The 109,087-nt window shown below is 65.4% G+C and carries 117 protein-coding genes and 2 tRNA genes; 60 read left to right on the top strand and 59 right to left on the bottom strand.

Annotated features, from left to right (window positions below; translation table 11 throughout):
- Position 1: 1 nt before the first annotated feature.
- Both ilvB and MUG95_RS00585 read right to left on the bottom strand, forming a co-directional pair.
- Positions 2-1,795, bottom strand: a complete 1,794-nt coding sequence (ilvB, locus tag MUG95_RS00590; RefSeq protein ID WP_247009131.1) for a biosynthetic-type acetolactate synthase large subunit — start codon at positions 1,793-1,795, stop codon at positions 2-4.
- Positions 1,796-2,071: 276 nt separating this feature from the next.
- Complete coding sequence (locus tag MUG95_RS00585; protein WP_247010502.1) at positions 2,072-3,253, bottom strand: LeuA family protein; 1,182 nt, start codon at positions 3,251-3,253, stop codon at positions 2,072-2,074.
- Positions 3,254-3,434: 181 nt separating this feature from the next.
- On the opposite strand from MUG95_RS00585, the gene MUG95_RS00580 reads away from it, so the two are divergent.
- Positions 3,435-3,725: a DUF5779 family protein gene (locus MUG95_RS00580; protein ID WP_247009130.1), complete on the top strand. Its 291-nt coding sequence runs from the start codon at positions 3,435-3,437 to the stop codon at positions 3,723-3,725.
- Between the two features lie 19 nt (positions 3,726-3,744).
- Here the strand turns inward: MUG95_RS00580 and MUG95_RS00575 are convergent, their stop codons facing one another.
- On the bottom strand, positions 3,745-4,434 hold the full coding sequence (locus MUG95_RS00575; RefSeq protein ID WP_247009129.1) for a VOC family protein: 690 nt from the start codon (positions 4,432-4,434) through the stop codon (positions 3,745-3,747).
- Between the two features lie 90 nt (positions 4,435-4,524).
- Here MUG95_RS00575 and MUG95_RS00570 point away from each other — a divergent pair, with 90 nt between their 5' ends.
- Entirely contained in the window at positions 4,525-5,205 is a 681-nt protein-coding gene (locus MUG95_RS00570) for a hypothetical protein (RefSeq protein WP_247009128.1), read from the top strand.
- 1 nt (position 5,206) lies between these two features.
- On the opposite strand, the gene MUG95_RS00565 is transcribed toward MUG95_RS00570, so the two are convergent.
- Positions 5,207-5,500, bottom strand: coding sequence for a PadR family transcriptional regulator (locus MUG95_RS00565; protein ID WP_247009127.1), 294 nt, complete (start codon positions 5,498-5,500; stop codon positions 5,207-5,209).
- Between the two features lie 151 nt (positions 5,501-5,651).
- On the opposite strand from MUG95_RS00565, the gene MUG95_RS00560 reads away from it, so the two are divergent.
- Positions 5,652-6,065 (top strand): JAB/MPN domain protein-containing protein, encoded by a 414-nt coding sequence (locus MUG95_RS00560; protein WP_247009126.1) that lies wholly within the window; start codon positions 5,652-5,654, stop codon positions 6,063-6,065.
- 4 nt (positions 6,066-6,069) lie between these two features.
- Here the strand turns inward: MUG95_RS00560 and MUG95_RS00555 are convergent, their stop codons facing one another.
- A complete protein-coding gene (locus MUG95_RS00555; protein ID WP_247009125.1) occupies positions 6,070-6,279 on the bottom strand; it encodes a ribbon-helix-helix domain-containing protein in 210 nt (69 codons plus the stop codon).
- Between the two features lie 97 nt (positions 6,280-6,376).
- Here MUG95_RS00555 and MUG95_RS00550 point away from each other — a divergent pair, with 97 nt between their 5' ends.
- Positions 6,377-6,703, top strand: coding sequence for a hypothetical protein (locus MUG95_RS00550; protein ID WP_247009124.1), 327 nt, complete (start codon positions 6,377-6,379; stop codon positions 6,701-6,703).
- Here the strand turns inward: MUG95_RS00550 and aglJ are convergent.
- Both aglJ and MUG95_RS17115 read right to left on the bottom strand, forming a co-directional pair.
- On the bottom strand, positions 6,700-7,743 hold the full coding sequence (aglJ, locus tag MUG95_RS00545) for an S-layer glycoprotein N-glycosyltransferase AglJ (RefSeq protein ID WP_247009123.1): 1,044 nt from the start codon (positions 7,741-7,743) through the stop codon (positions 6,700-6,702). The genes MUG95_RS00550 and aglJ overlap by 4 nt on opposite strands.
- 77 nt (positions 7,744-7,820) lie before the next feature.
- Positions 7,821-7,934 (bottom strand): DUF8595 family protein, encoded by a 114-nt coding sequence (locus MUG95_RS17115; RefSeq protein ID WP_505465470.1) that lies wholly within the window; start codon positions 7,932-7,934, stop codon positions 7,821-7,823.
- A 280-nt stretch (positions 7,935-8,214) separates the two neighbouring features.
- Between MUG95_RS17115 and MUG95_RS00540 the strand changes: the two genes are divergently transcribed.
- Positions 8,215-9,057, top strand: a complete 843-nt coding sequence (locus MUG95_RS00540; RefSeq protein WP_247009122.1) for a TrmB family transcriptional regulator — start codon at positions 8,215-8,217, stop codon at positions 9,055-9,057.
- On the opposite strand, the gene MUG95_RS00535 is transcribed toward MUG95_RS00540, so the two are convergent.
- Entirely contained in the window at positions 9,050-10,501 is a 1,452-nt protein-coding gene (locus MUG95_RS00535; RefSeq protein WP_247009121.1) for a sulfatase, read from the bottom strand. The two genes, MUG95_RS00540 and MUG95_RS00535, sit on opposite strands and share 8 nt — an antisense overlap.
- 151 nt (positions 10,502-10,652) lie before the next feature.
- Between MUG95_RS00535 and MUG95_RS00530 the strand changes: the two genes are divergently transcribed.
- From MUG95_RS00530 to MUG95_RS00500, 7 genes are all read left to right on the top strand, one after another.
- Complete coding sequence (locus tag MUG95_RS00530) at positions 10,653-11,489, top strand: polysaccharide deacetylase family protein (protein WP_247009120.1); 837 nt, start codon at positions 10,653-10,655, stop codon at positions 11,487-11,489.
- On the top strand, positions 11,486-12,304 hold the full coding sequence (locus MUG95_RS00525; RefSeq protein WP_247009119.1) for a formyltransferase family protein: 819 nt from the start codon (positions 11,486-11,488) through the stop codon (positions 12,302-12,304). The genes MUG95_RS00530 and MUG95_RS00525 overlap by 4 nt, the downstream gene beginning before the upstream one ends.
- A gap of 58 nt (positions 12,305-12,362) precedes the next feature.
- Positions 12,363-13,358, top strand: a complete 996-nt coding sequence (locus tag MUG95_RS00520) for a glycosyltransferase family 2 protein (RefSeq protein ID WP_247009118.1) — start codon at positions 12,363-12,365, stop codon at positions 13,356-13,358.
- 37 nt (positions 13,359-13,395) lie between these two features.
- Positions 13,396-13,830: an acyltransferase gene (locus MUG95_RS00515; protein ID WP_247009117.1), complete on the top strand. Its 435-nt coding sequence runs from the start codon at positions 13,396-13,398 to the stop codon at positions 13,828-13,830.
- 167 nt (positions 13,831-13,997) lie between these two features.
- A complete protein-coding gene (locus tag MUG95_RS00510) occupies positions 13,998-15,152 on the top strand; it encodes a DegT/DnrJ/EryC1/StrS family aminotransferase (RefSeq protein ID WP_247009116.1) in 1,155 nt (384 codons plus the stop codon).
- A complete protein-coding gene (locus tag MUG95_RS00505; protein WP_247009115.1) occupies positions 15,149-16,114 on the top strand; it encodes an NAD-dependent epimerase/dehydratase family protein in 966 nt (321 codons plus the stop codon). Before MUG95_RS00510 ends, MUG95_RS00505 begins: the two co-directional genes overlap by 4 nt.
- Before the next feature lie 33 nt (positions 16,115-16,147).
- Positions 16,148-16,978, top strand: a complete 831-nt coding sequence (locus MUG95_RS00500; protein ID WP_247009114.1) for a polysaccharide deacetylase family protein — start codon at positions 16,148-16,150, stop codon at positions 16,976-16,978.
- 10 nt (positions 16,979-16,988) lie between these two features.
- Here the strand turns inward: MUG95_RS00500 and MUG95_RS00495 are convergent, their stop codons facing one another.
- From MUG95_RS00495 to MUG95_RS00480, 4 genes are read right to left on the bottom strand one after another with little or no spacing between them, the layout of a single operon-like run.
- The gene (locus MUG95_RS00495; RefSeq protein WP_247009113.1) at positions 16,989-18,524 is read right to left on the bottom strand and encodes a flippase; all 1,536 of its coding nucleotides are present in this window, start codon (positions 18,522-18,524) and stop codon (positions 16,989-16,991) included.
- Positions 18,525-18,526: 2 nt separating this feature from the next.
- Positions 18,527-20,089 (bottom strand): alkaline phosphatase family protein, encoded by a 1,563-nt coding sequence (locus MUG95_RS00490; RefSeq protein WP_247009112.1) that lies wholly within the window; start codon positions 20,087-20,089, stop codon positions 18,527-18,529.
- Positions 20,090-20,133: 44 nt separating this feature from the next.
- Positions 20,134-20,994 carry a glycosyltransferase family 2 protein gene (locus MUG95_RS00485; RefSeq protein ID WP_247009111.1) on the bottom strand — a complete coding sequence of 287 codons (861 nt, stop codon included), beginning with the start codon at positions 20,992-20,994 and terminating at the stop codon, positions 20,134-20,136.
- On the bottom strand, positions 20,991-22,130 hold the full coding sequence (locus MUG95_RS00480) for a glycosyltransferase family 4 protein (RefSeq protein ID WP_247009110.1): 1,140 nt from the start codon (positions 22,128-22,130) through the stop codon (positions 20,991-20,993). The genes MUG95_RS00485 and MUG95_RS00480 overlap by 4 nt, the downstream gene beginning before the upstream one ends.
- Positions 22,131-22,161: 31 nt before the next feature.
- On the opposite strand from MUG95_RS00480, the gene MUG95_RS00475 reads away from it, so the two are divergent.
- Together MUG95_RS00475 and MUG95_RS00470 are read left to right on the top strand one after the other, a co-directional pair.
- Positions 22,162-23,211 (top strand): nucleotidyltransferase family protein, encoded by a 1,050-nt coding sequence (locus MUG95_RS00475; RefSeq protein WP_247009109.1) that lies wholly within the window; start codon positions 22,162-22,164, stop codon positions 23,209-23,211.
- On the top strand, positions 23,212-23,475 hold the full coding sequence (locus tag MUG95_RS00470) for a hypothetical protein (protein WP_247009108.1): 264 nt from the start codon (positions 23,212-23,214) through the stop codon (positions 23,473-23,475).
- Here MUG95_RS00470 and MUG95_RS00465 read toward each other — a convergent pair.
- The 4 genes from MUG95_RS00465 to aglG form a co-directional block, all read right to left on the bottom strand.
- Positions 23,472-24,473 carry a phosphoenolpyruvate carboxykinase (ATP) gene (locus tag MUG95_RS00465; RefSeq protein WP_247009107.1) on the bottom strand — a complete coding sequence of 334 codons (1,002 nt, stop codon included), beginning with the start codon at positions 24,471-24,473 and terminating at the stop codon, positions 23,472-23,474. The two genes, MUG95_RS00470 and MUG95_RS00465, sit on opposite strands and share 4 nt — an antisense overlap.
- Positions 24,470-26,002, bottom strand: a complete 1,533-nt coding sequence (locus MUG95_RS00460) for an alkaline phosphatase family protein (protein ID WP_247009106.1) — start codon at positions 26,000-26,002, stop codon at positions 24,470-24,472. Before MUG95_RS00460 ends, MUG95_RS00465 begins: the two co-directional genes overlap by 4 nt.
- Positions 26,003-26,067: 65 nt before the next feature.
- Positions 26,068-27,210, bottom strand: a complete 1,143-nt coding sequence (locus MUG95_RS00455; RefSeq protein WP_247009105.1) for a glycosyltransferase — start codon at positions 27,208-27,210, stop codon at positions 26,068-26,070.
- A gap of 67 nt (positions 27,211-27,277) precedes the next feature.
- The gene (gene aglG / locus MUG95_RS00450) at positions 27,278-28,198 is read right to left on the bottom strand and encodes a glucosyl-dolichyl phosphate glucuronosyltransferase (RefSeq protein WP_247009104.1); all 921 of its coding nucleotides are present in this window, start codon (positions 28,196-28,198) and stop codon (positions 27,278-27,280) included.
- A gap of 120 nt (positions 28,199-28,318) precedes the next feature.
- Between aglG and MUG95_RS00445 the strand changes: the two genes are divergently transcribed.
- Positions 28,319-31,309: an oligosaccharyl transferase, archaeosortase A system-associated gene (locus MUG95_RS00445; protein ID WP_247009103.1), complete on the top strand. Its 2,991-nt coding sequence runs from the start codon at positions 28,319-28,321 to the stop codon at positions 31,307-31,309.
- Positions 31,310-31,419: 110 nt separating this feature from the next.
- Here MUG95_RS00445 and MUG95_RS00440 read toward each other — a convergent pair whose 3' ends face one another.
- Positions 31,420-31,668 carry a hypothetical protein gene (locus MUG95_RS00440; protein WP_247009102.1) on the bottom strand — a complete coding sequence of 83 codons (249 nt, stop codon included), beginning with the start codon at positions 31,666-31,668 and terminating at the stop codon, positions 31,420-31,422.
- 259 nt (positions 31,669-31,927) lie between these two features.
- Between MUG95_RS00440 and MUG95_RS00435 the strand changes: the two genes are divergently transcribed.
- On the top strand, positions 31,928-33,214 hold the full coding sequence (locus MUG95_RS00435; RefSeq protein ID WP_247009101.1) for a glycosyltransferase family 2 protein: 1,287 nt from the start codon (positions 31,928-31,930) through the stop codon (positions 33,212-33,214).
- 42 nt (positions 33,215-33,256) lie between these two features.
- Positions 33,257-33,784 (top strand): gamma carbonic anhydrase family protein, encoded by a 528-nt coding sequence (locus MUG95_RS00430; RefSeq protein WP_247009100.1) that lies wholly within the window; start codon positions 33,257-33,259, stop codon positions 33,782-33,784.
- 27 nt (positions 33,785-33,811) lie between these two features.
- Here MUG95_RS00430 and cutA read toward each other — a convergent pair whose 3' ends face one another.
- The 3 genes from cutA to MUG95_RS00415 form a co-directional block, all read right to left on the bottom strand.
- Entirely contained in the window at positions 33,812-34,114 is a 303-nt protein-coding gene (cutA, locus tag MUG95_RS00425; RefSeq protein ID WP_247009099.1) for a divalent-cation tolerance protein CutA, read from the bottom strand.
- A gap of 49 nt (positions 34,115-34,163) precedes the next feature.
- The gene (locus MUG95_RS00420; RefSeq protein ID WP_247009098.1) at positions 34,164-34,325 is read right to left on the bottom strand and encodes a hypothetical protein; all 162 of its coding nucleotides are present in this window, start codon (positions 34,323-34,325) and stop codon (positions 34,164-34,166) included.
- A 110-nt stretch (positions 34,326-34,435) separates the two neighbouring features.
- Positions 34,436-34,615 (bottom strand): HEWD family protein, encoded by a 180-nt coding sequence (locus MUG95_RS00415; RefSeq protein WP_247009097.1) that lies wholly within the window; start codon positions 34,613-34,615, stop codon positions 34,436-34,438.
- An 87-nt stretch (positions 34,616-34,702) separates the two neighbouring features.
- Here MUG95_RS00415 and MUG95_RS00410 point away from each other — a divergent pair, with 87 nt between their 5' ends.
- From MUG95_RS00410 to MUG95_RS00400, 3 genes are read left to right on the top strand one after another with little or no spacing between them, the layout of a single operon-like run.
- Positions 34,703-35,299: a YbhB/YbcL family Raf kinase inhibitor-like protein gene (locus MUG95_RS00410; protein ID WP_247009096.1), complete on the top strand. Its 597-nt coding sequence runs from the start codon at positions 34,703-34,705 to the stop codon at positions 35,297-35,299.
- Positions 35,300-35,348: 49 nt separating this feature from the next.
- A complete protein-coding gene (locus MUG95_RS00405) occupies positions 35,349-35,903 on the top strand; it encodes a class I SAM-dependent methyltransferase (RefSeq protein WP_247009095.1) in 555 nt (184 codons plus the stop codon).
- 46 nt (positions 35,904-35,949) lie between these two features.
- A complete protein-coding gene (locus tag MUG95_RS00400) occupies positions 35,950-36,405 on the top strand; it encodes a DUF7992 family protein (RefSeq protein ID WP_247009094.1) in 456 nt (151 codons plus the stop codon).
- A 19-nt stretch (positions 36,406-36,424) separates the two neighbouring features.
- On the opposite strand, the gene MUG95_RS00395 is transcribed toward MUG95_RS00400, so the two are convergent.
- The gene (locus MUG95_RS00395; RefSeq protein ID WP_247009093.1) at positions 36,425-36,874 is read right to left on the bottom strand and encodes an acyl-CoA thioesterase; all 450 of its coding nucleotides are present in this window, start codon (positions 36,872-36,874) and stop codon (positions 36,425-36,427) included.
- Positions 36,875-36,967: 93 nt separating this feature from the next.
- On the opposite strand from MUG95_RS00395, the gene MUG95_RS00390 reads away from it, so the two are divergent.
- The 3 genes from MUG95_RS00390 to purM are packed head-to-tail and all read left to right on the top strand — an operon-like array spanning position 36,968 to position 40,151.
- Complete coding sequence (locus MUG95_RS00390; RefSeq protein ID WP_247009092.1) at positions 36,968-38,527, top strand: TraB/GumN family protein; 1,560 nt, start codon at positions 36,968-36,970, stop codon at positions 38,525-38,527.
- Entirely contained in the window at positions 38,524-39,123 is a 600-nt protein-coding gene (locus MUG95_RS00385; RefSeq protein WP_247009091.1) for a zinc metalloprotease, read from the top strand. Before MUG95_RS00390 ends, MUG95_RS00385 begins: the two co-directional genes overlap by 4 nt.
- 41 nt (positions 39,124-39,164) lie before the next feature.
- Positions 39,165-40,151, top strand: a complete 987-nt coding sequence (purM, locus tag MUG95_RS00380) for a phosphoribosylformylglycinamidine cyclo-ligase (protein WP_247009090.1) — start codon at positions 39,165-39,167, stop codon at positions 40,149-40,151.
- A 4-nt stretch (positions 40,152-40,155) separates the two neighbouring features.
- On the opposite strand, the gene MUG95_RS00375 is transcribed toward purM, so the two are convergent.
- From MUG95_RS00375 to MUG95_RS00365, 3 genes are read right to left on the bottom strand one after another with little or no spacing between them, the layout of a single operon-like run.
- Positions 40,156-40,335 (bottom strand): hypothetical protein, encoded by a 180-nt coding sequence (locus MUG95_RS00375; RefSeq protein WP_247009089.1) that lies wholly within the window; start codon positions 40,333-40,335, stop codon positions 40,156-40,158.
- 4 nt (positions 40,336-40,339) lie between these two features.
- Positions 40,340-40,882 (bottom strand): CBS domain-containing protein, encoded by a 543-nt coding sequence (locus MUG95_RS00370; protein ID WP_247009088.1) that lies wholly within the window; start codon positions 40,880-40,882, stop codon positions 40,340-40,342.
- 37 nt (positions 40,883-40,919) lie between these two features.
- Positions 40,920-41,288, bottom strand: a complete 369-nt coding sequence (locus tag MUG95_RS00365) for a DUF555 domain-containing protein (RefSeq protein WP_247009087.1) — start codon at positions 41,286-41,288, stop codon at positions 40,920-40,922.
- Positions 41,289-41,571: 283 nt separating this feature from the next.
- On the opposite strand from MUG95_RS00365, the gene MUG95_RS00360 reads away from it, so the two are divergent.
- The 3 genes from MUG95_RS00360 to MUG95_RS00350 all read left to right on the top strand — a co-directional run bounded on the left by MUG95_RS00360 (position 41,572) and on the right by MUG95_RS00350 (position 44,269).
- Complete coding sequence (locus MUG95_RS00360; RefSeq protein WP_247009086.1) at positions 41,572-41,748, top strand: hypothetical protein; 177 nt, start codon at positions 41,572-41,574, stop codon at positions 41,746-41,748.
- A 65-nt stretch (positions 41,749-41,813) separates the two neighbouring features.
- A complete protein-coding gene (ligA, locus tag MUG95_RS00355) occupies positions 41,814-43,478 on the top strand; it encodes an ATP-dependent DNA ligase LigA (RefSeq protein WP_247009085.1) in 1,665 nt (554 codons plus the stop codon).
- A gap of 38 nt (positions 43,479-43,516) precedes the next feature.
- The gene (locus tag MUG95_RS00350; protein ID WP_247009084.1) at positions 43,517-44,269 is read left to right on the top strand and encodes an MBL fold metallo-hydrolase; all 753 of its coding nucleotides are present in this window, start codon (positions 43,517-43,519) and stop codon (positions 44,267-44,269) included.
- Here MUG95_RS00350 and MUG95_RS00345 read toward each other — a convergent pair whose 3' ends face one another.
- A complete protein-coding gene (locus MUG95_RS00345; protein ID WP_247009083.1) occupies positions 44,270-45,376 on the bottom strand; it encodes a DNA topoisomerase IV subunit A in 1,107 nt (368 codons plus the stop codon).
- On the bottom strand, positions 45,373-47,757 hold the full coding sequence (locus MUG95_RS00340) for a DNA topoisomerase VI subunit B (protein ID WP_247009082.1): 2,385 nt from the start codon (positions 47,755-47,757) through the stop codon (positions 45,373-45,375). The genes MUG95_RS00345 and MUG95_RS00340 overlap by 4 nt, the downstream gene beginning before the upstream one ends.
- Positions 47,758-47,912: 155 nt before the next feature.
- Here MUG95_RS00340 and gyrB point away from each other — a divergent pair, with 155 nt between their 5' ends.
- On the top strand, positions 47,913-49,838 hold the full coding sequence (gene gyrB, locus MUG95_RS00335) for a DNA topoisomerase (ATP-hydrolyzing) subunit B (protein WP_247009081.1): 1,926 nt from the start codon (positions 47,913-47,915) through the stop codon (positions 49,836-49,838).
- Positions 49,835-52,315 (top strand): DNA gyrase subunit A, encoded by a 2,481-nt coding sequence (gene gyrA / locus MUG95_RS00330; protein WP_247009080.1) that lies wholly within the window; start codon positions 49,835-49,837, stop codon positions 52,313-52,315. Before gyrB ends, gyrA begins: the two co-directional genes overlap by 4 nt.
- Here gyrA and MUG95_RS00325 read toward each other — a convergent pair whose 3' ends face one another.
- On the bottom strand, positions 52,316-54,142 hold the full coding sequence (locus MUG95_RS00325) for an acyl-CoA dehydrogenase family protein (protein ID WP_247009079.1): 1,827 nt from the start codon (positions 54,140-54,142) through the stop codon (positions 52,316-52,318).
- A gap of 61 nt (positions 54,143-54,203) precedes the next feature.
- Entirely contained in the window at positions 54,204-54,614 is a 411-nt protein-coding gene (locus MUG95_RS00320; RefSeq protein WP_247009078.1) for a cupin domain-containing protein, read from the bottom strand.
- 306 nt (positions 54,615-54,920) lie between these two features.
- Here MUG95_RS00320 and MUG95_RS00315 point away from each other — a divergent pair, with 306 nt between their 5' ends.
- Positions 54,921-55,742, top strand: coding sequence for an enoyl-CoA hydratase/isomerase family protein (locus MUG95_RS00315; RefSeq protein WP_247009077.1), 822 nt, complete (start codon positions 54,921-54,923; stop codon positions 55,740-55,742).
- Between the two features lie 30 nt (positions 55,743-55,772).
- On the top strand, positions 55,773-56,657 hold the full coding sequence (locus tag MUG95_RS00310) for a beta-keto acid cleavage family enzyme (protein ID WP_247009076.1): 885 nt from the start codon (positions 55,773-55,775) through the stop codon (positions 56,655-56,657).
- 87 nt (positions 56,658-56,744) lie between these two features.
- On the opposite strand, the gene MUG95_RS00305 is transcribed toward MUG95_RS00310, so the two are convergent.
- Both MUG95_RS00305 and MUG95_RS00300 read right to left on the bottom strand, forming a co-directional pair.
- Positions 56,745-56,939 carry a DUF7501 family protein gene (locus tag MUG95_RS00305; RefSeq protein WP_247009075.1) on the bottom strand — a complete coding sequence of 65 codons (195 nt, stop codon included), beginning with the start codon at positions 56,937-56,939 and terminating at the stop codon, positions 56,745-56,747.
- Between the two features lie 178 nt (positions 56,940-57,117).
- Entirely contained in the window at positions 57,118-58,818 is a 1,701-nt protein-coding gene (locus MUG95_RS00300; protein WP_247009074.1) for an acyl-CoA carboxylase subunit beta, read from the bottom strand.
- 208 nt (positions 58,819-59,026) lie between these two features.
- Here MUG95_RS00300 and MUG95_RS00295 point away from each other — a divergent pair, with 208 nt between their 5' ends.
- A complete protein-coding gene (locus MUG95_RS00295; protein ID WP_247009073.1) occupies positions 59,027-59,278 on the top strand; it encodes an MTH865 family protein in 252 nt (83 codons plus the stop codon).
- Positions 59,279-59,343: 65 nt separating this feature from the next.
- Here the strand turns inward: MUG95_RS00295 and MUG95_RS00290 are convergent, their stop codons facing one another.
- Positions 59,344-60,990: a class I adenylate-forming enzyme family protein gene (locus MUG95_RS00290; RefSeq protein ID WP_247009072.1), complete on the bottom strand. Its 1,647-nt coding sequence runs from the start codon at positions 60,988-60,990 to the stop codon at positions 59,344-59,346.
- A 66-nt stretch (positions 60,991-61,056) separates the two neighbouring features.
- Positions 61,057-61,548 carry a metal-dependent hydrolase gene (locus MUG95_RS00285; protein ID WP_247009071.1) on the bottom strand — a complete coding sequence of 164 codons (492 nt, stop codon included), beginning with the start codon at positions 61,546-61,548 and terminating at the stop codon, positions 61,057-61,059.
- Between the two features lie 109 nt (positions 61,549-61,657).
- On the opposite strand from MUG95_RS00285, the gene MUG95_RS00280 reads away from it, so the two are divergent.
- The 5 genes from MUG95_RS00280 to MUG95_RS00260 all read left to right on the top strand — a co-directional run bounded on the left by MUG95_RS00280 (position 61,658) and on the right by MUG95_RS00260 (position 66,997).
- Entirely contained in the window at positions 61,658-61,801 is a 144-nt protein-coding gene (locus MUG95_RS00280; protein WP_247009070.1) for a hypothetical protein, read from the top strand.
- A 24-nt stretch (positions 61,802-61,825) separates the two neighbouring features.
- Positions 61,826-62,401, top strand: a complete 576-nt coding sequence (locus MUG95_RS00275; protein ID WP_247009069.1) for a peroxidase-related enzyme — start codon at positions 61,826-61,828, stop codon at positions 62,399-62,401.
- 114 nt (positions 62,402-62,515) lie between these two features.
- Entirely contained in the window at positions 62,516-63,568 is a 1,053-nt protein-coding gene (locus MUG95_RS00270) for a M20/M25/M40 family metallo-hydrolase (protein WP_247009068.1), read from the top strand.
- Positions 63,569-63,647: 79 nt separating this feature from the next.
- Positions 63,648-64,244: an AsnC family transcriptional regulator gene (locus MUG95_RS00265; RefSeq protein WP_247009067.1), complete on the top strand. Its 597-nt coding sequence runs from the start codon at positions 63,648-63,650 to the stop codon at positions 64,242-64,244.
- A 155-nt stretch (positions 64,245-64,399) separates the two neighbouring features.
- Positions 64,400-66,997 (top strand): heavy metal translocating P-type ATPase, encoded by a 2,598-nt coding sequence (locus MUG95_RS00260; RefSeq protein ID WP_247009066.1) that lies wholly within the window; start codon positions 64,400-64,402, stop codon positions 66,995-66,997.
- On the opposite strand, the gene MUG95_RS00255 is transcribed toward MUG95_RS00260, so the two are convergent.
- Positions 66,998-68,554 (bottom strand): cryptochrome/photolyase family protein, encoded by a 1,557-nt coding sequence (locus MUG95_RS00255; RefSeq protein WP_247009065.1) that lies wholly within the window; start codon positions 68,552-68,554, stop codon positions 66,998-67,000.
- Between the two features lie 85 nt (positions 68,555-68,639).
- Here MUG95_RS00255 and MUG95_RS00250 point away from each other — a divergent pair, with 85 nt between their 5' ends.
- A complete protein-coding gene (locus MUG95_RS00250; RefSeq protein WP_247009064.1) occupies positions 68,640-69,581 on the top strand; it encodes a halocyanin domain-containing protein in 942 nt (313 codons plus the stop codon).
- Here the strand turns inward: MUG95_RS00250 and MUG95_RS00245 are convergent.
- On the bottom strand, positions 69,578-70,465 hold the full coding sequence (locus tag MUG95_RS00245; RefSeq protein WP_247009063.1) for a haloalkane dehalogenase: 888 nt from the start codon (positions 70,463-70,465) through the stop codon (positions 69,578-69,580). The two genes, MUG95_RS00250 and MUG95_RS00245, sit on opposite strands and share 4 nt — an antisense overlap.
- Before the next feature lie 101 nt (positions 70,466-70,566).
- Here MUG95_RS00245 and MUG95_RS00240 point away from each other — a divergent pair, with 101 nt between their 5' ends.
- Positions 70,567-70,854, top strand: coding sequence for a ubiquitin-like small modifier protein 1 (locus MUG95_RS00240; protein WP_247009062.1), 288 nt, complete (start codon positions 70,567-70,569; stop codon positions 70,852-70,854).
- 582 nt (positions 70,855-71,436) lie between these two features.
- Here MUG95_RS00240 and MUG95_RS00235 read toward each other — a convergent pair.
- Positions 71,437-71,509: transfer RNA gene (locus tag MUG95_RS00235), tRNA-Arg, on the bottom strand.
- Positions 71,510-71,589: 80 nt separating this feature from the next.
- Between MUG95_RS00235 and MUG95_RS00230 the strand changes: the two genes are divergently transcribed.
- Positions 71,590-72,063 (top strand): cupin domain-containing protein, encoded by a 474-nt coding sequence (locus MUG95_RS00230; RefSeq protein WP_247009061.1) that lies wholly within the window; start codon positions 71,590-71,592, stop codon positions 72,061-72,063.
- Between the two features lie 34 nt (positions 72,064-72,097).
- Here the strand turns inward: MUG95_RS00230 and MUG95_RS00225 are convergent, their stop codons facing one another.
- On the bottom strand, positions 72,098-72,418 hold the full coding sequence (locus MUG95_RS00225; RefSeq protein ID WP_247009060.1) for a twin-arginine translocase TatA/TatE family subunit: 321 nt from the start codon (positions 72,416-72,418) through the stop codon (positions 72,098-72,100).
- Positions 72,419-72,594: 176 nt separating this feature from the next.
- Here MUG95_RS00225 and MUG95_RS00220 point away from each other — a divergent pair, with 176 nt between their 5' ends.
- Both MUG95_RS00220 and MUG95_RS00215 read left to right on the top strand, forming a co-directional pair.
- Positions 72,595-73,086 (top strand): hypothetical protein, encoded by a 492-nt coding sequence (locus MUG95_RS00220; protein ID WP_247009059.1) that lies wholly within the window; start codon positions 72,595-72,597, stop codon positions 73,084-73,086.
- A 176-nt stretch (positions 73,087-73,262) separates the two neighbouring features.
- The gene (locus MUG95_RS00215; protein ID WP_247009058.1) at positions 73,263-74,081 is read left to right on the top strand and encodes an HD domain-containing protein; all 819 of its coding nucleotides are present in this window, start codon (positions 73,263-73,265) and stop codon (positions 74,079-74,081) included.
- 19 nt (positions 74,082-74,100) lie between these two features.
- On the opposite strand, the gene MUG95_RS00210 is transcribed toward MUG95_RS00215, so the two are convergent.
- Both MUG95_RS00210 and pdhA read right to left on the bottom strand, forming a co-directional pair.
- On the bottom strand, positions 74,101-74,379 hold the full coding sequence (locus MUG95_RS00210; protein WP_247009057.1) for a hypothetical protein: 279 nt from the start codon (positions 74,377-74,379) through the stop codon (positions 74,101-74,103).
- A gap of 3 nt (positions 74,380-74,382) precedes the next feature.
- The gene (gene pdhA / locus MUG95_RS00205) at positions 74,383-75,528 is read right to left on the bottom strand and encodes a pyruvate dehydrogenase (acetyl-transferring) E1 component subunit alpha (RefSeq protein WP_372608180.1); all 1,146 of its coding nucleotides are present in this window, start codon (positions 75,526-75,528) and stop codon (positions 74,383-74,385) included.
- A gap of 54 nt (positions 75,529-75,582) precedes the next feature.
- On the opposite strand from pdhA, the gene MUG95_RS00200 reads away from it, so the two are divergent.
- The gene (locus MUG95_RS00200; RefSeq protein WP_247009055.1) at positions 75,583-76,011 is read left to right on the top strand and encodes a hypothetical protein; all 429 of its coding nucleotides are present in this window, start codon (positions 75,583-75,585) and stop codon (positions 76,009-76,011) included.
- A 44-nt stretch (positions 76,012-76,055) separates the two neighbouring features.
- On the opposite strand, the gene MUG95_RS00195 is transcribed toward MUG95_RS00200, so the two are convergent.
- From MUG95_RS00195 to MUG95_RS00165, 7 genes are all read right to left on the bottom strand, one after another.
- On the bottom strand, positions 76,056-76,637 hold the full coding sequence (locus MUG95_RS00195) for an LURP-one-related/scramblase family protein (RefSeq protein WP_247010501.1): 582 nt from the start codon (positions 76,635-76,637) through the stop codon (positions 76,056-76,058).
- A 211-nt stretch (positions 76,638-76,848) separates the two neighbouring features.
- Positions 76,849-76,919 (bottom strand) — tRNA-Gly (locus MUG95_RS00190).
- A 102-nt stretch (positions 76,920-77,021) separates the two neighbouring features.
- On the bottom strand, positions 77,022-77,672 hold the full coding sequence (locus MUG95_RS00185; RefSeq protein ID WP_247009054.1) for a class I SAM-dependent methyltransferase: 651 nt from the start codon (positions 77,670-77,672) through the stop codon (positions 77,022-77,024).
- Positions 77,673-77,703: 31 nt separating this feature from the next.
- Positions 77,704-80,148, bottom strand: a complete 2,445-nt coding sequence (locus tag MUG95_RS00180; RefSeq protein ID WP_247009053.1) for a type II secretion system F family protein — start codon at positions 80,146-80,148, stop codon at positions 77,704-77,706.
- Between the two features lies 1 nt (position 80,149).
- Positions 80,150-81,781: a type II/IV secretion system ATPase subunit gene (locus MUG95_RS00175; protein WP_247009052.1), complete on the bottom strand. Its 1,632-nt coding sequence runs from the start codon at positions 81,779-81,781 to the stop codon at positions 80,150-80,152.
- A gap of 97 nt (positions 81,782-81,878) precedes the next feature.
- Positions 81,879-82,304 (bottom strand): DoxX family protein, encoded by a 426-nt coding sequence (locus MUG95_RS00170; RefSeq protein ID WP_247009051.1) that lies wholly within the window; start codon positions 82,302-82,304, stop codon positions 81,879-81,881.
- A gap of 50 nt (positions 82,305-82,354) precedes the next feature.
- On the bottom strand, positions 82,355-82,897 hold the full coding sequence (locus MUG95_RS00165) for a DUF7549 family protein (RefSeq protein ID WP_247009050.1): 543 nt from the start codon (positions 82,895-82,897) through the stop codon (positions 82,355-82,357).
- Between the two features lie 109 nt (positions 82,898-83,006).
- Between MUG95_RS00165 and MUG95_RS00160 the strand changes: the two genes are divergently transcribed.
- The 5 genes from MUG95_RS00160 to MUG95_RS00140 are packed head-to-tail and all read left to right on the top strand — an operon-like array spanning position 83,007 to position 86,317.
- The gene (locus MUG95_RS00160) at positions 83,007-83,441 is read left to right on the top strand and encodes a DUF5793 family protein (protein WP_247009049.1); all 435 of its coding nucleotides are present in this window, start codon (positions 83,007-83,009) and stop codon (positions 83,439-83,441) included.
- A gap of 54 nt (positions 83,442-83,495) precedes the next feature.
- Entirely contained in the window at positions 83,496-84,848 is a 1,353-nt protein-coding gene (locus MUG95_RS00155; protein ID WP_247009048.1) for a phosphohexomutase domain-containing protein, read from the top strand.
- A gap of 41 nt (positions 84,849-84,889) precedes the next feature.
- Positions 84,890-85,279: a cytidine deaminase gene (cdd, locus tag MUG95_RS00150; protein WP_247009047.1), complete on the top strand. Its 390-nt coding sequence runs from the start codon at positions 84,890-84,892 to the stop codon at positions 85,277-85,279.
- Positions 85,276-86,121: a nucleoside phosphorylase gene (locus MUG95_RS00145; RefSeq protein WP_247009046.1), complete on the top strand. Its 846-nt coding sequence runs from the start codon at positions 85,276-85,278 to the stop codon at positions 86,119-86,121. The genes cdd and MUG95_RS00145 overlap by 4 nt, the downstream gene beginning before the upstream one ends.
- A 10-nt stretch (positions 86,122-86,131) precedes the next feature.
- Positions 86,132-86,317, top strand: coding sequence for a hypothetical protein (locus tag MUG95_RS00140; protein ID WP_247009045.1), 186 nt, complete (start codon positions 86,132-86,134; stop codon positions 86,315-86,317).
- A 142-nt stretch (positions 86,318-86,459) separates the two neighbouring features.
- Here MUG95_RS00140 and MUG95_RS00135 read toward each other — a convergent pair whose 3' ends face one another.
- Complete coding sequence (locus tag MUG95_RS00135; RefSeq protein WP_247009044.1) at positions 86,460-87,635, bottom strand: NAD(P)/FAD-dependent oxidoreductase; 1,176 nt, start codon at positions 87,633-87,635, stop codon at positions 86,460-86,462.
- 150 nt (positions 87,636-87,785) lie between these two features.
- A complete protein-coding gene (locus tag MUG95_RS00130) occupies positions 87,786-88,319 on the bottom strand; it encodes an Rrf2 family transcriptional regulator (RefSeq protein ID WP_247009043.1) in 534 nt (177 codons plus the stop codon).
- Between the two features lie 144 nt (positions 88,320-88,463).
- Here MUG95_RS00130 and MUG95_RS00125 point away from each other — a divergent pair, with 144 nt between their 5' ends.
- The 5 genes from MUG95_RS00125 (at position 88,464) to MUG95_RS00105 (ending at position 92,388) form a co-directional block, all read left to right on the top strand.
- Positions 88,464-89,381: an NAD-dependent epimerase/dehydratase family protein gene (locus tag MUG95_RS00125; protein ID WP_247009042.1), complete on the top strand. Its 918-nt coding sequence runs from the start codon at positions 88,464-88,466 to the stop codon at positions 89,379-89,381.
- A gap of 51 nt (positions 89,382-89,432) precedes the next feature.
- The gene (gene rocF / locus MUG95_RS00120) at positions 89,433-90,353 is read left to right on the top strand and encodes an arginase (protein WP_247009041.1); all 921 of its coding nucleotides are present in this window, start codon (positions 89,433-89,435) and stop codon (positions 90,351-90,353) included.
- 14 nt (positions 90,354-90,367) lie between these two features.
- On the top strand, positions 90,368-91,219 hold the full coding sequence (locus tag MUG95_RS00115) for a sulfurtransferase (RefSeq protein WP_247009040.1): 852 nt from the start codon (positions 90,368-90,370) through the stop codon (positions 91,217-91,219).
- A 76-nt stretch (positions 91,220-91,295) separates the two neighbouring features.
- Complete coding sequence (locus tag MUG95_RS00110) at positions 91,296-92,087, top strand: cyclase family protein (RefSeq protein WP_247009039.1); 792 nt, start codon at positions 91,296-91,298, stop codon at positions 92,085-92,087.
- A 70-nt stretch (positions 92,088-92,157) separates the two neighbouring features.
- Entirely contained in the window at positions 92,158-92,388 is a 231-nt protein-coding gene (locus tag MUG95_RS00105; protein ID WP_247009038.1) for a DUF8106 domain-containing protein, read from the top strand.
- Positions 92,389-92,438: 50 nt separating this feature from the next.
- On the opposite strand, the gene MUG95_RS00100 is transcribed toward MUG95_RS00105, so the two are convergent.
- Positions 92,439-93,035, bottom strand: coding sequence for a DJ-1/PfpI family protein (locus MUG95_RS00100; protein WP_247009037.1), 597 nt, complete (start codon positions 93,033-93,035; stop codon positions 92,439-92,441).
- A gap of 134 nt (positions 93,036-93,169) precedes the next feature.
- Between MUG95_RS00100 and MUG95_RS00095 the strand changes: the two genes are divergently transcribed.
- Positions 93,170-93,928, top strand: coding sequence for an enoyl-CoA hydratase/isomerase family protein (locus MUG95_RS00095; protein WP_247009036.1), 759 nt, complete (start codon positions 93,170-93,172; stop codon positions 93,926-93,928).
- A gap of 60 nt (positions 93,929-93,988) precedes the next feature.
- A complete protein-coding gene (locus MUG95_RS00090) occupies positions 93,989-94,648 on the top strand; it encodes an enoyl-CoA hydratase/isomerase family protein (RefSeq protein WP_247009035.1) in 660 nt (219 codons plus the stop codon).
- A 14-nt stretch (positions 94,649-94,662) separates the two neighbouring features.
- Here the strand turns inward: MUG95_RS00090 and MUG95_RS00085 are convergent, their stop codons facing one another.
- The 5 genes from MUG95_RS00085 to MUG95_RS00065 all read right to left on the bottom strand — a co-directional run bounded on the left by MUG95_RS00085 (position 94,663) and on the right by MUG95_RS00065 (position 98,038).
- Positions 94,663-95,847, bottom strand: a complete 1,185-nt coding sequence (locus tag MUG95_RS00085) for a CaiB/BaiF CoA transferase family protein (protein ID WP_247009034.1) — start codon at positions 95,845-95,847, stop codon at positions 94,663-94,665.
- Between the two features lie 69 nt (positions 95,848-95,916).
- Complete coding sequence (locus MUG95_RS00080) at positions 95,917-96,699, bottom strand: HAD-IIA family hydrolase (protein ID WP_247009033.1); 783 nt, start codon at positions 96,697-96,699, stop codon at positions 95,917-95,919.
- An 81-nt stretch (positions 96,700-96,780) separates the two neighbouring features.
- Complete coding sequence (locus tag MUG95_RS00075; protein WP_247009032.1) at positions 96,781-96,966, bottom strand: hypothetical protein; 186 nt, start codon at positions 96,964-96,966, stop codon at positions 96,781-96,783.
- A complete protein-coding gene (locus MUG95_RS00070) occupies positions 96,959-97,297 on the bottom strand; it encodes a HalOD1 output domain-containing protein (protein ID WP_247009031.1) in 339 nt (112 codons plus the stop codon). The genes MUG95_RS00075 and MUG95_RS00070 overlap by 8 nt, the downstream gene beginning before the upstream one ends.
- 99 nt (positions 97,298-97,396) lie before the next feature.
- Positions 97,397-98,038: a helix-turn-helix domain-containing protein gene (locus MUG95_RS00065; protein ID WP_247009030.1), complete on the bottom strand. Its 642-nt coding sequence runs from the start codon at positions 98,036-98,038 to the stop codon at positions 97,397-97,399.
- A gap of 184 nt (positions 98,039-98,222) precedes the next feature.
- Here MUG95_RS00065 and MUG95_RS00060 point away from each other — a divergent pair, with 184 nt between their 5' ends.
- Positions 98,223-98,876, top strand: coding sequence for a helix-turn-helix domain-containing protein (locus MUG95_RS00060; protein WP_247009029.1), 654 nt, complete (start codon positions 98,223-98,225; stop codon positions 98,874-98,876).
- Between the two features lie 102 nt (positions 98,877-98,978).
- Positions 98,979-99,335: a DUF7344 domain-containing protein gene (locus tag MUG95_RS00055; protein WP_247009028.1), complete on the top strand. Its 357-nt coding sequence runs from the start codon at positions 98,979-98,981 to the stop codon at positions 99,333-99,335.
- Between the two features lie 37 nt (positions 99,336-99,372).
- Here the strand turns inward: MUG95_RS00055 and MUG95_RS00050 are convergent, their stop codons facing one another.
- Both MUG95_RS00050 and MUG95_RS00045 read right to left on the bottom strand, forming a co-directional pair.
- Positions 99,373-100,785 (bottom strand): hypothetical protein, encoded by a 1,413-nt coding sequence (locus MUG95_RS00050; protein ID WP_247009027.1) that lies wholly within the window; start codon positions 100,783-100,785, stop codon positions 99,373-99,375.
- Positions 100,782-101,522: an ABC transporter ATP-binding protein gene (locus MUG95_RS00045; protein ID WP_247009026.1), complete on the bottom strand. Its 741-nt coding sequence runs from the start codon at positions 101,520-101,522 to the stop codon at positions 100,782-100,784. Before MUG95_RS00045 ends, MUG95_RS00050 begins: the two co-directional genes overlap by 4 nt.
- 118 nt (positions 101,523-101,640) lie before the next feature.
- Between MUG95_RS00045 and MUG95_RS00040 the strand changes: the two genes are divergently transcribed.
- The gene (locus tag MUG95_RS00040) at positions 101,641-102,438 is read left to right on the top strand and encodes an enoyl-CoA hydratase/isomerase family protein (RefSeq protein WP_247009025.1); all 798 of its coding nucleotides are present in this window, start codon (positions 101,641-101,643) and stop codon (positions 102,436-102,438) included.
- 12 nt (positions 102,439-102,450) lie between these two features.
- On the opposite strand, the gene MUG95_RS00035 is transcribed toward MUG95_RS00040, so the two are convergent.
- Positions 102,451-102,693, bottom strand: a complete 243-nt coding sequence (locus MUG95_RS00035) for a CDGSH iron-sulfur domain-containing protein (RefSeq protein WP_247009024.1) — start codon at positions 102,691-102,693, stop codon at positions 102,451-102,453.
- A gap of 124 nt (positions 102,694-102,817) precedes the next feature.
- Between MUG95_RS00035 and MUG95_RS00030 the strand changes: the two genes are divergently transcribed.
- The gene (locus MUG95_RS00030) at positions 102,818-104,449 is read left to right on the top strand and encodes a potassium channel family protein (RefSeq protein WP_247009023.1); all 1,632 of its coding nucleotides are present in this window, start codon (positions 102,818-102,820) and stop codon (positions 104,447-104,449) included.
- A gap of 8 nt (positions 104,450-104,457) precedes the next feature.
- On the opposite strand, the gene MUG95_RS00025 is transcribed toward MUG95_RS00030, so the two are convergent.
- Entirely contained in the window at positions 104,458-105,231 is a 774-nt protein-coding gene (locus MUG95_RS00025; protein ID WP_247009022.1) for a DUF998 domain-containing protein, read from the bottom strand.
- Between the two features lie 133 nt (positions 105,232-105,364).
- On the opposite strand from MUG95_RS00025, the gene MUG95_RS00020 reads away from it, so the two are divergent.
- Both MUG95_RS00020 and MUG95_RS00015 read left to right on the top strand, forming a co-directional pair.
- Positions 105,365-105,904, top strand: a complete 540-nt coding sequence (locus MUG95_RS00020; protein WP_247009021.1) for a TlpA family protein disulfide reductase — start codon at positions 105,365-105,367, stop codon at positions 105,902-105,904.
- Positions 105,901-106,614 (top strand): cytochrome c biogenesis CcdA family protein, encoded by a 714-nt coding sequence (locus MUG95_RS00015; protein ID WP_247009020.1) that lies wholly within the window; start codon positions 105,901-105,903, stop codon positions 106,612-106,614. The genes MUG95_RS00020 and MUG95_RS00015 overlap by 4 nt, the downstream gene beginning before the upstream one ends.
- Before the next feature lie 24 nt (positions 106,615-106,638).
- Here MUG95_RS00015 and MUG95_RS00010 read toward each other — a convergent pair whose 3' ends face one another.
- Entirely contained in the window at positions 106,639-106,791 is a 153-nt protein-coding gene (locus tag MUG95_RS00010) for a hypothetical protein (RefSeq protein ID WP_247009019.1), read from the bottom strand.
- Between the two features lie 141 nt (positions 106,792-106,932).
- Positions 106,933-109,047, bottom strand: a complete 2,115-nt coding sequence (locus MUG95_RS00005) for a CDC48 family AAA ATPase (protein ID WP_247009018.1) — start codon at positions 109,045-109,047, stop codon at positions 106,933-106,935.
- Between the last annotated feature and the right edge of the window lie 40 nt (positions 109,048-109,087).

The raw sequence follows: 109,087 nt of genomic DNA, 5'->3' as shown, positions 1-109,087 counted from the left end.
GTTAGATATCGTCCAGTTGGTCCTCGGAGAGCGCGAACAGGCCGTTGTCACCGCCGCTTGGCACCATCGGGTAGACGTTCTCCGCGGGGTCGATGATGGCGTCGATGACTGCCGGCCCGTCGTACTCCCGTGCCTGTTCGATGACGTCGTCGACGTTCTCCTCGTCTTCCAGTCGGAAGCCCTTGGCACCGTACGCCTCCGCGAGTTTGTCGAACTCGGGAACCCACGGATACTCCGAGGCCATCCGACGGCCCTCGTAGAAGCCGTCCTGCCACTGGCGGACCATCCCGACCGCCTCGTTGTTCAGGACGACGATGACGATATCGAGGTTCTCCCGCACGGCCACGGACAGTTCCTGACTCGTCATCAGGAACGAGCCGTCACCCTCGAAGGCGACGACTTCGCGGTCCGGTTCGGCTATCTTCGCGCCGATGGCCGCCGGGAAGCCGTACCCCATCGTCCCGAGGCCGTGGGAGGTGACCCACGTCCGGGGCTTGGTCCACGTCCAGTACTGCCACGCCCACATCTGGTGTTGGCCCACGCCGGCCGTGACGATGGTGTCCGCCGGCGCGACGTCGTCGTACCGCTCGACGACGTACTGCGGTTTGAGCGGTCGGTCCTCGGGCATCTCGTAGTCCATCGGATACTCGTCTTTCCACTGCTGGCACTGCTCACGCCACGCCTCGGCGGGCGGGTCCCGGGTCATCTCGTCGTCCAACTGCTCGATGACCGTTCCCGCGTCGCCCAACAGCGGGTAGTCCGCGTGGACGTTCTTGCTGATTTCGGCGGGGTCGATGTCGACGTGGATGACCCCCGCGTCCGGCGCGAACGAATCGACGCCGCCGGTCAAGCGGTCGTCGAAGCGCGTCCCGACCGCCAGCAGGCAGTCGGTCATCGTGATTGCGAGGTTCCCGTAGCCGGTGCCGTGCATCCCGACGATTTCGAGGCTCAGGTCGTTCGTCTCGGGGAACGCGCCCGTGCCCGGCATCGTCGTGACCACGGGGATGCCGTACTCGGTGGCGAACTCGGTGAGTTCGTGGCTGGCCTCGCCCTTGATGACGCCCCCGCCCGCCAGAATCAGCGGGCGGTCGGCGTCCATCAGCGTCTCGGCGGCGGCCTCGACGCTCTCCTCGTCGGCTTCCTCGGGCGGGTTGTACGTGTCCGGGGTTTCCGGCTTGCCCGGTTCCACGTCCGTCTCCGGTTGGGTCACGTCCTTGGGTAGGTCGACCAGCGTCGGCCCCTGCCGGCCCTCGTTCGCCAGCGCGAACGCGGTACCCACGTCGTCGCCCACCTCGTCCGGCGAGGCGGCGAAGTGGTTGAACTTCGTTATCGGCTGTGTGACGCCGATAGTGTCTGTCTCTTGGAAGGCGTCGTTGCCCACCAAGTCCGTCGGCACTTGCCCCGTCAGCGCGATGAGCGGGTCCGAGTCCATGTTGGCGTCGGCGATGCCGGTGACGAGGTTCGTCGCCCCGGGGCCGGACGTCGCCATACAGACGCCGGGGTCGCCCGTCACGATGCCGTAGGCGTCGGCCGCGTGGACCGCCCCCTGCTCGTGGGCCATCGTGATGTGTTTCATATCAGTTTCTTGATAGAGTGCGTCGTAGACGGGCATGATAGCCCCACCCTGAACGCCGAAGAGGTACTCGACGCCCGCCGTCTTCAACGCCTTGACGACGGCGTCGGCACCCGTCTCGACGGGTTCGACGTGGCTCTCGCCCTCCGGTTGGGTGCGTGACTCTCTGGTCGCTTCCGTCTCGACTTCGTCCGCGTGTGGCTTCTTTGCCTGTTCGCTCATTGTCCTGTCTCCATTGTGTGCATGTCTGATACGCTCCGTACTCGGTCTGTGAACGCTCCCGGGAAACCGTCGGTGTGAGAGGTGTGCGGGGCTATTGGGCCCCTACGATACCCGCGAGAAGTGCAGCCACGGGGCTGGTCGTTGGTGCGTCCGCGAACCCGCTCCGTGGTGTCATCGAGTCGAACGTAGGACTGCGGAGCAGTATAACTGTTCCGAGTCTTACGCGTCCGGTTTACCCGTGGCTCGGGGGTCACTGCGACCGAGGGGAGGGTCATCTCAGACCCGTACCTCCTCTTCTTTGACGCCGACTTCGCGGGCGAACTTCTCCAGCACGTCCATCGTCACCCGCTGTTTCTCGGCACCGTAGTCCTTGACGCGGCGGGTCACTTCCCGGACTTCCTCGTCCGTCGGGTCGAACCCGGCGTCGACGAGCCGTTCGCGCACGGAGTGGTGCCCGGTGTGCTTGCCGAGGACCAACTCGCGTTCGGCCCCGACCATGTCCGGCGTCATGACGCCCGGCTCGAAGGTATCGGAGTTCTCGATGATACCCGCGGCGTGGATGCCGCTCTCGTGTGAGAAGGCGTTCTCGCCGACCACGGGCTTGTTCGCGGGGACCGGAATCGTCGAGCGGTCCTCGACCAGCCGCGACAGCTCCGTGATGCGGGTCGTGTCGATTTTTGTGTCGACATCGTAGAGACTCTCGAGGGCCATCACGACCTCTTCGTAGGCCGCGTTGCCGGCCCGCTCGCCGATGCCGTTGACCGACACCTGGGCCTGACTCGCGCCCGCTTCGTAGCCCGACAGGGCGTTCGCCCCCGCCAGTCCGAAGTCGTCGTGGGTGTGAACGTCGACGCGCGCGTCGATGGCGTCGACGACTTTCCCGACCATGTCGTAGAACCGCCGCGGCGTGGCCACCCCGACGGTGTCGGGGATGTTCACCCAGTCCGCACCGGCCTCGTCGGCCGCCTGCACCACGTCGACGAGGAACTGCTCGTCGGTCCGGGTCGCGTCCATGGGCGAGAACATGCACTCGACACCGGCCTCGTTCACGCGCTCGACTGACTCGACTGCGGCCTCCTTCGCCTCCTCGCGGGTGGCGTGCATGGAGTCCTGCAGTTGGACGTCGCTGGTGGACACGAAGACGTGTACCATGTCGACCCCCGAGTCGAGCGCCGCCTCTACGTCTGCTTCGACAACACGCGCCAACCCACAGACGGTACTGCGGGTGGCGTCCGCCGCGATGTCGCGGACAGCCTCGAACTCCGCGTCGGAGTTGACCGGGAACCCCGCCTCGATGACGTGGGTCCCCATGTCGTCCAGCACCGTCGCTATCTCGCGTTTGTCGTCGTACGAGAACGACGTGCGTGGTGACTGCTCCCCGTCGCGGAGCGTGGTGTCGAAAATCCGTGCTTCTTGTATCTCAGAAGTGGAATCCAGTGTGCCCTGGAAGAACTCGATCCGCCGGAGATTCCGACGTGCCCTCGTTACTGTTGGACATTATTGCGTCTGTATCAAGTCCGGGCACAGTATATAAACCTGTCCGTCGGTCTCCGGGACGGACAGCCGAACACGGCCCGTCCGAGGGGAGTTCGACGCCCGAGAGGCGAGGGTTTTTGCGGTGTCCCGCCGAGGTACCGCTATGGTCGACATCGACCTCGACTTGCAGGCAGTCGAGGACCAGATGGAGAGCGAAGGAGGCGAGGGGAGCCGCATCGTCCTCGGCGTTCTCGACGGGACGACGGCCGACGAAGAGTGGCTGGCGGAGGTCGACGGCGGTGCGGTGCTCGTCCTCGCAGTGGAGGGCGACGTGAACGAACTCGCCGCCGGGTTCGCCCGCGATATTTCCGACGCGGGGGGCACGCTGATGAAGTTCCGCGATTTCCTCCTCGTCACGCCGCCCGGCGTCGTCATCGACACCGACCGGCTGTAGGCCGTCGGTCGGCGGAGTGTTACTCGGGCGAGACGAACGTCAGGCAGTGTCCGTCCCGGTCCGTCACCCGGACGCCCTCCGCGAGCGTCGTCACCGAGCGAGCGTCCTCAGCGACCGCGTCCGCGGCCGCCGCCGGGTCGTCAGCCGTCACCCCGAGGTCGACGTGGACCCCGCCGCGCCCGTCCGCGAGGCCAAGTTGTGGCTCCCAGAGTTCGAGGTCGAACGCCCCAGCGGTGAGTCTGACCCGGCGCCGTTCGTCGCCCCGTCCCATCACGTCCAACCCGAGCGCGCGGTAGAACGACTCCGCCCGGTCGAGGTCGGTGACCTCTAGCACGACCTCGAACAGGCCGGTGATGCCGTCGCCCTCACCCTCGCGCTGGCCGATTTCGACGCAGTTGCCCTCCGTGTCGTAGAAGTACAGGGACTTCGCCGACCCGAACTGCTCTTCCACGAGGTCGAACCGCTCGGAGAGTCGGTCGACCCAGCCGTCGTACGCCTCGAACGGCGTCGCAAGCGCGTAGTGGGTGTGGAGGCCGCCCCGTGGGACCGTGCTGGGGCGGCGGAGAATCAGGTCCGTCTCGCCCGCCGCGAACGCCACCTCCGTGTCCGTCTCCCGCACCGGTTCGAGGCCGAGAAACGTCTCGTAGAACGACCGGGCACGGTCGAGGTACTTCACTTCGAGTGCCAACCAGCGTGGGCCACCGAGCATACCCCGACTTCGATGCGGTCGGCCTTAGCTCTCCTGCCGTCGCGACGTAGGATGTGTGTCTTTTTGGTTGCGGCCCCCGTGTCTCGGGGTATGCCGATGAAAGGTTCCGGCCCAGCGACGGACTTCGAGGAAATCGACCGGCGTGACGAGGGCGTGGGCTGGATAGCCTACCCCGACGAGCGGATGCAGCGTGCGAGTCACGCGTTCGCCGTCGACGGCGAGGTGTGGGTCGTCGACCCCGTCGACGTGGACGGACTGGACGATTTGCTCGCCGAGTTCGGCGACGTGGCCGGCGTCGTGACGCTGTTGGACCGGCACAAGCGCGACGCCGACACGGTGGCCAACCGCCACGACGTGTCCGTGTACGTCCCGGAGTGGATGGACGGCGTAGCGGGGAAACTCGACGCGCCCGTCGAGCGCGTGTACCGGGAACTCGGTGACACGGGCGTCGGCGTCCACAAACTCGTCGACAACGCGTTCTGGCAGGAGGCGGCCCTGCTGATAGAGGACCGGAACACGCTCGTCGTCCCCGAGTCAGTCGGGACGGCGTCGTACTTCCGAGCGGCCAGCGAACGTCTCGGCGTCCACCCGATGTTGCGCCTGATTCCGCCGAAGAAACTCCGCCAGTTCTCGCCGGACCGTGTGCTGGTTGGACACGGCGCGGGCGTCCACGAGGACGCGACGCGGGCACTCGAAACGGCACTCCGCGGGTCGCGGACGAAGTCACCGGGGCTGTACGCGAAGACGCTCAAAGAGTTCGTCCTCGGGTGACTTAGACGGCCGCGCGCTCCTCGTTTTCGAGGTTCCCCGTCTCCCACCGGCGACGGTCGGCGAGCAGCTGCCACCCCTCGTCGGTCAAGTCGTAGGAGTTCGTTCGGCGGTCTATCTCGCCTTTCTCCACGTAGCCGCGCTCCACGAGTTCGTCGAGGTTCGGGTAGAGTCGGCCATGGTTCACCTCGCCTTCGTAGTAGGTTTCGAGTTCGGACTTGACAGCGAGCCCGTACGGGGTTTCGAGTCCCGCGAGGACGTAGAGAACGTCACGCTGGAACGCACTGAGGTCGTGCATCGTATGATACATGTCGTGTTTTGACAAGGATAGCAGTATTGGCAGAATCCCTTCGTTTTCGGGTAGATGCCACTCAATAACCGGCCAGTTCCTCCGGTTCGGTGGCGGCCCACGGCGGTGCTGTTATACCAGTCAGCCCCCAAACCTGACCGTGGTTCACATCACTCGCGGTCTGGCCGAGACGTTGCTCCGGTTCGGGTCGGAGCGTGACCCCGACACGGTGACGGTGCCGCTCTCAGTGGTCCGAGCGGCCGAACTCGACCGGACGACGCTCCCGGACGATACCCCCGTGTTCAGCGACTTCTACCTGCCGGACGCCGGTGGCTCGGTGAAAGCAGTGTTCGGGATGGACCTCGGGACGCCGGTCGGTCAGACCGAGGGTCGGTTCGTCTCACACCCCGAGGGGGACCTCTCGGTGTCCATTACGGACGACCTGCACGAAGTCGTGTTCGTCGGCGTCCCGCCGTGGGAGGTTTCGGACCTCGCAGCGTTCGACCGGAGCGGCCGCCGGAAGGACCTGACGCTGGTCGACGCCGCGCCGCCCGAGGAGTCCGTCTCGTTCTGAGGCCCTACTCCAGATAACCCAGGTCCTGCAGTTGCTCGGCTATCGACGCGAACTCCGACTCGGTGAGTTCGCCCCGCTGTTGGTGTTGGATGACGATACTCCGTAGGAGAAATCGGACGAGGTCGCTCGTACTGGAGAAACTCGTGCCCTCGATGGTGTCCTCGACGCGGTCCGCGAGGTCCGTCGGAATCGAGACTGTCGTGTAATCTGTCATGGTCCAAGCAAGGCGAGGCCGGCGGATAGGTATTGTGTCTACAGGGCCGGCGCGAAGGGATAGGTATTTTCCCGGCAAGAGACGAAACACGAGTACGATGGGAGTTCGGCCACCGCAACAGGACGACGACGAACCCGATGCCATCGAGTTCGGCATCGCGGCACTGGACGCCCGTCTCTCCGAGGCGGACGTGCGGTACCCCGCGGACAGAGAGACACTCGTGACCGCACTCGGCGGGACCGAAATCCCCTACAACGCCGCCGGAAACACCGTCGCCATCGGTGAGGCCATCGACAGGGCGGGACGGTCACAGTTCGAGTCCGAACAGGACCTCCTGAACACGCTGCACCCCATCTTCGAGGAGATGCGCGAGTCGGCGTCCTCCAGCATCCTCATGCAGTTGCGCGCGTTGGTCCCGTTCTAGTCTTCGGTGTCGCCGCGTGCGGTCACGCTCGGGTCCGACTGCTCGCGTCGCTCTGTCGTAGTGTCGTGGGGTGCCGGGCCGGTCCCGGGACCGCCGTCCTCTCCCGGTGGGTTCCCGCGGTGAAGTTGTTCCGCGAGGTCTTCGAGCCGGTGGGTCTGTTCCCGGTTGAGTGTCACTATCATGTCCGAGAGGACGCCGAACATCAACAGCTGGACGCCGAAGATGATACCGAGCGTGCTGACGACGGCGATGACCTCGTGTGACACGCCACGTGTCAGCCAGTCGACAGCGACGTACGTCCCGAGCAACAGGCCTGCGAGAGTGCTCAACCCCCCGACGCTCCCGAAGTAGAACAGCGGATTGTTCGTCTTCGCCATCCGGTAGAGCGTCAGGATGATGACACCCCCGTCCCGGAACGGGCTGAGGTTCGTCTCGGACTCGTCCGGGCGCGCCTTGTAGGTTATCGGCACCACTTCGGTCGGGACGCCGTGTTTGACACACTCGACGGCCAACTCCGTCTCGATGCCGAAGCCGGTGGCGTCGAGGTTGAGGCGTTCCATCGACTCCCGGGTGAACGCCCGGTAGCCGCTGAGGATGTCGCCGAGTTCACGGCCGTGAATCCAGCGGAACCCGCCGTTGATGATGCGGTTGCCGAAGCGGTTGAGGCGACTCATCGCTCCGTCCTCCATGTCCGCGAACCGGTCGCCGATGACGTGTTCGGCCCGTCCGGCGAACAGCGGGTAGAGCATCGCGTCCGCGTCCGCCGCCCGGTACGTCGCGTCGCCGTCGAGCATCAGAACGTACGGGACGTCCACGTAGTCCATCGCCTCCCTGACGGCTTGGCCCTTGCCTTGGCCGGACTGTGTGACCACGCGCGCACCACGGTCCTCGGCGATAGCGGCCGTTCCGTCGGTCGAATCGCCGTCCACGACGAGGATGTTCTCGAAGCCGTGGTCGGTGAAGTCCTCGATGACGGACCCGATGGTCTCGGCCTCGTTGAGCGTTGGAATGAGGACACACACGTCCGAGCGGTCGGGCATCGTGGCTGTATGGTCACCACGCGCGCAAAAAGGTACGGTTCCCGTGGTCCGATTACACCGGGGGTTCGGGCCAGCCGTCAGTCGTCGGCCCGCTGGTCACTGGTGTGTTCCCACATCTCGGCACACCCACAACCGTCTTCGACGTCTTCGAGATGCGCGTCCACGGGTTCCTGAGAGTGTTCGTCGGACATGGTTACTCGGTTCCTGAGTAACTGTAGTGGCTTCCTCGTATAAATAGATTTTCCAATGCCGCCTGCCAGTCTCGAAAGCACTTACAGCCACGACACCGGACGTGTTGGTGTGACCGACCGACGTTGTGAACCGGACGGACGGGGTTCGGCCGACGGACGTTCCTCGCCACCTCCGTGGCCGCTGGTGGTCTCCTCGGCGCCACCCCGCGGCACAGACGGCGACTGACACGCGTCCGGAGAGGCCACCCGTTTACAAACCCCCACACCGATAGCTGCGGGTATGGCAGAGGACGTGCCCGACGTGTTCGACCACCTCGGACTGACGGAGTACGAGGCGACGGCACTGACGAACCTGCTGACGCTCGGGCGCACGACGGCCCCGAACCTCGCGGAGGCGACGGGCATCCCGAAGGCGCGTATCTACGGCGTCCTCGAATCGCTCTCGGACCGCGGGTACATCAAGATGATTCCGGGCCGGCCCAAGGAGTACCAGCCGAAAGCCCCCGAAGAAATCCTCGACAGGGCCGTCCAGAACCGCCGACAGGACTACGAGCAGTTCCGGCAGGACCTGGAGGACGTCCGCGAACAGTTCCTCGCGGAGTTCGGCCCCCGGTTCGAGCGGGCGAGCGAGGACATCACGCCGACCGAGGAACTGTTCCACGTCGTCGACGTGGGCGGGCCGAGCGAGCGCGAGACGACGGAACTGTACCACGACGCCCGAGAGCGGGTCCGCGTCATCACCAAGAGCTTCGAGTACTTCGACGCCGTCCGCCCTGCCTTCGAGGACGCGCTGGACCGGGGCGTTGACGTAGACGTGCTGCTGCTCGACCCCGACCACCTGAGTGCCGAGAACCGACCGGTACAGGAGCGGATGGTCGACCGACTCACCGAACAGTATCCGTCCGTCGACCTGCGGTTCAGCGCGGCGAAACTCCCGTGGCGCGGCACCGTCGTCGACCCGAGCATGGACTACGAGACGGGGCGGGCCATCTTCCTCGTCGAGGAGAAGGACGTGCCCCTCCACATGCGGCAGGCAGCCATCACCGACAACGGGTCCTTCGTGGCCGGGTTGTGGCGGTACTTCCAACTGACGTGGGAGTACGAGAGCGACCCCGTCAGGTGATGTACCCCAGTTCCTGCAGGCGGTCCTCGACGTCGGAATCGAGGTCAGAGACGCCCCCAGTGTTCTCTCGCGGTTCGAGCGAGTCGGCGACATCGTCGAGTGCCGCTCGCATCGTCGCCCGCACGTCCTCGTCGTCTAGTTCCGTCGACTCGTCCGGTGTCTCGACGTAGTCGTAGAGTTCGCCGCCTTCTGTCGCCCACGACTCCGTTTCGGGGTCCCACTCTCTGATGTACTTGTGGCGGCCGCGGACGAGCGCGCGTTCGTACTTGTCGGCTTCCGCTGCCGCGCGGTTACCCTGCACCGCCCGGACCTGCTCGACGAAATCCGCCGCCTGTCCCTGTCGCTCCATGTATACGTCTCGGTTCGCATCGACCGAGAGCCAGTCCGACCCGCGTATCGTGGAGTCGACGCCTTCCTCTGGGTCGATGCCCGCTAGCTGGCAGACCGTCCGGTACAGTCCGATGAGGCCGACGGAGTGGTCGATACGGCCACTCCGGTCGGTCCCAGCGACCACGAGCGGCACCTTCGTCACGGGATTGTACAGCCCTGTCCCGTGGTAGAGGTAGCCGTGATCGGCGATGGCGACGCCGTGGTCCGCCGTGACGACGAACACCGTATTCTCGTCCACGAGTTCGTCGTACACGTCGCCGATTCGCTCGTCCAAGTAGGCTATCTCGCCGCGGTAGTTCTCCTTCAGCGTCTCTTTCTGCTCGTCGGTGAGGTCCGCACCGGGCATCCCGCTGTCGTATTTCCACCCTTCCACGTCCGGTGAACCCTCGTCCGTGCCGTACCCATCCGGCGGCTCGAAGGGATTGTGGGCCTCCATGTAGTTGACGAACACGAACGAGGGGCTGTCGAACTCGTAGTCCGTAAGAAAGCGGTTCGTGGCCCGTGCGCCGTTGTCGCCGAAGTGGTAGTTGTACTTGAGTTGTGAGGCGTTGCGAAGCGACTGCACTACGTCTTTGTCGCGGTTCTTCCAGACGTGGCCGAGGATTTCGAGGTACTTCCGCGGGCCGGAGTCGTGGTCTCGGCCGGCGATGAACTCGTTCCAGTCGATAACGTTCTCGTCGTCGGAGACGGCGTGACTGCTCTCCGCTACGTCGAAGCCGCGGGTGAACCCGAACTCGTCGGTGAGGTGGACGTTGTTCGAGTACAGCACCGTCTCGTACCCCGCACCCGAGAGGCGTTCGGCGAGCGTCGTGTACGAGGGGTTGAGATAGGAGTTTCCCTTGTCGGTACCGTGTTCACCGGGGTAGGCACCTGTAAACAGCGACGCGTGCGTCGGCACCGTCCACGTCGCTGGGGCGAACGCATTCTCGAACAGGAGGCCGTCATCGGCGATGGCGTCGATGTTCGGCGTCAAGTCACCGCCGGCGTAACAGGAGAGCGCGTCCGCTCGCACCGAGTCCAGCATCAGGACGACGATGTCCGGGCGCTCAGACATGCGTACCGCTTCGAGGAAAGCCGGTCTATACCTTTCGTTGTCGGTAGGCACGACAGCAACGTCGAAGGCCGACCGAGTGGGCACAGCCACGTGACACCGTCCGGCGAAGAGGTTGGAAGATTTATACCCGTGCCACGTCACCCGTAAGGTAATGAATACGCCTTGGGCCGACGGTATCTCCATCTACCCGACGTTCGACACGGAACGGGACTGGCGCGCCCACGAGTTCTCGCAGGCGGAGAAAGAGCGGCGCAGAGGCCCCGACTTTCCCAAATCCGGGTCGCCGTCCTACGAGATGGACCAGCGCGCACTGCCGCAGTTACTCGACCTCCTCGGGACACACGACGTCAAAGCGATTTTCTTCGTGACCGGCGAATTCTGTGAGTACAACCCAGGGCTGGTCGGTGACATCGACGCGGCGGGCCACGACCTCGGAGTCCACACGCACCCACAGTTACATCCTGCCTTCGAGGGAGACCACGTTAACGACCTCGACGCCGGAATGCTGGCCGACTACGACAGTCCGGACATCCACACGATGATTGGCCGTGACTACGATATGCTCCGGGAGGCGGGGGTCGATACGGACCACTTCAGGGCCGGGAACCTCAGTTTCTCCCTCGATATCGCCAGACAGTTGAAAGCCCTCGGACTCACACACGACCACTCGATTCGGATGGCCATCGCCAAGGACGTGGCGAAGATTCCCCTGTACCTCCGCGTTCGCCGCCTCGGCCTCCGAGAGACGCCGGTCGTCCTCAACCCCGCGTACATCCACCGCGCGGAACACAACCGGCTGAAACCGTACCATCACGTCTTCAGTGCGGCGTTCGGCGGCACGCTCAACCTCCACCCGATGGTCTTCGGGAACGAGAACCTAGACCTCGACGACGACTACAGACGGCTGGAACAGTATCTTTCGCGGTGTACTCACCGACTCGGCGACGGGGTCGACGATGTCGTCGAGAACGCAGCGACACACCCATGAGCGGTGCGGGCCAGTCGGACGACGAGTACGGCGTCGTCCTCCTCTCTAAGGCAGGGGTAGGTGGGGGGAAGCGGGAGACGCTGGCGCGATTGGCGGACACTGACGGCATCACCGTCGCCGGTGTCGTCGTCGAAGACATGATACACGGGTCGCTCCCGGAGTACGTCACGGACCTTCTGCGGAAGGTGATTCGCCGTCGTGGCAGTGGGTACCCAGTTCGTGGCTTCAACGCCGCTCGGGACATCGCCAAGACGGTCCGTAGTCGGCTCTCACCGACCGAGAGCGATGGCGACGGCGACACGGACCCGGACGACGACCCGCTCGCCGATGTCCCTGTCCGCGAAGTCTCCGACATGCTGAGCGACCGTGCGGCGAGCGAGATACGGGCGATGGACCCCGACCTCGCCATCGTCTGGGGGACGCGCATTCTGCCACGGCGTATCTTCGACATTCCGACCGACGGCTCCATCGGCGTCCACGCGGGGAAGATACCGGAGTACCGTGGCGGCCCCGCCGGCTTCTGGGAACTCTACTACGGCGAGGACGAGGCGGGCGTGACGGTCCAGAAGTTGAACGAGGAACTCGACGCCGGACAGATAGTCAAACAGGAGACGGTCGCCATCGACCCCGGCGACACACTCGCGGACGTGCGTGCGAAACAGCACGGAATCACGGCCGACCTCGTAGTCGATTCCGTCCGCGGATTGGCCGACGGGTCGCTTGAACCCAGAGACTGGGACGGCGAGAAACGCCCCGTCAACACGCCCCCCTCGCTCGGGCAACTGCTTGCGTTCCGGCTTCGAGGCCGACGGTAGTACTCCGTGAGTCACGGACCCGAGGATTGAAGCCCCGGGACTGTCCATCCGAACCCGAATGAGTGAGTCGCCGCAAGTGTCGGTGGTCGTCCCCGCCTACAACGAGGCCGACTACATCGAACAGTGTGTCCGGTCCGTCCTCGAACAGGAGGCGTCCGTGCCCTTCGAGATGGTCGTCTGTGACGACGCGTCAGCCGACGAGACGCGCTCGATTCTCCGGTCGCTCGAATCGGAGTACGACGCCCTGAGGGTCCTCGAAAACGACGAGAACCGGGGGATGTTCCCCACTTCGGAACGGTTGGTCAACGCAGCAGAGAGCGACCGAATCGTCCGAATGGACGCCGACTCGTACATGAAGCCGGGAACCGTACAGGCACTGTCGGAGGCTTTCGACGCCGGTGCGGACATCGTCTACGGGAAAATCGACGTGGCAAACACCCAGTCGCTCCACCCGGCAGCCTCGCAAGTCGGGAAAGAACAGGGCCGCGCGACGTGGTGGGGTGGGGCCTGCATGGGTGTGCGGCGGGGGTTGCTGTCGGACGGCACCGAGGAGGTGGACGGTATCGGGCCGAAGATGAAGTACCTCGGGCCCAAGCACCAAGTCGAAGCACTCGACGTCGACGTGACGACACTCGAAGACGTGGGCGTCTACTCTAACTTTCCGACCGACTTGCAAGGAGTTCTCCGTCGCAAGTACGAGTCAGGGACGTTGTACATCGTCGAGTGTCGACACAGCCCAGAGAACTTCTCGTTGTCAGAGATGCGCGGACCGCTGTTCTGGACCGTCTTCGCTGCCGTGGCAGTGGCGTCCCTCAGGTTCTCGAAACTTCGGTCCCTCGCGGCACTCCTGTTGTGTATCCCCCTCCTACAGTACGGCCGCGATGCACCGCTCGCCGTCGATATTTCCGACCGGGAGTCGTTTTATTTGCTCTACCCCCTGTACAAGTCCGGTTCCGGTCTCGCCAGAACTGCGGGCATCTGGCGGCGTGCCGACGCGCTGGTCGACATTCTCGCACGGAAGTGGTCGTTGTCGGACCGTTCGCCGGAGAATTGAGGGGAAAAAATAAGAGGAGTCGTTCGGTTGAACCGCCATGGACAAGGCCGAGTTCTTGGAGTGGATCGACTTCGAGGAAAACCGGTTCCATCCGTTGGTCTGGTTGAACGGGGACCCGGACATCGGGGAGGGAGTCTACCTCGGATTCTTCAGCGTCGTCAACGCGAAAGACTCGGAGATACGCATCGGAGATGGGTGTGATATCGCGCCGTTCGTCTCGCTCAACTGTGCCGACTCCCACCGCAAGTGTCTCGGACTGACCGAGGAGGTGGACAGGTCTGCCATCGAACTCGAACACAACGTCTTCATCGGGACACAGACGGTCGTGAAACCCGGTACGACCATCGGCCACCACAGCGTCGTCGGTGCCGGTGAAGTTGTCTCGGGTGACATCCCGCCGTACTCGCTCGTCGTCGACGGAACGGTGGAGGAGGGATACTACGAGACGGCGGTCCGTGACGCCACGGAGTGAGTGGCCGGTCGGGATTTGAATGTTTTTATGTAGTTGTGTGGCAATACGATAGTAATGTCGTATTCCCGTGTTCGAACTCTCATCGGCAGTGTGCCGGGGGGCGACACTGTCCGGGGTCTGGTTTTCTGGTCACGGTCGAACAGTCGTGTCGCGTCAGAGGGGTACCGATGACTGGGTCGAACGAACTGGGCCAAGTCGAACTCGGCACGCCCGTTGTCGGCGAAGACGAACTCGACGCTATCGCGGACGTGTTCGAGACGGGCTGGGTCCTGAACGGTCCGACGACTCGTGAATTCGAGGATGAATTCGCGGAGTACGTCGGTGCGGAACACGCTGTCAGCGTCGTCAACTGTACGGCGGGAATGGACATGGCACTGAACGCACTGGACCTCCCCGAGGACGCGACGGTTATCGTCCCCGGACAGGCGTTCATCGCCAACGGTATCGCCATCGGACAGAACGGTTTCGAACCGTTGTTCGTCGATGTCGACCCGGAGACGTACAACATCACTGCCGACGCCATCGCCGAACGCGGGGCGGAGGCGGACGCTGTTCTGTTGATACACCACGGCGGCTATCCCTGTGACATGGACGCTATCATGGACGTTGCGGACGAGTACGACCTCCGGGTCGTCGAGGACGCCGCTCACGCACTCGGGAGCGAGTACGAAGGCGAGAAAATCGGTGTTCACGGGGACGCGACGGTGTTCAGTTTCGGCCCACTCAAGATGATAACGACCGGGATGGGTGGGATGGTGACGACACCACACGAGGATGTCGCGGACAACGTCGAGACGCTGCGGTCGTACGGGATGGACACCGACGCGTGGAACCGCGAAGAGGACCCGAAGCCGTGGCAGTACTCCATCCCACAACTGGGCCACAACTACCGCCTCTCGGACGTTGCATCCGGGATGGGGCTGGCACAACTGGAGAAAGTCGAGGACTTCATCGCTCACCGCCGCCAGCGTGCCGCCGAGTACACTGCGGCCTTCGACGATGTCGACGGCATCGAGACGCCGCCAGTAACCGACAATCGGCGGCATACGTATCTCTACTACGTTGTCCGCGTCACCGACGAGTATCCTCTCTCCCGGGACGAACTCGCGCACAAACTCATGGACGCGGATGTCGGTATCAGCGTCCACTGGGACCCGGCACTCCACCACCACCAACTGTTCGACGAGCAGGGCCCCACGCCGACGCTCCCCGTCTCTGAGCAGTTGGCCGACGAGCTATTGACGCTACCGATGCATCCAAGGTTGACGAAGGCAGAAGCCGAACACGTAATCGAACTAATCGATACGGAGACAGATAAATGACAGAACACATCGCAGTCACTGGTGCGGCCGGCTACATCGGGAGTGCCTTGCTGCCGCTACTCCAGGACGACGACGACGTATCGCAAGTGACCGTTCTCGACGACCTCTCTTCGGGGTCGCGGACGAACCTCGAAGCGGTCGCGCTCAGCGACAATTTCAATTTCCGAGAGGTCGACGTCCGGGATTACGGTGAGGTCGAGAACGGCCTCGCCGGCGCCGACGGTGTCATTCACCTCGCGGCCATCACGGGCGCGCCGAGTACCCACGACCGACCCGACGAGACACGAGCAGTCAACTACGAGGGAACGGAGAACGTCCTCGCGGCCGCGGCCAAGAACGACCTCGACAACGTGGTGTTCGCCTCGACTTGTAACCTCTACGGGCGGGCAGCCAGCGACAACCTCGACGAGACGATAGAGCCTGACCCACTTAGCCCGTACGCCGAGACGAAGTACGAATCCGAGCAGTTGGTCCGTGAACGCGCCGAAGAACACGGCTTCAACGGGATTTCTCTCCGGATGAGTACGAACTACGGCTACGCGCCCGGCATCCGGTTCAACCTCGTCATCAACTACTTCGTCTTCCGGGCTCTCACAGGGGAACCGCTGACCGTGTACGGCGACGGGAGCAACTGGCGACCCTACATCCACGTCCGAGACGCGGCCCGGGCGTACAAACACGCCGTGCTAAACCCCGAGAAATGGGACGACGACGTGTACAACGTCGGTCTGAACGACCAGAACTACCGTGTCGAGGAAATCGCGGAAATCGTCCGTGAAGAGGTCGGCGACGTGGAGATAACCTATCTCGGCGACAAGAACCCCGGACCGTCCTACAACGTCAACTTCGACAAGGTCAAGCAGACGGGCTTTCAGCCGGAATGGTCCGTCCGTGAGGGGGTCAACGACCTCGTCAACCGGTTTGTGGCGGACGACCGGACACAGTACTCGCTGGATGGCTGATGTCGACGGTGGAGACGCGCGCGGAGCTTCGTCATGAGTAAAATCGCCTGCATCACCGGCGACGTTCACCACGACCTCGGGAATACCCCGTGGGACAGCGACGAGCCCGAACACGCACTCGAATACGCTCGCCTCCTCGACAGAAAGGACGCGAAGGGAACGGTGTTCGTCACCGGCAAGTGCGCCCGCCGGAGTGCCGAAACCATCGGCGAAATCGCCGCGATGGACTGCATGGAGGTCGGTGCCCACACCTATCAAGCGTTCAAAATCGCACCGACGATACTACCGCGCGGCGGGTACCCGGTTGACTACAACGGGAAGACGTGGAACATCGACCTCAGACAGGGGCACCACTACCTGATGTGGGCCATCTGGGGGTCGTTCTACGGCCCGCTGTGGTATCAGAAGTGGAACGTGGGCCGGACGGTCCGCGCGCTCAGAGAGGCCGGCGTCGAACCGACCGCGTGGCGGACGCACGGGTACGACAGCGGTGACATCACCTTCGAGGCACTCGACCATCACGGCTTCTTCGCCGTCAGCGACGTGCGCGCCGACGAGTTCGACGTGTATCGACAGACTGGCGACCTTTGGCAAGCGACCATCGTCGGTCCCACCGACGAGATGGTCAGCCCGGACGGCGACAACGAGGCGTATCGGCGACAGTTCTTCGAACACGTCGAGCGCGCGAGTGACCGCGCGGAACCGGTCGTCTTCCAGATGCACCCCAAGCGACAGGCCATGATGGAGTACGACCACCTCGCGGAGGCAGTCGACCGTCTCCGTGCTGAGGGATACGAGTTCATGACGCTCACGGAAGCCGTCTCGGAGTTGACGGGCGTCCCCGCCCCAGCAGGACTGCGGTGACACCGCACGCTCAGACGAAGCGGCGGACGAACCGCTCGATACGTGGACTCTCGAAGCCCGTTCGGTCCCGCATCGCTTCGAGAATGTACACGTCTTCCTCTTTGAGGCCACCGATGCTCATCAGAACGAACCCGTAGACGAAAAGATAGACCGTCCCGACGGGGAGAATCATCAGGTAGTGGATGTCAGTCGCCCACCCGAGACCGACGAAGATTGCTACCGTCGACACGGCGGCGGCGGCGACCGGTTCCACGAAGTCCGGCCTGAGTGGCGAGATACGCTTCCAGAGGTACAGTTCGACGCCCGGAAGTATGCCGTCTAATCCGATTGCGACGCTGGTTGCGATGGCCGCGCCGACGATGCCGAGCTGCGGGATGAGGACGAGGTTCATCAGGAAATTCAACACGCCAGCGACGGCGTGGTTCGCGAGGATGATGTTCGAGTGCCCCATACTCTTGATGACCGTGCCACTCATGCTGAACGTCGTCTTGACAAGCATCGCGATGCCGATGAGTACCACCACGCTCGCGCCTTGTCGGAACTCCGTCCCGAACAGTCGCACGACATCGGAGGCGAACGGGAAGACGAACGCCACCATCGGGACTGTCAGGACCAGCACCCACTTGTTCGATATTTTCAACACCGATTCGAGTTCTCCGAGTTCGTCCTTCCCGACGAGTTCCGAGAGGACGGGTCCCGTGATTGCTCCGAACGCCGTGAACCCGATTTGCATCACCATCGCCACCTGCAACGCGATGTTGTAGATACCGACGTCGGCGTTGACGCCGAAGTACCCGAGCATCAACACGTCCGTCCAGTCCACCACGAGGTTGAGCGCGCCCGTGAACAACAACGGAATCGAGAACACCAACAGTTCCCGTGGCTCGTAGCGTGCCCCACCGCGTAGCACGGGGAATTCTCGACCCTCGACGAAGTAGAGACCGACGAGCAGTGTGCCGACCATCGCCGTCGCGTACCCGAAGACGAGACTGACCAGCGTGTCGAACCCTGCCAAGTAGAAGGCGAGAAATCCGGTTATCTTGAGGATGCCCTGCAGGATGTTCTGTGCGGCGACCTGAAAGTCGATGCGCTTGAGTCCCCGGAGCGTCGCCATAAATACCGACGAAAGGGCCTCCAAGGGGACGACGAACGCAATCAGGTAGAGGACACGCGAGGGTGTGCCGGGGTCCAGAAGCAGGTCCGCGAGGTACTCGTGGCCTGCAGCGACGACGACGGCGACGAGGAGACTCGATACGAGGACTGCGACGACGGCGATACGGACTGTGCCACGGGCGCGTGCCTCGTCGTCTTGGCCACGATAGTACGCGACGTAGCGGTTGACGCCGCCACGGAGGCCGAGGAGAGAGACGATTTGCGAGAAGCCCAGCACTGCGAGTGCGACGGAGAACACCCCGAACCCGTCGGCACCGGCGACGCGGGCGATGACCCAGTAGAACGCGAAGTGACTGACCTTCGAGAACACCGACCCGAACAGGCTGAACCCGGCACCCTTGACGAGCGTCCGCAGAGACTCTCTGCTCGCCACGGTTACTGGTCGAGGTAGCCCAAGTCTTGCAGGCGCTCTTCGAGTGCCTGTCCGTCGCCGCGCCCGCTGGCGGCGATGTCGTAGTGACCCGGTTCGACTCGCTCGACGGGACGCTCGGCGGGGTCGCTCCCCTCGGCGAACATCTCCGTGACGACTCGCCCCTCCAACGTCTCGGGTACCGGACAGTCGAGTAAGTGGAGAATCGTCGGGGCGAGGTCCAGAATCTCGGCGTGGTCGTCCAGCGATGCCGACTGAACGTCCGGACCGTGGCCCATGAAGATGCCGTCGCGGGCGTTCAGCATACTCCACTCGCCGAGGTCACGGTAGAGGTCCTCACCGCCGAAGTCGCCGTCGACGTGGACGCCCGGACCTTGGTCCAATACGAGGTCGGGTGCCTCCGCCGCGAACCGACCGCTGTACACCTCGTCACCACGTCGAACCTCCCGGACCGTCGGCGCGTCCGACCCGGGGAGCGTCAGCGATTCGAGCCCCTCGGTAATCTCCGTGATCGCTCGTTCCCGTCCGGAGTCACTCAGTTGTGGGTTGAGATAGATGGGGCCTTGTCCGCTCGCTACCGCCACCGAGGCGTCCCAATCTATCAAGTCCGTCGCGTACGCTTGGTTGATGGCACCGGTCTCCTCGGGGAGGCTGTTGACCATCGAATCCGGCGTCACCCGCTTGAGCGCGTCGGCGATGCCGAGCGTGTTGACGACGGCTCGGACCCGTGTCCGCGTGAGGCCGACTCGCTCGAAGAAGCCAGTGACGGCTTCGTTCATGTCGAGTTCGAGGAAGCCGTTCCGTTCGAGCCACGTGTTGACGTGGAATATCTTCTCGATGGGTGCGGACCCGTGGTCACTCATCAACAGCACGTTCACGTCCTGTTCCAGAAATCGTCCGAGCGCGTCGTCGATTCGCTTCCAGCCTTCCAGCGTCTTCTCGTGGTCGCCGAGGAAGTGCTGGAGTTGGTTGATGTGGAACGTCGTGACGTGGAGGAAATCGAGGTCACGTTCCTCGAACAGGTCGGCCGCGACCGAAAAGCGGAGGCCGATGAGGTCGATTATCTCGTCGACTGCGTCCATCCCCTGCTCGTTGATGGACGTGTCGGCGCGCACCTTCCAGTCGTACTCGGATTCGAGGCGGTCTTCGAGGGTCGCAGGGTTGGTGTACCCCTCGTTCTCGGCGTCGGGGCCGCCGGCTATCATGAACTCGTCTACCTCCCGCGGCGGGTACTGGATGGGGAGGTTCACCACACCGGCGGACTGGTCGTTCTCGTTGAGATAGTCCCAAATCTCCGGCGTGATGAACTTCCGGTCGTTCGGGTAGTGGATGCGCTCGCCCTCGAAGTCGACGTTCTGCCACCAGAAGATGCCGAACTCTCCGGGGTTGCGGCCAGTCGCGTAGCATTTCCAGTTCGGAGAGGTGACCGGCGGCAGGCAGGCGTGCATCGGTTCGTAGACCCCCTCCTCGCGAACGCGGCGGAGGTTCGGGAGTTCGCCGTCGTCCACCCACCCGTCGATAACGTCGATGGCCGCACCGTCGAGGCCGAGAATGACGACAGGTCTCATTGCCCGATGGCTGGGGCACGGCTCTACATACGCTTTCGGGTTCGCTACCGCTCTCGGACGGAGTTTTCGACCGGCGGTTGCCCGGAGAGAAGAGACAGAACGTTCCCGACGAGAGGGCGACGGGCCTGCACGCTGAAGTACCCACAGCGGGCGAGGTACCGCCAGAGAAAGTCTACGGCGTCGAGCGTGCCGTGGTCGACGCGCCGGTAGAGGCGGAGCCAGTTGCGCAGTCGCCACTCGTGATAACTGTCACTCCCGCGGAAACCGTGGTCGTGGACCACCGGCGCGGCGGGCGTGTACACTAGGTCGTAGCCGGCCCGCTTGACGCGGTGGCTCACGTCGGTGTCCTCGAAGTGTGCCCGACCCTCACCTCGTCGGCCGAAGCCTTCGTCGAAGCCACCGATGTCTTCGAGAACCGACCCCCGGAAACTCATGTTCGCACCGCGGAGGTGGTCGACGGACGCCCGGACTGAGGAGTCGAAGTTGTCGATGACCTCGCCGTTCGCCCGGAGTTCCGCCACCGGCGTCACCGCACGGAGGTCTTCGCCCGGGTCGAGGACAGGCCCGCCGACGCCGCCCACGCCGTCGTCCTCGAACTCGGCGACGATTGCGCGGAGCCACCCCGGGTCGACGTAGGCGTCGTCGTCGAGGAACGCGACGATGTTCCCCTCACAGCGTTCCAGCGCGCGGTTCCGTGCGTTCGGCAACCCCTCCGGCGGCGCGCTGACGTACGTGACTGGGAGGCCCGGCACCGTCTCGACCACGTCGGCGTCGTCGCCCGAGTCCACGAGGACGACCCGGTAGTCGTCGTAGGCGAGTTCCGAGAGACGAGAGAGACACGTCTCCAACTTCTCCCGGCGGTCCATCGTGCAGATGACCACGTCCACGGCCGGGTCGGCGGTCATCGTCGCGTCCCCTCGTCCCGGGCGCGTTCGTAGAGTGTCGCCATCCGGTCGGCCTGCACGCCCCACGTGAACTCGGCGACGGCCTTCTCGCGGGCGGCCTCGCCCAGTCGCTCCCGCAGTCCGGGGTTCGTGGCGAGGCGTTCGAGTGCGGCCGCGAGCGCGTCGACATCGCCAACGTCGACCAGCAGGCCGTCCTCCTCGTGGACGATTTGCTCCTCGACTGCCGGGATGTGCGTGCTGACGACCGGTTTCCCGCTGGCCATCGCCTCCACGTTGACCACCGGGAACCCCTCGTGTTCGGAGGGGAGACAGAACGCGTCACACGAGGCGTAGTAGTGGTGTATCTCCCCGTGTTCGACTTCCCCGGCGAAGGTCACCGCGTCGCGGATGCCGCGCTTTTCGGCGCGGGCTTCGAGGTCCGAGCGGAGCGTCCCGTCGCCGACGAGGAGGAGACGCGCCGGCGTCGACTCGCGGAGGCGCGCCACGGCGTCGACGAGTTCTGCCAGCCCCTTCCCGGCGTCTAGACGGCCGACGAACAGCACTGTAAACTCGTCGCGGTCGATGGCGGGGGACACGTCCGGGTGGAACCTGTCCGTGTCGACGCCCGCGTACACCGTCCCCGCGATATCGAGGTCCAGCCACGTCTCCACGCGCCCGGCCGTCGTCTCGCTGTTGCTCACGTACAGCGACGGGTCCGCGTGGCGCGCCATCACGCGCCAGCGAATCGACGGCGACCGGATGCCCGGGAAGCGAAAGAGCGTCGGCACGTCGACTGCCCGTGAGACGAGGAGGTTGTCGAGGTAGTAGTGCGTCGAGAGGACGTCGATGCCGTCGGCGTCGATACGCCGGCCGAAGCGCGCGCCGCCGAACAGCGACAGCGACTCCACCTCCGCCGGGAGCATCTGTCCTGCCGTCGCCGTCCGCAGGAGGTCCGTCGCCCGGCGGGACTTGTCCAGCCACGGCAGGCCCGTCACGTCGACGTTCGGCAAGTCCAGTTCGGGGAGGATATCCCCGTCCCCGGTGTAGAGGACCACCTCGTGGTCGGTCTGGAGGCGACGAATCATCTCTCGGAGGAACGTCTCCGTGCCACCCGAGTACCGTGTCCCGACTGCGGGATTGTAGACCCCGATGCGCATTTTATTTATCCATGCCGGGTGATGGCCGACTATGGCCGACCCGACCAGCGTGTCTCAAGGGGCATTTCGGAGTGTTTTATCTCTTACTGATTCGGCGGCGACGCTCGACCCGCACGTCGCGGACGGCGTCACCGCCGAGGGGCTCGACCGGGGATTCCGCAAGAACAAACTCGCGACATCCGCGTTGGCCGACGCCGACGTGACCACCTCGCTGGCCAATCAGGAACCGCTGGCCGAGTCGATGTCTGCCCACGCGCGCCAACTCGAAATCCACGAGGACCGTATCGGCGTCGTCGAGGACCTCCTCGACGGCGAGGGGTGGGAGTATCTCCACATCAAGAAACTCAGGAACCCCTACAGCGTGATGGCGGACATCGACCTGCTCGTCACCGACGCCGACGACGTGGTCGAGATGTCGGAGAAACTCGTCGCCGAGGAGTTCACGCTCAAGCAGTCTCGCCTGCTCTGTCACCCGCTGAAGGTCAACGCACACAAGTACGTCGACGGGCAGAACAACCCGGTCGACATCTACCCCGACGCGATTTGGGTACGCAAGAAGGTCTGTGAGGGCCAAGCGGTACTCGACAGAGGCGAGACGACCGAGTTCGGCGGGCGGACGGTCCCCGTTCCGGACCCCGAGGACAGTTTCCACCTCGTCGCTACCCACGCCTACGCCCACATGCGACTCACGCTCGCGGAGGTACTCCACGGCTTCGAGATGGTCGATGCGGACTTCGACTGGGAGCGCGTCGTCGGGATGGCCCGGACCTACGGGTCGATGGACAGCGTCTACCTGTTCGTGCGCGCGATGGACGCCTACGCCGAGGCGTACCGCGCCGAGAACCCGGTGCCAGAGTGGGTACTCTCGGACCTCCGGGCGTCACGCCCCTCGAAGAAACTCGAGGCGTGGTTCGAGACGGCGGCCGACCCGTTCGTGTTGCCGTTGCAGGTGCCGCGCCGAATCGCCTGCGTCTCCTCCTCGGGGCACTACCTCCGGCGGTCGCTCGGGTCGATGTCGCCGGCGGACACGCTGTACGGCACGCTGACTCACTACGTCATCCTCGCGAATCAGGTGATATAGATGGGACGAGACACGGAGCGACTGGTCGGTGCAGGGCTGTTCGTGGGCGGCGCGCTCGCGCTGGCTGTGCCGGTACTGGTGTATCGAACGTGGTCCAAACCGCTCGGCGTCGTGCTGGGCCTCCTCGTCGTCGTGCCCGCCGTGCTGGCGATGAGCGCGGGCCGAAAGCTCAGGGCGTACCCGCCACGCCGTGAGATTACGCTGGAAAAACTCCGCGAGAACGCCCGGTGGTACCGGCTCTGGGAGCGGCTGGGGCTGGCTTAGGGTTCCGGATACGTCTCGACTATCCAGTCGGGGTAGACGTCCTTGTCCTCGGAGCAGAGTTCGACGGTTTCCAGTTCGGACATTGCCGCCTCCATAACCTCGCGTCGGGCCGCGGTGACGCCGGAGACCGTGGGGTCGAGGTACGCGTACGTCTCGATGGCATCGTGGGTGACCATCTCCTTGTCCGCGGTGGTCGTCTCCGCGAGTCGTCGCCCTGCCTCCGTGGCCGAAATCTCTCGCGGGCCCGCCTCTCCGCCTTCGAGGAAGTACACCGTCTCGAGCGGACAGGTGGTGCGCCGGTCGCCGATGATGCCGGTCACGTCGACTTTCTCGCGGGCCGAGTGGAGGACGCCGAGACCGGGCACGCCCTTGGCGAGTCGTTTCGCCACGATACGGAGGCGTTTTTTCCGTGACATCGGGATGTTCCCCATCGACGTGTACGGGCTGATGCCGACGGCGTAGTCCCACGCGTGAGCCTGTCCGTCGGCTGTGAGCAACACGGCGTCGTCGCCCATGAACGAGAAGCCGCCCCGGTCGTGGACGGAGAGACAGGTCGACGTCTTGCCCATGTCGTCCCAGCCGGTGATGAGCGCGCCGCCGTCGGGTCGGGAGCCACACCCACCGTGGACGAGCGTCGCGTCGCGGGCCAACAGCTCGACTGCGAGGACGGAGGTGAACAGCGAACCGATGTCCCCGCGTTTCTCGTACTGTTCGGTCATTTTGACGACGGTCTGGCTGTCGGCGTCGCCGAGGCCGGTGATGGACGCACGCAGGTCGAGTGGCAGGTTCCACTCCAGATACAGCGTGCCGTCGGGGTCCCAGCGGTAGCGCGAGCCGATTCGCCGCGGTGCCGCCTCGGCGTCCCAGCCGTCGAGGTCACCGACGACGAACCGCACGTCGGGGTGCTCCTCCAGTTGCGGGACTTCGTAGTATTCGGGAACCGGTACGTTCGTGTCTGTCGCTATCGACAACAGGTCGTTGATACGATAGTTCGTCACAGGTATCCAAGGTCCTCCAGTCTGTCTTCCACGTCGTTCCGTTCGTCCAAGTCGCCCTCGTCGCTCTCGGGCGTGTACGCGAGTGGCTCCCGATACTCCACCGACCGGTCGGCCGGTCCTCCAGCGAGGGCATCCGTCAGTACGGTGCCGTCTACGTCCTCGGGAACGGCCGACCCGAGGAGGTGGAGTATCGTCGGCGGCACGTCGAGAAGAGACACCCGGCCACGTTCGTCCGTCGCCGCGATGTCCGGTCCGGCACCGAGGAGGATTCCGTCGGGAGCCGCGTCGTGGGTCCCTTCGTTCTCCATGCCGGGGAACTGACCGAACGTGTCGGTGTACGGGTTGGCGTTGACGTTGTAGTTCGGGTGTGGCAAGACCACCACGTCCGGGACGAGGTGAAGGTACTCCCCGCTGTATCGCTCCTCGCGTTTCCACGCCTCGCTGACCACCGGGTCGCCAGTCTGCGGGTGCCGCAACGCGAGCAAGTCCTCGATGAGTTCTTCCCGGACCTGCTCGTAATCGTCGCGCGCGTCGGAGACGAACACGCCGTCGAAGTGCGTGTTACTCGCGGCCCGAATGGATGGCTCGTCGCCCCCGCCGTCGCCCGAGTCGGTGAGCCACGACTCGACTGCCGCCGGGAGGACGCCACGGAGGTTGATGCCCGTCGACTGCCGAACTGTCGAGTAGACGCGCTTTGCCAGCGCGTACTTTCGGCTGGCACCCGCCCCGGCGTCGTCGTCCCCGCGTTCGGCCAGCCACGTATCGAGGAAAAAGTCCCGTTCGGGCGGTGCGGTGAACCCGTGGTCCGAGACGACGAGCAGGTTCGCGTCCGGGAACTCCGCGCGGACCCAGCCCAAGAACTCGTCGACACGCTCGTAGACGGGCCGTATCATCTCGGGTGTGTCCCAGAGTTTGTGCTGGACGCGGTCGGTGGCGATGAACAGCACCGAGTAGAAGTCCCACTCCTTCTCCGTCATGAGGTGCTTGCTCGCCGTTGCACGGTGGTCGACGCTGTCTATGCACGCTCGCTGGATGTCTTCGCGTGACCCCCCGAGGTCCGGCCCGAAGGAGTAGTCCGGCACCTCTGCCCGGAGCTCTTCACCGAGCGACGACGGTGCGGTGAACTCCGTGGCATCGCTCGGTGTCAGCGGTCCCGCAATCTCGAAACCGTGCGCGAGGTGACGGGGCGGGTACGTGAGTACGGACCCGACGACGCCCGGAGCCATTCCGTCGTCGGCGAGGTAGTCCCAGAACCGTGGGCTGTGGAGCCGTCGGGAGTCCACGAGTACGTCGCCGTCCCCCTTCACGTCCTCGTTGAACGCGAACAGGCCGTGTTTGGCCGGGTTCTTGCCGGAGTTGAACGACGGCCACGCGGGAACGGATTGCGTCGGGACGACGGATTCGAGTGTGTGCGAGACGCCGCTCTCGGCGATGGCCGCGAAGTTGGGTAGTACCCCCGAAGCCACCCAGTCGTCGAGCAGGTCGTAGGTCGCGCCGTCGACGCCGACCAGAATCACGTCGTTCGACATACCCTTTGCCGTGACAACCCAACTCTCCCGCAAATACTTTCCGTTTCACCGGACAGTCCGACGGCTCACACGAGACTGAACTCGTCGTACCACGCGGTGACCCGTGACCCCAACTGCTCGCGGAACGCGTCGAACGCGAACGTCTCGACGTGTTCCCGCGGACTACCGGCAATTCCCTGACCCTCGAACCGCTCGACTGCGGCCGTGATATCGTCCGGCGACCCGTCGTGACAGTACCCGTTCTCGCCGTCCGTGACGAACTGGCCGGGGAACCCCTCGTCGCGTGTCAGACAGGCCTTCCCGCTCGCGTTCGCCTCGACGGGGACGATACCGAAGTCCTCGTTGCGGCCGTTGAACACCACGGCACGACACGTCCCGAGCAACGCCCGCTTTTCGCCCTCCGAGACGAACCCACGGTAGTCGATGGTCTCGCTCCTGCGAATCCGGTCCATCACGGCCTCGCTCACGTCGCCGCGGCCGCCCGCGAGGACCAACTCGTGGTCGGACTCCGCGAAGGCGTCGACGATGGCCGGCACGCCCTTCTCTTCGTCGAGACGGCCGAGGTGCAGGTAGAACCCGTCGTCGCCTGCATCGTCGTAGGCGTCGATATCGACGGGCGGGTACAGCACTTCGGACTCCCGCTGGTAGTACTTCCGAATCCGGCGGGCGATGACGGGGCTGTTCGCGAAGTAACGGTCCACTCTGCGGTCGACGGTGGCGTCTCGGAGACGCAGGTACCGAACCAGCGGCCGCGCGAGTATCCCCGTCAGCGAGTCCTTCCGGTCGTGATAGAGGTCGTAGAACCACCGTGGCGGAGAGTGACAGTAGTTGACGTGGAGCGTGTCGTCTGGCGTGATGACCGCCCGCGTCGTCGCGCCCGAGGTGACGAGTACGTCCGGGTGGCCGTAGTCGCGCCAGTCCACGTCCTCCCAGAGCGCGTACTCGAACACCCGGCCGGCGCGGGCCTGCAGTTTCCGGAGCGGCCGCGGCGACAAGCCATCGGTCACGTCGACGAACGCCACGTCTCCGTAGGGGTTGGGGTCGTCCGGGTCCGGCGACCCGACGGTGTACACCTGCCCACAGTCGAGTGCCTCGGCCAGTCTGGTCACGAGATACTCGGCTCCACCCCAGGCGTTGACGTGCCAGTGAGCGACGGCTACGTCGAGGTCAGCGAGTTCCACCCCGTCCTCAGGCCCCGCCCCTGTCATGATCTGTCCGACCGACGGCGGCGGTATAAGCGTGTCGCCGTGGGTGTCCCGAACCCCGCCGCTACCGTCACCGCCACTTCGTCATCCCGTAGAGATACCCTGCCCCGACGACGCCGGTGAACACGAACAGCATCACGAACTGGAGGAACCGCTCCACCGACGGGTTGATTATGAGGTTCTTCGCACGTGCAGGCGCGAACTCGGTGAGAAGGCGGCCGAGGAAATCGAACTCTTCGTCGGAGGACTCGGGCGTCAACACCTCCATTCCTCGTTTGGAGTACCCCTGCCAGAAGGCCCGGTCCAACAGCCAGCGCGGCCGAGTCCTGAAGTCGAACACCTTGTGAGCGACGACGGCGTCCGGGTCGTAGTAGACGCCGTGGCCGTACTCGGCCTGCAGTCGTGCGGCGAGTTCCGTCTCGCCGCCCTGGAGGTTCGCGTCGCCTTGGCGGCCCCCGATTTCCGTGTCGAACCCGCCGAGTTCGAGGAACACGTCCCGCCGGAAGGAAATGTTCGAGCCGAAGGTGTTGCGGACTTCGCCGGGGCCGTCGGCGAACCCGCGCTGGGTGACGCCGACCAGCCAGTAGAACTCCGCCGGGAGGAACGCGGGGCGGCCCGCCACCCACTCGGGTGCCATCTTGCCGCCGGCCGCGAGCGCGTCCTCCTCCTCGTAGGCTCTGACGAGGCGTTCGACCCACTCGGCGTCTGCAACCGCGTCGTCGTCGATGAAGGCGACCACCTCACCCGTCGCGGCGCGCGCGCCGTTGTTTCGGCTCTCCAACAGGCCCACGTTCGCGTCGTTACAGTGAACGAGAACGTCGTCTCGGCTTCCCCAATCCGCCCGGAGACGGTCGCAGACGGCCTGTGAGCCGTCGCTGACGAGGACGAGTTCGGTATCGTCGTGGGTCTGGTCGCGGATGCTCTCGACTGCCTCCGTGAACACGTCGTACCGGTCGAGCGTGTGAGTACAGAGGACGACCGAGACCCGCATACGCAGGGCTGTGCGGCCGTCGGGGATAGTCGTTTTCCTTCCCATCCCTCGGTGCCAGACGACGCTCTGGGTGGCGTAATTTGACAAAGTTTATGCGGCCAATAGTTTTTGTCCCGCCCAATGAGCCAGCGTAGGGGGCGACTCACAGAGTACGACTTCGACGCCGCACTCGAGGACCTGCGGGACTGGTACCACGTCCCGTCACTCCTCGTGTTGATGGCGTTCATGTTCTGGGTCAGGGCCCGGAGTTGGGGGAACTTCGTCCGCGACGGACAGGTACTCTTCTCCGGGAACGACCCGTGGTATCACCTTCGACAGACGACCTACACGGTCCAGAACTGGCCACAGACGATGCCGTTCGACGCGCACACGTACTTCCCGTACGGGACGGCCAACAGCCAGTTCGGGACGCTGTTCGACCAAGTCGTCGCCACCGCTGCTCTCGTCGTCGGCCTCGGCGACCCGAGTCAACAGACCATCGCGATGACGCTCCTGTTCGCGCCCGCAGTCATCGGGACGCTCGTCGCTATCCCCGTCTACCTCGGCGGCAAGCGTCTCGGCGGTCGCTTCGGCGGGGTGTTGGGGGTACTGGTCCTCGCGCTTTCGACGGGCGGGTTCCTCGGCCGTGGGCTAGTCGGCTTCTCCGACCACCACATCGCGGAGGTGTTCTTGCAGATGATGGCCGTCGTCGCGTTCATGACCGCGCTCGGCGTCGCCGAGTCCGAGTACCCCGTCTGGGAACTCGTCGCGAACCGCGAGTGGGGTGCCCTCAGGAAGTCCGCCGGGTGGGCGGCACTCGCGGGCGTCGCACTCGCGCTGTATCTCTGGACGTGGCCGCCGGGCGTCCTGCTGGTCGGGATTCTCGGTATCTTCTTCCTCCTCCAGATTACGCTCGACTACGTCCGCGGTGCCAGTCCCGAACCGGTCGCCTTCGTCGGTGCCGTCGCCTTGGGCGTGACTGGTGTGCTGATGCTCCTGCCGCTCAACTCCTTCGCGTTCACGGCGACGGACTTCTCGCTGCTCCAACCGTTCCTCACGTTCGGTATCGCTGGTGGGTGTGTGTTCATGGCCTACCTCGCACGGGAGTTCGACGACAGGGACCTCGACCCGCGCACGTACCCGTTCGCGGTACTCGGTGCTATCGCCGCCGTCGCGCTGGTGGCGGCCGTTCTCGTCCCGGATTTCCTCCAGTACATCGTGAAGAACACGGGCCGGGTCGTCGGCCTCGGCGGCGGGGCACAGTCAGGCACTATCGGTGAGGCACAGCCCCTCCCGCGGCCGTTCGTAACGCTGTTTTCGAGTTACGGGCTGGCGTTCGTCAGTGCCGGGGTCGGCGCGTTGCTGATGCTCGGGGCGTACCTCCGTCGGCGTGACGCCTCGTCCGAGTGGTTCCTCGTCGTCATCTGGAGTGTCATCATTCTGCTGGCGACGCTCACCCAACAGCGGTTCAGTTACTACCTCGTCCTCCCGATAGCACTAGTCAACGCGTACGTGGTCAGACTAGTTCTCACGTACATCTCTCCCGGTGAAGGGACCGAAGGCGTCCAGACGTTCCAAGTCCTCGCAGTTCTCACCGTCCTCATCATCCTCGTCGCGCCGCTGGCCGTCGGTGCCCCGGACCGGCCCACGACGGCGTGGGAGCGCGGTGGCGCGAACGCGCCGAGTTCCGGCGTGGTCGGCTGGGATAGCGGCCTCGATTGGATGGGCGACAACACACCGACACCGGGCACGTACGGCGGTGAAGACAACGCGATGGAGCTGTACGGCACCAACGAACGGACCGACGACTACGACTACGCGCCGGGGGCGTACGGCGTCATTTCGTGGTGGGACTACGGGCACTGGATTACGAGTCGCAGCGGCCGGATACCGACGGCCAACCCGTTCCAGCAGGGAGCCACCGACGCGGCGAACTTCCTGCTCGCACCCAACGAGACGCAGGCAGAGCGCGTCGTCGGGGAGATGAGCGAGAACGACAGCCAGCCACAGTACGTCATGGTCGACTGGAAGATGGTCAACGAGTGGCCGGAGGCCAACGGGAAGTTCTTCGCACCCATCATCTTCTACGACGAGGCGGACATCGACCGCGGTGACTTCTTCAGCCGCGTGCTCCAGATACAGGGCCAACAGGCACAGAAGGCCTACTACCTCCGAAGTCAGCGGTACTACGAGAGCATGGTCAACCGGCTGTGGTACTTCCACGGGAGTGCCCGACAGCCGACGCCAGTCGTCGCCAACTACGACGAGCGGGTCGTCCGGGGCCAGCGGTTCCTGACGACTCCGACCGGCAACCAGTCCCGGTACCGGGTGTTCGGCAATCCCCTCCAGTCGCCACAGCAATCGGTCCAACAGGCACGGGAGTTCGTCGAGGAGGACGGCTCGGCGCAGGTGGGCGGAATCGGCCCGAACCCGCCGGAGTACGTCGACGCGCTCGAACACTACCGGCTGGTCCACAACTCGAACACCTCGGCGATTCAGCGCGGGAGTCCGTACCTCCTCTCGCTCAGGCGGACGCTGACGGGACTCGCCGGAAACACCCAGCAGATGAGCCAGCAGGAGTTGGCACAGACCCAGGGACAGATTCAGTCGCTGCTGCTCCCCACCGGTGCGTCCCCGCCGTGGGTGAAGGTGTTCGAGCGCGTGGACGGTGCCACCATCGAAGGAACGGCACCGACGAACACGACGGTCACCGCGAGGGTGGAGATGAACGCACCGACGAACAACGAGACGTTCACCTACACCCAGCGTGCCGAAACCGGTGAGGACGGGACGTTCACGATGACCGTCCCGTACTCCACCACCGGGTACGACCAGTGGGGGCCGGAGAACGGGCACACGAACGTCAGCACCCGCGCGACGGGTGACTACCAGTTCACCACGGGTATTCAGCGGGCTGACGACGGGTCTGTCGTCCGGTACACCGATAGTGCGAGCGTCAGCGAGGCGCAGGTCATCGGCGAAGACGACAGTACGGTACAGGTCGAACTGTCCGAAGAAGTGCTCCGAGAACCGTCCGAAGACGGCGGTTCCACGGACTCGGGAACAGACGGTAACTCGACGAGCGAGCAGTCACGCGTCGCCGGGCCGGAGCGGACCGTGGCGACGCCGTAGGCTGCTCGGTGATATTTTCTGATTCGAGTCGACGGGTCAGTGAGAGGCATCCCGCGTGTCGGCCGGGTTCGACCGACAAGCTGGCACTCGACGAGTGCCGAGACCGACGGTCAATCCGCTCGTTCGATGCTCGTCTCGGTCCGCGCTGGCGGTGACTCGGTGGTGCTGAACCACGCCGCGGCGAGGATACCGAGGAGGACGGCGAAGCCGACGTGTTCCAGTGGGAGGGTACCGACCGCTGTCTGTGCCGTCCCGAGGAGCGACGAGATGCTCATCCCGGGAAGGAGAACGACTGGCACCGCCCCAGCCACCACAAGATGGCTGAAGAACGTTGCGATGTCGTCCAGCGAGGGGTTCATATCTAACGGGACGTGGAGGCGATAGATAAACCATACTCCGCAGTTATCATATGAAATAATTTAGCCGAATAATTCCACCAATCATCCTCAAAAAGCGTGCTAAGCGTTATCAATAGGGAATCAAAGCCGATAATTAAGCGTCCGATACGGTTCACAACGGCAGGGGCCATTCGCCGGTACGAGGCGGCGGTGTCGGGATGGTCAATCGGTAAATACATTTAGCGTTCTCTCGACACTTCGCACCGGAGGCGTTGTATCGATGAGAGTCATACGGCGATGGCTGGACCGTCTGGGGTTTCTGGGCGTTTCCAGCGGCGTGTTCGTGTTCGGCTTCGTCCAGGGGACTTACCCCCTGACGTTCCGTCTCGACCTCGCGTTCATCGTCCTCGGTGTCGTCCTGTTGCAGGCCGTCGTGTCGAGTCTCATGTTCGCTGGGTTCATCTCGACGTCGACGGCCGCGTTCCTGTGGACCCTCCGGTCGGAAGACCGGTCTCCGCCCTCCCGTGTCGGCCCCTCGGTCACCGCCATCGTCCCGGTGTACGGTGACGCGAACGTCCTCGACCGAAGCGTCGAAAGTCTGCTCGCAACCTCGTACGAGGACCTCGACGTGTGTATCGTCTGTGAACCGGACGACGAGGCGAGCAAGCGGCGTGCGAGCGAACTCGCTTCGCACCCACGCGTCTCACGCCTCGTGAACACACGCTACCCCGGGTCGAAGGCGGGTGCGATCAACTACGCTGTCGAGGAGACAGACAGCGACCACGTGGCCGTCTTCGACGCCGACGAGCGCGTTCACCCCGAGTTCGTCGGGACGGCCGTCGAGCGACTGGGCGAGTGCGACGTGGTGCAGGGACGGACGGTCCCAGAACCTGACGGCGTGGTGGAAGAGCTAGCATACTACGAATCGGTCCTGTTGAGTTACGTCAGCCGACGGTTGCTGTACCTCGTGACGGACTTCCGAATGGCTGCCAGCCGGTCGGTCGTGATGCGTCGGGCGGCCATCGAGCGTGTCGGCGGTTACGACACGGCGATGCTAACCGAAGACTTCGACTTCGCCTACGATTGCTACAAGGCGCGGTTGGACGTTCGCGAGCAGTTGACCTGCCCGTCGCGCATCGAGGCGGCACACACGCTGTCGGACTGGTGGGGCCAGCGCAAACGCTGGATGACCGGCTACGCGCAGGTACTCCACAAGCTACTCGCAACCGCCCGGCCGCTGACGGACTACCGGAACCTCACCTCGGCGGCCATCTGTGCCGGCACCCTCGTGGGAAGCCTGTTGATGCTGTCCCTCATCTCGAAGTTCGGCGTCCTCGTCCTCGTGGGCGCGCGCAAACTCGCGTTGCTCCCGCTGGTCGTCGTCGTCGCGTCGACGGCCGTCGTCCGAGTCCACGACTGGTACCACGACACCGTCAACAAACTCGGGTGGGCGTGGCTCGTCGTCCCCTTGGTCCTCCCGCTGTACAGCTTGACGGCAATCAAGGCACTCAGCGAGTACGCCCTCTCGTGGGACGGCGACTGGTATCAGGTCGAGAAGGGGGCTTGAGACACGCAGTTTTATGCCGTCGCCGCGAGTCCCGACCACGAGATGATACGGTCTTTCGACGGCGTCGAACCCGACATCGCCGACTCAGCTTACGTCGACCCCGAGGCGACGGTTATCGGCAATGTCACGATAGCGGCGGAGGCGAGCGTCTGGCCCGGGGCAGTTCTCCGGGGAGATCACGGGGAAATCGTCCTCCGCGAGGGCGCGAACGTCCAAGACAACGCGACGCTCCACGAGGGCGTCGAACTCGGCCCGTACGTGACGGTCGGCCACAACGCCATCGTCCACGCGGCGACGGTCGGTGAGCGCGCGATGGTCGGGATGGGGGCCATCGTCCTCGACCGCTCGACCATCGGGGCCGAGAGCCTCGTCGGCGCGAACAGCCTCGTCACCGAGGGGACGGACGTTCCCGAGTCCGTGCTCGTCGCCGGGACGCCCGCCGAAGTCGTCAAGGAGGTCGAGGACTCGCCGTGGGCCTACGCGGGCGACCGCTACGTGCAACTGTCCCGGGAACACGCCGACTCCGACGAGGTCGTCGCGCAGGACCACATCCCCGAGACGGACGAGTGAGGGGGTGCGCGCGGTGTCACACGCCGGTTACTCGGTGGCACGGGCGCGCCAGTCGGCGAAGGCGTCGGCGATGTCGGCCTCCTCGAACCGTTCGATACAGGGCACGTCGTGTGGATGCAGGTCACGGACGCGGGCGACGAGTTCCTCGTAGCGGTCCGCAGTCGTCTTGGCGAGCAACACGGTTTCCGGGTCCTCGTGGACGGTTCCCTCCCAGCGATAGACTGACTGGCACGCCACGCGGTTCACGCAGGCGGCGAGTCGCTCCTCGACGAGGGTCCGCGCGAGTCTTTCGGCGTGGTCACGGGGTGCGGTGATGTACACTGTGGGCACGCCGTAGTCGTCGCGTCGTCGGAAAAAACGCGTTGTGGTTGCCGCCCGGTCAGAGTTCGACCGCGCCGACCCAGTTGTCCCGGCCGTCGTCCGGGCACCAGTGACGGTGATTGTGGGCACAGTTTGCATCGAGTACCCACCCACACGAACAGTTCTGGTCCTGTGACCGGTCGGTGAGTCGCCCCCGGCAGAGTTTGCATCGACTCCGCATACGCCGCTGTCTCGGCTAAAGGGGCATAAGTCGTATTGGCGATGACGGGAGATGTTCCCGTTCGAACAGCACGGGAACCGAAACGGCGAACGGACTGCCGCCGAGTCCCGTCACCCCTCGAAGGGGTTGTAGTTGCCGTTGATGTCCCACTCGTGGAGGCAGTGGGGGTTGCCGACCGCTTTCTCACCGTCCTCGGTAGCGATGACCCACGCACACGTATCGGCGTCCCACACGTCGTGCCGACCGCACCGTTCGCAGACGCGCTCGCCGGGAGGAATGACCTCTGCCATACCAACACGTTGGCCCGGCAGGCGTAATGAACCTCCCGACTCCTCGCGACCCGTACCTTGAGGTGTCGCGGCAGCGAATCCGAATCCATGCCGACTCGTCGTGCAGTTTTCGGCTGCGTCACGGGTGCTCTCTGCACGCTCGCCGGGTGTACCACGCTCGACGGTGGTGACGGCGTGGACACCGCTGACCCGGCGACAACCGTCGATTCGGGGTCGGACACGCGCCTCACCTCGTCGGCGTTCGCGAACGGAGAGACGATACCGACGAAACACACTGGCGACGGGGCGGACGTGTCGCCGCCGCTGTCGCTCGCTGGCGTTCCCGGGGCCATCGCGTCGCTGGCCCTCGTCGTCGACGACCCGGACGCACCCGACGGAACGTTCGTCCACTGGCTCCTCTGGGGACTTCCGCCCGAGACGAGGGAGATTCCCGAACACGTCCCGCAGGCCCGGCGCGTCCCGTCGCTCGGTGACGCCCGACAGGGGACGAACGGGTTCGGCGAGCTCGGCTACCGCGGTCCCCGGCCGCCGGAGGGGGACGGACCACACACGTACCGGTTCACCCTCTACGCCCTCGACTCGACCGTCAACGTACAGGCCGGCGCGCGACGCCGGGCACTGTCGAATGCCATGGCGGAGTCCGTCGTCGCCACTGCCCGACTCACGGGAACCTACGAGCGGTGAAACGACGGCCCGCCGTAGCGTTAAGCGGGTCGGGCACGTCGTACCGAGTATGGGCTTTCACACGTTCCCGGTCGAACGCGCCGACGCGCTCGAAGACCGGTCACGCTACGAGCATCTCTCCGTGGACGAATTGCTCGGACTGCTCGCACCGGACCCCGAGGACGTAGTGGCGGACCTCGGGAGCGGGACGGGATTTTACACCGACGACGTGGCACCGCACGTCGGTCGTGTCCTCGCTATCGACGTTCAGCGAGCCATGCACGACCGATACCGGACGAAGGGCGTCCCGGAGAACGTCCACCCGCTCACCGCCGTCGGCGACGCGCTCCCGGTCCGGGACGGGGCACTCGACGCCGTCTTCTCGACCATGACCTACCACGAGTTCGCGGGCGAGGCGGCGAGTGCGGAACTGGCCCGCGTCCTCGCGCCGGACGGTCGTCTCGCCATCGCGGACTGGAGTGCGGCCGGCACCGGCGCGGACGGGCCACCGGTCGCCGAGCGGTACGACGCCGCGACGGCCGCCGACCACCTCGAAGCCGCCGGGTTCACCGTCGAACGGGCGACGGACCGGCGCGAGACGTTCGTGCTGGCGGCCAGCGTGTAGTCGGCAGTCACAAACAGTTTTGCTTCTGTAGGCACCCATCTCCGGTATGGGTATATCGGCAGACGTGCCGCAACCGCCGACGTTAGAGGCATTCGACCCCAACGAGTACGAGGACGCGGAGGTCGTCGGTGATACGGACTACCGGCGCGACGAGATAGAGGCGTTTCTCCGGGACGGGGCGTGGCGGTCGGCCTTCGAGGAGTGGGCCGCACGGACGGAGGTGACCGACGAGGAGTTCGAAATCGTCCGTGACCTCGAGTTGCTCTCACAGTTCGATTTCTTCTGGGATTCACACGCCGACCGCGTCGGCTACCACGCGCCGGGACTCCCACAGGACTGGAAAGAGCGCGACATCCACCCGGATATCGATTCGTGGGGGACCACCTCGGCCATCAACGCGGGACTGACTGAGTTGGGTCAACTCGTCTGTGAGGTGCTGAAAGAGGAGTACATCGACTGGGAGACGGACTACGAACCGCCGGACGACTTGCCGGACTTCTGAGCCTCGCCGGTGGGCACCGTCAGTCAGAGTGCGTCTCGTCGCTCGCGCGAGCGGCGGCCAACAGTTCACGCCCGCGTTCGCTCTCGGTTTCGAGTTCCGGCACCGGCACCGAGTCGGCGTCCTCGTCCACGGCGACGTACACGAGGTGGGACTCGGTGGTCAGTTCCGTCTCGTCGGTTTCGATGTGTTCGCGATACACCCGACACCGGACGCGGATGCTCGTCTCGCCCGCGTCGTAGACGTAGCTCTCGATAAGTGCGGTATCGCCCACGGGGATGGGGCGGCGGAAGTTCACCTGCTCCATCCGGGCGGTGACGACGTTGCTCCCGGCGAAACGCATCGCCGCCATCGCGCCCACCTCGTCCATCCACTTCGTGACGTTCCCCCCGTGGACCGTCCCGTGGGTGTTGGCGTGGTGTGGCTGTACGATCTCTCGGTTCTCGATGTGTGTGTCCATCAGCGCGGCCATGCGACCGGCTTCACTGTCGGGGCGAAAGAAGGTGCCGACACCGCCCGGAGTGTGCCGACAATCGTAAACCGGGCGGTTGTCTACAAGCCCCCAATGAGCGAACGGTCGGCACCGACGCCGAATCCACCGGGACAGCCGTCGGGGGAAGGGGACGTGACTGTCCTCGGGACGGCACACGTCTCACAGGACAGTGTGGATGAAGTCGAGCGGACTATCGAGGAACAACGGCCGGATGTCGTCGCCGTCGAACTCGACGAGGGGCGGTACCGTCAACTCAAGGGCGAGACGCCCGACGACATCGAGGCGAGCGACCTGCTCGAAGGCAACACGGTCTTTCAGTTCCTCGCGTACTGGTTGCTCTCGTACGTGCAGGCGCGACTCGGCGACCGCTTCGACATCAAACCCGGTGCGGACATGATGGCCGCAGTCGACGCCGCCGAGGAACACGGCCTCGGCATCGCGTTGGTCGACCGGGACATCCAGACGACCATCCAGCGGTTCTGGAAACGTCTCTCGGGACTGGAGAAACTGAAACTGGTCGGCGGCCTCCTGACTGGTGCAGCTGACCCCGCCGTCGCGGGGCTGACGCTCGGGATGTCGCTGGGCCTGATTCTAGCCATCCCCGTCGAGATTCTGGCTGGCCCGCTGGTGACGGGTGCGGTGACCGTCCCCGGCAGCCTCGGCGTCCTCGGTGGCGTGGCTGGCGTGGTACTCACCGTCCTCGACGGCCTCATCGTGGCCGTGGGCATCGGGGCCCTCGTGGGAGTCCCGTTGGCCGCCGCGTTGGCGGTTTCGACGGAGGGGACGGACCCGGCAGAACTCGACCTCGAAGAGTTGACCGACGCGGACGTGGTGACGGCGATGATGGAGGAGTTCCGTCGGTTCTCGCCGGGCGGAGCCGAGGCACTCATCGACGAGCGTGACGCCTACATCGCACACAACCTCGTCCGCCTCCGGTCTGCGGGCTACGACGTGTTGGCCGTCGTCGGCGCGGGCCACCGCGAGGGGATTCAACGCTACCTCGACGACCCCGACAGCCTGCCCCCGATGGAGTCTCTGGTCGGGACAGAACAAGGGAGTCGCTTCTCCCTGTTCAAACTGTTCGGCTACCTGTTCACGGTCGGGTTCGGTGTCTTCTTCGTGTTGCTCGCTATCGCCGTCGCGACGGGCGTCGAAGGGGCCTCGACCGGCTTTCTCGTTCGCCTGTTCGGGGCGTGGTTCCTCATCAACGGTATCGTCTCGTTCTCGCTGGCGAAACTCGCGGGGGCACGCTGGTCCAGCGCGACTGTCGGCGGGGCCGTCGCGTGGCTGACGAGCGTCAACCCGCTGCTCGCGCCCGGGTGGTTCGCGGGCTACGTGGAGTTGCGGTACACGACGGTCAACGTCGGCGACATCAAGACGCTCAACGAGATTCTGAGCGACGAGGAGGCTCCCATCGGCGAGCTAGTCTCGCGACTGCGAGCGGTCCCGCTGTTTCGGCTCATCCTCATCGTCGCTATGACGAACATCGGGAGCATCATCGCGAGCGCGATGTTCGCGGCGGTTCTGCTGCCGATTATCGCGGCCGACGTGGGTGGCATCGAGGGTGTCGTGCGACTGATGGTACAGGGTGCCCAGAACAGCGCGACGCTCATCTGGGGGCTCGTGACGTGAACGTCACGTTCAGCGGGCGGGAACTGCTCGATTTGGCCGCGGCGTGGGTCGCACTCAGTGCCGCCTTCGCATTGCTCATCGGCGGCGGCCCGAGCGTGTTCCTCTCCGCGGTGGCGGTTCGGTGGGTCACGCTCTCGCTGCTCACCGTCGGCGTCGGCTTCCTGCTGCACGAACTCGCACACAAGGTCGTCGCCATCCGCTTCGGCAAGCGCGCCGAGTTCCGGGCGGACTACGGGATGTTGTTCGTCGCCGTGGCCGCCGCGCTCGCCGGTTTCTTCTTCGCCGCACCGGGCGCGGTGTATCACGCCGGGTACTCGACGGAGCGACAAAACGGCCTCATCGCGCTGGCCGGTCCGGTGACGAACATCGCCCTCGCCGTGGTGTTCGCACCGCTCGCGTTCCTCGCCAGCGGCTTCGTCGGAACCGTCGGTCTGTTCGGCGTCGGTATCAACGTCTTCCTCGCCGGCTTCAATATGATTCCGTTCGGTCCGCTGGACGGCAAGACGGTTCTGTCGTGGAGTAAGCCAGTCTTTCTCGCCATCTTCGCCCCTTCCGCGGGGCTGTCGGTGTACATCCTCTGGCAGGTTTTCCTCTGAGGACCGACGCGCTTTTGCGCCCGCCACGCCCCCACTCGGACATGACCGAGGACACCGACGACGAGGAGGGGCTGACCTACGCCGAGAGCGGCGTGGACATCGACGCCAGCGAGGCGGCGACGGCGGCACTCATCGGTGCGACGGAGGGTTTCGAGGGTGACTTCGCGGGCCTGCTCGACATCGGCGACCGCTACCTCGCGCTGGCCGCCGACGGCGTCGGGACGAAACTCCTCGTGGCCGAAGCCGCCGACGACTACTCGACCATCGGTATCGACTGCATCGCGATGAACGTCAACGACCTCGTGGCAGCAGGGGTCCGACCGGTCGCCTTCGTCGACTACCTCGCCGTCGAGAAACCCGACGAACGGACGAGCGAGGAAATTGGCGACGGACTGGCCGCGGGTGCAGAGCGGGCGGACGTGGCACTGGTCGGCGGCGAGACGGCGGTCATGCCCGACGTCATCAAGGGGTTGGACATCGCGGGAACCTGCGCCGGTCTCGCGGAGAAGGGCGCGCTGTTCCCCGGTGAGGCCGACCCCGGCGACGCGCTCGTGGGCTTTCCGTCCAGTGGCATCCACTCGAACGGCCTGACACTCGCCCGCGAGGCGGTGACGCGGAACCACGAGTACGACGACCCGTTCCCGCCGAACTCCGAGCGGACCATCGCCGAGGAACTCCTCGAACCGACGCGCATCTACACGGACTTGCTCGACACGCTCAGAGAACACGACACACACGCCGCGGCCCACGTCACCGGTGGCGGGTGGACGAACCTCTCGCGGATGGGCGCGTTCCACTACGACATCACCGACCCGTTCGACGCCCAGCCAGTGTTCGAGTTCGTGCAGGCGGAGGGGAACGTCGCCGACGAGGAGATGCACCGGACGTTCAACATGGGGACCGGGTTCGTGGCGGCACTGGCACCGGACGACGCCGAGGCAGTCGCCGCGGCGACTGACGGCCGTCTCATCGGCGAAGTCCGGGGGGGTGAGGAATGCGTCGCGGTTCGTGGGTTAGAACTGGCCTGAGCCGTCAGCCCGAGTTCTCGTCGTCATCTCGGAAGAACTGCAGGCCGAACATCCCACAGCCGAGACCGAGAGCAGCCAGAATCACGCGTGACGCTACCGAATCGACCGCCAGCACACCGCCGAGGAGGGTCAGGCCGACGAGTATCCAGCCGATACCGCCGTAGAAGGTAAGCGGGTTCCGCATTTGCTTACGAGAGGTTCGCCGCCACGTCCGCGTCGGTGATGATACCCGCCATGTCGCCGTTCTCGATGACGATGACCGCCTCGTGGTGGTCGAGGTGGGTGTCCACCTCGTCCACAGTGGCGTCGGCAGTCACGGTCGTGATAGACTCACGCATCACGTCGGCGATGGGGAGGTCACCCGGGTCGTCGTCGTCGGCGTGGCGGATGTCGCTGTGGCCGACGATGCCGACGGGGTAGTTGTCCCGGACGACGGGCAACTGTGAGTACCCCTCTTGGTCCATGATTTCGATGGCTGTGTTGACGCTGTCGTCGGGTTCGACGCTGTAGACCGGACTGTGCATCAAATCAGACGCGCGGAGAATTCCGCTCTCGGCCTCTTCGAGGGCGTTGACGATGCGCCGGAGCGTCGAGAGCCGCGGGTCCACGTCTTCGCCCTCGATGCGAGCGATGAGGGGTTGTGACACGTCCGCCCGGTCGGCGAGTTCGCTCTGGGTCAGTTCGAGTTCCGTCCGCCGCTCACGTAAATCGGCGGGCGTCGGCAGTTCCATACTGCCGGATTACCAGAGGTAATACAAAAAGCTTCGGTCAGGCGTCGGCGTTCGGTTCGTCTTCCTCGGCGAACTCGACGGTTTCGACGACTTTCAACGGGACATCGCGGAGCGCGCCGCCGACTTCACTCTTGGCGATGCGCTGGGCGTGTTCGGTACTCTCGGCGTTGAAGACTTTCATCTCCAAGACGAGGCCGACCAGCGCGGTGTCGGCGGCGACGAACGCGGAGTCGAACGGCTCCCCACAGGCGGGACAGCCGGTCGCTCCGACTTCCACCTCGACGTAGTCGAGGTCCTGGTCGTTGAGCCGCTTCCCCGCCTCGCTGACGGCCACGCCGATGGCGTCGTCGATGTCGTCTACGTCCCGAACCAACCACGCCGCCTCCATCGCCACGAGATAGTTCATACTACCCCTTCCAGCCCCCAGCCTATCGTGTCTTGTGATTTCCGTCGCCGCCGTCGCCCCGTGCGCACGTCACGCCGATGTTGGTCATAACTTATGGCTCCCACGGGCGTTGATTACCCACCGATTACCATCGGCGCGCCCGATACCCTCCGAGAACTGTCATAGCCCAACCTCGAACGAAACCACCAGACAGCGGCACCCCTTAACCGATAAAAAGAACATTATGATTTCTTAGCTATGAGAAATTTTAAATACTGGTGTCGTCCGTGGTTAGCCGAAGACAATGGCAACTCGCCTGTACCGCGGCGCGGTGTTCGCACTGTACCAGTTGAGCCTCATGCTCGCCATCATGCTGTTGCCCGTGGCACTCGTGGCCCGGCGTGCCGGAATCACGCTCCCCATCCACCGGGCAGTCGAGCGTTTCGGAGACGCCTACGAGGCGACGGCGGACAGCCGCTAACCGCACAGTAGCGACGGACTCGTTCTTCGGGCGATTTATTCCACCCGAGAGAGTAGCCGCCGCCGATGGAGTTCGCCGCCTTCGCCGAGGACGCCGCCGCCATCGAGGCGGAGTCCGCGGACCTCGCCATCGTCGAGTCGGTGAGAGACCTCTTCGAGGCGGCGGGCGAAGACCTGCCGACGGTCACCCGCTTCGTGCAGGGCCGGGTGTTCCCGGCACACGAGTCGACGACGCTCGACATCGGACCGGCACTGTGTTACGAGGCCATCGCCCGCGCCGCCGGGCAGAACGTCTCCGCCGCCGATGTCGAGTCCCGAGTCGCGACCGTCGGTGACGTAGGCGAAGTCGCGGCCGACTACGAGTTCGGCGGACAGCGCGGACTCGGGTCGTTCGGCGGCGGCGGCCGCGAAGCCCTCACCGTCGGCGAGGTGGCGGCCGAACTCGACACGCTGGCTACCCTCGACGGCAGTGGCAGTCAGGACCGCAAACTCGACGTGCTGTTCGGCCTGTTCAACCGGACCGACCCGGACGAAGCGCGCTATCTGGCCCGCATCGTTCTCTCGGAGATGCGCATCGGCGTGGGCGAGGGCACCGTCAGGGACGCCATCGCGGCGGCGTTCGACGTGCCGATTGAGGCGGTCGAACGCGCCCTCCACGTCTCGAACGACTACGGCCTCGTCGCGACAGTCGCCCGAGACGAGGGCGAAGACGGACTCGACGACATCCACCTCGAAATCGGTCGTCCGGTTCAGGCGATGCTCGCACAAGCGGGAACCGTGAGCGAGGCACTCGGGGACTGGGGCCGGGCCGCCGTCGAGTGGAAGTACGACGGCGCGCGGGTACAGGTCCACTACGACGGCGACTCCGTCTCGCTGTACTCCCGGAACATGGAGGACGTGACCGACCCGCTCCCGGAAATCGTCTCCTTCGTCGAGACGAACCTCGGCGCTCCGGCCATTCTCGACGGCGAGGTGGTCGCCGTGGACGACGACGGCGACCCGTTGCCGTTTCAGGCGGTCCTGCGTCGGTTCCGGCGGAAACACGACGTGGCGAAGGCCCGGGAAGAGGTCGAAGTCGAGTTGCGGGCGTTCGACTGTCTCCACGCCGACGGCGAGGACCTGCTGGACACGCCACTGACCGACCGCCACGACCGACTCGGCTCGCTGCTGTCGGCGGGCGTCGCCGAGGTGGCCGTCACCGACGACCCCGACGAGGTGGCCGCGGTGGAGACCGCGGCACTCGACGCCGGACACGAAGGTATCATGCTCAAAGACCCGGAGTCGACGTACTCGCCGGGACGACGGGGCAAACACTGGCTCAAGCGCAAACCCGACGTGGAGACCCTCGACCTCGTGGCCACGGGTGCGGAGTGGGGTGAGGGGCGGCGTGCCGAGTTCCTCGGCACGTTCGAGCTGTCGGTCCGAACACCCGACGGGTTCGAGACCATCGGGAACGTCGCGACGGGCATCACCGACGAGGAGTTGGCCGACCTGACCGACCTCCTCGAACCACACGTCCGAAGCGAGGACGGGCAGACGGTCGACGTCGCCCCCGCCGTCGTCTTCGAGGTGGGGTACGAGGAGATTCAGACCTCCCCGACGTACTCCTCGGGGTTCGCGCTCCGCTTCCCCCGGTTCCTCGGCGTCCGTGCGGACAAAGACCTCGAGGACGCCGACTCGCTCGCACGCGTCGAACGACTGGCCGACCACGCAGCGACCGGCAGCGACTGACCGATAGGGACTTTCACTCGGCGACGCTACGCGCGTCCATGACAGTTCACTACGATGGATTGCAGGTGGAGTGGTTGGGGTACGCGACGGTCCGACTCCAGTCCTCCGACGGCACCGTCGTCTACGTCGACCCCGGTCGCTACGGTGTCTTGGACGACGACGCACGGGACGAGGGTCCTACGAGCGAAGCGAGTGGGGCCTCGTCGGGCCAGTGGTCCGACGGCGATTTGGTCTGTGTCTCCCACGCCCATCACTACGACCCGGAGGGTATCCGTCGGGTCGCGAGCGAGGACGCGACGGTGCTGGTGTACGACGCGGTCCACCACAGCGAAACCGACCGCGACGTGACGCCCGTCCACGACCTGCCGTTCGACACCCGGCGGGTGAACACGGAGGCGAACGTGGTCGTCGACGGCGTCATCGTCCACCCCATCGAGGCGTACAACCACGCCGACGGCCCGCACACCCGGCCGGACGGGACGCCGATACACCCGGAAGGGTTCGGCTGTGGCTTCCTCCTCGACATCGAGGGGACCCGCGTGTACTTCCCGGGCGACACGGACGTCCTCGACGGGTTCGGGGAGCTGAACGTCGACGTACTCCTCCCGCCCATCGGCGGCACCTACACCATGGACCGCGAGGGTGCCGCCGACCTCGCGGAACTGCTGACCCCGGACCTCGTCGTCCCGGTCCACTACGATACCTTCGAGGAAATAGAGGCGGATGCCGACGCGTTCGCCGCCGACGTAGCGGGACGTGGCGTCCCGGTCGCGCTGGACGACTCGACGTGACTACAGGACCCCCATCGCAGTCAGTCGTTCCGGGAGGTAGGTATCCGTCACGAAGTCCAGACCGCGGGAGGCGAGCGACTGCTGTTCGGCCTTCTTCCCGATGTCCAGTTGGAGTTCTATCTGTTCGCGCCAGTAGTCCGTCTGGAAGCGGGGGTCCTCCAGTTCGGATTCGAGGGCGTTGATGTCGGAGTCGCTGAGCGGGTCGGTCGGGAGGTCGTACTCAACGATGTCGGCGGGTTGGATGCCGATGTACTGGGCGTCGGGGGTGGCGAGGTACTCCGAGAGGTGGGCGGACTTGATAGACCCGTAGGCCACCGACCCGTAGATGCGGTAGGACCACGGGTCGCCGTCGGTAAAGACCGTGACCGGGAGGCCGAGTTCGTCGTGCAGGCGTTTCGTCAGTCGCCGAGTCGCCCGTGCCGGCTGTCCCTTGAGGTGGACGATGAGCGCGTTGTACTCCTCGTCGAACCCGTTCTCCACGAGGCGGTCACGCATCCCACCCGTCTCGACACACAGCACGAAGTCCGCGTCGTTGTCGAGGAACTCGATGGTGTCGGGGTCGTTCGGAATCTGGTAGCCGCCCTCGCCGACGTCTTTCTGACAGTGGATTTCACGCTCGCCACGCCGGGTCTGCTCGCGGATGAACAGCGGCCCCATCACCGTCGCGCCCGACTCCTCGGGGCGCATGTGGAACTCCTCGCGGCGAACGTCCGAGACGATTTCGAGGTCCTCGACCAGTTGGTTCGACTCGTCTTGGCTGTTGAACTGTGCCTCGGTGAGGTCCCACGACTCGCTGAGATAGTAGAGTTCACGCAGCGTCGACGAGCGGTCTTCTTCGAGTTGTTGGGCGAGGAAGTCGATGACGTAGATGGCCTTCAGCAGTTTCTGCGCGCCGCTGACGGTTTTGGCCGTCCGGGTGCTCTGCCGGTCGCCGTACACCCACACGTCCTTGTCCTCGTCGTACTCGATGTTGGCCTTGGTCCGCGTCGGAATCGACATCGTGGGCACGTCGCCCTGTGCGAACTGGTCGTAGAACTGTGCCGCGAGGTCGACGAGTCGCTCCCGCGCGTCGCCCTCGGCCGCCGTGGTGTCGCTGTCGGTACTCATGTGTTCACCGTCAGTTTCTCGTCTTCGATGCCCTCGACCTGCACGTCGAAGGACGCGTCACCGTTCACCTCGTACTCCAAGGTGGCCGACTCACCGGACGGTATCGTCGGCGACCACTTCACGAACCACTCGCCGTCCATCTCGACGACGGTGGCGTCGGCCACGTCGCCGGGGTCCTCGGTCACGATGTCCGTCACGTCCACGTCGGCGTTCGTGCTGTCGTTGTTCTCTATCGTGAGGCGCACGGTGCCGTCCTCGTACGCCCGCTCGACGAGGACGTTGTTCATGATGCGGGCCAGCGAATCGTCGATGTCGAGTTCGCCGTCGCCCGTCACCTCCGCGAGTTTCTCGGCCATCGCCGGGAGAATGTCGGCGAGTTTGTCCTGTTTGCGCTGACGTTTCTGCATCGAGCGACGCTTCTTGAGGAACGACTTCAGGTCGCGGGCTGACTCCCGGATGGCGCGCTCGACTTCGTCCTCTATCTCGGGGACGTTCGCCACCGCGTCTTTGGACTCGCTGGTGAACGGGACGTTCGTAGAGGCGACGTGAACCATGATGACTGCGGGGCCGTTGGGGATGCCACGGCCACCCGGCTGGTCGAGTTTGTAGTTGCGCCAGTTGATGTCCTTGACCACGTCCGTGATGGCACAGGCTCCACGCTGATACACCAGCGGGACGCGGTTGGCGAAGCGCATCACGTTGGATTTCCCGCCGTCCTCTATCTCGCCCCCGTAGGCGATGCCCGTCTCGACGATGAACGGGTCGCCGCCGTGGACAGAGGCGTCCCGCGTCGTGGCCGAATAGAAGTCGGCGTCGAACTCCTTTTTCAGCCCTTCGAGGACGAGTTCCTCGGAGATGGGCGAGAGACAGTCCGTCGGCGGGGCGATGATGTCCGTCTCCCGCATCGACTCGTGGAGTTCACTCGCCGTATCCCGGTCGTCGGCGATGGCCGACACCTTCGGCACGTCGTCGGGGACGGTCCGCATGCGCGCCCACAGCGTCTCGACGACGTTCTCCCGTGCCGTCTCGCCGAAGGTGGCGTCGTCGTACTCCGCCGCGGCGTCGGCCGCGCGCCGGACGAACTCCGCGAGCGCGTCGCGGGTCACCCTGTCACGGGGGTTGTCCTCGGCACCGAACTTGTCCGCGATGCGTTCAGCCAACCCCTGCACGTGGGCGTCGTCCTTGCGTTTGGTCGTCGCCTCGTCCACGAGCGCGTAGATGTCGGCCGTCCGCTCGGCGGTGACTGCCTCCCACGCGGCGGCGACGGCGTTCTCCCGAACGGTGTCGCCGAACGTCGTGCCGTACTCGTCCTCGATGTTCTCGGCGGCTTCGTCTACGATGGCGACGATTTCGGCGTGTGATACGCCATCCTCCCCGTGAATTTGGGCCTTGATACTGTCCGAGAAGTCACGAGTTGCGGCCTTACTCTTGTTCGACGTTGCCGCACTCACGCTGTCTTTAATGTCGGCGTCCTCGTGCGCTTCGGGCGGTCGCCACGCCATCTCGCGGCCGAAGTGGCGGTCACGGAAGTTGTCGATGACTTTCGTGGCCGTCTTGCCTCCGACGCGGGTGAACTCCTCCTGTAGGAACCCCGAGACGGAGTAGGAATCGGTGGCGTCGAGCATCTTCAGGAGCGTCCCGAGTTCGACGCCGTGGGGGTGGGGGCGAATCTCCTCAGTTTCCTCGGGGAGTTGGTCCGTGGCTCGCTCGTGTTTGAAGTGTTCGGCGGGTTCGCGAAGTTCGATGCGGGCGTGGGGGTTGACGACGGCGGTGTGTTTGATGTAGTCGTGGAGTTGGCCGCGGGCACGCATGTTCCCCTCCATCTCCAGTTCGATGCGCGTCCCGTGGGGGCGGTCCCACGTCGTCGTGTCCTCGGACCCGATTTCGGGTTCGTTGGTGTCGGTGTCGATGGTGAGTTCGAAGTATTTGGCCTGCTTGCCTCTGGTACAGCTGGTGATTTTCGCGGGCTTGCCGCTCGTGAGTTGGGAGTAGAGGACGGCGGCGGAGATACCGATGCCCTGTTGGCCGCGCGTCTGTTCGCGGGCGTGGAACCGCGAGCCGTACAGGAGTTTCCCGAACACCTTGGGAATCTGCTCTTTGGTGATACCGGGACCGTTGTCCTCGACGACGAGGCGGTAGTAGTCCCCGACTTCTTCGATTTCGACGTAGATGTCGGGCGGAATCCCGGCTTCCTCACAGGCGTCGAGTGCGTTGTCGACGGCTTCCTTGACGGCCGTCACCAGTGCCCGGGCACCCGAGTCGAACCCGAGCATCTGCCGGTTCTTCTCGAAGAACTCGGCGATAGAGATAGACTGCTGGTCGGCCGCCAACTCCTCGGCGACGGTGTCCCCCTCGGCGAGCGTCGATTGAAACGAGGTCATCCTCTGGTGTCTCTGTATCCCCGCAGGGGTTAAATGTTGCACGCCAGCGTGGTGGAAGTGAAACTGCGACTGTTCAGTCCCCCACTCCACTTTCACACGCGCGCTCGCGTGCGGGGGTTTTATCAGTACCTGTACCTTACGCTGGAGTAGATTTCATGTCTCAGGAGTCAGACTACGGAGCCAGGCAGATACAAGTCCTGGAGGGGTTGGAGGCCGTACGGAAGCGGCCCGCGATGTACATCGGGTCGACTGACTCCCGTGGCCTCCACCATCTCGTCTACGAAGTCGTCGACAACGCCATCGACGAGGCACTCGCCGGACACTGTGACACCATCGAGGTCACCATCCACGAGGACGCCTCCGTCAGCGTCAGCGACGACGGACGCGGTATCCCAGTCGACCAGCACGAAGAACACGACGCCCCCGCGCTGGAGGTCATCATGACTGTCCTCCACGCGGGCGGGAAGTTCGACAACAAGTCCTATCAGGTCTCGGGGGGCCTTCACGGGGTCGGGGTGTCTGTCGTCAACGGGCTCTCGAAGTGGCTCGAAGCCGAGGTTCGTCGCGACGGTGCGGTCTGGAAACAGCGGTTCGACCACGGCGAACCAGAGTACGAACTCGAACGGGTTCGTGACCTCGACGAGGACGAGGAGACGGGGACGAGCATCCGGTTCTGGCCGGACGACGATATCTTCGAGCACACGGAGTTCGAGTTCTCGACGCTGGAGAACCGACTCCGCGAACTCGCCTTCCTCAACTCCGGCGTCGAAATCTCGCTCGTCGACGAACGCGACGGGAGCGAGACGCGGTTCCGGTACGAGGGCGGCATCCGGGAGTTCGTCGAGTACCTCAACGAGACGAAGGAACCGCTCCACGAGGACGTAATTTACTTCGAGGACGAGTCGGAGATAGACGAGGGCGTCGTGCAGTTGGAGGTTGCGATGCAGGGCACCGCCGAACTGCAGGGCTCGATACACGCCTTCGCCAACAACATCAACACACGCGAGGGCGGGACCCACCTTACGGGCTTCAAGACTTCCCTCACGCGGGTCGTCAACGATTACGCCAACGACAACGGGATGTTGAACGACTTGGACGAGAACCTCACGGGCGAGGACATCCGCGAGGGGTTGACGGCCGTCGTCTCGGTCAAACACCCCGACCCGCAGTTCGAGGGCCAGACCAAGACGAAACTCGGCAACAGCGAAGTCAGGGGCATCGTCGAGAGCACGGTTCACGAGCAGTTGACGACCCACTTCGAGGAACACCCGGACACTGCCGACGCAATCATCTCGAAAGCCGTCGAGGCGGCCAAGGCACGGAAAGCCGCCAAGAAGGCCGAAGAGCTGACACGTCGGAAGAACGCCCTCGAATCGACCGCACTCCCCGGGAAACTCGCCGACTGTCAGACCAAAGACCCCAGCGAGTCCGAACTGTTCATCGTGGAGGGGGATTCGGCGGGCGGGAGCGCGAAGCAGGGGCGCAATCCGGAGTTTCAGGCCATCCTCCCGCTCGGCGGGAAGATTCTGAACGTCGAACGACACCGGTTGGACCGAATCCTCGAGAACGACGAGATTCGGAACATGATAACCGCCATCGGGACGGGCATCGGCGACGAGTTCGACATCGAGGACGCGCGCTATCAGCGCATCCTCATCATGACGGACGCCGACGTCGACGGCGCGCACATCCGCACGCTCCTGCTCACGCTGTTTTACCGGCACATGCGCCCGCTCATCGAGGCGGGGTACGTCTACGCGACGCAACCGCCGCTGTACCGCATCCGGTACCGCGGCGAGACGTACGACGCCATGACCGAACAGGAGCGGGACCGCATCGTGGCCGAGGAGTGCGACGGCAACCCCACGCAGGTCCAGCGGTTCAAGGGCCTCGGCGAGATGAACCCCGAGCAGTTGTGGGAGACGACGATGAACCCGGAGAACCGGTACCTCAAGCAGATTACTGTCGAGGACGCGGCGGCGGCCGACAAGATGTTCTCCGTGCTGATGGGTGATGCCGTGGAACCGCGCAAACAGTTCATCAAGGAACACTCGCCGGAAGCGGAGTGGGTCGACATATGAGCTCCGACGTCCCCGACGGACAGGACGTGACCGCCCCCGCGGCGAACGTCGAGCGTGTCCGCGTGGAAGACGAGATGGAACAGAGCTACATCGACTACGCGATGTCCGTCATCGCGGGCCGTGCCCTCCCGGACGTGCGGGACGGCCTCAAACCGGTCCACCGGCGCATCCTCTACGCGATGCACGAGATGGGCGTCTCTAGCGGGTCGAGTCACCGCAAGTCATCCTCCGTCGTGGGGGAGACGATGGGTGACTACCACCCACACGGTGACAAGGCCATCTACGACACCCTCGTGAAGATGGCCCAGACGTTCTCGATGCGGGAACCGCTCGTGGACGGGCAGGGGAACTTCGGGTCGATGGACGGCGACCCCGCGGCGGCGATGCGGTACACGGAGGCCCGAATGAGTCCCATCGCCGAGGAACTGCTCGTGGACATCGAGAAAGACACGGTGGACTTCCAGTCCAACTACGACGACCGCTTGCAGGAACCGGCGGTCCTGCCGGCCGCCTTCCCGAACTTGCTGGTCAACGGGTCGACCGGCATCGCCGTCGGGATGTCGACGAAGATTCCGCCGCACAATCTCCGAGAAGTCATCGACGCGACGATTCACCTCATCGACAACCCAGACTGCGAGGTGGAGGACCTCATCCACACCGACGGAAGTCCCGGCCCCATCGAGGGGCCGGACTTCCCGACGGGCGCGAACATCGTCGGCCGCAACGACATCCACAAGGCCTACAAGACCGGTCGCGGTCGGCTGACGGTCCGTGCCGAGTACGAAGTCGACGAGGAGGACGGCCGCATCGTCATCACGGAACTGCCCTTCCAAGAGAACAAGGCGCGGATGGTCGAGCGCATCGCCGAGAACGTCAACGAGGGGCAGATAGAGGGTATCTCCGACCTGCGTGACGAGTCCGACCGCGACGGGGTGCGCATCGTCGTCGACCTCAAGCGCGGTGCGAACGCCGACGTGGTGGAGAACCAACTGCTGGAACACCACCTCGAATCCACCTTCGGCGTCATCAACCTCGCGCTGGTGGACGGCCAACCGCGCGTCCTGACGCTGAAAGAGACCCTCCAAGAGTACGTCGACCACCGCAAGGAAGTCGTCCGGCGGCGCAGCGAGTACGAACTCGCCGAGGCCGAGGACCGCGCACACATCCTCGAAGGCCGCCTGACCGCCGTCGAGAACGCCGAGGACGTCGTCGACCTGATTCAGAACTCCGAGGACCGCGACGCCGCGAAGGCGACGCTCCGCGAAGCGTACGACTTCTCGACGGAGCAGGCGGCACACATCGTCCGGATGCAACTCGGCTCGCTCACCTCGATGGAGGCCGCCGAGATAGAGACCGAGTACGAGGAGGTCCAAGCCCGCATCGAGCGGCTGAACGAGATTCTCGGCGACGAGAGCGAACTGTTCGCGGTCATCAAGGAGGAACTCCGCGAGATACAGGCCGAGTACGGCGACGAGCGCCGGACCGGCATCGTCGCGGACGACGGCGAGGTGACGCACGAGGACCTCATCCCCCGCGAGGACTGTCTGGTCGTCATCACCGAGGAAGACTACATCAAGCGGATGTCCGTCGAGGAGTTCGAGCCACAGGGCCGTGGCGGCAAGGGCATCATCGGCGTCGACCCCAAGGAGGGGGACCGCGTCCACGAGGTGTTCCGCGCCCACAGCCACGACTACCTGCTCTGTTTCACCAACCAAGGGACCGTCTACCGAATCAAGACCTACCAAGTCCCGGAACTGAGCAGGACGGCGCGGGGCAACCACATCCGCAACGTCGTCACCGGTATCGACGACGACGAGGAGATAACTGCCGTCGTGGGCACCGGCGAGTTCAGTCCCGACAGGTGCCTGACGATGGTCACCCGACAGGGGTACGTCAAGCGGACGTGTACGACCGAGTTCGAGAACATCAACGCCTCGGGTATCATCGCCACCTCACTGGAGGAGGGCGACGAACTCGCCGACGTGGAGGTCACCGACGGCGAACAGGACCTCGTCATCGCCACGCGCAAGGGGATGACCATCCGCTTCGACGAGACGGAGGCCCGGCAGATGGGGCGCACCGCCCGCGGCGTCGGGGCCATCAAGCTACAGGAGGGCGACGGGGTGGTCGGCCTCGTGGCGACCGACGACTCCGACGAGCGGAGTCTGCTGACCGTGACGGAGAACGGGTACGGCAAGCGGACGAAACTGAGCGAGTACAGCCGCCAGTCCCGCTACGGGAAGGGCCTCATCGACATCAAAACCGGGGGCCGGAACGGTCCCGTGACGGACGTGAAAGCGGTCGCGGACGACGACCACCTCGTCGTGATGAGCGCGGCCGGCCAGATAATGCGCATCCGTGCCGGTGACATCTCCACCGTCGGCCGCAACACGATGGGCGTCACCGTCATGGGTCTCGACGAGGGCGACACCGTGGCGAGTGCGACGGTGGTTCCGAACCCGAACGCCGGGGAGTAGTCAGTCGTCGGCCGGGGCCGCTTCGGCCAACGCGTCGGGGTCGAGTCGCGCGTATCGGACCACCTCGTCGAAGCAGTCGTCGGGCATCTTCTCACCGTTCGTGATTCCGCGGGCGGCTCGGTCGGCGAACCGCGTCTCGACGAACCACTCGGCGACGAGGGCGCGGCGGGCGTCGTCCTCGGCGTCGATTTCGTCCTGTGCGCGTTCGAGGAGGAGTGCGGCCGTCACGACCTCGAAGATGTAGTCGGCGAGTTTCTTGGCCTCGTGTTGGGCGTACTCGGGGTCGGCCGTCGCCAGCGAAACCATCGCCTCCTGCAGGGCCTCGAACTCGGATTCGACGGTCGCCGCGAGGTCGGTCAAGTGGGGGTGCTCCGTAGCGGCGAGTCGTTCCCGCACGAACGGGAACAGGGCTTCGTGGGCGGCCTCGCGGTTCAGCACGCGCAACACGTCGAGCGAGAGGATGTTGGAGGTCCCCTCCCAGATTGGGAGGACCTGCGTATCCCGGAGCATCCGCTCGGTGTGGAAGCCGTTGACGTACCCGTTCCCGCCCTGTATCTCACACGCGTACGAGGCCGTGTCGACGGCCATCCGGGCCGTCTTGTACTTCGCGATGGGGACGAGCAACCGCATCAGTTTGAACGCGCGCTCTTCTTCGGGCGACCGTTCGGCGTCCTCGGCGAGGGCCGCCTCGCTCTCCATGTAGTCGGCGTAGTGGCGGGTCGCCTCGAACGTGAAGGCGGCCGCCGCCTCGTAGTCGGTCTGCATGTCCACGAGGTCACGGCGCATCAGCGGGTAGTCCTGAATCGTCTCGCCGAACGCCTCGCGGTCGGCAGCCTGAATCTTCGACTCCAGCAGGGACCGCCCCATCCCGGCGACGGACCCACAGGCGTTCGTGAGTCGCTCGAAGTTCATCATCTCGGCCATCAACTTGAACCCGTTTTCGGGTTGGCCGACGACGAACGCCTCCGCGCCGCGGAACTCGACTTCGCCGGTCGGCACGGAGATGGTCCCGAGTTTGTCCTTCAGGCGGCGGTAGAGTTGGTCGTTCAGGCTTCCGTCGCGCTTGGTGTGGGGGACGAGAAACAGCGAGAGTCCCGCGGTGCCGTCGGGGGCATCCGGGCGGCGGGCGAGTGCCAGCGTCCCCTCGGCGTCGATGTTCGAGCAGAACCACTTCTCGCCGTACAGTTCGTAGACGCCCTCCTCGTCGGTGGGTTCGGCCGTCGTCTCGTTCGCGCCCACGTCGGAGCCGCCCTGCTTCTCGGTGAGGAACATGGCTCCCTCGATGTGGTCCTCGTAGTCACGCGAGGTCAACCGCCGGAAGTAGTCGTCGAGAATCTCGGCGTTCGGGTGGTCCTCGTCGACGTACTTGTCGAGGACGATGGCCGCGCCCGTCGTCATCGAGACGGGACAGACGAACCCGCCGTCGACGTACGAGAGGATGGTCTGCTGGGTGAGGACGTGCTGAAAGCCGAGCGGGTCGTCCCGGTCCGGCGGCGCGTGGAAGATATCGTGCGTGACACCGCGTTCGTAGACGAGTTCGTCGTTCTCGTGCTGGAGCGGGTGGTACTGCACCTCGTTCTGTATCTCACCGTCGCGGTCGTACGTGCGGAGTTCGTGCCCCTCCCGGTCGATTATCTCGGCATTCTCGTCGATGGTGTGGCCCGCGAGTTCGCCGAGGTCGGCGAGTTCCGGCTCCGCCCACGCGAACTCCGCGTCGGGATAGACACGCTCTGCCTCGGCTCTGAGTGTCGGGTCGAGGTCCCAGTAGTTGAGGTCCCGTCCCGCCTCGAACTGACTGTAGTCGATTGGGTCGTCAGACGTTGCCATGACTTGCTGTTGTACCCCGGTGGATAAAAACGCGGCTCACGACTCACCGTCTCGGACCCGTTCAGGCCTCGTCCACCGGCGTCCACGAGTCGGTGTTGATGTCGGGGACGTTGGGCGCGCCGATGGCGAGGATTCGGCCCTCGTCGTCGCCGACGTACTTGTGCCCGTGGCCCACCTCCGGGCCGGCGGCGTAGAACGTTCCTTCGTCGATCGTCCGTCGCTCCACGTCGCCTGCCTCGCCGAGTGCAACCTCGAACTCGCCGTCGAGGACGTAGAACACCTCTTCCTGGTCCGTGTGGATGTGGTGGGGCATCTCGTCGCCGGGTTCGAAATACCAGACGCTCACGACGGACTCGTCCGTCCCCAGCGCGGCTTGGACCCGCCGAGCGTCCAAATCGAGCATCCCGTCGAGCAAGTCCCCCATGTCCATGCGCGGTACGTCTGCCGTGTCGACGACTTCGTAGCCGTCCATGGTAGACGGTACACGCCCTCCGGGGTGCCTGTTGACCCTCAGATATTCGGTTATTAATACCAGTGCGTGCCGGAACCTCCTGCAACTCGACGGCGCGTGGCAGTGGTGGAACGACGATAGCCCCACGGCCGTTGTCCCGACTGGGGGCCGAAACAGCCGTTCTGTAGCCGCGGATGCGGGTCACGCTGGGTCCACTGCCGTGACGAAACCGCGGTGCTGTGGGCCGCCTTCGCCGATAAAACTACTAACGGATTTATTGTTGTCCGAAATACTCATCCCCACGGCGGGAGCATGGGGTGACATTGCATGGAACCAGTCACAGACCTATCAAATGAGGACCTCACCGTCTCGGAGAGCGAGGACGGCCTCGTCCTCAGGGCGACGATAGACCGCCCCGAGGAACGCAACGCACTGAATCAAAACGTCATCGGTGGCTTGCTCGACACCTTCGAGCGCGCCGACGAGGGGGAGACGCGTGTTGTCGTCGTCCGCGGTGCTGGCGGCACGTTCTGTGCGGGGGGCGACATCAAGTCGATGGCGGGAGCCATCGGCCAAGGGTCCCAAGCCTACCGGGAGGGGTTCGCGGGCATGAAGGACCTCATCGAGACAGCCGTCGACACGGCGGCACTGACCGTCGCCGCCGTCGAGGGCTACTGTCTGGCCGGGGGTATGGGGCTCGCCGGGGCGTGTGACGTGGTGGTCGCCTCCGAGGAAGCCACATTCGGCACGCCGGAGGTCGATATCGGCATCTTCCCCGCGCAGGCACTCGTCCCCATCATGCGGACGGTCAACGAGAAGCAGGCACTGAAGTTGCTGTTCACCGGCGAACACATCGACGCCGAGAAAGCCCACGAAATCGGGTTCACGACGGACATCGTGCCCGCCGACGAGTTCGAGGACGAACTCGACGGGATCGTCGACGACCTCGTGACGCCCTCCGCGTTCATGATAGAGATGGGGAAGGAAGCGTTCTACAACCAGCGTGAGATGAACTTCTCGGAGTCGCTCGACTACATGCGCGAGATGGTGACGCTGCTGGCGATGAGCGACGATGCCGAGGCGGGGTTCAACGCCTACCTCACCGACTCGCAACCGGACTGGAAGGGACGACCGGACGACGAAGAGTAACCGACCACCGACTACCACGACACTACAATCATGACCTACGAAACACAGGATTCCATCAAAGGCAACGACCCCGACAGAGCAATTATCTCTGCGGCCCTGACGGGCGCGCTGACGACCCGTGACCAGTGTGAGTCGATTCCGTACACGCCCGAGGAAATCGCAGAGGACGCCGCCGCCGCACGAGAAGCGGGTGCGGCCATCGCGCACATCCACGCGCGCACCGAGAACGGCACCCCGAGCTTCGAACCCGAAGTGTACGGGGAGATATACGACGAGGTGCGCGACCGGACGGACATCCTCATCAACTTCTCGACGGGGTCGACGTTCGACAACCTCGAAAAGCGACTCACCTACATCGAGGAGATTCAGCCGGACATCGCCGCGCTGAACATGGGGTCGATGAACTACGCGAAGTACTCCGAATCGCGGGACGACTTCGTGTTCGACATGGTGTTCGAGAACTCTTTCGACGAGATACGGGAACTCCTGCGGACGATGCAGGACGCGGGCGTCAAACCCGAGATGGAGTGTTTCGACACCGGCCACATCAACAACGCACAGCCCATCCTCAAGAAGGGAGAGCTGAACCGCCCGATGGACATCAACCTCGTGATGGGTGTGCTGGGCGGGATTCCGGCCACGGTCGACAACCTCGCACACCAAGTGCGGCAACTCCCCGAGGACACGAACTGGCAGACGACGCCGATTCAGGAGGACCAGTGGCCGCTGACCGCCGCCTCGCTGGCGATGGGAGGGAACATCCGCGTCGGCCTCGAAGACAACTTCTACCTCCCGAACGGCGAGATGGCCGAGGGCAACGCCGAACTCGTCGAGAAGGCCGCCGAGATGGTCCACAACGTGGGCCGGGAACCCGCGACGCCGGACGAAGCCCGCGAGATAATGCAACTGGACTGAGCGACAGTACGGCCCATCACCACGGCTACCGACTGTTTTGCCACGCCGGAGGGACGAACAGATTCGCGAAGCGGAGTGCGGAAGCGGCTAGCCTGACCAGCCGCCACGGATGTCGCTGTTGATGTTACCACGCCACTGTTCGAAGCCAGCCTCACACGTGGGGTTGGACTTCAGGTGGTCCATGAAACCGGCACCCGGCGAGTCGAGGTGCATCTCACAGAACGGGCAGACGTTCGGGTCACTCCACGTCGTCGGCACGGCAGCAGTTGTTTGCTCCCCCATGAGTGTGTCTGAAAGAAATATATTACCGTACATCAAGTTTTTCGTTTAACCTCTTACACACCCTAGAGCCCCTAATATGGGGGGTATTGGTAACCACCGCCAACGCTGACGGGACACCCTGCTGTTTGGGTTCTCGGACACGGGAGGGCACCGATGACTCCCGGCAGGGAGGGCCGCCTCAGAACAGAATCGTCCCGTGGTGGCGGTCCGGGTCGCGGCGGCGTTTGTTCTCGAAGGCCGAGAGACGGGCGAGGAGTTGCTCGCGGAGGTCACCCGCGGGCAGGAGTTCGTCGACTTGCATCTTCGAGGCCTGCTTGCGAACGTCGACGTACTTCTCGAACTCCTGTTTCGCGGACTCGATGAACGCCTCGCGGGCTTCGCCTTCCATCTCCTCTAACTGACCGCCGAAGAGCGCGTGGACGGCGGCGTCGGGCCCCATCACGGAGATTTCCGCACTGGGGAGGGCGAGCGTCGCGTCCGGGCCGAACGAGGGGCCACACATCGCGTAGATACCCGCACCGTAGGCCTTGCGCGTGATGACACAGAACTTCGGCACCTGTGCGTTCGAGGTGGCGTAGATGAACTTCCGGCCACGCTGGAGGATGCCCTCCTTCTCGACTTTCGACCCGACCATGAAGCCGGGCGTGTCACAGAGGTAGACGAGCGGAATCTCGTAGGCGTCACAGGTCCAGATGAACTCGGCGGCCTTCTCGGCCGAGTCCGGGAAGATGGCACCCGAGACGTGTTCCGGTTGGTTGGCGACGATGCCGACCGGCCGGCCGCCCATCCGGGCGAACCCGGTGACGATTTCGGGCGCGAACTCCGCTTTCGTCTCGAAGAAGGACTCCCGGTCGACCACGCGGTCGATGACCTCGTGCACGTCGTAGGCCACGTTCGGGTCGTCGGGGATGACCTGGTCGAGGCCCTTGGGGTTCTTTATGGGTGGCTGTGGTTCCTGTCGAGGGTTCGGCTCGTCGTACTTCTGCGGGAGATAGGAGAGCAGTTGTTTGACTGCCTCGACGGCCGTCTCCTCGTCGGGCACCACCAAGTCGGCACTCCCGGAGTGTTTGGCGTGGACCTCCGGCCCACCGAGGCCGTCCATGTCGGTACTCTCCCCGGTCATCGCCTCGACGATGCGCGGCGAGGCGATAGCCATCCCCGAGATGTCGTCCACCATGATGAGGAAGTCACAGAAGACGGGCGTGTAGGCAGACCCGGCGATGTCGGGGCCGTAGAGGACCCCGATTTGGGGAATCTGTCCCGAGTGGAGACACTGGTTGTAGAACATCTTCCCGCCCCGATAGCGGTCCATGTGCGTGTCGCCCTCCTCCCGTTCGTCGGCACTCAGCCGTGCCCCCGTCGAGTCGATGAGGCGGACGATGGGTGCGCCCGCTTCGGCGGCGCGTTCGGAGAGGCGTATCTCTTTTTCGACACCCATCTGGCCGAGTGACCCTGCCTTGACCGTGTAGTCGTTGGCGGTGAAGAACACGTCGCGGCCGTCGATGCGGCCGACACCCGTGAGCAGGCCGTCCGCCGAGAGGGTATCGTCGTCGGTGTGTCGGGCGAAGGTTCCGTCCTCGTAGGCCACCTCGTCGAAGAGCATGTCGAGGCGGTCCCGGACGAACATCTTCCCGAGGTCCTCGATTTTGTCGTGGCCCCGCTCGGGACCACCCTCCATGATTTCCTGAATCTCCTCGCGGATTTGCTCCTCTCGCTCCGTGACCAAGGCTCCGCTTTCAGTCCACTCGTCCTCGTCGGCGGCGACCCGGCCGCCGCTCTCGTCGACGATTTCGACCGGTCGGCCGAGGTGTTCGGCGACGGCCGTGGCGATGACGCGGGCCGTCTCCTCGTCCGCGTCGGTGTCGACGTGGATGTCCATCGGTGTCACCGCCCTCCGACCGCTCGACACCACTGATTGAAACTAACTACGCGTTGAAAGTTGCTGATTCGGCGCATATGGCAGTGGTAAATTATCCCACACTCAAATAGGTATGGTTTGCGCCTCGTTCACTCACCGAACAGCACGGGCCTGCTGACTCCCGAGTCCCTAATGATTTTACCTCCTTGGTACGAGTACTGTAATGCATATGGTTGACAAAGACGACCTCCGTCAACAGATGGTCGACGCGTTCGAGGGTGCCGACTACCCGATTTCGAGTCCGATGGACCTCGTTCCGGCACTTCCGGACGGTCCCTCCACGACGTTCGAGTCCGGCGACTTCTCGATGACTGCGATGGAACTGAACACGAAGTTGGGCGGCGGCGAGTTCCCCTACGACAGCGCGGAAGACTTCGTGGACGACATCATGGAAGAACTCGAAGACCAGGACCTCGTCTGAAGTCCGCCGGGAACCGCACGCCGCCAGAACGGACTAGATTTTTGCGCCGGACGACACGGACGTGCCTATAGCTCCTCGTCCGAGGGCTGTAGCGGCCCGTCGAGTCGTTCGTCGGCCGCCTCCTCCAGTTTGTACCGCTGGACCTTCTGGGTCGCACTTCGTGGCAGTTCGTCCACGACGAAGATGCGGCGCGGGTGCGCGTACGTCGCGACGTGTTCGAGCGAGAACTCCCGGAGGTCCCCTTCGGTCAGGTCGCTTCCCTCCTGAACGACGACGAAAGCAACGGGTGCCTCGCCCTTGATTTCGTGAGGCGCGCCGACGACGGCGGCCTCCTCCACGTCCGGGTGTTCGTAGAGTGCGTCCTCGACCTCCGCGGGATAGATGTTCTCGCCGCCGGCGATTATCATGTCGTCGGCGCGGTCGACCATCCAGAAGTAGCCGTCCTCGTCGACACGGGCGATGTCCTCCGTGTAGAAGAACCCCTCGTCGTCGAACACCTGTTCGGTCTTCTCGGGGAGTTTGAAGTACCCCTCGAAGACGTTGGGACCGCGGATGGCGATTTCGCCGGTGACGGCGTCCTCGTCCTCGAAGTCGATGTCCGGGTCGACGCGCGGTTCGAGTTGGTCGGTCGAGACTTTCGTCTCTCGGGTCTCCGGGTCGACGAGTTTGATGTCGATGTTGTCGAGTACCGTCCCGATACACCCGGCCTCTTTGCGGACGCCCCGGAGCGGTTCGAGCGTCCCCGCGGGGGCTGTCTCGGTCATCCCCCAGCCTTCGCCCATCGGGATGTCCCACGCGTCCTCGATGGTCCGGCGCACCTCGTCGGCAAGCGGTGCGGCCGCACACGTCACCTGCTGGAGCGAGGAGAGGTCGTACTCCTCGGGGTTCTCGCGGTACTCCCGCCACATCATCGTGTACATCGCCGGGACGCCAGCGAACTGCGTTATCTCGTGTTGTTCCAAGGCGTCGAGCATCGGCACCGCCTCCGGCCGTGGCTGGAGATGCATCGTCCCCCCGTTGTACAGGTAACTCCCCATGATGGCGTTGAGGGCGTAGATGTGGAACAGCGGGAGGACGAGCAGGATGCTGTCGTCGGGGTCGACGGCCAATCCGCCGGCGTCGTAGGACTCGATGGTCGAGAGCAGGTTCTCGTGGGTCAGCAGAACGCCCTTCGGGTCGCCCGTTGTCCCGGAAGTGTAGGGCTGGCAAGCAACGTCGTCGTAGTCTCGCTCCGGCCGGTCGAACTCGGTGCTGGCCTCCTCGACGGCGTGTGAGTAGTTGACCACGCCGTCGTCGCTGACGCCCGGGAGGAGGAGCGTCCCGACTTCGGCCGCCGACGCGAGGTTCTGCACTTCCTCTGGCAGGAGTGGCGACCCGATGATGTGGTCGGCCTCCGCGTTCTGAACGACGTACACCAGCGTGTTGGGGTCCATCCGCAGGTTCAGCGGCACCGGGACGGCCCCGGCCCGAATCGCTCCAAAGTACGACTCCGGGAACTGGAGCGTGTTCGGGATGAACAGCCCCACCCTATCACCGGGTTCGACCCCCTCGTCTACCAGTACGTTGGCCACCTTGTTGGCGCGTTCGTCGACTTCCCCATACGTCCGTTCCTGTCCGAACCCCTCGAATGCGGTTTTCGGGCCGTACCGATGGGCCGCCATCGCTGGCAGGTCCCCCATGTGTCGGAGTGGTTCGCCGTCGTAATACTCCATGATAGTTATCATCAGACTCGGGTACCAAAAGTGTACGCCTGCTAACCTGCCCGGAGTCGGGGGGTTTCAGGGTGGCTGTCCGGCCACGGCCAACACGAGTGCGGTGACGAGCGCGCCGATACCGAGCAACCCGTAGTTCGCCACGGTGTTGCTGGCTCGCGCCACTGCGAGCGTGTAGTTCCGCGAGGAGAGGGGCCAGAACGGCGTAATGCCCATCGGCGTCAAGGCGTCCGCGAGGAGGTGGGCACCGACGGCGAGCGTGCCGATGGCGAACCCGAAGACCACGAGTTCGTTCGACGTGGGTACCTCCGGGCGGCCGCCCAGCAGCCACCCTGCCCCACTGCCGACAACGCCGACGAGGAGCGCGAACCAGACGGTGTGTGTGATGCCCCGGTGTTTCACGAACGGGACGCGCAAGTCGTAGTCGGGGACCATCGCCAGCGCGAGCATCGCCACTTCCCCGAGAATCGCGAGGTCCGCCCGCCCGGCGAACAGGAGCGCGGTTCCCACGGGCGCGTAGACGATGAGCGCGACGCCGAAGTGACCTGCGCGATACACGTCACCGCGTCGGCACGGACACCCAATGAACGTTGCGGGCGGGGCCGCGTGGTGCCGCCGCACGGTTCGAAGGGTGGGACTTTTCGCCCAGCGGTCCCGAGTGTGGACGATGGTCGCGCTCGTCTCCGACGCCTTCCGACAGGTCGGCCCGTTCGTCATCCCCGTCGTCGTCTTCGCGCTGGGCGTCGTCGGCTACGGGGTCCTCCTGTGGTACACGCGCTGGCGGAGTGACCGCGACGCGGCCAAGGATTAAGTCGTCGTCGCCCGACCGAGTGGTATGGCAGACGATACCGAGCCGATGACGCGGTTTCCCGTCCCGGACATCGAGGAGTTGCCCGAGGACATCCAAGACCGCATCGAGGAGGAGTCAGAGCGCGCCGGGTTCACCCCGAACGTCTTCCCCGCCATCGGGTACCGGCCACAGCAGGCCCGCGCGTTCATCGACTACCACGACGCCCTGTTGGAGGAGACGGACCTCGAACGCGAGGAGATAGAGATGATAATCGTCGCCGTCAGCGGAGTCAACGACTGCCTCTACTGCATCGTCGCCCACGGCGCGCTTCTGCGTATCTACGCCGAGGACCCGATGTTGGCCGAGCAGGTTGCCTCGAACCACCGCACCGCGGAGATCAACGACGCCCACCGTGCGATGCTCGACTTCGCGGTGAAACTGACCGAGGACCCCGCCGCCGTCGAGGACGAGGACATCGAGCGCGTGATGGACCACGGGTTCAGCCGGAAGGCGATTTGGGACATCGGGAACGTCACCGCCTTCTACAACCTGTCGAACCGCATGGCCCACCTCGCAGACATGCGCCCGAACGAGGAGTTCTACACCTTGGGACGCGACTGAGTGCGGGAGGCGAGGCGAACGGGGCAGTCCGACGGCTCGTCGCACCGGTCGAGGTGTGAGCTGTGCACCGGACGAATCCGGGCGATTAACACCGTGCGGCACCGGATGGGACGTATGGACGAACGACAGCGCGCGTTTCTCGATGACCTGCTCGAGACGGCGACCCCCTCGGGGTTCGAGACGGCTGGGCAACGGGTCTGGGTCGACTACGTGTCAGAGTTCGCCGACACGGTCCGGACTGACGAGTACGGAAACGCCATTGCGGTACTGGAAGGTGGCACACCGGAAGTCGCGCTCGCGGGGCACGGGGACGAAATCGGATTTCTCGTCCGGGACATCGGGGAGGACGGGACGCTCAAGCTGACCGCAGTCGGTGGGTCCGACCGGACAGTCTCGAAGGGCCAGCACGTACAGGTCCACACTGACGAGGGACCAGTCTCGGGGGTCATCGGTCAGACGGCGATTCACCTCCGAGACCGTGAGGACACCGGGGTCGACGACATCAGCGAGCAGTCGGTCGATATCGGCGCGACAGACGCCGACGAGGCCGAATCCCTCGTCGAGCGCGGCGACCCGGTTACGTTCCGGCAGACTGTCGCCGACCTCGAAAACGGTCGCGTCGCGGCCCGTGGACTGGACAACCGCATCGGTATCTGGGCGGCCGCCGAGGGACTGCGTCGGGCCGCCGAGCGTGACCCCGACGCGACGGTGTACGCCGTCTCCACCGTCCAAGAGGAACTCGGGCTTCAGGGTGCCAAGATGGTCGGGTTCGACTTGGCACCGGACGCTGTCGTCGCGACCGACGTGACACACGCGACAGACGGGCCGGACGCGCCCGGAGACGCGGGTAGCGGCGTCGAACTCGGCGGCGGGCCGGTCGTCAGCCGTGGGGCCGCGAACCACCCTGCGGTGGTCGACGCAGTGCGAGCGGCGGCCGATGACGCCGATATCGAGGTCCAATTAGCCGCGACGGGGTCACGAACCGGGACCGACGCCGATGCGTTCTACACGTCCCGCGGCGGCGTCCCGTCGCTGAACCTCGGTGTCCCGAACCGCTACATGCACACCCCGGTCGAGGTACTCGACCTCGCGGACCTCGAACGGACGGCCGACCTGCTCGCGGCCTTCGCGACGCGGGCCGAAGACGAGTTTACCGTCGACCTCTGAGGCAGTCCACCGGCCGGAGGGCGTTCGACCCGGACGGCGCCCACAAGCGTTTTGCCCGTGCCCGGATTCGACCGGGACAATGCGAGGGCTCGACGATACTGACAGAGCGATTCTACGCCTCCTCCTCGAAGACGCACGCAGACCGTACAGCGACATCGCCGAACGGGTAGACCTCTCCCCGCCGGCTGTCTCCGACAGAGTGGACCGCCTCCAGGACATCGGCCTCGTCCGACGGTTTACGGCCGACATCGACCGGTCGATGCTCCGCGAGGGCGTCCCCGTCCTCGTCGACGTACGGGTCGAACCGGGCCACGCCGGGGAAGTGCAGCAGGCACTCGACGCCGCCGAACCGGTCGACAACGTGTTCAGGACCGCCGACGAGCGAATCGTCTGTACGGCGATAGTGCCGGACGGGAACGTCGGGGCCGTCCTGTCCGACGCGGTGCCGATGGAGAGAATCGACCGCTACGACGTCGACTTGCTCGCCGACACCACGTGGTCGCCGTCACTGGCCGACGCTGAACTCGCCCCAGAGTGCGCCGAGTGTGGGAACACCGTCACGACGGAGGGGGAGGCCGCCGAGTTGGACGGCACCCGGTATCACTTCTGCTGTTCGTCCTGTCGCTCCCGGTTCACGGAGCGGTTCGAGGAGATGCGCGACGGTATCGAGTCCTGACGCGTTCACGTCGTAGGTAGACGCCGCGCCCCGACCGAGTTTGCAACCGAGAGAAGTGCATCGGCGTCTCGCCTTTTGTTCCCCAAATTCTGTCGATTCGACGCTTTACATTCGAAGGGGGAAGTCGCTTGAACGAGGGTGACGTAGGTACACGCATGACAACGAGACGGGCGCGACTCGACTTGACGGGGATGAGTTGCGCGAACTGCGCGGGAACCATCGAGGAGTCCGTCGGCGAACTCGACGGCGTATCGACGGTGAACGCCAACTACGCCACCGACGAGGGGAGCGTCGAGTACGACCCGGACAGAGTCTCCCTCGCGGACATCTTCGCGGCCGTCGAGGACGCAGGGTACGGTATCGTCACGGAGGCGGTGACGATACCTATCACGGACATGTCGTGTGCGAACTGCGCGGAGACGAACGAATCGGCACTTCGCGAGACGCCCGGCGTCGTCGACGCGACGGTCAACTACGCCACCGACGAGGCCCGCGTCACGTACAACCCGGCGGACGTGGACCGCACGGACCTCTACGCGGCCATCGAGCGCGCGGGCTATACGCCCGTCCGAGAGGAAGATGGCGATGAGGGGCACGGTGACACCGACGGGCAAAGCGGTGCCGACCTCGCACGCGAAGAGGAGATACGGCGGCAGAAGCGTCTCACGCTGTTCGGGGCGACACTCTCGGTGCCGCTCGTCGGGATGATGCTGGCGGAACTGCTCGCGCCCGGCGTCCTCCCCGAGACGCTGTTCGGCGTGGCCATCGGCTGGGTCGGCTTCCTGCTCGCGACGCCCGTGCAGGTGATACTCGGCCGTCCTTTCTACGAGAACTCCTACACTGCACTAGTCAAGAACGGGCGGGCCAACATGGACGTACTCATCGCGCTCGGGTCCTCGACGGCGTACCTCTACTCCGTCGCGGCCCTGCTCGGTCTCATCGCCACCGAGGGGCTGTACTTCGACAGCGCGGCACTCATCCTGACGTTCATCACGCTCGGAAACTACCTCGAAGCCCGCTCGAAGGGGCAAGCCGGCGAAGCCATCCGCGAACTGCTGGAGATGCAGGCCGACACCGCGACGCTCGTCGACGAGGACGGAACCGAACGCGAGGTTCCCGTCGAGGACATCGAGGTTGGCGACCGGATGAAAGTCCGGCCCGGCGAGAAAGTCCCCACGGATGGCGTCGTCGTCGACGGCGAGAGTGCCGTCGACGAGTCGATGGTCACCGGCGAGTCCGTCCCTGTCGAGAAGGGTGCGGGCGACGAGGTGGTCGGGTCGACGGTCAACCAGAACGGCGTGCTCGTCGTGGAGGCCACGAAAGTCCGGTCCGAGACGGCCATCCAGCAAATCGTCTCGATGGTCCGGGACGCTCAGAGCCGGCAGCCGGACATCCAGAACGTCGCCGACCGCATCAGCGCGTACTTCGTGCCGGTGGTCATCGCCAACGCCGTCATCTGGGCTGTCGTCTGGTCCCTGTTCCCCGAGGCCCTCGCGGGGTTCGTCGGCGCGCTCCCGCTGTGGGGGCTGGTCGCGGGAGGCCCTGCCGTCGCCGGCGGGACGGTATCGGTCTTCGAGTTCGCCGTCGTCGTGTTCGCCAGCGCGGTACTCATCGCCTGTCCCTGCGCGCTGGGGCTGGCGACGCCCGCAGCGACGATGGTCGGCACGTCCATCGGCGCGCGCAACGGCGTGCTGTTCGAGGGCGGCGACATCCTCGAGCGCGTCCGTGACGTCGACACCGTGGTGTTCGACAAGACGGGGACGCTCACCGAGGGCGAGATGCAGTTGACCGACGTGGAAGCCATCGGTCCGGTGGACGACAGCGTGACTGCTGCGGACGGCGGGGAGTTGCGGCCCGAAGCGGACGAATCGTTCGTCCTCGAAGTCGCCGCGAGTGCCGAACGTGGGAGCGAACACCCGCTCGCCGAGGCCGTCGTCGATGGGGCGCGCGAACGCGGCATCGACCCGGAAGAACCCGAGTCGTTCGAGAACGTCCCCGGGCAGGGCGTCCGCGCGACGACGAGCCACGGCGAGGTACTGGTCGGCAACCGCCGGTTACTCGAAGACGCGGGCGTCGACCCCTCGCCCGCCGCCGACGCGATGGAACGACTCGAATCGGAGGGGAAGACGGCGATGTTGGTCGCACTCGACGGGGCCGTCATCGGCGTCGTCGCTGACGCGGACACGGTCAAGGAGTCGGCCCGCGAGGCAGTCGCGGCACTCGACGACCGGGGCATCACCGTCCAGATGATTACCGGCGACAACGAGCGGACGGCCCGCGCCGTCGCCGAACAGGTCGGGATTCCTGCCGAGAACGTCCGCGCGGAAGTCCTGCCCGAGGACAAGGCAGACGCCATCGAGGCCATCCAGTCCGACGGCCGCCGGGCGATGATGGTCGGCGACGGCGTGAACGACGCGCCCGCGCTGGCGGCGGCGTTCGTCGGGTGTGCAATCGGGAGCGGGACGGACGTGGCCATCGAGGCGGCGGACGTGACGCTGATGCGCTCGGACCCGCTGGACGTGCTGAAGGCCATCCGCGTCTCCGAGGGGACCCTCTCGAAGGTGAAACAGAACCTGTTCTGGGCACTCGGGTACAACACGGCGATGATTCCGCTGGCCTCGCTCGGCTTGCTCCAGCCAGTGCTGGCGGCCGGCGCGATGGCCCTCTCAAGCGTCTCGGTGCTGGCCAACAGCCTCGGGTTCCGGCGGTACACGCCAGAGGAAGACTACCGACTACTGGGCCGGTTCCGGTAGTCAGAGGTCACCGCGCTCGGCCATCGCGCGGACCTCCGCGGCCCGTTCGCGGATGGCTTCGAGTTCGTCGGCGTCTTTGTCGTCGACGTGGCTGTACATCAGCCCCATGCGGTGGTTGCTCCGGAGTTCGTCTTCGTTGCGGTCCAAGAAGTCCCAGTAGAGGGCGTTGAACGGACAGGCCCCGTCGCCGGTCGTTTTCGTCTTGTAGTAGGGACACCCCGAACAGTAGTCGCTCATCCCGTCGATGTAGTTCGCGGAGGCGGCGTACGGCTTCGTGGCGAAGGCGTCCGCCCCGTACATCCCCATCTCGACGACGTTGGGCGTCGTCACCCAGTGGTACGCGTCGACGTAGGCGGCGTGGAACCAGCGGTTGAGTGCGGCCGGTTCGACGCCGTAGACCAAGGCGAAGTTCGAGAGTATCATCAGCCGCTCGATGTGGTGGGAGTACCCCCGCTCGCGGACGCCGTCGACGACATCCGAGACACAGGCCATGTCCGTCTCGCCGGTCCAGTAGAACTCGGGCAGGGGTTCCCGTTCGTCCAACTGGTTGGCCTCGGCCAGTTCGGGCATCTCACGGCGGTAGACGTGGCGGACGAACTCCCGCCAGCCGAGGAGTTGGCGGACGAACCCCTCGACGCTGTTCAGCGGGAGGTCACGCGCCTCGTGTTCGGCCAGCACGCGCTCGATGACTTCGCGAGGAGTGAGGAGACCGAGATTGATAGCGACAGACAGGAGACTGTGGTGCATCGCCCACTCGGCTTCGCGCATCGCGTCTTGGTACGGCCCGAACTCGGGGAGGCGGTCGGCGACGAACGCGTCGAGTGCGCGACGGGCCTGCTCGCGGGTCACCGGCCACTCGAACGGGCCGGGGTCGGCCCAGTCTCCGCCGTACGGGGCGTCCTCGTATCCGCCCGCGAACACCTCGTGGACCCACGACAACACGTCCGCGGTCACGTCGTCGTGGTCGAACGTGGGTGGCTCGGGCGGCGTCCAGTCGTCCGGCGGCGTCTCGCGGTTCTGGTCGTCGTAGTTCCACTCCCCGCCGACTGGGTCGCCGTCGTCCATCAGGTAGCCCGTCTCCCGGCGCATGAACCGATAGAACGACTCGTGTTTGGGCGTCGAGTCGCCGGCGAACTCGTCGAACTGCTCGGGCGAGCAGAGGAACGTCTCGTTCTCCACGACGGAGACCGACCCGCCCGCGTCCGCCACGAGCGAGCGGAGGCGGTCGGCGGTCCCGTGAGTGGCCGGTCGCATGACGCGGAGGTGGTCGTCGGGGTACTCCTCGAAGTGGGCGGCCAGTCCGTCGGCGAACGTCTCCGCTTGCCGGTAGGACACGTCGTACCCGTCGGCACGCAACTCGTCGCGGAAGTGTCGCATCGCGCTGAACACGGCGGCGAGTTTGTGCGGGTGGTACGGGAGACGACGGGCGAACGCCGTCGCCTCTATCAACAGCACTCGTCCGTGGTGGTCGGACAGCGGGCCGACGCACCGAGTCAGCTGGTCACCCAGAACCCAGACCGTCGCCGCATCTGCCGACTGTGCACCGTCGGTAGTCACACACGCGTACAGGGGCGCGAGCCCCTAATACCCAGTGTCGCCGTAGTCAAGGATTTTATATTTCTGGGCGTAAACGACTACAGTTATGACACGGGAGACGCGGCGACGGCGGTTCATCAGGTACACCGCACTGGCAACGACTGCGGGCCTCGCTGGGTGTTCGGGGGGGTCCGACTCTGACGACGACGGTGGGGCGACGACCAGCGACACACCCGAACAGACAGAGACTGAGACGGCAGCACCCGAGACTGAGGAAGTCGACCTGACCGAATCGGGCGACGAGTCGACACCCATCGCGAACCCGGAGCGAGCGGTCGAAGATTGGCTCTCGGGGACGCCCAATTTCGACGGCCATATCGAATCCGAGACGGGGACGACGACAGTCGACGTCGGAGCACGGACACCGAACAACGACTACTTCGCGTACTCCCCGCCAGCCCTCGAAGTCACCGTGGGGACGGAAGTGCAGTGGCAGTGGACGGGCCAAGGCGGCGCGCACAGCGTCACCGAGCGAAACGGGGCGTTCGACAGCGGGAGTCCCCGGTCCAGTTCTGGCAAAACGCTCACACACGAGTTCGAGGAGACTGGCGTCTACTTGTATCGCTGCCGGAATCACGGGGGCGCAGTGGGGATGCGCGGAGCCGTTATCGTCCGCGAACGGGACACGCTCAGTGGCTATCCAGCGGTCGACGACTGGCTCGAAGATTACGAGTACGACGGCCGCCTTGCCGACCGCCGCGGCGAGGCGTCGCTCGAAGTCACGGTCGGTGCGGAGGGCAATGGCGGCAACTTCGCGTACCGCCCCATCGCACCACTCGTCTCGCAGGGGACCGACATAACGTTCCGCTGGACGGGGCGAGGCGGCGGCCACGACGTGACGTGGGAGAACGTCGACCTCCCGGACAGCGACACGACGAGTTCGTACGACAACACGTTCAGCGTGACGCTGGATGAGTCCGGCGTCTACCTCTACCGCTGTGATAATCATAGAACCACGGGCGGTCGCGGTGCCATCGTCGTCGCTTAGGTCCGCTCGACGAACGCGACGATTTCCTCCGCTATCGTCTCACCCTTATCCTCTTGGAGGAAGTGCGCACCGCCCACTATCCACGTGTCCGGTTGCTCTGCGGCCGTCGGGAACAGCTCCCGCAAGTCGTCGCGAGACCCGCGGGTGATGGGGTCCGAGTCCGAGAAGAGGACGAACACCGGCTTCTCCCAGTCGGCGAACGTCTCGCGGGCGTCACCGATGACCGTCGCACCGCGCATCTCGGGGTCGGTAGGGACCCGCGACGGGAGTTCACGGGCACCGGCCATATGGTCCTCGTCGGGAAAGGGTGCGGCGTAGGCAGCCCGAACCGCCTCGTCCAACTCCTCGGCACAACCCCCCTCGACGAGTTGCCCGATGTCCAACTCCGGCGCGTCGGACATCATGTCTTTGAACTGGTGCCAGATGTCCGGCATCGTCTGGCTCCCGTCGGGAAGCCCGGTGTTCATCGGGACGAGCCGGGCGAACCGCTCGGGGTTGTTGGCCGCGACGGGGAGGCCCAGCAAGCCACCCCAGTCCTGACAGACCAGCGTGACGTTTTGCAGGTCCAGTTCCGTGAGGAAGGTCTCAACCGTCTCGTACATCGCGTCGTAGGTGTACGCCTCCCGGTCGGTCCACTTGTCCGAGCGACCGAACCCCACGAGGTCGGGGACGACGACCCGACCCGCTTCGGACAGCGTGGGTATCATCTTCCGGTAGAGATACGACCACGTCGGTTCGCCGTGGAGACAGAGGAACGTCTCGTCACCGTCTCCCGCCACGTCGACGTAGGCCATCTCCGGACCGCCCACGTCGACGTAGTTCGCGTCGTAGTCGTAGCCCGGCACGTCTTCGAACCGCTCGTCGGATGTACGAACCAATCCCATAGCCGACGGACTGCTGCCATCCGCTTAGTGATTGTGCTCATCTCGACAGCCCTCGTGGCATCGCCGGTGGGATTAAGCGGTGGCCGCCACGGGGTTCGACCATGCGAATCGAGTTCGAGGCGTACGCGACGATTCGGGACGCCGTCGGGCAGGGGACGGTCCGAATGGAATTCCCCGAGGACGCGACGCTGGGCGAGGCCTTACGGGCGTTCGCCGACGACCACGACGGCGTTGCCCCGCTCGTGTTCGACGGCGACGGCGAGATCCGGCCGAACGTCAACGTGCTCCACAACGACGAGAACGTGCGGGCCGGAGCGGGAACCAAAACGGGCCTCTCGGACGGCGATACCGTCACCCTCGCGCCGGGCATCGCGGGCGGCAGTGTGTGACGAGTACGAAAGTCACGACTGCCCCGTGTCGGCACTCCGGCGAACGGCGGTCCGGCGGGTACCGCGACAGTTCAAAAAGGCACCAGTGGTTGGGGCGATTCGGCCCGGTCACCCGGGCGAGCGATACCGCGACTACCTACACCATGGCACGCAATCCGCCCGGTGTCGGCATCCGCTGTTCGCGCTCTTCGTCGCTCTCCGACAGTGATTTCCCGTCCGATTCTCCCCGCTGTTCGGACATGGGACGTTCGAAGGTCCCACAGTATCCAATATATACTTTGCTCCCGGTGCAAACTTTTGGAAACAACTTCCGAGCCGACGTGGTTCACTGCTGGCGAGCGGAGCGAGGCGCGACGAAGTGGTAAGTGGGTAGCGGGCGTGTTGGGAGTCCGGCGAGTGAGCGAGTGGGACTACGGCCCGGCCACGAACGTAGTGAGCGGGCGTTCCGGGATTCGAACCACAAGCATCCGCACGCTACCAGCGCGCGGTTCACGGAACTCGCGGAGCGAGTTCCACTTTTTCGCCCACGTTTTTCAAGGAGAGGTTCGCGCTCCGCGCGAACCCGACGCAGAAAAAGGTGGACGGGCGTGCCGGGATTCGAACCCGGGATCGAGGGGTTAGGAACCCCTCGCCCTGTCCGCTAGGCCACACGCCCTGTCGGACGTTCGGCAAGGCGGGAAAAAACGGTTCCGTTCGCCCGAAAACCGTTATACCGGCGGCACGAGAGAACAGGCTATGGAGAAGGTGTCGCTGTCGGAAGTCCGAATCGAGAACAACCCGCTGAAAGTCCACTCGGTCCGCAAACCCGTCTCCGACGCCCTCGGGACGGAGGAGTTCGCGTTCAACTACTTCGAACTCGAACCCGGGGAGTCCTTCTCCGGCGGCATGCACCGCCACCACGACCAAGAGGAACTGTTCTACATCCTCGAGGGAACGGCCACGTTCGAGACGCCCGACGAGACGGTGACGGTCGAAGAACACGGGTGTATCCGGTTCGCACCCGGCGAGTACCAGACCGGCGGGAATCAGAGTGACGCCCTCGTCCGAGGGTTCGCAATCGGCGCGCCCGGGTCACGTCACGACTGGGAGGAAATCGACGCACTGCTGGACTGTCCGGCGTGTGGCGAGGAGACGGACCACGAGATGGCGTTCACCGACGACGGTCGGTTCGCGTTCACCTGCCGTGAGTGTGGCAACTCGCTATCGTAGTGTTCGGGGTGTCGAAAACGAAAACAGCGGGTTGCTACTCCTGTGCCGTGGAACTCGTCTCGTCGGCTTCACTCTCCATCTCGGCCGTGCTGGACGTGTCCGCACCGACCTCACCTTCGGCGGTAGTGTCGGCATCGACTTCGCCCTCGGCCTCGATGTCGCCGTCTTTCATCTGTTCGAGTTCTTCTTCGACTTCCTGCCGTCCCTTCTGGAACTCGCCGATAGCCTCACCGGAGGACCGAGCGAGTTCCGGGATTTTGTTCGCACCGAACAGCAGGATGGCGATGAGCAGGATGACGAGGAGTTCTGGCGGTCCCGGCATCCCCGGGAACAGCGGAATGTACGCACCAAGCATCTCTACCTCACCGTAGCCCGAGACGTAATATAGGCCTTTTGCTCCGCTCAATCGACGGAGAACCCGGACCCGGCGGTCCCGTCCGGCGGTATTTGACGACCGACGGCGGGGACTCTCTCCCGCGCTCCCACATATTGGAGAATCAATAAGTGCGCGGCGGAGCTACCAACTGCCGGATGCTGTTCTACATCTCCACGAACGAGACGATGGAGAGCGACGACGGCGAGCAGTTGCCGGTGTCGGACCTGTACGACTACCATATCGTCGAAATCAGGGAGTTTCCGACCGTCTACACCGAGGCGGTGGACCGCATGATTCGGCCGGAGAAACCGGCGTCGTTCCCGGAGGGCGTGAACTACATCCGCCCGGAAGGGGACGCAGAGCAATTAGTGTACGAGACGTTGGGTATCGAGCGGTTCGAGCACAATCCCGCGTGGGTCGTCCTCGACACGACACCCGACGGGGACGTCGGGACGTTCGTAACGTTCGAGTTGGGTGGCTTGGAGGACCCGGCCAAAGTCGGGGAAGTGCTACGGCGAATCTACCGAACGCTGGACGCGGACGATTTCGATGGGCTAACGTGGGAAAAGCGAAAGCTCCGCTTCGAGCAGGTGATGGACAAGCTAATAACCGTGTACGGTCTCATCGTGTCGCTCTTCAGAACGTGAGCCGTGTTCTCGCCGGCAACGCCCCACGCTCGTGTGGCGGTTACCGCAGTGTGGCACTCCCCGTCACCGACGAGGGTTGCGGATTTTCGATATCGGGGTGGAGTCCGGAAGGCAGTCGCCGCGCCCAGTGTCAGTTTCCCCGGCAGTCTTTTTTCTGCTGGGAGTCACTCACCAGTATGACCGACGCAGACGACGGCGGGGACGGGCGCGTGTACGACCCGGACGCCGACCACGCCTTCCCGGACGAGCGGGTGGCGACGGTCCTCTCGTACCTGGCCGAGGACCAGGAGGTCCAGGCGTACCTCGACGCACAGAACGTCAACCCCGTCACCCGGAAGCGGTACAACGACCACGGGAGCAAACACATCGAAATCGTCCGCAACCGCGCGCTCTGTCTCTACGACTTGCTCAAGGGTGCCGGCGTCGAGTTCAACGGCGCGCGCGAACAGGGACTCGACGAGGCGGACGAGGCTGTCATCGTCGCACTGGCCGCGACACTCCACGACATCGGGCACGTCGTCCACCGCGACGACCACCCGTACTACTCCATCCCGCTGGCCGCCGACCTGCTCGACCGAATCCTCCCGGACCTCCCGTTCTACGACATCGGCGAACAGGTCCGGGTCAAAGGCGAGACGCTCCACGCGATAATCTGTCACCACGTCGAGGAGGAACCGCTCACCTTGGAGGCGGGTGTCGTCCGCGTCGCCGACGCACTCGACATGGAGCGGGGCCGCTCACGCATCCCGTACGAGAGCGGTGGACGCGGCATCAACACCGTCTCCAGTCGCGCCATCCGGGACGTATCGCTCCGCCCCGGCGAGGAGAACGACGTCCTCGTCGAGATTCGGATGGACAACGCCGCCGGCGTCTATCAGGTCGACAACCTCCTGAAAGCCAAACTCCGCGGGTCGGGACTCGGCGACCACGTGCGCACCGTCGCTATCAACAGCAGAGAGGACGCAGACCAAATCGTCGAACGCATCGAACTCTGACGGGCGGTCGCTGCCGCGGCTACCGCTCGAACGCGGATTTGACCGCGGCCGTTATCGCCCGGACGAAACTCCCGAGACCGCCATCACCCGGATTCGCCGCCGGTTCGAAGTCCCTTCGTAGCGTCGTCAGGGGAACCCGGCACAGGTCGCCGGTGGCGCGCCGCGTCCCGTCGTCGTCGGCGACTCGCAGCAGCGTGACGGCCGTCTCGCTCGTCCCGACGACACGGTAGATTCCGGGGTCAGCGTCGGCCGTCGCCATCGTACGGAAGTGGTCGTACGGGGCAGGCGCGTCGGGCATCGGTCACTCCTCCGTCAGCGCGTCGTCGCCGTGTCGCTCGCGGAGGCGGCGGAGGTGCTCGCGCTGGTCCCGAACTCGGGGTGTCGGTGTCTCGTATGCGTGTTCGAATATCGAGTCGGGGTCCGGCTCGTAGGCCTCCGCCGCGTCGATGCACGCTGCCACCGTCTCCTTGGCGTCCGCCTCGATAGCGTCGATGCGGTCGTCGTCCAACAGGTCACGCTCGCGGAGGAACGTCTCGAACCGGGGGAGCGGGTCACGCTCGCGCCACTCCTCGACTTCCTCGTCCTCCCGATAGACGGATGGGTCGTCGGCGGTGGTGTGCGCGCCGAAGCGGTACATGACTGCCTCGACGAGCGTCGGCCGAGCCTCGTCCGGGTCGGGGTCACGGGCCTTCTCCACGGCGGCTTTCGTCACCTGATACACGGCGAGGGGGTCCATCCCGTCGACCTGGACGCCGTCGAAGCCGTATGCCGTCGCCTTCTGTGCGATGGTGTCGCTGGCCGTCTGTTCGTCCCGGTGGATGGAGATAGCGTATTGGTTGTTGTTACAGAAGAAGATGGCTGGCACGTCGAACACGCCCGCGAAGTTCAGCCCCTCGTGGAAGTCGCCCTCGCTGGTCGACCCGTCGCCGAAGTGGCAGACGAACACCCGACCGTCGCCTTTCAGTTTCGAGGCCCACGCTAGTCCGGTCGCGTGGGGGATGTGGCTCCCGATGGAGATGTTGATGGGAAAGACGTTCTTCTCGGCGAGCCACTCGTTGCCGCGCTCGTGGCCCATCCAGTAGAGGAGGTACTCCGGTTCGAGGCCGCGCGCGACGACTGCACCGTGTTCGCGGTACTGGAAGAGGAGCCAGTCGGCGTCGTTGAGCGCGTGCGTCGAGGCGACCTGTGCGGCTTCCTGCCCGGCCAACGACGGGTACGTCCCCATGCGCCCCTGCCGCTGGAGGCTGATGGCCCGCTCGTCGAAGTGGCGCGCGAGCCACATCTGGCGGTACATCTCGACCAGTTGCTCGTCCGGGATGTCGGGCACCGTCGCGCCGTCTCTGACACGGCCGTCGGCGTCGAGAACTTGCACTCGGTCGTCCGGCGGTCGCCCGAGTATCGAGTGGTCGGTCGTCACGTTACCCCGGCACACGGACAGACGGGACATAACGTTTCCCCACCCCGTCACAACGGTTTTGTACCGCCACGACCATCTATGCGTATGGGTAACATGCCCAGTCAGCGACCTCCCGAGGGGACGGAGTCGGAGGGGGACGCGCCGGACGCCGGAACGGGCGTGTTCGGTCGGGTGGCCCGCGGTGCCCGCTCACTGGTGGCCGCCGTCAGCCGTCGGCTGTCGATTCTCCCGGACCTCGACTTGACCACCGCGTTCCGGCTGAACGACGAGCGAGACATGCCGCGCCGTCCGCTAGCGGGGACCGCACAACGAGACACCGAAGCGAAGTTACCAGCCACGTCGGAGTCCGCACTACCCGCGCGTGACCGACCGTTTACGTCTCCGTCCCGCGAGGGTACCACGAACCCGCCCGACCTGTCCGCGACAGAGCGAGACGGCCGGCTCTCTGTATACTATCCCGGCCGTGACGGGGCCAAAATCACCTCCGATACCTACGAGCGCGTCAAACGGTAACCGGCCGCCGCTCGCTCACGAAAGCGACGACGGGCGGCCCGCAACTAGTGGTTCTGAATCGCGTCGATGACCATCGCCGCCGCGAGAATCGGCTCTTTCGGGACGGTACTCGTGTCGTCGAGTTCGATTTCGTAGCGGTCCCGCATCGAGAACTGTCCGTCGATTGTGCCGACGTGTCTCCCGTCGCCGTCGGTGATTTCGTACTTGTGCGGGATGAATTGGCCGAACGGGAGGTTGTTGCGCGCCAGCGTGACCAAGGCACCCCGGGAGCTGATTTCGGCGAGCACTGCATCGGTGTCCGCGTCCCGTATCTTCCACGTGTCCTGAAAGATGCTGAAGTCGTTGTCGAGGACGACCACGTCCTCGCCAGTCTGTGCATCCGAGAGCGCGTAGGACCCAGCGACGTCGACGACGCCACCGGCTCTCACCGTGAACACGTCCGTCCCGTCACCGTCAGTGAACGGGAACTCCTCTTTCGCTTTGAACAGCTTCTGCTTCCCGCGGAGGACCGTGTTGCCGTCGCTGTCCATCGCCTTGTACTTGTTCCGAACCAGACTCTGCTCGACGGTGTACCTCGTGTCCGTGAAGTCGACGCCGTCGATGTCGTACTCGCTGGAGGGACCTATCACTGTCGAACTACCGAACGGCGTCCAATTAAATCCCCGATGCCCGCAGCACTGCTCCGCAGTTTTCGGTCCTGTCGCTCGCGGTATGCTCGCCGCATAACGCGCCGACAAGGATTTGAACTACCTCCACGTCGCTCGCGCCACTCGCTCGTAGCGTACTTCCAATCCCTCCGAGTTGCATTCACGGCTCACGGTGTGTTCGCCGCAGAAATGCGCCGACCGGGATTTGAACCCGGGCCATGAGCTTGGAAGGCTCAGGTCCTACCACTAGACCATCGGCGCGCTCGTTCGCTTCGCTCAGTCGCGCCCCGTGACTCACGTCGCTCCGTGAGACATCGGCGCGCTCGTTCGCGCCCGGCACTACCCTGCCCCGATTAATGGGTCTTATTGTTCGGCGGGACGGGCGACGGCGTAGCAGTTCCCGCTTGAAACGAACGTCTCGACGGCTTGGAGGTTGCTCTCGGCGATATCGGTACGGAACTCGTCGGGGTCGTAGATGTGGTAGTACCGCGGCACCGTCTCCCCGTCGGGGAGCGTCCAGTCGACGGTGGTGTCGAAGCCCACAGTCGCGTCGAAGCGGTCGTGTTCGGTACTCCACGCGCTGACGAGCGCGCGGCCGTCTGGCGCGAGGACACGGGCGAGTTCGTCGAGGCTCCCGACTCGGGCGTCACGGCTCGGAAGATGGTGAAGCGTGGCGACGTAGATGGCGACGGCGATTGCGTCCGACCGCACCGGAACCGTCGCCGCGTCGGCCTGGAGGAGGTCGACGGGCGTCGGCTCGTCCCGCAGTCGTTCGCGGGCCGCATCCAAGAGACCGTGGCTCACGTCCGCGGCGAGAACGCGGTCGGTCACTATCCCGAGCGGCGGAACGTGGCGGCCGTTCCCACACCCCAAATCGAGGCCGACGCCGCCGGTGTCCCGCCCGTCGAGGAAGGACTCGATTTCCGGCCACGGATACTCGCGGGTCGCCGAGAAGTGGTCGGCGATGCGCTCGTAAGTCCTGCGGACCCCGGCACCCGTCGGGTCGTCGTCCATACCGGCGGTTCAGCCCGGGCAGACAAGTGGGTTACGAGGAGTCGAGCGGTGCGGGGCCGGGTTGGATACGCTCCTCGGCGCGGACGCTTTCGAGACCCGGCGGATAGTAGCCGTCCACCTCGCCGCCGTCGTAGTCGAACTCGCGGTTGCCGTTAGTGTCTCTGTGTGGGACGGCTACAACCGTCGCATCGTCTGGTATCTCCTCGTTGAACTGGACGGTGATGTCGGTGGACTGGCCGGCAGGGAGATACCCCGTTCGACCCAGTACCCTGCCGTCGGCCGTGTACGCGTGGACGACGATGAAGCCGCCCTGTGAGAGTTCGGCGGCCTCGATGGTCAACTGGTCGTTCTGGTACTGTGACCCCATCTCGATGGAGGCGACCGGTCCCGAGAGAATCAGGAACGCCACGTACGCAATCGAGAGCATGATTGCGGCGTGCTTGGCACCGTCCCGAAGCCGACCCTCACCGATTTGCCCGGCGATGAGGCCGGAGAGGACGGCTTGTAGGAGTGCGGTGTGGAAGAAGACGAGCGTGTACGCTGCCTTGTTCACGTCGCCGAGACGAGTGAACTGCCCAGCGTTCACGCCGAGGCGGTTGTTGCTCGGCGGCGTCGGAACGTTGTTCGGGAGGCTGGGAACCAGCACCTCCTGCACGGCCACGATGATGACCAAGAACACGAAAAACGAGATGTAGATGACGACGAGGTAGGTGAACATCTCTCGCCGCCGCTGTCGCTTCATCCGCAAGTCGGACCGGGCCTCGTCGGCCGCGATACGCAGCACGCTCCCGATGTCACCGCTCGCACGCATCGCGTTCGTCAGGAGCGTCACCGAGCGAGTGATGGGCGTCGTTCGGACTCGTCGGCCGAACCGGGACAGTGCCGCCTCGATGTTCGCTCCCAACGAGATGTCCGCCCAAATCCGGTCGACTTCCGCCGAGAGGGCACCGAGGTCACTTCCACGCACGCGCTCGAAACTTTCGACCACGGACATCCCGGCTTCGTTGAGGCTCGCCAACCGTTCGAGGAACTCGGGCGTCGCCTCCTCGATACGCTGGAGCCGTTGTTTGTGGACGTACCTGACGACTGCGTACGACCCCATGACGACCAGCCCCGCCTGAAGCAGGTAGTCGTCGAGGACCCGGATGTTAGGGCCGACGGTAGTCAGGGCACCCGGGAGTCTGAGTGCGGTCACGAGGAGAGCGAGGGGGACGGTCACGTAGAGGAGCGTGGTGGGGTTCCGGAGAACGGTCTGTAGCGGTCGACCCACGACACGCCGGAGCCGTTCGAGGCGGTCGTACATCGCGAGTCGCTCGAGGTTCGCTGTGAGTCCCGGGGCGTGCCCACCGTCGGGCGTCTGTACGTCGGCCGTCGGTGACGTGCCACCAGTCGACTGCAACGACGTGGCGGGTTCCATCCCGTCCTCGGCCCCGATGCCAAGCAGTGAGAGTCGCTGGTCGAGAAAGACGATGAACCCGATGTTGCCGAGCGGGATGACGAGGTACGCGAGCAGTTGGATTATCCACAGTGTGTCGGTGGTCGTCAGGCCGAACACGAGCAACACGGTGATGAGAAAGAGGACGCCGGCGACGAACAGGGTCACGTACGCTTCGGCGATGGTCGCCAAGAGTTCGAGGACCTCCTCCTGTCGCTCGCGGGATTCCTCCCGGTAGCGTTCGTACTGCTGACTGAGGAAGTTCGGGAGGTTCTGCCCGCTCTGGAGGACGCTGGCGAGGTTCTCGCCGAACGTCTTCAGCTCCTCGCTCGGCGTCCGCTGTGACATCCGCCGCACCGCGTTGATGACGTCCGTCCCGAACAGGTCTATCTCCCTGACTGCGACCGATACCTCCGCGGCCGTCTCCCCGTAGACCCGGCGGTTGTCCGCCAGCGTCCGCATCGCGTTCGGGAACGGCATCCCACCCCGCGAGAGGGCATACAGGAACGCGACAGTCCGTGCGAGACTCTCGTTGATGTGGCGGCGACGCACCTCTGCTTTCCCCTCAAGCCGTTGCCAGCGGAGGACGTACGCCACGACACCCGTGAGCGCGCTGGCCACGAGGCCGCCGACGATTGCGACGGTGTAGAACACCGGCGTCGGCAAGTCGAGTCGCCACGTCCGCGGGTTCCCGAGCGCGGCCGTCATCGCTCGGGGGAGGCCAGCGAGGAAGTCGCCGACTGCCGGAATCACGACGATGAACCCGGCGATGGCGTACCCGCCAAGAATCCCCCCGATGACGCTGAGGACGACGGCGTGGAGGTAGCTCTTGGCCGCGTATGCACGGTACGTCTCCGGGATGTACGCGGCTTCGAGCAGTCGCTCGCGCTCCGGCCGGTCCCCGGAGACGAACCGGTTGAACAGTATCAGTGCGATGCGGGTGAACACCGTCCCGACGCGGGCAGTCGTCTTGGCGGCGAGGAGGACGCCGACGAGGCCGAGCGCGACGAGAAACGGGAGGAAGACGAGCGGCGACGCCATACTACTCCGTGACCGTCACGTCCGCGTCGTCGATGCGGTCCATGACCTCTCCGGGGTCTGCGTAGTACTTGTTGACCATCGCCGTGAACCGCCGGTAATCGCCGATACCTTCCTGTTTGAGGTACTGCAGGAACCGTTTGCGGTCGCGAATCTCTCGGCGGAGGTCGGACTCGCTCCACCCTCTGTCCTCGCGTATCTCTTGGAGGAGTCCGCTCTGGTTCTGGGTGAACTGGTCGCCCGTGGCCGTCCACCGGTACGTGTTCGCGTAGTCAAGTTCTCCCGTCCGTTGGTCGATGCCCTCGATTTCGGCCAGCGTCCGCATCCGCCGAACGCGCTCGCCCTCGCTCTGCGTGAGGACCTGTACGGCGAGAACGTCCAGCGACTGGACCATCGGCCGCGGGACGTTGATGGGTTCGTTCTCCAGTCGGTTGATGACCGTCTGAACGCTGTCGGCGTGCATCGTCGAGAACGTCGTGTGCCCGGTGTTCATCGCCTGAAAGAGGGTGATTGCCTCCTCGCCACGGACTTCACCGACGACGATGTACTCCGGGCGGTGCCGCAGTGCCGACCGCAGGAGGTCGTACATCGTGATGCTGTCGTCGTCCAGTCTGTCGCGCGTCACCGACGAGAGCCAGTTGTCGTGATACAGGGAGAGTTCGCGGGTGTCCTCGATGGTCAGGACCTTCGAGCGCGGCGGGATGAACATCGAGACGGCGTTCATCGAGGTGGTCTTGCCCGCCGCCGTCCCGCCCGCGAAGATGAGCGACCGGTTGTTCTCGATACACAGCCAGAGGTAGACGAGCATGTCTAGACTGGCCGTCCCGTATTCGAGCAGGTCGATGGGGGTGAACGGCTCGTCGGCGTACTTCCGAATGGTGAACGCCGAGCCACGGGGCGTCACCTCCTCGCCGAGGGCGAGTTCGATACGCGACCCGGTCGGGAGCGTCGCGGAGACGACGGGGTCGGAGACGCTGATGTGCTGGCCGGACCGCTGTGCGAGTTGGATGACGAAGTCGTTCAGCGTCTGTTGCTCGAAGACGACGTTCGTCTCGACGTCGGTGTAGTCGTCGTGGTAGACGAAGATGCGCAACCCCGGCCCGTCACAGGAGATGTCCTCGACGTGTGGGTCGTGCATGATAGGGTCTATCTTCGCGTACCCGTGGAACCGGCGGTAGAGGTAGTAGTAGAGGCGGTAGTACGTTTCGAGCGTGATTTCGACGCCGTACTCCTCCAACCGCGTCTGCAACTCCTCCATGAGTGCCTGCTCGGGGTCCGCGGCCACTTCCGAGCGGTAGAGGAGTGGCTCGCGGATGTCTTCGAGCAACCGGTCGAGCAGTTCCGCCTCCAGTTCGTCCAAGCCGGGTTCGACGACGTGGTAGCGGTACTTGTCGTCCTCGTGGCTGTAGTTGATGGAGACGAACGCGAAGGGCGCGTTCAGCCAGTAGCGGTCCACCTCGTCGAATCCCGGAAGGCCGCCGAACGAGAGCAGTCGCTCGTGCCTGTCCGGGTCGTAGTTCTGGACGGGAACGGTCGACCCGGAGAGCAGTTCGGCCGCTCTCGAAAGCCACGTACCGATGCTCCCGGCGCGACTCGATGGCGTCACGTCGTCGCCTGTGGTGTCTTGTCGTGACATGCTCTCCGGCGGGCCGCTCGACTAACCGCACTTGTCTTGGGTAGCAACCGCTCGTACTTAAAGTCGGCAGTCGTTTAGGGTGGGCGAGTCCGGCGGCTCACTCGCGCTCGGTCGGCAGCGGTCGCGTGTACCACCACGCCACCGCGACGAGGACGGCCTGCAACGGGAGGCGTGCCCAGCGGCCGACCGGTGACGGGTCGGCAATCGGGCCGGGCGCGCCCTGAATGACCACGCCGCTGGTCGCCATGTAGACGTTTGCCGGGAAGACGGCGACCAACAGCGCGACGAGGCCCCACGCCGCGATGGTACGCGTGCGGGGTATCAGGAGTCCGACGCCGACGAGGATTTCCGCGAGGCCCGAGAGGTAGACGAGGCCGACGGGCCACGGGAGCCACGGCGGGACTATCTGTGCGTACAGTCCGGGAACGACGAAGTGCAGGATTCCTGCGACGACGTAGACTGCAGACATGACGTACAGTAGTGGTCGTTTGATTCGCCGGAGCGTCGGGGTCGGGTCTCGCATCTGTTCGTTGGGGGGACGGTCCGACCGTTAGGTCTTGTCGTTCTCGCCGGTCACGCGGGGGCGCGGTCGACGGTGAGGAGGACGTAGGCGAAGACGTACTGCAACAGGAGACCGACTGGAATCACGACGCCGACGAACGACGTGCTGACGACGGCGTCGACGGGCACACCGAGGGTGAGAACGGCCGCCGAGAGCGTGAGCAGGACTGCCGAGACGAGGAGCAGGCCACCGACGGCTCGGACTTCGTCGAACCGTGCCGCCGCGACTTGGTCTTCGAGTCCCCACATGGCGAGCGTCAGCAGGAGCGCGAGCGCGATGACGCACGTCGAGGCGGTGTAGAGGACGAAGGGTATCGGTCCCGGTGCCCCGGCGTAGAACGAGATAGACTCCCACGGGAGCATCACCAGCGGGTTCGGCCCCGGCACGTCGATGTCGAAGAGAAAGCGGACGACCACGAAGGGGGCGTGTATCTGGACGAGACTGCCGCCTTGGATGCTGCCGATGGCCGCCGTCACCGACCACGGGACCAGCGCGCTCACCCACGCGAACACGACGGCGAACTCCTCGGCGTACTCCGACTTAATCAGGCTCATACGCCACGGTCACGAACGGTGGCGGTAAAAACCCACGCACCCGACCCGTGGAAATTACTCACACGGGCGTTACGTTCATTGCTACCGAAGCCGTAGATAGACGTACCGAATGAGGCGCGACTACTTCACCCTCACAGTCGAGACACACGGGGACGACGACCAGCCGGTGGCACACATCGAGTTCGACGGGCCGAGCGATGTCCTCACACAGCGCCTCACACCCGACGAGGACGTCGATGTCGCCTTCCGCTATCAGACCCGCGTCGAAGCGGACGAGGCGACAGGCGTGTTCAGCGTTACAGACCGGATGACCGGCGACTTCGTCCTCGAAGCCAACGCCGACGCGACGACCGTCGCTGACCTCGTCGACGCCGCACGCGAGTACGGACAGGCGACGAGCGACGCGGAAGGGTGCTACAGGGTCGTCCTCACCCGGGACGGCGAGACGGCCTTCGAGACGGAGAAACGGACGCTTCTGGTCTACGACAACGAGGGAAGCCTGCTCCGCCAACACTCCTTGATACCCTCCGGCGTCGAACTGTAGGTCGGTCACGTCTCGACCGGCAGCATCTAAGTGACAGCCCCCGGAGTGACACGCATGGAGCTATTCGGGACCGCCGGCATCCGGGGTTCGGCCCGCGAGGACGTGACGCCAGCCCTCGCGCTCGCTGTCGGCCGGGCGGCCGCCGTGGACGGCGAGGAGTTCGTGGTCGGCCGCGACGGCCGGGAGACGGGGACGGCCCTGGCGGCGGCCGTGGAGGCCGGATTGGAGAGTGGCGGTGCGACGGTTCGCCGCACCGGGCAATTGCCCACGCCCGCACTCGCGTACGCTTCGCAGGGCCGTCGCGGCGTGATGGTCACGGCGAGTCACAACCCGGCCGCCGACAACGGCCTCAAACTCTTCGTCGACGGCCAAGAGTACGACAGCGACGCGGAACGAGCCATCGAGGAGCGCGTCGACGCGGACACTTCGCCCGTGGCGTGGGACGAGTGGGGCAGTGTGACGGACCTCGACGTGCTGGCCGACTACCGTGAGACTGTCGTCGAGTACGCAGGGACGTTCGGGGCACCACTCGACGGCCTCCCCGTCGCGGTCGACTGTGGCAACGGGATGGCGGGGCTGGCGACGCCGCAGGTCCTCCGGGAACTCGGCGGCGACGTGACGGCACTGAACGCCAACGTCGACGGGCACTTCCCCGGCCGCGGGAGCAAACCGACGGCCGAGACGCTCGCCGACCTGCGGGCGTTCGTCGCCGACAGTGACGCCGCACTGGGTATCGGCCACGACGGCGACGCCGACCGCATCGTCGTCGTCGACGGCGACGGGGCAGTCGTCCACGAAGACACCGTGCTGGCAATCCTCGCCGAGCGGTACGTCCGGGCGAGCGACGCCGCCGACCCCGTGGTGGTGACGACGCCGAACGCCTCCGGCAGAATCGACGAGCGGGTCGGGGCGGCCGGTGGCCGGACCGAACGCGTCCGCCTCGGCGCGCTTCACGAGGGTGTCGCGTCGGCCCGCGAGCGCGGCGACGGCGGGACCGACGTGGTGTTCGCCGCCGAACCGTGGAAACACCTCCACACCCGTTTCGGCGAGTGGATAGACGGCGTGGTGAGTGCCGCCGTTATCGCCCGACTCGTCGCCGAGGCGGGTATCGACGGCCTCCGCGCGGCGGTGACGGAGCGACCGTACCGAAAGACGAGTCTCGCTTGTCCCGACGCGTCGAAGGCCGCCGCGATGGACCGGTTGGAGACGACCCTCCCCGAGCAGTTCCCCGACACGTCCGTCTCGACGGAGTACGGCGTCAGGCTGACGTTTCCGGACGCGTCGTGGGTCCTCGTCCGGCCGAGCGGAACCGAGCCGTACCTCCGTCTCTACGCCGAGAGCGACGACGTGGACGCGCTCGTCGCCGAGGCGACGGGGGCCGTCGAGCGGGCAATCGACGCGGTCTGAGGTGGCGAGGCTATTTTACAGCGGCCGCCGTCCCGGAGCGTATGGACGAACTGGTCGAGGGGGCGCGTGACGCGCTCGACGCCGCACACGCCCCGTACTCGGAGTATCGGGTCGGGGCCGCACTCCGTGCGGGAGACGGCACGGTGTACACGGGCTGTAACATCGAGAACGCGAACTACAGCAACAGCCTGCACGCCGAAGAGGTGGCCGTCGCCGCGGCCGTCAAACGCGGCGTTCGGTCGTTCGAACGGCTGGCCGTCACCTCCAGCGAGCGCGACGGCGTGACCCCCTGCGGGATGTGTCGACAGACCCTCTCCGAGTTCTGTGGCCCGGACTTCCCCGTGGTCTGTGACGAAGGCGAGACGACCACGGAGTACCGACTCGGCGACTTGCTCCCGAACGCCATCGACGCGGAGACACTCGGAAAATGACCGACGACAGTACCGCCGCCGACGACGCGGCGAGCGAGAACCCGAACGACGACCAACAGTACCATCTCGAAGTCCAATCGGGCGACGTGGCCGACACCGCCCTCCTCCCGGGCAACCCGGAACGAGTCGGGAAAATCACCGCCGAGTGGGACGACAGCGACGTGGTGGCGAGCCACCGCGAGTACCGCACCGCGACCGGTTCCTACGAGGGCACACCCATCTCGGTCACGTCGACCGGCATCGGGAGTCCGTCCGCGGCAATCGCCGTCGAGGAACTCGCCCGAGTGGGTACGGACACGCTGATACGGGTCGGGTCCTGTGGGGCTATCCGCGAGGAGGCGAGCGTCGGCGACCTAGTCATCACGCGCGGTGCGGTCCGACAGGAGGGGACCAGCGAGGAGTACGTCCGCGAGGACTACCCCGCGGTCGCGGACCACGCCGTCGTCGCCGCCCTCGTGGCCGCCGCCGAGCGCCTAGACTACGACTACCACGTCGGCCTGACCTGTTCGACGGACTCGTTCTACGCCGGGCAGGGCCGTCCCGGCTTCGAGGACTTCGAGGCCCGCGGGAGCGAAGAGTTGGTCGAGGAGTTGCGCGCGGCGAACGTCATCAACTTCGAGATGGAGGCCAGCGCCATCCTGACGCTCGCGAACGTCTACGGCCTGCGGGCCGGCGCCGTCTGTACCGTCTACGCCAACCGCGTCACCGGCGAGTTCCGGACCGAGGGCGAACGGCGGGCCGCCGAGACCGCGAGCCTCGCCACCCACCTCTTGGCAAAGATGGACGAACGCGTCGAGGAATCGGGTGCCGGAGCGTGGCACGCGGGACTCAGCATCGAATGACCGGCACAGGGTGAGACTCGTGGAGAAACAGCGACTGCGGCGGTTGGTCGGGACCGCGATGGTCGGCCTCGGCCTCCTGCAGGCCGCACTCGGCGCGACGCAGGACGACCTGTTGTTCGCCGGCTACGGTCTCCTCTACGCGCTTATCGGCGGTGCGTACCTCTACTTCGAAGGCAGGATATTGGAAGGAGAGTGAGCATCCGCGCGAGCAAGGCGAGCGCGGTTCACTCGACGCGACCGGAGGGAGCGTCGAGGAGTTTTTAGCGTAGCTTTTTACGAGGAGGGGTGCCCGCAGGGCGGCGAAGCCGCCCGAGGACACCCGACGCAGTAAAAAGGTACTACATATCCGGCCAGGCCTTCAGCGCGCGGCCGGGGCCGGTAACCGAGTTTATCCAGCGGGCGGCGATGGCTTTCTTCAGGTTCCGTGCCATGAACCCGCCGAAGGTGTCGATGGGGAACCCGATGCCGGCGTAGGACACGTCGTGGGCGACGGCGTCCTCGCCGACGGAGATGGCGGTGCCCTTGCTCTCGAACGTCCAGTCGTCCAGCGGTTGGCCGCGCATGGCCCGGGCCATGTTCTTGCCGATGTGGTCGGCGGCCTCCCACGCGGCCTCTGCCGTCGGCGGCGCGGGGTTCTCGCCGGGTTGGTCGATGAGTGCGCAGTCGCCGACGGCGAAGATGCGGTCGTTCTCCGTCTGGAAGTTCATCCCGGTGTGGATGCGTTTGTTGCGCTCGTCTTTCTCCACGTCGAGGTCCTCGACGCACTCACGGCCGGTGATGCCGCCGGTCCAGAGCAACACGTCGTAGTCGAGTTCGATGTCGTCGCCGATGTACACCGTCTCCTCGTCGACTTCGCCGATGAACTCGCCGGTCATGATGTTCACGTCGCGGTCCTCCAGTCGCGTGCGGAGCGCGCCCTGCACCTCGGGGTCGTTGCCCGGGAAGATTTCGTCGAGGCCCTCGACGAGGTGGATGTCGATGGGGGCACGGTGGTCGTCACGGAACTCGGCCACTTCACCCGCCGACTGGATGCCCGAGAGACCCGCGCCGCCGATGACGACCTGTGCGGGGTCGGACTGGGACGCCTCGCGGGCGGCCTCCTTGACGTCTTCGTGGATGCCCAGCGCGTCGTCGAGGCTCTTGAGCGTGTGCGCGTGTTCTTGCAGGCCGTCGATACCGAAGAAGGCCGTCCGCGAGCCGATTGCGACGAGGAGGTAGTCGAAGTCGACGGTGGACTCGTCGGCGAGGGTAACGACGCGGTCATCGGCGTCGATGTCGACCACTTCCCCCTGCACGAAGCGGGTGCTGGGTGATTTGATGTCTTCGACAGGGATGGTGACCTTGTCCTGAATGGCCGGGTCGCGGATGCAGCGGTGGGACTCGTGGAGAACGAGATGGTAGTCCACGTCAGAAATCCACGTGATGTCAGTGTCGCGGCCGAGTTCCGATTCGAGACTCTTTATCGCACCCGCCCCGGCGTAGCCGGAGCCGAGCACGACAACGTCGTCTGTCATGACTCCGACTCGGGAGGCACCCGATACAAAGGCTTTGAAATCGCCACGGACCTGCAGCGAGTTTTATCAGTGGCGACACTCAGATAAGACGGCCGAAAATACAGGCGTGTGCGGGAATAGCATCCGAACGGTGTCGCACAGCGTCCGCGCTTACTTCTCCACGTCGCCGACGGGGGCGCGCATGTCGTCGATAGTGAGGATGAGGATGTTGCTCGTGTCGTCTTTCCCTTCGACGCTGCCGATGATGCGGAGTTTCGACAGCGGCGTCGGACCGACGGTGATGGTGTCCCCTTCGTGGAAATCAGAGAGCGAGCCCTGCAGTTTGATTTCGGCGCGGCACTCCTCGGGGTGGTGGACGCTCGTGAGGTCTATCTCCTCGACGTTCGCCGTCTCGACGGGTTCGCCGTTGTGTTCGAGCGGTACGTCGGCGGCCTCGTCCATGTCTTGGACCTGCAGGGCGTCGTACGCGTTGGAGGTCGGCTTGTAGCCACCTTTCGGCCCGGGTACACCCTCGACCAACTGGAGGGCCTTCAGACTCTGCATCTGGTTGCGGATGGTTCCGGGGTTCCGGTCGACCTGTTCGGCGATGTCCTCGCCCTTGACCGCGGACTCGGACTGCCGGAAGAGGTTGACGAGTTCTTGAAGAATGTTCTTCTGACTCGGTGTGAGTTCGATAGATGACATGTGCGAAGGTTCGTCGTTTGTGTCCTTAAACCCGGGGGATACGTGTATGCCGGACCATATGTCGGCGTTCAGACTGTGGAAAGACAGGTGTCTGTCTTGGGTCGAAGCGACACCCATTTGATTGTCCGTGGAGGTGTAGCCAGTATGCAAGGAAAGCGCGTGTTGGTGACTGGGGGTGCGGGGTTCATCGGCTCGAACCTCGCGAACCACCTCGCGGCGGACAACGACGTCGTCGCACTCGACGACGGCTACCTCGGGACGCCAACGAACCTCGACGACGACGTGGAGTTCGTCGAGGCGAGTGTCCTCGACGACGACCTCCCGGTAGATGTCGACGTGGTGTTCCACCTCGCGGCGCTCTCCTCGCTACAGATGCACGAGGACGACCCACAGCGTGGGGCACGCGTCAACGTCGAAGGGTTCGTCAACACCGTCGAGCAAGCGCGCCAGGAGGGCTGTGAGACTGTCGTCTACGCCTCCACGTCGTCTATCTACGGCAGTCGGACCGAACCCTCGCCGGAAGACATGCCTGTCGCGGTGAACACGGGCTACGAGGCGTCGAAACTCGCCCGCGAACGGTACGGCGAGTACTTCGCGAACTACCACGACATGGACGTGGCCGGACTGCGGTTTTTCTCCGTCTATCAGGGCTACGGCGGGGCCGAGGAGCACAAAGGCGAGTACGCGAACGTCATCGCACAGTTCGCCGACGACATGGCCAACGGAGACCCGCCGGTGCTGTACGGCGACGGCGAGCAGACGCGTGACTTCACGCACGTCCAGGACATCGTGCGCGGCATCGAGGCGGCGGCCGACCACGAACTCACGGGTGTCTACAACCTCGGGACCGGCGACGCCTACTCGTTCAACACCGTGGTCGAGATGCTGAACGACGAACTAGAGACGGCCATCGAACCGGAGTACGTCGAGAACCCGATTCCCGAGGACGTGTACGTTCACGACACCTGCGCGGACGCCTCGAAGATGCGCGAGGCCACGGGGTGGGAACCCGAAATCGACTTCGAGGAAGGCATCCGACGCGTGTGCGAACAGTACCAGTGACGGCCGGGTGAGGCCGTCGATTTTTGTACCTGCCGGGGTGTGGTTGTGGTGATGGACAAAGACGTGCGTATCATCGGCGTCCCGATGGACCTCGGCGCGGATCGACGCGGTGTCGACATGGGGCCGTCGGCGATTCGCTACGCCGGCCTCGCCGACCAACTCGACCGGATGGGCACCACCTGCGTCGACTGGGGCGACGTACACGTCCCGCGACCGGAGGAGACGGACCCAGACGCGGCCGACCCGTTCGACGGCCGGGCGAAGTTCATCGCCGAGACGGAGACTGTCTGTACACGTCTCGCGCACGAAGTCGCCGACGCCGTGTCCGCAGGGGAGTTCCCGCTTGTGTTGGGTGGGGACCACTCCATCGCTATCGGGACGATGCGCGGTGTCTCCCGCGGCGGCGAGACGGGACTCGTCTGGTTCGACGCCCACGGCGACTTCAACACGCCGACAACGACGCCCAGCGGAAACGTCCACGGCATGTCGCTGGCGGCCATCCTCGGCAAGGGGTCGTTCACAGACACGGACTGGGCACCCGCACCGAACGTCCCCGAGGAGAACGTCGCCCTCGCGGGCCTGCGGTCCGTGGACGAGGGCGAACGCGAGAACATCCGCGAGAGCGACGTGACGGCCTACACGATGACAGACATCGACACCCGTGGCGTGACCGAAGTCGTCTCGGAGGCACTCGACATCGCCACCAACGGCACCGACGGCGTCCACGTCAGCCTCGACTTGGACTGGCTGGACCCGACCGAAGCCCCCGGCGTCGGGACGCCCGAACGCGGCGGCGTCTCCTACCGTGAGGCCCACGCCGCGATGGAACTAATCTGGGAACGGGTCGCCGCCCCGGGGCTGCTCCGCGGGTTCGAGACGGTGGAGGTCAATCCCATCCTCGACCAGCACAACCGGACGGCGGAACTCGCCGTGGAGTTGGTCGCCAGCGCGTTCGGGGAAGTGGTACTGTGACGGTCCCGTCGCTGGTGGATCCGGACTGGCTCGAACCGCGCCTCCACGAGTCGGACCTGCGTGTCGTGGACTGTACGCTGCATCTCAGCTTCGACCCGGAGACGGGTGCCCGACACACGGAATCCGGCCGTGCAGACTGGGACGCGTCCCACATCCCGGGGAGCGTCTACGTGAACGTCCAGGAGGACCTGACGGCGGCCGACCCGGACTTCCCGTATCAACGCCCGTCCCCGGCGCGGTTCGCCGACGCGATGGCGTCGCTCGGTATCAGCGACGACACGCGTGTCGTCCTCTACGACAGGGCGCGGAACTCGTGGGCCGCACGTGTCTGGTGGCTCCTGCGCTCGTTCGGGTTCGACCGGGCGGGAATCCTGAACGGTGGCTGGGAGCGGTGGACTGCGGACGGACGACCTACGTCGACCGACCGACCCGAAGAGCGAGACGCGACGTTCACACCGGACCCGCACCCGGAACTGGTCGCGGACAAAGAACAGGTGCAGGCGGCAATCGAGGACGAGGCGTGCAGTCTGGTCAACGCGCTCCGGCCCGCGGACTTCGACGGGAGCAACGTCGTGAAGTACGGCCGTCCGGGCCACGTTCCGGGGAGCGTCAACGTCCCGGCCGTCGGCGAGTCGGCCATCGTGGACGCGGCGGACCAGACGTACCTGCCGCGGGACGCGCTCCGGGCGCGGTTCGCCGACGCCGGCGTGACTGAGAGCGAGCGCGTTATCACCTACTGCGGCGGCGGTATCGCGGCCAGCAGCGCGGCGTTCGCCCTCCACCTCCTCGGTGTCGAGAACGTGGCAGTCTACGACGGGTCGATGGCCGAGTGGGGGCGGACGGACTTGCCGATTGAGACTGACTGACCACCGTCCCGCCCACTGGTCGACTCGGTACCCCCACCGCAGAAAACGTCTTGCACCTCGCGCGTGACCGCTCCGCATGGACTTCGGTGACGTGTCCCTCGTGGACCTGAGCATCGGCCTCGAACCCGGTGTCGACAGCGAACCGTTCCCACCGTCGGTGGAGTACTACGACCACGAGCAGGGCGCGGCACTGCTCGCGGCGAACCTCCAAGGTCAAGGCTACGACGTGAGTGCCGAGGATTTCCCCGACGGGTCGGCACTCGCGTGGGAGGAAGTGACGGCGATTCCCCACGCGGGGACACACCTCGACGCGCCGTGGCACTACGGTCCCGAGTGCGACGGCGAGTCGGCCAAGACAATCGAGGACGTTCCGCTGGAGTGGTGCTGTGGGAACGCCGTCGTCCTCGATTTCACCGACCTCGACGCCGGTGCCGAAATCACGCCCGACGGCATCGACGCCCGTCTCGACGCGCTTGACCACGACCTGACGGCCGGCGAACTCGTCTTCGTCCAGACCGGGGCGGACGAGTTGTGGGGCACCGAGGCGTACCTCACCGAGTTCCCGGGGATGGGCGCGGCGGCGACGAAACACCTCGTCGAGCAGGGCGTGAAGGTAATCGGGACTGACGCCTACGGGTTCGACAAACCGTTCACCGAGATGGGGCGGCGGTACGTCGAGACGGGTGACGACGGGGAGCTGTGGCCCGCCCACCTCGCCGGGCGGGAGGTCGAATACTGTCAGATAGAGAAGATGGCGAACTTGGACGAACTGCCGCGCCGGACGGAGGTACCCGTCGTCACCTTCCCGGTGACAATCGCGGACGCGAGTGCCGGCTGGGTCCGTCCGGTGGCGATGCTCGACGGGTGACTGGCGACACCACGCCGCATCCGACGTGGGAAACAACACCCTTATCCTCACACAGATGATAAATACGAGAATGGTTCCCTCCAAGAGCCCCACCGAGCAGCGGCCGCCTTACGAGGCGACGCTGTACTGTACTGACTGTGACCACACGAGCCGTATCAACGGCAACTGGATTATCGAAGTTCACGCCGACTACGTGGGCTACGAGTGCCCCGAGTGCGGGACGACCATCGACTCCCGCCGAAATCGGGCAGACCTGATTTCTCAGAGCGGTGGGACGCTCCAGTTCGAGGACGCTGGCTGACTGTACTCTGTCTCTGCCGTCCTCCCGTCGGTCCGTGGAAACGGCCGCCCTCAGTCGTCCGCGACGGCGGCCGTCTCGCCGTGTTCGATGTCGGTACCCAGCATGTCGAGGAACTCGGCGAGCCACTCCTGATGGTCCGGCCACGCCTGTCCGGTGACGAGATTCCGGTCCCGGGTCACCTCGTCCACCCACGAACACCCTGCGGCTTCGACTTCGGCGCGGACGGCCGGGTACGCGGTCATCTCGTAGCCGTCCAACACGCCGGCGGCCGCCAGAATCTGTGGCCCGTGACACAGCGACGCGACGGGCTTGTCCGCCTCGAAGAAGTGGCGAACGGCGTCCAGTACCGCGTCGTACGTCCGGAGGTACTCGGGTGCCCGTCCGCCGGGGACGACGAGGGCGTCGTAGTCGGCCGGGTCGATGTCGGCCATCGTCGCGTTCACCTCGAAGTCGTGCCCGCGCTCCTCCAGATACGTCTGGTCGCCTCGGAAGTCGTGTATCGCCGTCTTGACTGTCTCGCCCGCCTCTTTCTCGGGGCACACCGTGTCCACCTCGTGGCCGACCATCTCCAGTGCCTGATAGGGCACCATCGTCTCGTAGTCCTCCCCGAAATCGCCGACTATCATGAGTATCCGTTTTCCGGTCATAGGTGTCTCCGCGTCCCAGTGGAACGCACGTACGGTAACGATAGCCACGGGAATAAACCTAGCCTGCGAACTCTCGCGGTGTGGCCGCATCGGGCTGGCGAGCGTTTAATAGCCGGCGGCGCGGGGTCTAGCCCATGTCGGACGCGAACCTGACCTACGAGCGAACCGGCCGCGTGGGCGTCCTCACGTACGACCGCCCGCCGGTCAACGCCGTCCGGTACGCCGACCTCGACGCGCTCGCGGACGCACTCGCGGACATTCCGGCCGCCGACGAGTTGGCTGTCGTCTTCCAGACCGGCGGTGACCGGACGTTCTCGGCGGGGCACGACGTGAGCGAGTTCGGGAGCGACGACGCGCGAGACGCGGCCGCGGCGACGAAGACGTACATGCGGGCACTCCGAACCGTCTACGAGTTCCCGCTCCCGCTCGTCGCCGCGGTGGACGGTCCTGCTGTCGGCGCGGGAGCCATCCTCGCGTCCCTGTGCGACGACCGCATCGTCGGCCCGGACGCCGAGTTCGCCATCACCGAAATCAACGTCGGTATCATCGGCGGTCTCGGCCCGCTGAAACGCGTCCTTCCGGACGGCGTGGCCCGCCGGATGGCCTACACGGGAGAGGCACTCTCGGCGGAGCGCGCTTACGAACTCGGCTTGGCGTCGGAACTGACGGACGACCCGCAGGCGGCGGCCCGCGGGGTCGCCGAGACCATCGCCGAGAATAACCCCGACGCGGTGCGGGCGGCGAAGGCGTCCGCCATCGAGGGGCAACCGGACTGGCCGCTCGAAGAGTACCGCCGCGAGCGGGACTACATCGAGGAGATACGCGCGGACGACAACGCCGACGAGGCCGCCGCGGCGTTCCTCGAGGACCGCGACCCGGAGTTCGAGGAGTGACCGACCACGGCCGGCCAGTTTTGGGGTAGACGTAAGCCCCGGGGACCTGAGAGGTGGTATATGGTCTCAGTGGACACACCACTCGTCGAAGTTACCGAGACGGCCGACCGCAGAACCGTCGAACTGGCGCGGCCGGACAAGCTGAACGCGCTGACGCCGGAGCTGGTGGCCGGACTCGCCGAGGCGTTCGCGGCGTTTCGGGACGACCCCGGCCCGGGCATCCTCCTGACCGGACAGGGCCGGGCGACGTGTGCCGGCCTCGACACGGACATCGCCGAGGGCGACTACAAGGGCGACCACCCGGAGATGCACGAGAACATGGAGCAGTTGTACCGCGACATCGAGTCCTGTCCGGCACCCGTCGCCATGGCCGGGTTCGGCGCGCTCGTCGGTGCCGGTGCGGTCATCTCGCTCAACTGCGAGTTCCTCGTCCTCGGCGAGGAGACGACGTGGCAGGTGGCCGAGGTGCAGTACGGCATCGCCTCCACGCGGACCGCCGCCCGACTCCCGGACCTCGTGGGTCGTCGCGTGGCGACGGAACTGCTGTTGACCGGCGAGCCCATCACCCCGGCGCGAGCGAAGGCGGTGGGCCTCGCGACGGATGTGGTTCCCGAAAACGAGGTCGAGGACCGGGCGCGGGAGCTGTTGGCGACCGTCGGCGACCACGACGCCGGGACGGTGGCCGAGGTCATCGACCTGCTCAACGACGGGAAACCGTAGGTTCCGCGGCGACGCTACTCGGGCGTGTTGACGGCTCCGGAGTCGAGGACAGCCTCGATTTCGGTCTCGTCGTAGCCCAGCCCCGCGAGGACTTCGCGGGCGTGTTCGCCGAGTTCCGGCGGTTCGGACACGTCGGCGACCGGGCCATCGCTCGTCCGAAGCGGCAGGCGGGCGGTCACGGAGTCGTCTTCGAGTTCGACGTTGCGGGTTTCGGATATCATGTCACGGTCGTGGACGTGTTCGTCGTCGGCGACCTCGTCGATGGTCCGGACCGGGCCGGTCGGGACGCCCGCCTCGGCGAGTCGTTCGACGATTTCCTCGCGCTCGTACTCGGCGAAGGCGTCGTCGAGTATCTCGTCGAGTTCGTGGCGGTTCTCCCACCGCTTGTCTTGGGTCACGAATCGCTCGTCATCGGCCAAATCCTCCCGGCCCAGTGCCGAACAGACGCGCTCGTACAGCGCGTCCGAGAAGGCACTCACGTAGAACTGCTCGTCGTCGCTCCCCTCGTAGATGTCGTTGGGAGCGAATCCGTGGAGGCCCGCACCGGCACGCGTCGGCGTCTTGCCCGTCGACTCGTAGTATGTAATCCAGTAGCCGGTCCAAGAGAGGGCCACGTCGAACAGCGCGATGTCGATGTGTTCGCCCTCGCCTGTCTGCCCGCGCTGGAAGAGCGCGCTGGCGACCATGAACGCGGCGTTGGCTCCGGTCCCGCAGTCGATGGTGCTGGCACCGATACGGACCGGCGGGCGGTCGGGGTAGCCGATAGTCGACATGAGGCCGCTGACCGCCTGCACCACCGGGTCGTAGGCTGGCCAGTCCCGGTACGGGCCGCCCTGCCCGAACCCGCTGATGGAGCAGTAAATCACGTCCTCGTTGGTCTCGCGCACCGACTCGTAGTCGAGGTCGAACTTCTCCAAGACGCCGGGACGGAACGACTCGACCACCACGTCGGCCCGCTCGGCGAGGTCGGCGGCGATTTCTTGGCCTTCGTCGGTCTTGAAGTCCACCGCGATAGACTCCTTCTCGCCTTGGTTCGCGAAGGCGAACATCGAGCCTTCGAGTTGCTCCCGGAAGGCGTCCCCGTTCGGCGGTTCGACTTTCACGACGTGCGCGCCGAGGGAGGAGAGCATGCTCGTACACACTGGGCCAGCTATCGACTGTGTCAGGTCCAACACTTCGATGTCCGTGAACGGCTGCATACCGGGGACCACGACAGGGCGGTGAATAAACCCCGCGCATGCAGCCAAGAGTTGGTCACCGAAGCCACCTCAATCGAGCAGGTGTGGCACGTCCGCGAGCGACCCGACGACGTGGTCGGGCGACACGTCGCTGTCTGCCACGTCCGCACGCTCGGCCACGCCGGTCAGCACGAGGACGGTGGTCATTCCCGCACGCTCGCCGAGTGCGATGTCGGTGTCGAGTCGGTCCCCGACCAGCACGCAGTCGGAGAGTGGGACCGAGAGTGCCCCACGGGCCGCCGCGACGGCCTCGGATGACGGTTTGCCCATCACACGGTCCGGCGTTCTGTCCGCCACGGCACCGACGGCCCCGATAATCGCCCCCGACCCGGGGACCATCCGCCCGTCGCTGGCCGGGACGGTGCGGTCGGGGTCCGACCCGAGGAACGTGACGGAGTCGTCCAGCGCGCGGAGGGCGTCAGTCAGCACGTCGTAGTCGAACTCGCGCGTCCAGGAGGCAACTACCACGTCGGCTCGTTCCGGGTCGTCGGTCAACCGACAGTCGGCGTCGGTCAGTTGCTCGCGCAGGCCCGGCGCGCCGACGAGAAACACGTCGTCGTCGCCGTGTTCGTCGCGGACGTACTCGGTCGTCACCGTCCCCGCGGAGAGCACCTCGGTTTCCGATGCGTCGATGCCCATCCCGTCGAGTCGGTCGACGTAGGCCGCCCGAGTCTTCGTCGGGTTGTTCGAGAAAAAGAGCAGGTCCAAGCCCGCCGCTCGGAACTGCTCGATAGCATCGACCGCACCCGGGAGCGGGTCGCCGCCGCGGTAGACGGTTCCGTCGAGGTCGAGGACAACACCGCGGTAACTCATCTACACCACACGGAGGGCGGAACGGGCAAAACGGCGTCGGTACGGGTGTCTCAGTCGAGTTGGTTCCGAGGGTGTTCGCCGTCAGTCGGACCCTACGTTCTTCGTGACTTCGGTGATGAGAACATCGAAGTCGGGGTACTCTGCCCCGTTGCGACACTCCCACCCGCCGGCCACGTCGACGCCGTTGGCGTGTGCCTCACGGACGAGCGTCTGCAACGCTTCGTGCAGTTGTCCCTCGGTGGCAGGTGACTGTCCGCCGTCAGTCATCCGTGTTCTCTGTCTGACTCCGACCGGGCGATACGACCGTGAGCGTTTCGTGACTGTCGACGGTCACGTCGTATCCCTCGTGTGTTACGGTAACCTCGACGGCGGCATCCACGCCCGTCGGGGGGACGATTACGCTGTCGAGCGCGTCGGCATCCACCGACGAAGCGAGCGGACGGACTTGCGTCGGGTCCACGTCCATCACCTCGGCGAGGGCTTGGACGACGGCCATGCTCGGTGGGGTCACGTCGTGGTTGTACTCGAACCGATACGTCCCCGACACGGCGTCGTGCCCCACGCACTCCAAGTTGAACCCGCTATTTGTGACCGACATAACTCATAGTTATATAACGTCTGCAGCGGGTTCAAATGATGTACTTATAATACAGTACATTTATACGGGAATTGGTCCGCACGCCCGCCAATGGACGACTCACGACCCGGCGAGCGTCGCGGCAATGAGTCGTCGGTGCCCCCGCCGGAGACGAGACGAGAGGGATTGTTGCGTGATTCCGAGGTCGGCGGCGACCTCTTCCAGTGACGCCTCGCGGGGCGAGTCGAAATACCCCCGTTCGTACGCGGCGAGCAGTGCCTCCCGCTGGGAGTCGGTCAGTTCGTACCCCTCTCCCCGAACCGGGAGCAACGCGTGGACGGCGGTGATGTCGATAGGGATGTCCTTGTCTTGACAGTACGCGCGGAACTCGCTTATTTCCTCCCGGCTCTCCCCCCGGACCTCGAACTGCCACCCGTCGCTCGTCCCGACGCCGGAGAGGAGGACGAGATTCGTCGCGACGAGGGCACTCAAGACGCCGACGTACTCCCGGTCCCACCCGGCGCGCATGAGGTACTCGCCGTCGACGCTGTCGACGAGGCGAATCTCCGTCACACCGGCGTGTGACTCGAAGGCCGCCTCGACGTCCTCGTCTCCCGCACCCCGGACCCAGAAGTACGGGATTATCAGCGTGTCGTGAGGAATGAGACGCTCCAGTTCGACCGTCACCCCGGGCAGGTTCTCGAAGACGGTCCCCAGCGGGAACTCGGCCGCCGGACTCGTGAACTTCATCACGGTCGCCATACCGACCGGTTCGGTACCGAGTCGGATAATCAACGGGGGTGGTCCACCAAGTCCGAAACAGGCCGAACGTACCACGAAGCCACGAAGCAACGAAACGGAGTGAACGCTTGAGTCGTACCGCCGCCTTGGTAGACCAAGCCACCCCGTTTTGTGCGGGGCGAGTGACAACGGTGATACGGACCAGATGAGCGTAATCGTAGAACTCCAAGTTCCGTCTGCCGACTTCGAACTCGGTCGGATTCTCGCCGTCAATGGGCTCTCGACCGTCGAACTGGAGAGTCTCGTTCCGACCGGCGAGTCGACGGTCCCGCTCTTCTGGATACACGACGCGACCCGGGACTCGTTCGTCGATACGGTCAAGCACCACCCTGCAGCCAACGATGCGGTAGCAGTCGACGTGTTCGCCGACCGGACCCTGTTCACCCTCGACTGGGACGCGAACCACGACCACGTCTTCGCGGGCATCAGTCGACACGACGGGTACCTCCTGAGTGCTACCGGCACGGCCGACACGTGGGACTTCGAGTTACGGTTCCCCAGCAACGAGGAACTCAGCGCGTTCACCGCACACTGTGAGGCCGCACAGACCTCCATCGAGGTGTCCCGGGTCTACAACCCGACGGACCCGGACATCGGCCCGTGGTACGGGCTGACAGACCCCCAGCGCGAAGCCATCCAGATGGCCGTCGAGCGGGGGTACTACGACATCCCCCGAGGCTGTACGACTCAAGAACTCGCGGACGAACTCGGCATCTCCGACCAAGCCGTGACCGAACGGCTCCGCCGCGCCATCGTGACGCTCGTCTCGCACACGCTCGCCCTCGCAGAGTCGACGTGAAACACGAGCGGGCTTGGCACACAATGCCAAACTATCATGTATCGCTCCGTTGGCGTAGCATGCATGTGCAGAAGAGCGGACGATACTGGTTGGGGTGTGTAGATGAGTAGGGGACCACCACAGCGTGGGACGGCCTCCTCGCTGGCTGATATCCTCTCGGCCGTCGCCGACGAGCGGCGGCGAGCGGTACTCGACGTACTGGACCGCACCGACGAAGAGGCTATCCCGTTCGATACACTCAGCGACCGCGTCGTCGAACTCGTCAGCGACGGCGACGATGAACCGGGAGCCGACCACCGCCAGCGCGTTCACGCCACGCTCCACCACACACACCTCCCGAAACTCGCGGCGAGTGGGCTCGTGGTCTACGACACCGACGCGATGACGGTGACGAGAGTCGACAGTCCACGGGAGCGACAACTGCGGACGCTGTTGGAGTCGTACGAACGAAGCGAGTGACTGCGGCGGGACGGTCCGCGTCACAGTCGGCGGCGTCTCACTCGGCCCGGAGCCGGCGTTCCCAGCGCGGCCCGGCGCGCGACGCGAGGACCACGCCCACGCCGGCGGCGGCCAGAGAGAGCAGGAGCGTCCCCGCGGTGGTGGCCGTCGGCGCGACGGGGTGGACCAGCGCGGCGACCAACAGGGGCACCGCGAGTACAGCCAGTGCGACGCCGAAGCGGAGGAACTCCGCGGTGTCGAACAGCAGTTCCGTCGCCGACAGCCCGGCGACGTAGGCGGTCACGCCGAAGACGTACACCGCGACCAGCGGGAGCACGAGCAGGCCGACGACCAGCGACGCGACGGGGTACCAGACGGCGGCGACGGCGAGATAGACGACGCCCGCCGGTATCGAGAGCAGGAGGTACGCCCGGCGTTTCCCGGCGAAGACGGCCGACAGGGAGACCGGATAGCGGCCGTACTCGGCCGGGCCGTCGAACTGCGTGACCCACGAGTACGTCGTGAACGCGCCGAGGCCGAGCAGGGTACCGAAGGCGATGCCCGGCGAGGGCGTCAGGCCGGTGGCGGCAGTTATCTCCCCGAGGAGGAGGGCAGTCACGGCGAAGAGGACGCCCATCGAGAACAGCACCTTCCAGACGGACCCGCTGGAGCGAGCCACCTCCAGAAGCGCGCGGGTGGCGATGCCGTCGTCGTCGGCCACCAACCCGCGGAGTCGGCCGAACCGTGCCGAGGAGGTTCGCTGTCCCCGACTCCCCACCGGACTGAACAGCACCGGTCCGAGGACGCCGAAGACGACGACGGGCGCGAACCCGGTGACGGCGGCGGAGGCGGACGGGGTGCGATACAGTGCGTAGGGCGTGTACGTGAGCGGGTCGATGTCGAGGCCCACGACGGCCGCCGCGAGGACGGCGACGGCCCCGACGACGGCGAGTCTGCTCCGGGTGGCGACGGCGGCGAGCGTCAGGCTGAGGGTCACGCCGAGGGCGAACGCGCCGACGAGCGTGAACCACAACAGGAGGACGCGACTCGTGCCGACGCCCGCCGTGACGGCACTCGGTATCGCCGCGAGGCCGATGGGTGCGAGGAAGAAGGCGGCGTAGTAGACGAGGTCTTTGAGGAGGAACACGGCGAGCAGGCGGTTCCACGAGACGGGGAGCGTCCGGGCCGAAAAGACGAGCAAGGTCACGTCACCGAGTACGTCACGGAGGGCGTCGCGGCCGACCAGTCCGATGGTCCCGACCTGTAGCCCGAAGAAGAACACGAGGCCGTGGAGGCCGGCGGTCACGGCGTCGTAGGACGTGCCCGTGACCCCGAGCAGTTGGAAACCACCGAGCGAGATGGCGAAGACGGCGAGGGGGAACGAGACGAACCGCCGCCCGCCGAACAGGTCCTCGTGGAGGCGGTACTCCTCGCGGAGCATCCGCCGGAACAGTTCTGTCGTCAGCGTCATGCCCCGGGGGTCCCCCGCGGCGTCGTCGCCGCCTGTCCCACCTCGTCGCGGAACTCGTCGAGCAGGTGACGCCCCTCCGGGAGTTCGCGCGGGTCGATGTCGGCGACCAGTTCCCCGTCGCTGACGATGGCGACGCCGGTACACAACTCCTCTGCCACCTCGATGAAGTGCGTCGAGAGGAAGACAGTGTTGCCGCGGTCGACGTAGTCCCGGAAGTGGCCCTTGATCTGCTCCTGCATCAGCGGGTCCAGATTCACGAGCGGTTCGTCGATGAAAACGAGGTCGGGTTCGTGGACGAACGCCGCCGCGAGCATCACGCGCTGGCGTTCGCCCTCCGAGAGGTCCGTCGCGAGCGTGTCGAGTTTCTCGCGGAACTCGAAGCGGTCGGCCCACTCGTCGACGCGCCCGTCCACGTCGTCCAGTTCGCGGACGGTACCGACGAACTCCAGATACTCCCGGGGCGTCAGGAAACTCGGCGGGTCCTCGCGTTCAGGGAGGATGCCCACGGCGCGACGCACCGCGAGCGGGTCGGTCACCGGGTCGTGGCCCAGTACCGATGCCGTCCCCTCCGTGGGGTCGAGTTGCCCGGTGAGTATCTCGATGGTCGTGGTCTTGCCGGACCCGTTCGGTCCGAGCAGTGCGAACAACTCGCCCTCGGGGACCGACAGCGAGAGGTCCGAGAGGGCCACTACGTCGCCGAAGCGTCTGGTCAGGCCGACAGTCTCGACGGCGGTCATTGTCGGTTCGTAGAGGGGTGAGGAAAAAAGCGTTCCCCGGGTTTCGCGAGCGGCGTAAATAGGACCACCTCACATGACGCGTGCAACGTTTTTCACACTCCTGTTCGACGCAAAAATGATGACAGACATCGACACGGAGTTCGAGACGCTTCGCATCGAGACACCGGCCGAGTACATCGGGAACCTCGTGCTGGACCGACCGGAGGACATGAACACCGTCAGCGCGCAGATGCTGGAAGAACTCGACGAAGCAGTCGACGTACTCGAAGACCACGAGGAAGTCCGCGCGATTTACATCACCGGCGAGGGCGAGAAGGCGTTCTCGGCCGGCGCGGACGTGTCCTCGAACGGTGCCATGGGCAACCGCGAGGGTGTCGAACACTCGCGGTACGGCCAGCGCGTGTTCGGTCGGTTCCGCGAGACGGACCTGCCCGTCGTAGCGGGCATCAACGGCTACGCCCTCGGCGGTGGGCTGGAGCTGTCGATGTGTGCGGACCTCCGCGTCGCCAGTGAATCCTCGAAACTCGGCCTCCCCGAGCACAACCTCGGTCTCCTGCCGGGATGGGGCGGCACCCAGCGACTCCAGCGACTCATCGGTGAGAGTGCCGCCAAGTACGTCGTGTTCACCGCCGAGCGCATCGACGCCGAGCGGATGCACGAACTCGGCTTCCTCCACGAGGTGTACGAAGACGACGAGTTCGAGGAGAAGGCCCTCGCGTTCGCCGAGAACGTCGCTCGCGGCCCGCCCATCGCCCAGAAGTACACGAAACGCGCGATGCGTGAAGGGTGGGACAGCATGGAGGCCGGCCTCGAACTCGAAGCGAGTGCCTTCGGGCACCTACTCGACACCGACGACCTCTCGGAGGGCATCACCGCCTTCGTCACCGACCAAGAGCCCGAATTCGAGGGCGAGTAACGCCCCGACGCGTCACTCCCCGTCGGCGAAGACGATTTCTTCGATGGCATGACGCGGGTTCTCCGCGTCGTCGTCCTCGTACTTGTAGCGGGTGCCCTCCGCCTCGTCTTCCGTCGCTCGGTGTGACCCGTCACAGAAGGGGTACTCGGCGGAGAGGCCGCACATACAGATGGCGATGTCGCCCTTCTGCTCGTCGATGTCCGACTCGTCTATTTTGCGTGGACCGCGTGCGTCGTGGGTAATCTCTCGTGACACACGTCCACATTGCTCATGATAAACTAAAGCGTGCGGGCGGGGTGGACGAACGGCACCTGTGACCCGAGCGGGGCGACGGCCGTCCCGAAAGGGTAACATCACGGTGTCCGTTGGTCCGACAGCGATGGACACGTGGCAACGCCGGACCGCTTACTACATGCTCGGCCTCGCGGCCGTCATCCTCGCGTACGCACTCGCATACCACTACGCGATGACGACGTGGGAAGGGGCGTCACAATCGTTCCTGCATTCCCTCCAAATCGTCGTCGAGACGTTCACTACGACGGGGTTCGGGTCAGACGCCCCGTGGGAGACGCCGCAGACGAACCTGCTCGTCATCGCGATGGACCTCACCGGTGTCGCGCTCATCTTCCTCGCGCTCCCCGTCCTGCTGTTTCCGATGTTCGAAGAAATCATCACCACGACGCCACCCGAGCGCGTCGAGGATGTCTCTGACCACGTCATCATCTGCGCGTACACGGCGCGCGTGGGGCAACTCATCGACGAACTCACCGCACTCGACGTGCCCTTCGTCGTCGTCGAACCTGACCGGGACAGGGCCGTCGAACTCTTCGAGGACGACGTGCCAGTCATCCACGGTGACCCGGAGTCGGAGGCAGCACTCAGGGGCGCGTGCCTGTCCGATGCGCGGGCACTCGTCGCTGACGTGGACGACTCGGCGAACGCGAGCGTCGTCCTCACCGCGGGGAGCATCGCGCCGGACGTGCCACTCGTCACCTTCGTCGAGGACCCCGACATCGCCTCCTATCACCGCTACGCGGGGGCCGACACGGTGTTCTCGCCCCGGCAACTCATCGGCGAGTCGATAGCGAACAAGGTGACGACGGGCGTCACCGCCGAAGTCGGCGACGCCGTCGAAATCGGGGAGGACTTCGAAATCGTAGAACTCACCGTCCAACCCGGCAGCAAGATTCACGGCCGCCGCGTCGACGAGAGCAACATCCGCGAACGCACCGGCGCGAACGTCATCGGCGCGTGGTTCGAGGGCGAGTTCGTCACGCCACCGAACCCCGACGCCGTACTCGACGAACACAGCGTCCTGCTGGTCGCGGGACAGGAAGCACAACTGGAACGACTCAGGGAGATGACGCTCTCCAAAGACCGGGCACACCGCCGGGACCGGGTCATCGTCGCGGGACACGGTGAGGTCGGCTCCACCGTCGAGAAACGCCTCCGAGAGGACGATATCCCGAGCGTCGTCGTCGACCACACCGAGATGGACGGCGTCGACATCGTCGGTGACATCACCGACACGGAGGTGCTGGAAACGGCCGGTATCGACGCCGCCAGCACGGTCATCCTCGCACTCTCGGACGACACGAACACCGTCTTCGCCACGCTCGCCGTGCGAGACGTGGCCCCCGACGTGGAGATAATCGCCCGTGCCGACGAAACAGAGAGCGTGCGCAAACTCTACCGGGCGGGTGCCGACTACGTGCTGGCACTGGCGACGGTCAGCGGCCGGATGCTCGCCTCGACGATTCTGGACGAGGACATCATCTCGCTCGACCAGCAGGTCGAAATCGTCCGGTTCGACGCCGGACGCCTCGTCGGACGAACGCCTGCCGAGGCGGACATCCGGGCCGAAACCGGCTGTACCGTCATCGCCGTCGAGCGTGACGGTGACGTGTTCACCGACATCGACCCGGATTTCCGGTTCCGCGAGGGCGACGACCTCATCGTCGCCGGCCCCGACGAGAGTACGACCGCGTTCACGACGCGATACAGCGAGTGACGGCGCGCTCAGGCGGGACCGAACCCGCCGTGTCCGAGGTCACGGCGGACGGTGAACGCGGTCCAGACCGCCCACACCGCCAACAGTCCGGCACCGACTATCTCAGGGTACGCCAGCCCCGGCCGCATGACGACATCGGCGAGCGTCGAGAGGGTGACGCCGCCGCTCAGGACGCCGCCGGCCAGTATCCAGCCGAGCCACATCAGCCCGTGCGCGCCGCCGGCCACCGCTGTGAGCGTGCCGCGGGTGCGATGGCCCGCGAGGTAGTTGCCCACCCCGTAGACCATCAGCGCGCCCGAGAGGACGGTGAAGAACCCGGCGGCGACGGGCAGGTGCAGGGCGTAGGGCCACGAGAAGATGCCGACGAGTCCCATCAGTATCAGCGTCAGGCCGAGCAGTCCGATGCCGAGCAGTTCGACGACGTGGTCGGCCGCCCGGAAGAGGGCGAACCCGAACCCGAGGCCGAGTACCGCCCCGAGGATGAGGCCGGTGTTGAACACCAGTCGCGTCGTCTCGGTGGCGGCCGCCGCCGAGACGCCCGCCGGCCGTGGGTCCGCGAGCGCGCTGGGCGTCTCCGCGACGACCACGTCCGCACGCCCGAGGTCAGACAGCGCGTTGATGCCCCAGTCGAACGACGGCGACAGCAGGACGGCCGCGAAAATCGCCCCTATCGTCACGAGCGGGGCGGCGAGCCCCAACCAACAACTCGCGATTTCGAGCCGTCGTTCCAGTGGTGTGTTCTCCCCCTCGCTGTCGAGTAACCGCGTGACAGTCCCCTCCATGTCACGGCGTTTCTGAGTATCGGTTCAAATAGATTGAGCCTCGTATGTGACGGTCCCCGGACGAGTCGAGGGTTGTGTCCGGACCGAACACGAGTGCGAGCGGCTTTTCTACCAGCCTTCCCCACGTTCGGATATGGACCACCGGAGACGGCGAGCGTTTCTGACGGCGTGTGCCGGTGTGACGGTCGGACTCGCCGGGTGTAGCGACGCCCTCGGGGGCGACGGCTCGACGGCCGACGCGCCGACCGAGGACACGACGACCATCGACGACGCCCTCCGACTGCAGACGCTCTCGGTCGGCGGGTCACCCGGCGGCGAGGTACGCGTTCAGCCGCCCGGCGACACCGTCCTCCTCGATTTCTTCGCGACGTGGTGTGCCCCGTGTAAGCCACAGATGGACCACCTGCGCGAAGTCCGCGAGTCGTTCCCCGACGTACACATGCTCTCGGTGACGTGGGAGGAAGACGAGGACGCAGTCGCCGAGTTCTGGCGCGAGTACGAGGGGACGTGGCCGGTGGCGACCGACCCCGATATCGCGACGGGGCCGGCGTACGACGTGGAGCGACTCCCGACGCTCATCGTCTTCGACGCCGAGGGGACCGAGGTGTGGCGCGACGTGGGCTTGTCGTCGACTGAAGACATCACAGCGCAACTGGAGGCCGCCCGGGAGTGACCGACCTGGCGTCGCTCCGCCTCGGGTTCGCGTTCTCGCTCGGGACGGCCACCTTCTTCGCCCCCTGTGCGTTCCCACTCCTCCCCGGCTACGTCGCGTTCTACCTCGGACAGAGCGGCGCGGAGTCGTCGTCGGGAACGACACCGTCCCGCCTCGGCCGCGCCGCCGTCGTCGGCCTCGTGACGAGTCTCGGCTTCTTCCTCGTCTACGGGGCGTTGGCCGGTGTCGCGCTCCTCGTGGGACAGCAGGCACTCCAGAACGTCGCCGTCCTCGAACTCGTTGTCGGCGTCCTTCTCGTGGCACTGGGTGCGGGCTTTGCCGTGGGGCGACTGCAAGCGAACTCCCTCCACCTGCCCCTCCCCGAACGCCGCCGGTCGGCCGTCGGCTATCTCCTGTTCGGTGTGGTCTACGCCGCGGCGGCCGCGGGCTGTACGGCTCCCCTGTTCGTCGCGGTGGCCGGTGTCGCCGTCTCGGGCGGGCCGACGGCCACCCTCGCCACGCTGGGCGCGTACGCAGCGGGCATGAGCGTCCTGATGGTGGGCGTCACGACGCTCTCCGCGCTCGGCCGGGACACCGTATTGCGCCGGCTCGCGGCGAACACGGGACGGATAACACGGGTCGCCGGCGTCGTGATGGTCGTCGCTGGTCTCGTCCAACTCTACTACTACCTGTTCGTGTTCGGCGGACTCGAGACGCTTGGACTGGCGTGAGACGGGCGGGTAGAAACGGCGCGGTCAGTACGGCGTGTCGCTACGCTCGGTGTCGAACAGGCCCTGAATGGGAACGTGGTTGTCGGTGGCGAACATCATCTGCGCGCCATAGGTCGTCTCCTGCGGTGTCGTCGTGGGTCGGGTCTCGGGGTCGGTCTGTGTCGGTTGTGTGCTCATTGGTTGGATAGGTCGCGGGCAGTCGATAGCGGTGCCGGTACGCGTCAGTCGAGAAGGAATTCGGGTACGCGTACAGGGTGCATCATCGGGATACTCGATGATAGACCATTATCTTTAATAAATGTTCCTGTTCGACGGTGGTCACGCGCGCTGGCGGTCGATGTCGGCCATCGCTTGCTCGAAGTGGTCGGCCGTGAGTTCCACCTCGTCGACCCGCTCGCTGGCCACGTCGGGGTCGTATTCGTCCGCGACCTCCCGGATGGCGCGCATCGACGCACCCCGGACCAGTGCCGCGAGGTCCGCGCCGGAGTAGCCCGCCGTCTCGGCGGCGACGTGGTCGAGGTCCACGTCCTCGCCCAGTGGCTTCCCACGGGCGTGGACGGCCAGAATCTCCGTCCGAGCCTCCCTGTCCGGGTTGGGGACTTCGACGTGTTCTTCGAGACGGCCGGGTCGCAGGAGTGCCGGGTCCAGCGCGTCCCGGCGGTTCGTCGCGGCCAGCACGACCATCGTGGGGTTGTCGGCCAACCCGTCGAGTTCGGTGAGCAACTGCGAGACGACGCGCTCGGAGGTTTCGCTCGCCTCGCCGCGCGTCCCGGCGATGGCGTCGATCTCGTCGAAGAAGACGATGGACGGGGCGGCCTGCCGGGCGCGGTCGAACACCTCTCGAACCGCCTTCTCGCTCTCCCCGACGTACTTGTCGAGCAGTTCCGGCCCGGCGACGTGGACGAAGTTCACCTCGCTCTCGCCCGCCAAGGCCCGCGCGAGCAGCGTCTTGCCGGTACCGGGCGGCCCGTACAGCAACACGCCCGAGGGCGGGTCCGTGTTCGTCGCCTCGAACAGGTCGGCATAGGAGAGGGGCCACTGGACCGCCTCGCGGAGGCGACGTTTCACCCCATCCAGACCGCCCACGTCCGCGAAGGACACGTCCGGCGACTCGGCGACGTACTCGCGCATCGCCGACGGGTCGACGGCCGCCAGCGCGCGCTCGAAGTCCTCGCGGGAGACGACCGGGTCGTCGCGGGTCCGCCGGAGTGCCTCCATCGCCGCCTCGGTCACGAGCGACTGCACGTCGGCACCGACGAACCCGTGGGTGCGGGCCGCCAACCGGTCGAGGTCGACGTCTTCGCCCAGCGGCATCCCGCGGGTGTGTACGTCGAGGACTTCGCGCCGGCCGCTCTCGTCGGGAACGCCGATTTCGATTTCGCGGTCGAAGCGACCGCCGCGGCGCAGTGCCGGGTCGATGGCGTCGACGCGGTTTGTCGCCCCGATGACGACGACCTGCCCCCGGTCTTCGAGGCCGTCCAACAGGGTGAGGAGTTGGGCGACGACGCGGTTCTCCATGTCGGCGTCGTCGTCGCGGGTGCCCGCGATGGAGTCGAGTTCGTCCACGAAGAGGATGGCTGGCGCGTTCGCCTCCGCCTCCTCGAAGGCTTCGCGGAGTCGCTCCTCGCTCTCACCTTTGTACTTCGAGACGATTTCCGGCCCGTGAATCGTCTGGAAGTGGGCGTCCACCTCGTTGGCCACGGCCCGCGCGATGAGCGTCTTGCCGGTGCCGGGCGGCCCGTACAGCAGGACGCCCCGCGGCGGGTCGACGTTCAGGCGGCGGAACAGGTCCGGGTCCGACAGCGGAAGTTCGACCATCTCCCGCACCCGGTCGAGTTCGTCGTCGAGGCCGCCGATGTCCTCGTACGTCGACCCGAGGGTCACGGACTCGGCGTCGGTCGGCGCGGCATCGTCGGGTGCCGCTTCGTCCACGTCCGCGTCGTCCTCGACGGGGGGAAGGACGGAGAGGTCGGTGTCGTCGGTGACCCGGACCGGTCCGTCCGGGTCCGTCAGCGACACGACGAACGTGCCGAGTCCGTCGACGTTGACCCGCTCACCCTCTCTGACCGGGCGGTCGAGCAAGTGCCGCGTGAGCGCGTCGTCGGCGTCCCCGGGCACGTCGCCCGTCGGGCGGACCGAGACGAGCGTGGCCGGTTCGATGGACGTGGTCTTGACCCTAACCGTGTCGCCGACGGTCACGCCTGCGTTGGCGCGGGTGTCCGCGTCGATGCGAACCACGTCGCCCCGGCCGTCGTCGACCGGCCAGACTTTCGCTACGGTCTCCTCCTCGCCGGCCACGACGACCACGTCGCCGCTGAGGACACCCAACCGTCGCCGCGCGTCGTCGGGGAGCCGTGCGATGCCGCGCCCGGCGTCGCGTTTGTCCGCGCCCTCGACGGTGAGTTCGATGCCCTCGCTCCCCTGCTGACTCATGTCCGTTCGTAGTCGCCCCACGTGCTTTGAGGTTTCCCCG

Source organism: Halorientalis litorea (assembly GCF_023028225.1).
Lineage (GTDB): Archaea > Halobacteriota > Halobacteria > Halobacteriales > Haloarculaceae > Halorientalis > Halorientalis litorea.
Note: the sequence above shows the minus strand (reverse complement) of the source record. Positions and strands in the feature narration are given on the sequence as shown.

Coding starts and splice junctions, on each gene's coding strand:
- MUG95_RS00530 (WP_247009120.1), top strand. CDS start 10,653: ATGAATACGCCTTGGGCCGACGGTATCTCCATCTACCCGACGTTCGAC.
- MUG95_RS00540 (WP_247009122.1), top strand. CDS start 8,215: ATGGCAGAGGACGTGCCCGACGTGTTCGACCACCTCGGACTGACGGAG.
- MUG95_RS00410 (WP_247009096.1), top strand. CDS start 34,703: ATGCCGACTCGTCGTGCAGTTTTCGGCTGCGTCACGGGTGCTCTCTGC.
- MUG95_RS00025 (WP_247009022.1), bottom strand. CDS start 105,231: ATGGAGGGGACTGTCACGCGGTTACTCGACAGCGAGGGGGAGAACACA.
- MUG95_RS00565 (WP_247009127.1), bottom strand. CDS start 5,500: ATGCACGACCTCAGTGCGTTCCAGCGTGACGTTCTCTACGTCCTCGCG.
- MUG95_RS00405 (WP_247009095.1), top strand. CDS start 35,349: ATGGGCTTTCACACGTTCCCGGTCGAACGCGCCGACGCGCTCGAAGAC.
- MUG95_RS00305 (WP_247009075.1), bottom strand. CDS start 56,939: ATGGGGGAGCAAACAACTGCTGCCGTGCCGACGACGTGGAGTGACCCG.
- MUG95_RS00105 (WP_247009038.1), top strand. CDS start 92,158: ATGGTTCCCTCCAAGAGCCCCACCGAGCAGCGGCCGCCTTACGAGGCG.
- MUG95_RS00360 (WP_247009086.1), top strand. CDS start 41,572: ATGGCAACTCGCCTGTACCGCGGCGCGGTGTTCGCACTGTACCAGTTG.
- MUG95_RS00110 (WP_247009039.1), top strand. CDS start 91,296: ATGGACTTCGGTGACGTGTCCCTCGTGGACCTGAGCATCGGCCTCGAA.
- MUG95_RS00300 (WP_247009074.1), bottom strand. CDS start 58,818: ATGGACATCCACGTCGACACCGACGCGGACGAGGAGACGGCCCGCGTC.
- MUG95_RS00250 (WP_247009064.1), top strand. CDS start 68,640: ATGACACGGGAGACGCGGCGACGGCGGTTCATCAGGTACACCGCACTG.
- MUG95_RS00295 (WP_247009073.1), top strand. CDS start 59,027: ATGGTTGACAAAGACGACCTCCGTCAACAGATGGTCGACGCGTTCGAG.
- MUG95_RS00570 (WP_247009128.1), top strand. CDS start 4,525: ATGCCGATGAAAGGTTCCGGCCCAGCGACGGACTTCGAGGAAATCGAC.
- MUG95_RS00265 (WP_247009067.1), top strand. CDS start 63,648: ATGCGAGGGCTCGACGATACTGACAGAGCGATTCTACGCCTCCTCCTC.
- MUG95_RS00125 (WP_247009042.1), top strand. CDS start 88,464: ATGCAAGGAAAGCGCGTGTTGGTGACTGGGGGTGCGGGGTTCATCGGC.
- MUG95_RS00215 (WP_247009058.1), top strand. CDS start 73,263: ATGACCGACGCAGACGACGGCGGGGACGGGCGCGTGTACGACCCGGAC.
- MUG95_RS00435 (WP_247009101.1), top strand. CDS start 31,928: ATGAGAGTCATACGGCGATGGCTGGACCGTCTGGGGTTTCTGGGCGTT.
- MUG95_RS00165 (WP_247009050.1), bottom strand. CDS start 82,897: ATGAGCCTGATTAAGTCGGAGTACGCCGAGGAGTTCGCCGTCGTGTTC.
- MUG95_RS00200 (WP_247009055.1), top strand. CDS start 75,583: ATGGGTAACATGCCCAGTCAGCGACCTCCCGAGGGGACGGAGTCGGAG.
- MUG95_RS00390 (WP_247009092.1), top strand. CDS start 36,968: ATGAGCGAACGGTCGGCACCGACGCCGAATCCACCGGGACAGCCGTCG.
- MUG95_RS00500 (WP_247009114.1), top strand. CDS start 16,148: ATGAGTAAAATCGCCTGCATCACCGGCGACGTTCACCACGACCTCGGG.
- MUG95_RS00580 (WP_247009130.1), top strand. CDS start 3,435: ATGGTCGACATCGACCTCGACTTGCAGGCAGTCGAGGACCAGATGGAG.
- MUG95_RS00225 (WP_247009060.1), bottom strand. CDS start 72,418: ATGCTTGGTGCGTACATTCCGCTGTTCCCGGGGATGCCGGGACCGCCA.
- MUG95_RS00345 (WP_247009083.1), bottom strand. CDS start 45,376: ATGAGTACCGACAGCGACACCACGGCGGCCGAGGGCGACGCGCGGGAG.
- aglJ (WP_247009123.1), bottom strand. CDS start 7,743: ATGCCCGACCGCTCGGACGTGTGTGTCCTCATTCCAACGCTCAACGAG.
- cdd (WP_247009047.1), top strand. CDS start 84,890: ATGGACGAACTGGTCGAGGGGGCGCGTGACGCGCTCGACGCCGCACAC.
- MUG95_RS00325 (WP_247009079.1), bottom strand. CDS start 54,142: ATGGCAACGTCTGACGACCCAATCGACTACAGTCAGTTCGAGGCGGGA.
- MUG95_RS00510 (WP_247009116.1), top strand. CDS start 13,998: ATGACTGGGTCGAACGAACTGGGCCAAGTCGAACTCGGCACGCCCGTT.
- MUG95_RS00275 (WP_247009069.1), top strand. CDS start 61,826: ATGGCAGACGATACCGAGCCGATGACGCGGTTTCCCGTCCCGGACATC.
- MUG95_RS00050 (WP_247009027.1), bottom strand. CDS start 100,785: ATGACGCTGACGACAGAACTGTTCCGGCGGATGCTCCGCGAGGAGTAC.
- MUG95_RS00455 (WP_247009105.1), bottom strand. CDS start 27,210: ATGACAGGGGCGGGGCCTGAGGACGGGGTGGAACTCGCTGACCTCGAC.
- rocF (WP_247009041.1), top strand. CDS start 89,433: ATGGACAAAGACGTGCGTATCATCGGCGTCCCGATGGACCTCGGCGCG.
- MUG95_RS00075 (WP_247009032.1), bottom strand. CDS start 96,966: ATGACTGACGGCGGACAGTCACCTGCCACCGAGGGACAACTGCACGAA.
- MUG95_RS00420 (WP_247009098.1), bottom strand. CDS start 34,325: ATGCGGAGTCGATGCAAACTCTGCCGGGGGCGACTCACCGACCGGTCA.
- MUG95_RS00370 (WP_247009088.1), bottom strand. CDS start 40,882: ATGGAACTGCCGACGCCCGCCGATTTACGTGAGCGGCGGACGGAACTC.
- gyrA (WP_247009080.1), top strand. CDS start 49,835: ATGAGCTCCGACGTCCCCGACGGACAGGACGTGACCGCCCCCGCGGCG.
- MUG95_RS00395 (WP_247009093.1), bottom strand. CDS start 36,874: ATGGCCGCGCTGATGGACACACACATCGAGAACCGAGAGATCGTACAG.
- MUG95_RS00525 (WP_247009119.1), top strand. CDS start 11,486: ATGAGCGGTGCGGGCCAGTCGGACGACGAGTACGGCGTCGTCCTCCTC.
- MUG95_RS00350 (WP_247009084.1), top strand. CDS start 43,517: ATGACAGTTCACTACGATGGATTGCAGGTGGAGTGGTTGGGGTACGCG.
- MUG95_RS00040 (WP_247009025.1), top strand. CDS start 101,641: ATGACAGACATCGACACGGAGTTCGAGACGCTTCGCATCGAGACACCG.
- MUG95_RS00575 (WP_247009129.1), bottom strand. CDS start 4,434: ATGCTCGGTGGCCCACGCTGGTTGGCACTCGAAGTGAAGTACCTCGAC.
- MUG95_RS00210 (WP_247009057.1), bottom strand. CDS start 74,379: ATGCCCGACGCGCCTGCCCCGTACGACCACTTCCGTACGATGGCGACG.
- MUG95_RS17115 (WP_505465470.1), bottom strand. CDS start 7,934: ATGTCCGACGAACACTCTCAGGAACCCGTGGACGCGCATCTCGAAGAC.
- MUG95_RS00550 (WP_247009124.1), top strand. CDS start 6,377: ATGGGAGTTCGGCCACCGCAACAGGACGACGACGAACCCGATGCCATC.
- MUG95_RS00320 (WP_247009078.1), bottom strand. CDS start 54,614: ATGGACGGCTACGAAGTCGTCGACACGGCAGACGTACCGCGCATGGAC.
- MUG95_RS00535 (WP_247009121.1), bottom strand. CDS start 10,501: ATGTCTGAGCGCCCGGACATCGTCGTCCTGATGCTGGACTCGGTGCGA.
- MUG95_RS00515 (WP_247009117.1), top strand. CDS start 13,396: ATGGACAAGGCCGAGTTCTTGGAGTGGATCGACTTCGAGGAAAACCGG.
- MUG95_RS00375 (WP_247009089.1), bottom strand. CDS start 40,335: ATGCGGAACCCGCTTACCTTCTACGGCGGTATCGGCTGGATACTCGTC.
- MUG95_RS00365 (WP_247009087.1), bottom strand. CDS start 41,288: ATGAACTATCTCGTGGCGATGGAGGCGGCGTGGTTGGTTCGGGACGTA.
- MUG95_RS00440 (WP_247009102.1), bottom strand. CDS start 31,668: ATGAACCCCTCGCTGGACGACATCGCAACGTTCTTCAGCCATCTTGTG.
- MUG95_RS00010 (WP_247009019.1), bottom strand. CDS start 106,791: ATGAGCACACAACCGACACAGACCGACCCCGAGACCCGACCCACGACG.
- MUG95_RS00175 (WP_247009052.1), bottom strand. CDS start 81,781: ATGTCACGACAAGACACCACAGGCGACGACGTGACGCCATCGAGTCGC.
- MUG95_RS00555 (WP_247009125.1), bottom strand. CDS start 6,279: ATGACAGATTACACGACAGTCTCGATTCCGACGGACCTCGCGGACCGC.
- MUG95_RS00315 (WP_247009077.1), top strand. CDS start 54,921: ATGGAACCAGTCACAGACCTATCAAATGAGGACCTCACCGTCTCGGAG.
- gyrB (WP_247009081.1), top strand. CDS start 47,913: ATGTCTCAGGAGTCAGACTACGGAGCCAGGCAGATACAAGTCCTGGAG.
- MUG95_RS00340 (WP_247009082.1), bottom strand. CDS start 47,757: ATGACCTCGTTTCAATCGACGCTCGCCGAGGGGGACACCGTCGCCGAG.
- MUG95_RS00030 (WP_247009023.1), top strand. CDS start 102,818: ATGGACACGTGGCAACGCCGGACCGCTTACTACATGCTCGGCCTCGCG.
- MUG95_RS00460 (WP_247009106.1), bottom strand. CDS start 26,002: ATGTCGAACGACGTGATTCTGGTCGGCGTCGACGGCGCGACCTACGAC.
- purM (WP_247009090.1), top strand. CDS start 39,165: ATGACCGAGGACACCGACGACGAGGAGGGGCTGACCTACGCCGAGAGC.
- MUG95_RS00130 (WP_247009043.1), bottom strand. CDS start 88,319: ATGTCATCTATCGAACTCACACCGAGTCAGAAGAACATTCTTCAAGAA.
- ligA (WP_247009085.1), top strand. CDS start 41,814: ATGGAGTTCGCCGCCTTCGCCGAGGACGCCGCCGCCATCGAGGCGGAG.
- MUG95_RS00155 (WP_247009048.1), top strand. CDS start 83,496: ATGGAGCTATTCGGGACCGCCGGCATCCGGGGTTCGGCCCGCGAGGAC.
- MUG95_RS00470 (WP_247009108.1), top strand. CDS start 23,212: ATGGGACGAGACACGGAGCGACTGGTCGGTGCAGGGCTGTTCGTGGGC.
- MUG95_RS00080 (WP_247009033.1), bottom strand. CDS start 96,699: ATGAGTTACCGCGGTGTTGTCCTCGACCTCGACGGAACCGTCTACCGC.
- MUG95_RS00400 (WP_247009094.1), top strand. CDS start 35,950: ATGGGTATATCGGCAGACGTGCCGCAACCGCCGACGTTAGAGGCATTC.
- MUG95_RS00310 (WP_247009076.1), top strand. CDS start 55,773: ATGACCTACGAAACACAGGATTCCATCAAAGGCAACGACCCCGACAGA.
- MUG95_RS00085 (WP_247009034.1), bottom strand. CDS start 95,847: ATGCAGCCGTTCACGGACATCGAAGTGTTGGACCTGACACAGTCGATA.
- MUG95_RS00260 (WP_247009066.1), top strand. CDS start 64,400: ATGACAACGAGACGGGCGCGACTCGACTTGACGGGGATGAGTTGCGCG.
- aglG (WP_247009104.1), bottom strand. CDS start 28,198: ATGCGGGTCTCGGTCGTCCTCTGTACTCACACGCTCGACCGGTACGAC.
- MUG95_RS00290 (WP_247009072.1), bottom strand. CDS start 60,990: ATGGAGTATTACGACGGCGAACCACTCCGACACATGGGGGACCTGCCA.
- MUG95_RS00145 (WP_247009046.1), top strand. CDS start 85,276: ATGACCGACGACAGTACCGCCGCCGACGACGCGGCGAGCGAGAACCCG.
- MUG95_RS00185 (WP_247009054.1), bottom strand. CDS start 77,672: ATGGACGACGACCCGACGGGTGCCGGGGTCCGCAGGACTTACGAGCGC.
- MUG95_RS00090 (WP_247009035.1), top strand. CDS start 93,989: ATGGTCTCAGTGGACACACCACTCGTCGAAGTTACCGAGACGGCCGAC.
- MUG95_RS00485 (WP_247009111.1), bottom strand. CDS start 20,994: ATGACCGCCGACCCGGCCGTGGACGTGGTCATCTGCACGATGGACCGC.
- MUG95_RS00070 (WP_247009031.1), bottom strand. CDS start 97,297: ATGTCGGTCACAAATAGCGGGTTCAACTTGGAGTGCGTGGGGCACGAC.
- MUG95_RS00270 (WP_247009068.1), top strand. CDS start 62,516: ATGGACGAACGACAGCGCGCGTTTCTCGATGACCTGCTCGAGACGGCG.
- MUG95_RS00180 (WP_247009053.1), bottom strand. CDS start 80,148: ATGGCGTCGCCGCTCGTCTTCCTCCCGTTTCTCGTCGCGCTCGGCCTC.
- MUG95_RS00480 (WP_247009110.1), bottom strand. CDS start 22,130: ATGCGCATCGGGGTCTACAATCCCGCAGTCGGGACACGGTACTCGGGT.
- MUG95_RS00520 (WP_247009118.1), top strand. CDS start 12,363: ATGAGTGAGTCGCCGCAAGTGTCGGTGGTCGTCCCCGCCTACAACGAG.
- MUG95_RS00430 (WP_247009100.1), top strand. CDS start 33,257: ATGATACGGTCTTTCGACGGCGTCGAACCCGACATCGCCGACTCAGCT.
- MUG95_RS00280 (WP_247009070.1), top strand. CDS start 61,658: ATGGTCGCGCTCGTCTCCGACGCCTTCCGACAGGTCGGCCCGTTCGTC.
- MUG95_RS00230 (WP_247009061.1), top strand. CDS start 71,590: ATGGAGAAGGTGTCGCTGTCGGAAGTCCGAATCGAGAACAACCCGCTG.
- MUG95_RS00475 (WP_247009109.1), top strand. CDS start 22,162: ATGGCCGACCCGACCAGCGTGTCTCAAGGGGCATTTCGGAGTGTTTTA.
- MUG95_RS00100 (WP_247009037.1), bottom strand. CDS start 93,035: ATGACCGGAAAACGGATACTCATGATAGTCGGCGATTTCGGGGAGGAC.
- MUG95_RS00020 (WP_247009021.1), top strand. CDS start 105,365: ATGGACCACCGGAGACGGCGAGCGTTTCTGACGGCGTGTGCCGGTGTG.
- MUG95_RS00045 (WP_247009026.1), bottom strand. CDS start 101,522: ATGACCGCCGTCGAGACTGTCGGCCTGACCAGACGCTTCGGCGACGTA.
- ilvB (WP_247009131.1), bottom strand. CDS start 1,795: ATGAGCGAACAGGCAAAGAAGCCACACGCGGACGAAGTCGAGACGGAA.
- MUG95_RS00055 (WP_247009028.1), top strand. CDS start 98,979: ATGAGTAGGGGACCACCACAGCGTGGGACGGCCTCCTCGCTGGCTGAT.
- MUG95_RS00160 (WP_247009049.1), top strand. CDS start 83,007: ATGAGGCGCGACTACTTCACCCTCACAGTCGAGACACACGGGGACGAC.
- pdhA (WP_372608180.1), bottom strand. CDS start 75,528: ATGTCCCGTCTGTCCGTGTGCCGGGGTAACGTGACGACCGACCACTCG.
- MUG95_RS00135 (WP_247009044.1), bottom strand. CDS start 87,635: ATGACAGACGACGTTGTCGTGCTCGGCTCCGGCTACGCCGGGGCGGGT.
- MUG95_RS00170 (WP_247009051.1), bottom strand. CDS start 82,304: ATGCGAGACCCGACCCCGACGCTCCGGCGAATCAAACGACCACTACTG.
- MUG95_RS00060 (WP_247009029.1), top strand. CDS start 98,223: ATGAGCGTAATCGTAGAACTCCAAGTTCCGTCTGCCGACTTCGAACTC.
- MUG95_RS00245 (WP_247009063.1), bottom strand. CDS start 70,465: ATGGGATTGGTTCGTACATCCGACGAGCGGTTCGAAGACGTGCCGGGC.
- MUG95_RS00490 (WP_247009112.1), bottom strand. CDS start 20,089: ATGAGACCTGTCGTCATTCTCGGCCTCGACGGTGCGGCCATCGACGTT.
- MUG95_RS00220 (WP_247009059.1), top strand. CDS start 72,595: ATGCTGTTCTACATCTCCACGAACGAGACGATGGAGAGCGACGACGGC.
- MUG95_RS00445 (WP_247009103.1), top strand. CDS start 28,319: ATGAGCCAGCGTAGGGGGCGACTCACAGAGTACGACTTCGACGCCGCA.
- MUG95_RS00505 (WP_247009115.1), top strand. CDS start 15,149: ATGACAGAACACATCGCAGTCACTGGTGCGGCCGGCTACATCGGGAGT.
- MUG95_RS00415 (WP_247009097.1), bottom strand. CDS start 34,615: ATGGCAGAGGTCATTCCTCCCGGCGAGCGCGTCTGCGAACGGTGCGGT.
- MUG95_RS00095 (WP_247009036.1), top strand. CDS start 93,170: ATGTCGGACGCGAACCTGACCTACGAGCGAACCGGCCGCGTGGGCGTC.
- MUG95_RS00005 (WP_247009018.1), bottom strand. CDS start 109,047: ATGAGTCAGCAGGGGAGCGAGGGCATCGAACTCACCGTCGAGGGCGCG.
- MUG95_RS00240 (WP_247009062.1), top strand. CDS start 70,567: ATGCGAATCGAGTTCGAGGCGTACGCGACGATTCGGGACGCCGTCGGG.
- MUG95_RS00065 (WP_247009030.1), bottom strand. CDS start 98,038: ATGGCGACCGTGATGAAGTTCACGAGTCCGGCGGCCGAGTTCCCGCTG.